Raw genomic sequence first — 105,873 nt, 5'->3', positions numbered from 1 at the left:
CCATGTGTTCAGCTTAATTTATAAATATGTGTCCAGAATTCTGGGTACATATCATTTCAGGAAGCTGGGATGTCATGCTCTTTTTATATGCACAGTATATAAGTGAGTACAAATACATTTGTAAAGAATGACAATGGACAAACAAATTTATATATGATATAATACTGAAGTATAGTGAACTGTATGATTAAAATAGCAGGTATGAGATTATTAACGGGCGAAATCATATATACAGATCCACTTGATGCTGATACAGACGGTGATGGTTTAAAAGATGGAGAAGAAATTAATGAAGAAAGAGACGAGTACGGTAAAAAACATTTAATGGACCGAAATTGCCGTAAAAAAAGAATTTTCGGAATCTAAAATCAATTTTGAAAGCGGAGTGTTTCACAAGGGAGAACATAAGAAATGCTTTGCATATATGGGACAGGCTGTGATAAAAACAGATATGTAGTTGATGCTACAGTAAATCCGGGAAATGTTTATGACAGCTTAGCATTTGACGGATTGTATGACAGACTGACAGATAAAAATCCTGAGATTAAAGCAATAGTAGCAGACGTCGGATACAAAACATCGTGGATAAGCAAACGAATACTTGATGACGGTAGAATAACGATTTGCTCATTTTTATCTTTTTCTCGCCAATTAAAAAATTTTAACCTCAAATCTCGCTTGAATTTTAGGGCTATTCGACAGACTGAGGCAGTCGTATATATAAAACGACTGCCTTTTAAATTGTTATATTTACTTTTTCTTACTTAATACAACTTTTGCTTTATATATCTTTTGAAGAAATTTGCTTAAACTTTTAAAAAAAAGATTGAGTTTTTATATATCTTGTTATATAATAGACTTATGTTGACTTTTCTAAACACAAATGTACATCAGGAGGAAACAAATATGAAAAAATCTAAAAAAATTTTAACTACAGGGCTTGCCGCTCTTACTGCCCTCACATTATCATTAAGCATGACAGGTTGTGGAAGTTCTAGTTCAGGAATATCTTCAGCGAGTGGTGGCTCGAATAATGATAGTAGCAAAGTCTATAATATAGGTATTTGCCAGCTTATACAGCATGAGGCCCTTGATGCAGCTACAAAGGGCTTTAAAGATACTTTAACAGAAAAGCTTGGTGCAGATAAGGTTAAATTTGATGAACAAAACGCACAAGGTGATTCTGCAAACTGTACAACAATATGTAACCAGTTTGTATCATCAAATGTTGATCTTATTCTTGGCAATGGCACAGCGGCTTTACAGGCAGCCTATACAAATACAGATAAAATACCGATTCTTGGAACATCAATTACAGATTATGCAACTGCACTTGATATAAAGGATTGGAAAGGCTTTTCCAATATGAATGTTTCAGGTACATCAGACCTTGCACCACTTGAAGAACAAGCTAAGATGCTTAATGAAATTTTCCCAAATGCTAAAAATGTTGGTATTCTTTACTGCTCAGCAGAGGCTAACTCAAAATATCAATGCGATACCATTAAGCCATATCTTGAAAAATATGGATATACTGTAAAATCTTATACATTCTCTGATTCTAATGATATTGCCGCTGTTGCAAAAACTGCTTGTGATGAAAGCGATGTTATTTATATCCCAACAGATAATACAGCTGCAAATAATACAGGAATTATAAATAATACTGCTGTTTCTACAAAGACTCCTATAATTGCAGGCGAAGAGGGTATTTGTAAGGGCTGTGGTGTAGCAACACTCTCTATCAGCTATTATGAGCTTGGTCAAAAAACAGGTGAGATGGCATATGATGTACTTGTAAACGGTAAGGATATTTCTAAGATGGAAATTCAGTCTGCACCTAATGTTACAAAAATGTATGATGAAGAAAGATGCAAAGAACTTGGTATAAAGGTTCCTGATGGCTACAAAGCTATTAAGTAATAAAAATTAAAACATATGGAGAATCATTTATGGATATTGTTTCATACTTTTCGTCATTAGACTTTATGAGTTTCCTTAATGCACTTCCTGGAAATATAGCTCAGGGAATTATTTGGGGATTGATGGGTTTAGGCGTATTTATAACTTATAAACTTCTGCATTTTGCAGATTTGAGCGTCGACGGTTCATTTGCAACTGGTGGTGCAGTTACAGCTATTATGCTTATAAACGGTTGTCCTATATGGGCTGCTATGCTTGTATCTGTTGCAGCAGGTTTACTTGCAGGCTTGGTCACAGGATTGCTACATACGCTTCTTGGAATACCGGATATTCTTTCAGGTATTCTCACACAGATTGCGTTATATTCAATAAACCTGAATATAATGGGCAAATCAAATCTTCCGATAAGCTACAGAAACTATTCGTTAGTTATTTCTGCAAGTAATATAAATATGGCAATCATAATCGGACTGGTGGTAGTTGCACTTGTAATAGCTGCAATGTACTGGTATTTCGGTACAGAACAGGGAACGACTATTCGTTCAACAGGAAGTAACCCGGCTATGAGTAAGGCTCAGGGTATAAACATAAACTTTGCAAAAGTTGTTGCGCTCGCACTTTCTAATGCGGTTGTTGCATTTTCCGGCTCGCTCTTCTCACAATATCAGGGATTTGCTGATGTAAATATGGGCAGAGGTGCGATTGTTATAGGTCTTGCTGCTGTAATTATCGGAGAAGTTATTGGTGAAGCAATTTTCCGCAAGCATATAAACTTTATTATCAGACTTATTTTTGTTATTGTTGGTGGAATACTATATTATATCGCAATGGGAATTGTTCTCTGGCTCAAGATGCCAACAGACGACACAAAACTATTCACAGCGATTATTGTTGCAATCTTCCTTGCTGTTCCAAATATTCGCAGCAAAGCTGCAAATTCCTTTAAAAAGGTAGCAAAGCAAAATTCCAAAACACAAAAGACGGAGGGTTAATAAATGCTTGAAATTAAAGAAATTTACAAAACCTTCAACAAAGGCACAGTTAATGAAAAACATGCTCTTAACGGAGTAAATCTCACACTTAACGAAGGCGATTTTTGCACAGTTATCGGTGGTAATGGAGCAGGGAAGTCTACAACACTTAACGCTATTGCAGGCGTTTGGCCTGTTGATAGTGGAGCTATAATAATTGATGGCAAAGATGTTTCCGGACTTTCTGAGCATAAAAGAGCACCTTATCTTGGAAGAGTATTTCAGGACCCTATGACCGGAACTGTTGCTGATATGGAAATTATAGAAAATCTTGCTCTTGCTGCTCGCAGAGGCAAACGCAGAGGACTTTCTTGGGGTGTAAAAACCAAAGAAAAAGAAAAATATAGAGAACTTCTTGCAGAGTTTGAGCTTGGACTCGAAGACAGAATGAGTTCTAAAGTCGGACTTCTTTCAGGCGGTCAGCGACAGGCTATAACGTTGCTTATGGCCACACTACAAAAGCCAAAGCTTTTATTACTCGATGAGCATACAGCAGCACTTGACCCTAAGACGGCTTCAAAGGTCCTTGAGCTTAGCGATAAAATCATCAAGGAAAATAATCTTACTGCTCTTATGGTCACACATAATATGAGAGATGCTATTGTGCATGGTAATCGTCTTATAATGATGAATAACGGAAAGGTTATTCTTGATATTTCCGGCGAAGAAAAGAAAAAGCTTACAGTTGATGAGCTTCTCAAGAAATTTGAGATGTTAAGTAATTCTAAGCTTGAAAATGACCGTATGCTTCTTTCAAATTAACACATATTAAATAGTCCCCCTTGTTTTTAACATAGAAACAGGGGGGACATTATTTTTAAAGCGGTTTATTGTTTGGCATATCGTTTAAGGGCTTCTATATATGCAATAGCTAATTGGCTGAAATTTGATTTCTGGTGTGTGACTATGCCTATGTGCATATTTCCTTCTTTAATTAATGGCACTGAGGCAATGTTGCCATTAAGTTCTTCATCAATAACTCCACTGCAAACTGTATAACCATTTAAACCAATGAGAAAATTAAAGAGAGAGGCTCTATCACGAACTCTTATATTTTTAGGTCTTTCTACAATGCTGAAAATCTCCTCGGAATAATAAAAAGAATTATGTTCACCTTGTTCAAATGATAAATAAGGATATTCGTCAAGCTCTTCCATAGTAACAGACTTTTTATTTGCAAGAGGGTGACTTTTGCTAACGAATATGTGTGGTTGAGCAACAAAAAGCTCTGTAAATTTTAAATCTTTAGATTTAAGAATTTTATTAAGAACTACTTCATTAAAGCTATTCATATATAAAATGCCGATTTCGCTTTTCATATTAGCAACATCTTCTATTATTTCATAAGTTTGAGTTTCTCTTAGCGAAAAGTCATATTTATCGCCACCATATTCTTTTACAAGGTCTACAAAAGCATTTACAGCAAATGAGTAATGCTGGGTTGATACACAGAATTGTTTTTTAATTGTAGAATTTGTATGCTTGTATTTTTCCTCAAGTAAATCAGCTTGTTCAAGAACTTGTCTGGCATAAGATAGGAATTGTTCACCATCTTTTGATATTACTATGCCTTTGTTAGTACGAATAAAAATAGTGATTCCCATTTCCTTTTCAAGCTCTTTGATAGCTTTAGTAAGGCTTGGTTGAGATATATATAATTCATTTGCGGCCTCCGTTATAGTTCCTTTTTCTGCAACTATGGCTGCATATCTTAGTTGTAAAAGCGTCAATCATAACATCTCCAATAAAATTTTATACATATAATTATACTTTAAAATTCGTATGCTTTCAATATTAAGTGAATTGATAGTATATGTTAAATATGTTATAATATATTGCGAAATTCTAAGAAAATTGTATGTGATTTTACAATTTTCTTTTTATTTTATTAATTAAAAGAATGCCACAAACAATATGAAAAAATAATTGCTCTGCTTATAGTATTGTTGAAATTTATCACGAGACTGTAACCGCAATTAAACAAGCTTGCGGACGATGACGGTTCGGTTTAAATCAAAGTAAAAACAACAGCAGGAGTTTTTTGTCCTGTACTTGAAGTTTTCGAAATAAGTGGTGCAATAACAGTATGTACAGCTTAATTAAGAAACATAATTTATTTGATACCATAAAAACAGAAGATATACAGTTGTGATTCCAAAGGTTTATATTTAAAAAAGATAAGAACAAATAAAATTTATAATTGTTTGTTTGATTTTAAGTTTGAAAATTTAAGAATAATAAATGATTATGAATTATTCTTCTCCCAACTATACAAAATATTAATTTTGTATAGTTGGGGAATAATATTAAATCCTGCTTTTGATATTTTACTACATTATTGCTGTGAAATATTCTTTTATATATTCAGAAGTATATAAAATTAAATTTGTTTGTTTTTTTTATAAATTTATTGATTATATACTTGATTATTTACATCAAGATGTATTATAATATATGCAGGTAATTTTTTATCTGAAATTGGAGGTTTTGATAATGGCAAAAACCATTGCAGTATTGACAAGTGGCGGTGACGCTCCGGGCATGAATGCGGCTGTAAGAGCTGTTACAAGAGCTGCTTTAAGTAAAGGTATTAAAGTTTATGGCGTTCGCAGAGGTTATAATGGACTTCTTAACGGCGATGTATTTGAAATGAATCTTAGAAGCGTTTCTGATATTTTAAGCAAGGGTGGTACTGTTCTTTATACAGCAAGAAGCCCAGAGTTTAATACTAAAGAAGGTGTAAAAAAAGCTGCTGATAACTGCAGAAAGCTTGGTATTGATGGTGTTGTTGTTATTGGTGGTGACGGTTCCTTTAGAGGCGCAAGAGATCTTACAGGCGAAGGAATTCCATGTATAGGCGTTCCTGGTACTATTGATAACGATATTTCCAGCAGTGATTATACAATCGGTTTTGATACTGCTATGAACACAGCTATGGAAATGATTGATAGAATTCGTGACACTGCACAATCTCATGATAGATGTAGCGTTGTTGAGGTTATGGGTAGAAGATGCGGCGATATCGCTCTTGAAGTTGGTATTGCTATTGGTGCAAGTGCTATTCTTGTTCCTGAAGTTCCTTATGACCTTAAGAAAGATGTCATTGATGTTCTTCTCAAAAATCGTGAAACAGGCAAAAAGCATTTCATTGTTGTTGTAGCTGAGGGTATCGGCGGTATTGACGGTATCGTTAAAGAAATAGAGGCTCAGACAGGCATTGAAACAAGAGGAACTGTTCTTGGTCATGTTCAGCGTGGCGGCTCTCCAACACTTAGAGATAGAGTTGTTGCAAGCCGTATGGGCTATAGAGCGGTTGAGCTTCTTGAAGAAGGTCAAAGCAATAGAGTTGTTGTAATGAAAGATAACCACATTGTTGATTATGATATTACAGAAGCCCTTGCAATGAAGAAGCAGTTTAATACAAAGCTTTTCAACATTGCTCATGAAATCAGCATTTAATTAAAAATAATTAAATACATAATATTATCCAAAAGGCACAGAATTTGAATTCTGTGCCTTTTTAGTATATCAAAAGTTTTGCCTGACAGATATAAAAAAACTGACTCTGTTTTGTATCAACAGAATCAGTTTTTTTATTTTGTTTTTGAATCAATATTATCAACTACATTTACATAGCAAGTCATTTTAACTCCGTTATAGGCTTCGGCTATGATTTTAGCTTGGCCTGTTTTCACAGCAGTTACTAAACCACCGCATTTTGCAACACTTGCTGTTTCTACATCATTCGAAGAATAATATATATGATATGCAGCAGCTCCGTTTGGTACTGAACTATCAAGATCAAATTTTTCTCCTACATTTAATTTAAGCTTTGTACTATTAAGTGAAAGTTTTTTTGGTTCTTTTTTAACAGTAACTATACATTGAACTTTTACACCATTATAGGCCGTTGCTGTAATAGTCGCTGTACCTTCTTTTTTAGCTGTAACCAAACCACCTGCCGAAACAACACTTGCAGAATTACTATTATTGGAAGTATATTTTATGCTGTGTGCAGCAGTTCCGTTTGGCAAATAGCTATCAAGGTCATAGTTTTCCCCTATTCCCAAAGTAAGTTTAGTTTTATTAAGGCTCATAGTCTTAGGAGCTTTCTTAACTGTAATTGTACAATTCACTTTTTTGCCGTTATAAGTTGTAGCTGTAATAGTTGCTGTACCTTCTTTTTTAGCTGTAACTAAGCCTCCAGCCGAAACAACGCTTGCAATTGAACTATTATTTGAACTATATTTAACACTAAATGATGCTGTATTCTTTGGCAAACTACTATTTAAATCGTAAGTTTCACCAATTCCTAAAGTAAGCTTTGTCTTATTTAATGATATAGAGTTTGGGGCATTTTTTACAGTAACCATACAATTTGCTTCTGAGCCATTCAATCCTTTAGCTACTAACATTGCTGTACCTGTATTCTTAGCTGTAATTTTTCCATTGCTAACTGTAAAGATATTTTTATTGCTTGATGACCAAGTTACTTTGCTGTTTGCCTTAATTGTATAAGATTCACCTTTTCCGAGTGTAAGAGTTGATTTATTAAGTTTAACATTATTATATAGGTTTGGTGCAACTATAAGTTTTACGCTCTGTCCGGCATATAGATAAAGGCTGTCTATCGCTTGAATACAAGGACCTTCATCGCCGCCACAGTGTGTTATAAAATGTTTTCCATTATAGTAGCCAGCATAAACTGCAACATGTGCATAACGATAACCACTACTTTTGAAAATAACAACTGAACCTATTGGAATATCAGAAGATGTTTTAAGAGAGCCGTTACCATTCTGTGTAAAGCTTATACTCTTGCCAGTACCGTTATCGACCCATTTTCTTATAGCTGTTTCCCAGCTTTCTACACTACACTTGCTATAAGGTTGTGTAAGATTAGATGTGCTTATTTTTTCTACATTAGGAAGGTAGTTATAATAAACATAACTAACATATGAACCGCAGCATAGACCATAATTCTCAAAATGTCTTATATTAGGTTTACCTGAGTTTGTTGTTTCAAGGCCACTGGCTATGGCACTAAGGCTATATGGAATATCACTTGTTACGCTTCTTGGTGTTCCGCTTGAGCCATAGTTTCTATAAATTGTTCCGTTAGAAATTTGCTTTTGAACATCGTAGCCTGTATATTCAAGTGCATTTAGAAATACATTATTTAACATATTATTTGGTACATTATTTGCGGCGGAAACATAAGGTGGAATTATTATTGAGACAAGTAGAATAGAAAATGCAATTATTATTGCTATAGTTCTTTTTTTGGACATTCGAATAAATGACATAAGTAAGTAACCTCCAAAATCGGTTTTATTTTCTGAAACCAGTTCAGAATGTTTAACTTATGTTACGATTATATCTTATTTGTAACAAATTTGCAACCATTTTGAAATATTTTTTAATATTTTCGTTACTTATATCACAGAAGTAATATACTTTTTGAATTTTTATTGGCAATTATATACAATAAAAATCCCGGACTTTAAATCCGGGATTTCATTTTTCTATATTAAGGGTTACATTTTTTACAAGGCTCGTAACCTTTAGAAATTAAATCGTTTCTATTTCCACGGTACTCTTCCCTATTTTTATCTGGAAGATTTTTTGCAGATGAACAGCTCTTTAAATGAAACTTTTTAGTATTCGTATTCAATATGTAAGTTATTTTGGTATCTGATTCAGATATAGACTTTTCATTTCCTACTTCCCAACTTTCACCTGTTTTATAATCTATTACAATATCAGGTTGAACATTATAACAATAAACATTGAAGCTTATTCCGTCGCCATTATCTTCGACAGATTTAGCCTCCATCTGAACACCGGACGCAAGAAGATTTTCTCCTTTAAATATAGGAGTTACTCTATAAAGCACATGGTTGTCAGTTTCCTTTACATAGTCAGCTACCATATTTTCAAATGGTAACATTCCCTCTACATTTAAATATCTTGTTCCGGTGATAAGATTTTTGTTATTTGCATTTTCACCCGTAAGCTGATAACCAATTAAATGACAGCGATTATATAGATATTTGCCATCAACGCAATCATATTTAACGGTATGCCAGCCTGATGGCTTAACTGAGCCTATGGCTCCTCTTTTTTCTGTTGGCATAATATCCTTTCCAACACAAGCATATGCAACGGAACATCTTCCAAGATTATCAAGCTCGCTGTATTTCTCAAAAGACTTTGTTGTCATTTCAGAATCTTTAAATGACGGAACATTATCATCTATTTTTATGTAAGCGGAATTGCTGTATTCCGGTATATCAGAAATCGAAATTGTTTTTGAAGAAGTTACACTTTTATCTTCAAAATTACAGGCGCTTACGCTAAGGCAGAATATTATGAACAAAGTCAATGAAATAAACCTTTTTCTCATTTTATATAGACCTCTCTTGTGATTTTATCGTGTGAATTACCTGTAAGTTCAAAACTATCTGCTAAATTCCAATTTTGAATAGGAATTTCAAGTTTCAAATCGCTTGGATACATTCTGTTCCATCTATATACTATAATTTTTTCTATTTTCTTTGAGAAGCCTTGTAAGCTATTGTCTTCAACAAAGCAATAATCTTCTTTAGTAGCATTATTCAAGAAATTATTATCAATAATTAAATTAGATTCCGAATTTTGAAAAAGATTTTCAGAATATGAATTTATAAAAAGTTTTTTTCCATTTATAAGCTTTAGAATATCCTGAATAACTACTTTATCTTTACTTTGCCTTCGATTATTAAACATCATTCCGTTTTTATCGTCCAAACATAAAATTACTATCATATTTTACCTCCTAATTTTATTATCTAATAAAACATATTACAAAAATTTGAATAACATTTCAAGAGTAAGCAGTAAAAAATTGATAGTTCAATGTAAGTTCGATAGAAAATCTAAAGTTTCGCTCAAGTCTTTTAAAAGGCTTGTAGGTAAGGGGCAACGCCCTTGTCGCTCTCCGCAAAGAGTGACATTCTATATGTTTCTATAAGCGCAGGAGGGTAGAAAAACATTCCTTTGGAATGTTTTTCGTAGGGAATCCTCGCAGGGGGTTCCCTAAAAGATAAATGTTGACTATAATTTTTAATTTAATGCTTTTTAAAAGTTATTATTATCTAATATCTACTATAAAGCCTATTCATTTCTAAGCGCGTCTACAGGTTTTAATTTAGAAGCCTTGTTTGCTGGATATATGCCAAAAATTATACCGGTAAATAAGGCAAATAGAACCGTAAATATAATAATATCATATCGCATATTAATTGATATTCCAAAAATAAATGCTCCGGCAAAAGATATTACAATCCCAAAAATCACCCCAAGAATACTGCCTGACATTGTAAGTATAGAAGCCTCTATCAGAAATTCCTTGAGAATATCTCCTCTGCCTGCTCCTATAGCTTTTTTTATGCCTATTTCACGCTTTTTTTCTCCAACTGATACAAGCATAACATTCATAATGCTAAGACTTGCTACAAATAAAGAAACTCCTCCAACTGCCGATAAAATCATAGTAACAATATTCATAAGCTGAGATAGGCCTTCTTTTTGTTTAGCCATACTTCCGGCTGTATAACTATTTTGAAAGCCCGTTTCTGTTGAAAGAGTTTTTACAAGTTTTTCACCAACCATATCCGGTTCAGCATCATCGCTTACTTTTACTGCTATTCGGTGAAAATCACTCATAGCATATAATTCTTGCATAGTAGTATATGGAAAATACATAAATGTAGGAATATAATTTCCCATCATATTTTGTAAAAGTCCACTACCGGTTTTTATTACTCCTATAACTTCAAAATTTTCATAGCTACCAGAGCATAAAGCAGTAATTTTTCTGCCAACTATATTAGTGCAACCAAAATTTTCATTAGCAAAACTTTCGTCCACAAGACAAACTCTTGAATTGGCAGCAATATCCCCTTTGTTTATAAATCGCCCATACATCAATTTGAGAGATATAACATCCTTGGCGTTTTGGTCAATGCCCCATAGAAGTGCCTGCGTATCTTCTCCGCGAGAATTAACAGTTGCGGTTTGAAAAATTAAAGGCATAGCCTTGTCTACATATGGTGACTTCTTTATAATATTTAATTCATTATCGGATAATACCGCATTAGAATCAGCGTTTGTGGTATTAAGACTTACAGAAAGTCCGCCAACCCCAAGACTATCAAGTTCTGAATTTACGGCTACTGTTCCGCATTGTGAAATATTGCTTATTATGATAACTGCCGTAACACCAATAGCGATGCCTAATATTGTCAGCAAGCTTCTACCTTTTTTTCTTATCAAACCTCTCATAACACAGCAAAAAACTTCATTCATATGGTTCACTCACCTTCGATATGAATAGCTTGAGCCTCATTATCAGAAAGCTCAGAAATATTTTTTATAATTCTATCCCCGTTTTTTAACCCATTTTTTATTTTTGCACCATCAGTAAGTTCACTTTCTATAATTATATATTGTTTTTCTGCCCGGTTGTTATGAAATTTATAAACATAATCTCCTTTATCATCACTTCCAAGCGATTCATAAGGAACTATTATTGAAGAAGCATCAGAGGCGGTGATTATTGCACATTTTGCGGTATATCCTCGTTTAATTTCCTCATCGGGATTTTCAACTTTTATATCTACTTCAACAGTAGTTTCACGACCAATTTCGGTAGCGGTTTCTTCTGCCTCATCAGCTATTGAAATTACTTTTCCTGTATAACTCTTTTTATCAAAAGCATTTCCTGTTATAGTAACGCTCTGACCTTCTTGTATTTTAGATATTTGGTTTTCGTTTATATTAAGCTTAACTGACAATCCCGATTTATCTGTTATAGTAAAAAATACAGTTCCTTTTGTGATAATATCACCTTTTTGAATCTTTAAAGAAGTTACTGTTCCGCTTTCAGGGGCAACTATTGTTTTATATTCTGCTTGACTAATATCATAGTTTTTATATTTATCTATTATTTTTGATATATTATTCATATCTATATCAGAGGGCAATTCTACAACAGCCACTTTTAATATCTCATCATTCTTTTTAACATCGTCGTTTTCTTTTACAAAAATATCTGTAACTATACAGTCATAGCTGGCTTTTGCATTTTTTTGATTTATATAACCAACTTTACCTGTTGATTGCACTATTTCATCGGCTTTACTTTTAGTTACATTAAAAATATTGACAACTGGAGTTGTTGTTTTTACAAAATTACCAACTGCAAATATTGTTGTTATAGTTAATGCTGTTGTAAGCAATAAAATAATATATTTTTTAATTCTCACAGAAATTCCCCCATATAAACCAGCCTGTCTTTTATTTAACTAAGCATAGTTTATGCAAATTTTATACTCTTTAATCAACGCTTTATAGTAACTAATATTAGTAAAATCTGTACAAGAAGTCCCGATTTTCTACAAACAACTTATATTGTAGATTGAAAAAATCAGTTAAATAAGGTATAATATTATTCCATCTTAGAAAAGTTTTTTATTTTTCTAAAATTTTTTATAAACAAAGGGAGGTTTGTTATTATGATGGAAGAAGATAAATATAATCCCTTGTTAAGCGAACACGACATTGAACATAATACATATCTTCGTGTAAAATACGAATATATGGAAATGAAAGAAAAGCGTGAGAAGATCAATCGAATAGGAATTATATTTATAGCTGTATCCGCTATTGTGTTTCTGGCGCTTATGTTCAGTCTTGAATCAAAACTATTCTTTCTGGTTCTTTGGATTATTACAATTATCTTCGTAGTTGCTTATCTTATACACAACGAATATAAAATATATAGACTGCGTGTATATCTTGGGTATGAAGATGAAAATGAATCGGAAGAAAATGATGATGAAAGTGAGGACGAAAGCGAATGAAAAAGATTTTTTCTATCTTTAAGCATGACCTGAAAAAGATTTTCAGAAGTGTAATTGCCTTTATAGTGGTTATTGGACTTAGCGTTCTTCCTGCTTTATATGCATGGTTTAATATTGCTTCAAACTGGAATCCATATGATAACTCAGGAAATATTCCGGTCGCAGTTGTCAACCTTGATAAGGGGTGTAAAATCGGACCGCTAAAGACATCATTTGGCGACAATATAGTCGATAACCTAAAAAAGAATACTCAAATGGGCTGGGAATTTGTAGACAAAGATACAGCCGACCAGGGTATAATTGATGGTGATTATTATGCGGTTGTAGTTATTTCTGAAAATTTCAGCGAAAATCTTATAAGTATAACATCCGGTGAACTTAAAAGACCTGAAATTACATACCTTGTTAATGAAAAGAAAAATGCTATTGCACCTAAAATCACAGATAAAGGTATACAAGCTATTGAAACTGAAGTGAATTCAAGCTTTGTCGCTCAAATCACAAATATTGCTGCAACAGTGCTTAATACATCTTCTGATGAAATATCTGAGAATAAAGATAAGATTTGTGATAAAATTATTTCAACTCTTGATGATGGAAAAACATCTCTTGATTCATTGAAATCTACAATAGATGTAATTTCCGGAAGTATGGATTCAGTAAATTCCTTAATTAAGTCAAATAAGGAATCACTTCCGGAACTCAAAGAGAAGCTTAAAGATACAAATGAGTTTGTAAACTCTATTAAAGATGCAAGTAAGGCTATTAAATCAGCATCGACCGGACTTTCTTCAACTCTTGAAAGCACCATCAATTCTCTTGATTCACTTACCACATCTTTCAGCAATCAGCTTAATGCTGTTATTACTAAAGTAAATAATGGTTCTAAAGATGTTGCTGATGACATTCAGAACCTTACTGACATTTGTAATAAAATTATTGAAGTAAATAATGATATTATAAAAATTCTTAATAATCTTGATAATACAAGTTCAAGCGGTATTACAAGCTTAGTTAATACAATCGAAACTTCTATGGCAAAGATTTCCTCTCTTGCTGATTCTTTAAGCCAAAAGCTTGATACGGTATTTGATACTATTGAGAAAGATACATCAACCGCAGCAGATAAGCTCAACGAGATAAAAATTATCAACCAAAGTATAATTGAAGCTAATAATGAGCTTATTTCTACATTAAATACTTTATCCGAAAAGTTTGGAATAGATACATCTAAAGCAGTTGCAAAGCTTAATGCAATGAATACAAAACAAAGTGCTATTATTGCTAAGATAAATGATGCAACTCAAAAAATCAAAGAAACAGGTTCTATTCCTAAAAACTTAAAAAGCGATATTGATGCTATAATCAAAGAAACTAAAAATTCCATTACTCAAATAAAGACAGAAATAAATACACTTATTTCTAATGTTAAAGCTGATATTAAGGTTTCTGATATTGTTGAATTCTTAACAGATATGAATAAAACTCAAAATCAGATAATCAGTAAGCTTAATTCAGTTTCATCTACATTAAAAAATTCAAATGTAATTCCAGCCGACTTCGGTAATGAAATTAAAACATTGGTAGACTCTACAAAAAATTCTATTTCTAAATTTAAGAGTAATTATTTAACTCCTGCAAAAAATGCTATAGAAAAAATCGTCAATAAATCAGGTGACGCACTTGATAAGGTTTCAAATGTTCTAACATCTTCTACTGTTACTGACGATATTGAGGAAGCCTTAAATTCCGCACAAAAAATAGTTACTTCTGTAAGTAGCACATTTAACGATGTAGAAAAGCTAATTGATAAGGGAATTAAGAATCTTGACACCATTAAAGAAAAAGTTAAAAATTTGAAGGAAAATTCAACTATTGAAAATCTTATAAGCACTGTTTTTGGTGACCCAGAGGCAGTAAGTGACTTTATCTCAAGCCCTGTTAAGATAAATACAGAAAAGATATTTCCGGTATCTGACTATGGTTCAGCAATGGCTCCATTCTATACGGTTCTTGCTTTATGGGTTGGCGGTATTGTTTTGGTTGCGGTTCTTAAAACTGAGCTTAGTAAGAGCGATATAAAAACTGTTGGAAAGGTTAAACCTTATCAGGAATATTTCGGAAGATATTTAATATTTATGGTAATATCATTGCTTCAGGCCACTATAACAGCTCTTGGCGATGTATTCTTCCTAAAAATTCAGTGTGAAAACCTCTTCCTCTTCATTCTTACAACTTGGATAACTATTATTGTTTTCTCACTTCTGATTTACTCGTTGACAATTTCATTCAGCGTTATCGGAAAGGCTATAGCAGTTATTATATTAATTGTTCAGGTTGCAGGTTCAGGAGGTACATTCCCACCAGAGCTTTTACCTGATTTCTTCCAGAATTTAATCAGATTTATGCCATTTAACTATGCTATTAACGCTGTAAGAGAAACAATAGCAGGCGTTACTTATAGTGCTTATTGGAAGAACATTCTATATCTCCTTTGCTTTATACCTGTATCATTGATAATAGGAATTCTCTTCCGCAAACCGTGTATAAGAGCAATGAAGTTCTTCAATAAACGACTTGAAGAAACAGACTTGATTTTATAAGTTAAAACATAATATTTAAAGGAATGGAATCGTAGTTATAAAGCGATTCCATTTTTTTATTTAATCCGAATTATTTCTAAGTGACCTAATCATAAATAATTCTTTAATGCAATTCTGTATAGCTAATAGAAATTCAAAACAAAAAATAACCGTTTTACTAATAACAAAACGGTTATCAATATTATATCATATTTTATAATGGAACTTTATTGAAATATATAGATTAAAGTTCTGCCTGCATTTTTTTCAAGAATGTTTTTGTGCGTTCATTTTTAGGATTATCTATAACATCTTTTGGAGAACCTTCTTCAACAATAAGTCCCTTATCCATAAATACAACCCTATCAGAAACGCTTCTTGCAAAATCTATTTCGTGAGTAACTATTATCATAGTCATTTTTTCTGCTGCCAAACCTTTAAGAACACTTAAAATTTCTGCAGTAAGTTCAGGGTCAAGGGCTGATGTAGGTTCATCAAAAAACAGCATTTTAGGTTTCATTGCTAATGCTCTGGCTATTGCAATTCTTTGTTGCTGACCACCAGAAAGTTGATATGGATAGTAATCCGCTTTATCAGAAAGTCCCATTTTTTTAAGAAGTTCTTTTGCTTCTTCAGCTACTTCATCTTTATTTCTTTTTTGAACATGGATAGGAGCATCGCATATGTTTTTCATAACTGAATAATGTGGAAAAAGATTAAAATTCTGAAAGACTAAGCCAAAGTATCCTTGTATCTGTCTAAGCTTTTTCTTATGAACATAAACTGGATAACCATTTTCAGAATTTACAGCCTCTTCTCCACAAAAGCTCATACTTCCGCCATCAATTTTTTCCAGAAATGTCATACATCTTAAAAAAGTTGACTTACCGGAACCTGATGGACCAAGTATAGAAACAACTTCTTTTTCATTTACAGAAAGGCTTATATCTTTAAGAACCTGCAAGTCGTCAAAGCTCTTACTTATATTTTTAACTTCTAATAAATTCATAGTATTTTCCCTCCTTATTTATAATAATTCATTTTCTTTTCTATTCTTTCCATTATGAATGCAACTATAAAATTGAAAATGTAGTAGAATACGCCTGCAATAAACAATGGCATAATTGTAGTTTTAGATGCTGCAATTTGCTTTGCAATGGTAAACATTTCTGTATATGAAAGTGCGAATGCAAGTGATGTATCCTTAACAAGCGTAATAACTTCATTAGTTACTGAAGGAATGATATTCTTTACCATCTGTGGGAAAACTATCTTAAAGAAAGTCTGTGCTCTGCTATATCCGAGAACAGTACAAGCTTCATATTGACCTTTAGGTACAGCCTGAATGCCTGAACGATAAATTTCTGCAAAATACGCCGCATAGTTTACCGAGAAACCGATAATTACCGCATAGAAACGATAACTTGATGAAAGTTCTATACCAAAAAGATAATAAGGTCCAAAGAATACAACCAAAAGCTGTAACATAAGAGGTGTTCCTCTTACTATGGAAATATATATTTTTATAAGCCAGCGTATTGGTGCAATTTTACACATTCTGCCTGCTGCAACAAGTAAGCCAAGCGGTAATGAGAAAAGTAATGTAAGCACAAATATTGTCAAAGTTGCAAGCAAGCCCTCTAAAAGCTGTACTGTTATCTGACCAAGCTGCTGCCAAAAATCATTATTTGTTGTTGAAGTATCAGTGCTGTCTATGTACTTATCATCTGCGGAAAGACAAACGCTTTCTTCCAATCCCCACTTTTTGGCAATGTCCTCAAATGTTCCATCAGAAAGCATTTCAAGGAGAGCACCTTGAACCTCGTTTCTGAGTTCTGTATTGCCAAGCTGAAATCCTATAGCATATTTTTCAGTGGAAAGCTTATCATTAAGCATTTTAAATTTATTTCCACGAGATTTAATCTCATAATTTGCAACACCAATATCCATACATATTGCTTGAACTGCACCAGATTCAAGATTCATAAACGCACTGTTATAATCTCCTACCTGCTGAAGTTCTGCGAAAGATTTTGATAATTTTTTATTTTCATCTGTGGCATCATCGCCGGTCAGAGCAGCAAGAGCCGAACTATCGGCTTGAACAGCGACTATCTTTCCAGAAAGGTTTGATAATTCTTTAATATCTGAATCAGATTTAACGATAACAACTTGAGAATTATCTACATATGGTGTACTCCAGGTATACTTTGATTCTCTTCCATTCATTGTAAAGCCATTCCAGATACAATCAATAGAACCTGAACTTAATTCCATATCTTTAGAATTCCATTCGATAGGCTGTTTTTTCAGTGTCCAGCCCTTACGATTACAAACCTCTTGTGCAAGGTCTATATCAAAACCTACATATTCACCACTTTCGCTTTTGTAGCCATATGGTGGAAATTCTGCATCAAAGCCTATGGTAAATTCTTCCCTGTCGTTTGCTGCAAAACAAATAAGACATTGAAATGTCATAATCAATGTTATAACAGCTAATAAACACACTGTCATTCTTTTAAGCTGGGTTTTCATAATACTCTCCTTTAATAATTTACTACGCTAAATTATTACAACAGTAATAAAGCACATATAAATACGATACCTTATAAATTACACAATGTCAAGGAAAAATAAAAATTAAGAAGAATTTTAAAGAAAAAATACAACTTGCTAAGATTTTTTCTAAGCAAGTTGTATTTTTAATAACTTTATTTATAAAATAAATCCATATTTCTCATAAATAATTTTGAAGGTCTGTGTCCCCCATTCATAACTGTTTTATCGGTTTCTACTACATAATCAGCTATTTTTCTGCGAAAATTAGGTTTAATAAGCTTTTTGTTTAGTACAACTTCAAAAACCTCTTGTAAATCTGTCAAAGTAAAATAAGTCGGCATTAAATCAAAAGCCGTTCTGAAATCAAATTCTAACTTTTGCCTTAGTTTATTTAGAACGCAAGTTATAATTTTTGCATGGTCAAACGCTAAAGAATCAGATTTAATTATACTATACTCCATTTCTTCGTGGTAATTTTTATATAATTTTTTTTCTTGAATGACAGCAGTAATACTTTCTTTTCCTTTTAAATTGAGTTCGTATGTTGTTATACTTTTTCTGTCATCTTTTGTGCGTTCATAGCCATCGCCGACTATATCAAGTGAAACATCGAACCATTCCGCTTCCTTGGCGTCTCCACCAGCACGAATATTTTCCATAAGTTCCTTATCTTCACTGTTTATAAGAGCCATAAAGGCTTGTGAAATTATCCAACCACGAGGGTCTCTGCCTTCTTCATCAAATGTTCCGCACATTTCAATATAAGCTTGCTGCGTGCCTGTTTCCTCTAATAGCTCACGCCTTGCCGCTTGATTGATAGTTTCTCCCTTTCTCACAAAACCTCCAGGCAATGCCCATAGATTTTTAAAGGGTTCTTCTCCTCTGCGAATAAGCAATACCTTTAATTTTTTTGAAGGAAGTTTTCTGCAATCCACTATTTTTGTATCAGGAATAACAGTAAAAACCGCTATATCTGTTGCAATAGATGGACGCTCATAGCTTTCAATATTATATGTCGAAAGAAATTCATTTAAATCACTCATTGCTTATCACCGGACAAAAATTCTTCAAATTCAATTTCTGATGGCAAACGCAAGTCTCCTCTCGGACTTACTGAAACAGTACCAACCTTGACACCATCAGGCATACAGTTTCTCTTAAATTGTTGCCTGAAAAATCTTGTATAAAATACATTCTGCCATTTTTTGATTTCAGCATCATCAAATTTATATTCATCACTTTGCTTTACAGCAGTCTGACAAAGCTCGAAAATTTCATTTGGTTTCATTCCATAACGCAAAGTATAATATAAGAAAAAGTCGTGCAGAATATATGAACCCACTGTATCCTCAGTCTTTTGTGCGATTGTACCGTCCGCATTAGGAGGAAGCAATTCAGGGCTTACCGGAGTATCTATAATATCCTCTATAACTGCATCTATGCCGTCAAAACCATTTCTGCCGAGCTGATGTCCGATTTCATCAACAAGTGTTCTTACGAGTGTTTTTGGAATACTTGTATTTACAGCATACATACTCATATGGTCGCCATTATAGGTACACCAACCAAGTGCAAGCTCGGATAAATCACCCGTACCAATAACAAATCCACCCTCTTTATTGGCAACATCCATAAGAATCTGTGTGCGTTCACGAGCCTGACAGTTTTCATAGGTTATATCGTGTATGCTTTCATCGTGTCCGATATCTTCAAAATGTTGTCTTGTAGCCTTTACTATAGAAATTTCTCTTATATTACAGCCAAGCTTCTCCATAAGAATCATAGAATTGCTCTTTGTGCGTTTTGTTGTGCCAAAGCCTGGCATAGTAATTCCTACGACTGTTTTTGATGGAAGATTAAGATTTCTGACAGCTTGTGCCGCAACAAGCAAAGCAAGGGTTGAATCAAGTCCACCCGAAACGCCTATAACCACGCATTTGCTTTTAGTTGCCTCAAGTCTTCTTTGTAAGCCTGCTACCTGCATATTGAAAATTGAAGTACAGCGTTCAAGTCTATTCTTTGATGGAACAAACGGTGTCATAGAAACCTTTGCAAGAATTTCATTTTTCTGCATAAGCTTTTTATTGCATATAATCTTTATAAAATTCCTTCCATTAAACATTCTTTTGCAATCAGCAAATGATTTATTTGCTATTCTGTCATGGCGGATTTTAGTAAGATTGAAGTCACGAATCAGAATACCGCTCTCGAATGGCTTAATTTCTCCGAGAAGTTTGCCGTTTTCATACATAAGATTATGTCCACTGAAAACTATATCTGAAGTTGATTCATATATTCCCGCTGAAGCATAGGCATAACCACAAAGACAGGTTGAGGAAATACTTCCTACAAGATTGCGTCTATACTGCTCTTTACCTATAACCTCATTAGACGCTGAAAGATTAAGAATAATCTCTGCCCCATTTATTGCAAGAATACGGCTTGGTGGAATCGGCGTCCATGCGTCCTCGCAAATTTCGATACCGATTTTTACGGATTCACCCTTTTGTCCAAGTTCTATGATAAGATTGTTTCCAAAAGGAACTGTCATATCGACTATTTCTATATTTTCAAAGTCATATTCTCTGGCACTGAACCATCTTTTTTCATAAAATTCACCGTAGTTAGGAAGATATGTCTTTGGAACAACAGCAATTATTTTGCCATTTTGAATAAAAACTGCACAGTTATATAATTCACCTGAAACTTCTATCGGCGCACCGACAACTAAAGCCGAACCATTTTCTCCGAAGCCTTCAGTAAATTTCGTTAAAGCCATAAGACCGCTAACTGTGTTATCAAGCAGGTTTCTGTTTTCGAATAAATCTGCACAGGTATAACCTGTCAAGGAAAGCTCAGGCATAAGAATTATGTCTGCTTTATCTGCATATTCCTTATAGACACTCTTTATCTCATCACAGTTTTTTGTTACATTTCCGATATGAACTCTCGGAGAAGCTGTAAGAACTCTCAGTAAATTTTCCATAGTAAGAACCTTTCTATTTAGAATTTATCTCCATACATCAGCTTTCTTATATCCGCAAGAGATTGCTCTCTTACGATTTTTCCGTCCTTGAATACAGTTTCGAGAAGGTTATTTTCCTTTGGAATATCTTGGCTTGTATAGCCGTCCTTAAAGGTAAGATTTCCATTTTCATCACGATATACAAAACACAATCCTTTTTGGCTCTTTTTGAATCCGCCCTCTTTTGGATTCTTAAAGATAGGAATAGGTTTACCGTCAACCTCACAATAAGTCGCTTTAATACAAGAGCTGAATGTATCTCTTGTAAATGGCTTTAAAATTCCATCTTCTTCTATGCACTGCATACTAAAGCTGCCAACTCCAAGTGAAACATTACTGCAAGCAAAGCCATTTTCAATGAGAATTTTGTAAATTTCTTCGCAACGCTGAACAGTAATACTATCACCATAAATAGCCTTAACATGAGGGTCTAAAACCTTATATCCCTTAGAATTAATTGTTCCGCCGAAAATATCCCAAAGTTTGAAAGCTGTCTTTGTTACTACCTCAACGCAATCGCCGCTATCGCCCCTCATAAGCATACAACCATTATGCTCAAGAATTTCTTTTTTAAGCTGAGGAAGTACATTATCTATTATATTCCAATAATCATAAGAATCAAGTACCGCAGAAAAACTTGTATTAGGATAAATTTCTGTAAGAAGTCTGCGGAGGAGAGTTATTTCATCTCCATCAACTGCATAATTACTGCACATAACGGAATGTTCTGTACTTACCGCACCAAATGCGACAGGCTCTTTTTCACAATCACAGTTATAAATCTGCTCTAAGAACGGAATTACCGGAACTGTTGCAGTATTTAAGAAGGATAAGCACCAACCGGCGCTTGATTTAACTGCGGACTGCAAGCTTTCCTGACCTCTGAATGAAAAATCACCGATAGCTCTTGCACGAGGAATATTATCATCTACTGAAATATCATAATATTTATTGATAATATCACGATATGTTGCACCAACGGTTGCACTAAGCATAGGGTGCCACATTTCCGCACTTATAAGCGACTCTAATGCCTGTGGAAGCCATGCAAAATCCGGGTGAGTATTACTGATTTCAAACATAGGAACATGCATAGGAACTTTTGTACCCTCCGGTAAAGCTTTGATTTCAATAGGTAAATATCCGAGCTTATGGAGCTTTACAATCTTTTTACTGCTGAATGCCTCTTTACCAAGTGTTGCATTCAGAACTCTTTCATATTCTCCTACTACCTCATCAAGTGGCAAAGAGAAAAATTCATTATTGAAATAATCTATAAGATATACCTTTATAAATGCCTGTAAGCCGAACATTACAACCTTATCCCACATCTTTACTCTGCTCATACGAGGTGTGAAGTAAGAAACGGATTTTTCAATTTTTTTCGGGAGCATATCCGAATGAACCGCCTTATAAAAATCTATCAGAAGCATTGGGTTAGTGTTTTTCATAACTTTAGTCCTTTCTCAAAATCAAAGAGTTACTATCTCTATTTTCTCATTTTCACAGTTATAAATACTGTCTGTTGTATAAATCTTCTTAATAAGCTCGCAATTTATCAATTTGCCATTCAGTATTGATTTTTCACAGTGCGATATAAAGAGATAAATATTCTTTGCACCAAGCTCTGCAAGCTTTTGAGCTGAAAAATAGAATGTTCCGCCAAAAGAGCATATATCATCTACGATAAGAACATCATTTTCCTTAATTCTATCAACTTCACCTGAAACAGATAAGCTCTTTATCTGTCCTGTACTCCAATCACGATTTTTAATTCCGAAACAATACGGGAGCGAAATCATTCCGCTATATCTCTTGCCTGCTCCCTCGTCGGGATAAAACATAAGTGGATTTTCTGAATTATCTCCTTTGATTTTGTCAATAACCTTATAGATATATTCTTTTGGAGATACAAGCTTTACATTATCAATAAGTGCAAGACTTACATTTGAGTGAGCGTCTAAAACTCTTACTTCACTAAAGTTTAAACTATTAAGCATCTGTGCAAAGTATTTGAGGGTGAATACATCTTCGTCATTCTTTACTCTATCCTGTCTTGCGTTTGGAATATAAGGCATATCAAGAATGATATTTTTAAAGCCTGATGCCTTAATATGATTTGTAATGAAATAAAGTGCTACAAGCTCTTCGTTATTTTCGTAATTCCACTTGATTGTAATGCTATCATTATCACAAGCAAACTCTTTTATATTACTTTTTAAGAGAAGTGTTCCGTCTGGGAAGTGTCCTAACTCAATTTGTTTGCCATTAATCTTAATCATAGATAACCATTCCTTTCTATCATTTAACTGAAATCTGACACATTTTCATTGCGTTAAGTGCGTTTATATGGCTTTCTGGTGTAACACCTGCACAACAATTTTCTAAAACTTCTATCTCAACTTCCGGCATATTTGCCTTAATAAGCAAGGCATTAGATATAATGCATATATCCGTACATAAGCCAACAAGAATTATTTTTTTAAGCTCTTTATTATTCTTTAAATATTCTGTAAGCTCAGTTGAGCCAAAGGTTATTTTATCAAAAATCTTTGTTTCAGGTTTTATCAGCTTTTTGAGCTCGCTATTGATTTGCCAGCCATTAGTATCTTTAATGCAATGCGGAATAGGAAGTTTTTTGCCCTCTTGAGTATCCGCATAATTTTCAAAATGAGTATCACGGGTGAAAACTACTTCTCCATCAAAGCTTTGAATTGCTTGATAAACATTTTCAATTATTGCCTGGGCCTCTTTTGTGCCAAGTGCTCCGTCAATAAAATCATTCTGCATATCAATTACTACAAGAACATTTTTACTCATAAAATTGCTCTCCTTTATTACTTATTATTTATTTGATACTAAGATTATATTCCTAATTTTTCTATTTGTCAATAACTTTTTTCAAAAAAATAATAAGTTATTAAATAAAAATTATTTTGGATATTCATTTAGTCTATATACAAGCGTTGATTTACCTAAGCTCTTCCTATAATACTTGCAAATTAAGCTTAATTATGCTATAATAATTACAGTTAGTTAAAACTAACTGTAATTTCTGCTTTACAATACTTTAAAAAGATATAGAGGGTTTATAATATGGAAGTATTCTGGGGAATTTTAATTCCTTTTCTTGGCACATCGCTCGGTGCGGCGTGTGTATTCTTTATGAAAAAATCAATGAGCGAAATTGTTCAGCGTGCATTAACAGGCTTTGCCGCCGGTGTAATGGTGGCAGCCTCTGTTTGGAGTTTATTGATTCCGGCGATTGAACAATCAACGGATATGGGCAAGTTTTCCTTTGTTCCGGCTGCGATTGGTTTTTGGGTTGGCGTACTATTTTTGCTCTTACTTGATAATGTCATTCCACATTTGCACCAAAATAGTAAACAAGCCGAAGGCCCTAAAAGCCATCTTCAACGCACGACTATGATGGTGTTGGCCGTCACACTGCATAATATTCCTGAGGGAATGGCAGTTGGAGTTGTCTATGCGGGTTATCTCGCCGGAAATTTGCAAATTACGGCGGCAGGTGCATTGGCACTTTCGCTTGGTATAGCTATTCAAAATTTTCCAGAAGGAGCAATTATCTCTATGCCACTGCGTGCGGAAGAAATGAAGAAAAGTAAAGCCTTTTGTGGCGGCGTACTTTCAGGAGTGGTAGAACCTATCGGTGCTGTGTTGACAATTCTTGCAGCTCAATTTATAGTTCCGGCACTTCCTTATCTTCTTAGTTTCGCAGCGGGTGCAATGCTCTATGTAGTAGTGGAGGAATTAATACCAGAAATGTCACAGGGCAAACACTCAAATATAGGTACGGTATTTTTCGCTGTTGGCTTTAGTGTAATGATGATTTTAGATGTTGCTTTGGGATAACAATGTATAAGCAAATAGGAGTATCTGATATATCGCAGATACTCCTATTATTTTTAAGGATATATTTTAAAGAGTTTTTTCCATCCAGATATGTGGGCAACCTTCATCAAAATATATGTCTCCGTATTTTTTATATCCAAGTTTTTCATAGAATTTGCGAACTCTTTCTTGTGCCGAAAGTCCAATTTTATTACCTGATCTTTTCTGTATTTCATCTTCTGCCACTTGGACGACCTTTGCACCGTAGGCTTTACCTCGATATTCCTTCATTACTGCAATTCTGCCAATAGCATAACATTTCTTATCTTCTGAATAATAGACTCTACATACTGCAATCGGTTTATTATCTTCACATAAGACTATATGTATAGCTTTCTCGTCAATATCATCAAATTCATCTTGAAAACCTTGTTCATTTATAAAAACTGCGGTTCTTATATCTATAGCCTCTTGTGGTAAATAATCATATATTTTAGCTTGCATATTATACCCCATTCTGAAAAGTATTTATAATCAATTTATAACTTTATTTTACATGATAATTATATCAAGTTTAAAGAATATTTCAATAGTTTTACATCTATGACTTAATTTTTGCACAAATTATTTCTTAAAAAAATTCTATTAATTCAAGAAAAATGATGACTTTTAATGAATATAATGGTATAGTATTGATGTGTGTATTTAATATAATAAAAGGAGTATCTTTAAAATGATTAGCAACATACACCATAGCAAAAGCGGTCTTAATATTATAATAGTTGGCTGCGGAAAAGTCGGTGCGGCTCTTGTAGAGCAATTAGTAAGAGAAGGTCACGACATTACTATAATTGATAAAAATCCTCAGAAAATTCAGACATATACCAATCTTTATGATATTATGGGTATTGTCGGTAATGGTGCAAGCTATAGCGTTCAGCAGGAAGCCGGAATAGAAAATACTGACCTTATAATTGCAGTTACCGGCTCAGACGAGCTGAATTTGCTCTGCTGTACCGTAGCAAAACAAGTTGGTAATTGCTCAGCTATTGCACGAGTAAGAAATCCCGATTATAGTGAGGAGAGCAATTATCTTCGAGAAAGACTTGGTCTTGCTATGATTATAAATCCCGACCTTGAAACTGCTAAAGAGGCCACACATATACTATGCCTCCCTACCGCTCTCGAGGTCAACTCTTTTGCCCATAACCAGGCTCAACTTATTAAAATTCAGATTCCAGAGGGCAATTTGTTAGATAATAAGTCTATTGCCCAAATCAGCAAGAGTTTAAATGCTAAATTTCTGATATGTGCAATAGAACGAGATGGAAAAATTATTATTCCATCAGGTAATGTAACACTTCGCAAAGGAGATAAGATTTCTTTTGCTGCTACGAGACGAGAAACTATAAATTTTTTAAAGCAGATAGGATTCAGAACAAATCAGGTTAAGGATACTATGATTATAGGCGGTGGAAAGACCGCTTTTTACCTTGCAAAAATTCTAAGTAATATGGGAATTTCTGTAAAGATTATAGAGCAAAACAAAGAACGCTGTGAGGAACTCAGTACACTACTACCTAAAGCAACTATAATCAATGGTGACGGTACAGACGAAGAACTTCTCAAGGAAGAGGGTATTTCTACCTGTAATTCATTTATACCACTTACGGGCATTGATGAAGAAAATATTTTCTTAACTCTTTATGCAAGTAAAATTTCTAATGCTAAGGTTATTACAAAAATAAACCGTAATGCTTTTATGAATGTTATTGATGACTTGAATCTTGGAAGTATTCTATACCCTAAGTATATAACATCAGAAACTATCGTTGCTTATGTTCGTGCGAAGAAAAATTCTATGAATAATAGTAACATAGAAACTCTTTATCATATGTTTAATTCTCAGGTAGAAGCGTTGGAATTTAGTATAGATGAATCTTCTGCTGTTACTGATACCGAAATTATGAATCTTAATATAAAAGATAATATCTTGATTGCATTTATAAACAGAAACGGTGCTATAACTATTCCGAGTGGTCAGGATTCTATTCATGTCGGCGATACCGTTATGATAGTTACTACTCATACGGGCTTTAACGATATTCAGGATATTCTGAAAGATTAAATTTATAGTTGTAAGTAACAGGAAGGTATTTATATGAACACTTCGATTATACGATATATTTTAGGCTTAGTTCTGAAAATGGAAGCCGCATTGATGGTTCTTCCTTGTATAGTTGCTCTTGTGTATGGAGAATATAAGGGCTTATTCTCTTATTTGTTTGTTTTATGTATATGTGCTATTGTAGGGTTTATCTCAACTCATAAAAAACCCGAAAGCCATGTTTTTTATCTGAAAGAGGGTTGTGTAGCTACTTCTTTAAGTTGGATAGTTTTAAGTATCATGGGCTGTTTGCCTTTTGTTATAACCCAAGAAATTCCGTCATTTACAGACGCTCTATTTGAAACTATATCAGGTTTTACTACTACTGGTGCAAGTATTCTTTCTGATGTAGAGTCTCTCTCCTACTGCAATATCTTTTGGCGAAGTCTTACTCACTGGATAGGTGGTATGGGAGTTTTGGTATTTCTTCTTGCAATTATTCCATTGAGCGGTGGCTCTAATTTCAATCTTATGAGAGCGGAAAGTCCTGGTCCGGCTGTAGGTAAGCTTGTTCCAAAGATTAAAACAACCGCAAGACTTCTCTACATAATATATATAGGAATGACATTTATAGAAATTATACTTCTGATTGCGGGTCGAATGCCTATATTTGATGCATTAACTACCTCTTTCGGAACTGCCGGCACAGGTGGATTCGGCATAAAAAATGATAGTATGATGAGCTATTCCCCATATATACAATGGGTTGTTACTATATTTATGATTCTTTTTGGTGTTAATTTTAATGCTTACTACTTTATTCTACTTAGACAATGGAAAAAAAGCTTACTTATGGAAGAAGTAAGATATTATTTTATAATTATAGGTGTTTCTACGGCTATAATCTTCTTTAATATTCTTAATCTTTTCTCAAATGCTTTTGACGCATTAAGACACGCCGCTTTTCAGGTTGGTTCTATTATTACAACAACGGGTTTCTCATCTGTCGATTTTGATATATGGCCAGAAACATCAAAAATTATACTTGTACTGCTTATGTTTATAGGTGCTTGTTCGGGAAGCACAGGTGGTGGTATAAAGGTATCTCGTATTATGATACTGCTTAAAACGGTGGCTAAAGAACTTCATTCTTATATTCACCCACGAAGTGTACGAAAAATTAAAATTGACGGCAAGCCTGTTGAACATGATGTTGTTCGTTCAACTAATGTATATTTCATTACATTTATGGTGATTTTTGCATTCTCGGTATTTGCTATCTCCTTTGAAAATATGGGTTTGGTTACATCGTTTACTGCTGTTACTGCAACAATCAATAACATAGGTCCAGGTCTTGAACTTGTTGGTCCTACCCAGAATTTTTCAGTATTCAGTCAGTTCTCAAAATATGTTCTTATGTTCGATATGCTCGCAGGAAGACTTGAACTTTTCCCACTGCTTATATTATTTCACCCAAGTGCTTTAAAAGATATGGTCAAAAAGAGCAATAACTACTGATATTAAGAAAGCTTGTCTGAATAAACAGACAAGCTTTCTTGTACTTAATATGGCTCAGGAGCAGACTTGTTTCGGTTTGTCAAATTGTTTTATTATAGTGAGATTATAAATAGAATTATATAAATTATTTGCCTTATATAATTTTTGTTGACAAATAATTAAATAAAAAGTATAATATAACACATAATCATATAAGGGTACAATGATTTCAAAATATGAATAATTGAAACACGATTATTTAAACAAACAACATATTAAAGAAGATTTTAATAATTATGAAAAAAATAATGATTAGTCTTTTGACCGTAATAATGACAATGTCAATTTGTGTATGTGGCAACGATACAAATACTTCTTCAAAGGAGTCAACAGCAAAATCATCAGCTTCGGCAAGTAACGATTCCTCAAACAAAAAAGAGTTGATATATGATTCAACTGAAGATTTCGATTATTCAGAAGTTGATGACGGAGTTATTATAACTTACTTTAACAACCATGATTATGTTGAATATAACAAAATCATCGTACCGAGTGAAATAGATGGTAAAAAAGTTGTTGGAATCGGTGATGATAAGAGAGATTATTATGTTTTTGGAGCTGTCTTTGGAAACTGTGAAGTTGTAATTCCTGATACGGTTACTTATATTGGTGATTATGCTTTTACGGGTGCAAAAGGATTAGTAAAGCTATCCGGCGGCGAGAATTGCAAGAAAATTGGCGAGTATACGTTTATGAACTGCGTAAACTTAGCTGAGGTTACATTCTTGGATAATGTCACTGATTTAGCTGATAACGCATTTGCCGGCTGCACAAAATGGAAAAGTCTGCATTGATGCTCTCTAAGAAAAAAGAGACTCTATATCAATAATTTAGATAGTTAAAACAGAATAATTCAGTGGGAGCAGTCGTGAAGTATTAATCGACTGCCTATTTTTATTAGGCATAACAACTTTTTCTGATGAATTTATGATATAATAAATTCAAATAATAGTTATATTGGAGGTACTTATGAAATATTTTAAAAATTTACCCGAAATCCCTACTCCGCTTTCAAAACTTATAGATGTAAGAAAAAATCAAGTTGTAAGTATGGCTCTTTCTAAAAAAGAAGATACTCAAATGATACTTTTTGCTTTTTCAGCTGGTGAGGGTGTGAGTGAGGAAGCTTATCCGAGCGATACACTTTATTTAGTTGTTGAGGGAAATATGAGCATAAAGCTTGATAATAACTCATACCAACTCAAAAGTGGCGAATGTATGGCTATTCCTGCGGAGAAACTTCATTCTTTCTGCGGAAATTCTGATTTTAAGCTTTTGCAAATAAATCTTTGCTAATATTTGCTGCAGGAGGTTAGAGAAGCATACAGAATGTCGCTCTCTTGAAGATCGACAAGGGCTTTGCCCTTGTCCTATGAGCCTTTTCAAAGGCTCGAGCGAAACTTTTAATTGTCGTGTCAACATAAGTTGATTTAGAATGGTTACGCACGCCGTTTTTTGCTGTAAAATTACAGTTTAAAAAACGGCTTTTTTATTCTGAAAGCATTTTAGAGTTATTTTCTACTTGTAAAGCCTTGGTATTTTTGGTATAATTATAAGGCACTTAGAGTAATAATGCTAAAATTTGTAAAATAGGACTGAATGAATTGAACGAATTATTATCAAGAAGAATCGTTGTTAAGGTCGGTACTTCAACTTTAACATACGAAAACGGAAAACTTAATCTTAAAAATTTCGAAAATCTTTGTAAGGTTCTGAGTGACCTTCAAAATATGGGCAAGCAAGTTATACTTGTAAGCTCGGGTGCTATCGGTGTTGGCTTTGGTAAGCTTAATCTGCCCGAAAGACCAAAGGAAACTCGCTATAAACAGGCTGTTGCCGCTGTCGGTCAATGCGAACTTATGTTTATGTATGATAAGGTTTTCGGAGAATATAATCATACTGTTGCTCAGGTTCTTTTGACAAAGAATGTTCTCTTTAACGAACATCTCCGACAAAATGCTTATAATACTTTCAGCACTCTTCTTGAGATGGGAATTATTCCGATAGTAAATGAAAACGATACTGTTGCTATTGATGAGCTTGTCGGAAATAACTTCGGCGATAATGATAATCTCTCTGCAATTGTTGCCGATTTACTTGACGCAGATTTGCTTGTTATTATGTCTGATATTGATGGGCTTTATGACTGCGACCCAAGAAAAAACAAAGACGCAAAACGCTTTGAAGTTGTTAAGCTTATTGATGACGATATTCGTAAAATGGCAAGCGGTTCAGGCTCAAATAGAGGTACTGGCGGTATGATTACAAAAGTTTCTGCGGCGGCAGTTGCAAATGAAGCCGGAATAAACTGCTGTGTTATGAACGGAAATGCCCCTGAAAGACTTTTAAATCTTATTCAGGGCGAAAGTGTAGGAACTATGTTTCTTGCAAGCAAGTAATTTTGAAATTGGAGTGAAACACATTGCTAAAGGTAGAACGAATCTCTGTAATGAATCTCGAAAACGCTATGAGAGGTGCAAGAAATCCGCTTAACAGTTGGGCAAAAAGTGATAGCTACTATGATGAAAACGGACAGTATATTCTTGGCGAAAATGACCTCGGACTTGCAAAGAGGCTTGCGAGAGCGGGTAGTGACCATAGAAAATATCTAAGACAGGTATTCGTTTCAGTTGATGTTACTGCACCTATGTACTGGTGGAAGGAATATGACACTTATAAGGTCGCTACTGTTGCAAATTCTACAAGCACTATGCATAAGATTCACAGCAAGGAATTTTCTCGTGATGATTTCAGCCTTGATAAATTAGATGAAGATTCCCTTGCTTTCTTCGATACCATTATTGCAAAGCTTGAAGAACTTCGATTGAAATATGTTGAAACTAAGGACAAAAAATATTGGTACGATATAATACAACTTTTGCCGTCAAGCTACAACCAGATGAGAACCTGCTCACTAAACTATGAAACTCTTATAAATATATATTATGCGAGAAAGGGCCACAAGCTTGATGAATGGCATACTTTCTGCGATTTTATAAAGACTCTCCCCTATGCTAAAGATTTAATTATGATAAAAGATGAGGTGCAATAAAATGACTATTCTTGAGGAAATGGGTAAAAAAGCCAAAGAGGCTGCTCGTACACTTGCTGTAATGGGCGAAGAAAAGAATGATGCATTAAAGCTTATTGCTAAGGCTCTTATAGATAATACAGACGCTATTCTTGCAGCAAATAAGATTGATGTTGATAACGGTCGTGCAAATGGTCTTACAGAATCTATTATAGACAGACTTAGTCTTAGTAAGGCTCGTATTGAAGGTATGGCTCAAGGCGTACTTGACGTTGCGGCTTTGCCAGACCCTGTCGGTGCAGTTCTTAGCGGAAGCAAGCGTCCTAATGGGCTTAATATAACTAAGGTTCGTGTTCCGATTGGTGTTATAGGAATTATATTTGAGGCTCGTCCAAATGTTACTTCTGATGCTGCTTCTCTCTGTCTTAAAAGCGGAAATGCAGTAATTCTTCGCGGAGGTAAGGAAGCTATAAATTCAAACAAGTGCATTGCAGATATTATGCGTTCTGCTCTTGAAAAATCTGCTCTCGATAAGAATTGTATCCAACTTATTGAGGACACAACTCGCCAATCCTCTGTTGAACTTATGGGACTTGTTGATTATCTTGATTTGCTTATTCCTCGTGGTGGTGCAGGTCTTATCAAAGCTGTTGTTGAAAACGCAAAAGTTCCTGTCATTGAAACTGGTGTCGGCAACTGCCATGTATTCGTTGATGAAAGCGCCGATATTGATATGGCTGCAAACATTATATATAATGCAAAAACTTCTCGCCCATCTGTTTGCAATGCGATTGAAACTATTCTTGTGCATAGTAATATCGCAGAAAAAGCCCTGCCTGTAATTAAGGCAAGGCTTGATGAAAAAAATGTTGAGCTTCGTGGCTGTGAGCGTACAAGAGAAATTCTTGGTGACAGTGTTATTCCTGCGGTTGAGGCTGACTGGGCAACAGAATATCTCGATTATATTCTCGCAGTTAAGGTCGTTGACAGCATTGATGAGGCTATCGCTCATATTACAAAGTATTCAAGCGGTCATAGCGAGTGTATTGTAACTGAAAACTATAAAAATGCTAACCGCTTCAAGAGCGAAGTTGATGCTGCCGCTGTATATGTTAATGCTTCAACAAGATTTACTGACGGCGGAATGTTCGGTCTTGGTGCAGAAATAGGAATTTCTACACAAAAAATTCACGCAAGAGGTCCTATGGGACTTAACGAACTTACCTCGATGAAATTTATCATTGAGGGCGACGGTCAAATCAGATAAGCAAATAAAGAAGTGCAAGCATAATGCCATTGTTATCATCTTCGCCGCTTAAAAGTACCAAAAGCAAAAGGATAAGACTTTTTTCCTTATCCTTGAAAAATCCCTCTAAAATATCATTTGATTTTTTACTCTCTGATATTTCAGGTGGTTTGGGAGGTTCCGGCGGTTCGGTTTCGGGAATTTCAGGAAGTTTTTCCTGTTGCTTTGGCATTTGTTGTCTGCCTGTTCTTGAGGCGGATATATTCTTTGCTCTTTGCTGCATATCCCGAACACGCCTTACAGCCTCCTGTTGCATTCTGCCTATATCGTCATCTGAAGAATTCATAACAAGCCTCCTTTATCTGAACATTTCAAACATATCTGTTCCTTTAAGAAGTGGCAGTAAACGCATTATTCTCATAAGACGAATTCCCTCATCGAGCTTTTTACGCCGTTCTTCATTTAAAAACGGTCTTAACGCTTTAAGTAGCCGGGTTGTTTCATCATCTTCTTTTAATGTATTTAATATAGGCATAATTTTCATCATTGTGCCCATCATATCCATAGGAAGCATTGATTCGCTCGGTTTAGGAGGGGGTTCGGGAGGCTTTGGTTTAGGCTGCTCCTGTTGTGGTTCGCCTTGACTCAAAAGCCCACTTAATCCCTGTATTTTGCTCATAATTTCGGGGTCATTCATCAATGACATAAGCTTTTGAGACATATCGTCCATAGGTTATTTCTCCCCTTTAAGCTTTTTCATAATGGCTTGTGCCTCAGGTGTTTTTAATATGCGTTCGGCTTCAGATTTATTTGCGAGTGCATTCATAAGCTTGCTTTTTTGCTCTTGGTCTAAAGAATTTATGAGCTTTTCGATTTCTTTTTTATCCATAAAAATCACCACCTGTATATATTTTATTCGTGCTGATAACATTATATGTTAATGGAGGTCAATATGAGAATAGTAGTTGTATCAGATTCACACAAAGATTTTTATTCACTTCAGAAAGCTGTATTAAGTCAGCCTTCTGCGGAAGTTGTTGTGTTTTGTGGAGATGGAAATGAGGATATGGATACCCTTGCCGTAACTATTCCTGACAAGATGATTATTTCTGTAAGAGGTAATTGTGACTGGTGTTCTGAAAAGCGTTATTCTGAGGAGATTACACTTGAAAATAAGCATATCTTTATAACCCATGGACATCTTTTCGGAGTTAAATCCGGTTATTCACAGATAATCAGTCAGGCTCATTCGCTTGATACAGATATTCTTCTTTTTGGCCATACACATGTTCCTTATACAGCATATGATGACGGAATGTATATTATGAATCCTGGTTCAATCGGATATACAGGAACTTATGGTATAGTTGACATTACCCCATCTGGTATTATGACTAATATCATAAAATTATAAATTATTTTTAGTGAGGTGCTTTTTCTATGCGTTCAGTTGATGTTTTAATTATCGGAAGTGGTCCGGCAGGACTTGCTGCGGCTATTTATACGGGCAGGGCTATGCTTTCAACAGTGGTTTGCGAAAGGGATTATATGTCCACAGGTCAAATTGTAGAAAGCGATTGTATTGATAACTACCCTGGTCTTCCAAATATCGAAGGATACGAACTTGGCGAGAAATTCAAGGCTCACGCACAGGCATATGGCACTGAATTTATTGAGGACGAAGTTATTAAAATTGAAAAAAGTACAAATGGTAGTTTTGTTGTAAAATTCAAAAGTGATAATCTGCTTTCTGTAAAGGCTATTATCTATGCAGCGGGTGCTTCTCATAGGAAGCTTGGTATTGATGGAGAATTCGCACTCAGAGGTGCAGGAGTTTCTTATTGTGCAGTTTGTGACGGTGCATTTTTCAAAGATAAAGTAGCTGTTGTTATTGGTGGTGGCGATACCGCACTCGGCGACGCTCTCTTGCTCTCGAAAATATGTAAGCAAGTATTCGTAATATATCGTGGAGAAAAACTTCGTGCGGCAAAATCATTGCAAAATAAGGCTAACGATACTGTTAATATTGATATTATTTACAATGCTATTCCGACTTCGTTTAATGGCGACAAACACCTTTCTTCTATCTCATTGAAAAATACAAAGACCGGCAAAACAGCCGAGCTTGACGCTGAAGGTGCTTTTATTGCGATTGGTTCTAATCCTAATTCTGAGATTCTTAAAGATATAGTTGAACTTGATGAAAGAGGCTATGTTATTGCGGACGAAACAGGTAAAACCTCTGTTCCCGGAATATTTGTTGCAGGCGATGTCAGAACTAAGGCTTTAAGACAGGTTGTAACTGCTGTTTCAGACGGTGCTAATGCAGCTGTTTCTGCAGAAAATTATATAAATCAATTATAATTAAAATTAAAGAGCAAACTTGGTTAATTTCCAAATTTGCTCTTTTACATTAAAAAGGGTATGACACTTTATGAAAAACAAGTGCCATACCTTTTTATTAAATTACTTTTCTTTTAAGAGCTTTGAAAGCTCCTCCATAAAGGAATTTATATCTTTGAATTGTCTATATACGGAAGCAAAACGAACATATGAAACCTCATCTATGTTCTTTAGCTTTTCCATTGCAAGCTCTCCGATATACTTTGAGCTTACTTCACGGTCAAGGCTACTTTGAAGTTTAGCTTCAATATCGTCTACAACACCTTGAAGTGTTTCTAAAGAAACAGGTCTATTCGCACAAGCTCTTAATAAGCCATTCAAAAGCTTTTCGCCGTCAAACGGCTGACGAGAATTATCGCTCTTAACAACAACTATTGGCAAAGTTTCTACAACTTCATAGGTTGTAAATCTTTTGCCGCATTTTAAACATTCTCTTCTTCTGCGTATACGCTCGCCTTCATCTGTCGGACGAGAATCAATAACCTTACTTTCAGCATAGGTACAAAAAGGGCATTTCATAATATTTGCCTCCGAGCTTATTATATGTGTTTTTAGTCTGTACTTATAACACTAATATAACATTTCTAATCAGAAAAATCAAGAATAACATAGAATTTTTTTAATTATATTGCCCGAAAGTTTAAAAGCAATATACAAAAATTATTTCTCGTTTTTAAGGAGATTGAGTAAATATGGAATTGCAAGTTCAAAGTTTACGCCATAAGCATTGGCACCTTTTTCTGCCGCTGTAATGCGGATACACTCAACTGTATAATCTGCGGCAATCTTAATTGCCTTATCGAGTGATAAGCCATTATTCAAAGCACCTACGCATACAGATGAGAATACATCGCCCGTTCCATGATAACTTGTAGGAAGCTTCTCGTGGAAATATGAAAAAGTGGTATCGTTTTCGCTATCATATCCTACAATTCCATATTTACCATTATAGTTTGCGCCAGTAATTGCAGCTTTCTTAGCACCCATTGCTGTAAGCTTATGAAGTATATCAAGAATATACTGCTCGTCATACTCTGTCTTATATTCCGTATCAGTCATAAGACAAGCTTCTGTAAGATTAGGAACTATAATATCAGCCTTTGCACAAACATTAGCCATAAGCTTTGCAAAATTATTATCAAAAGCAGGATATAGCTTGCCGTTATCTGCCATTGCAGGGTCAACAAAGATAATATTGTCATCTGTCTTATATCTATCAAAGAAATCGCATACAAGTTCCGTCTGTTCTGCTGAACCAAGATAACCTGTATAGATTGCATCAAATTTGAAATTTTCTTTCTTCCAGTGATCAGAAATAGGCTGAATCTGGTCTGTTAAATCTTTGAATGTAAAATCTGAAAACATTGTGTGTGTTGAAAGTACGGCAGTTGGAATTATTGCAGCCTCTACTCCCATAGCAGAAATAATCGGAAGTGCAACTGTAAGAGAACACTTACCGATACAAGAAATATCCTGAATTGTAACTATTCTTTTCATTATCTTAACCTCTTGTTTTTATAATATTTTTAAAAAAGCGTTTATATTATAACATACGTTTGCACCTATTAAAAAGTACAGTTTTGATATTTTCGGGGTGTACAGTTTGACAAATTGGTGTATATATTGCTATAATCTTATATTTTCGTATAAGAAAATAGCATAATATCTCAGATTATTCTGAAATGTTATGCTATCTAAATCTACATATATATTATAAGCTTATAATCAGGATTTTATCATTTGATAATTTTCCCAACGATTTTACTCCAATATCTGTCATATTGCGCTGTAAGACCTGTCAATGCATAGTCATAGATGATAAAGACCACATTACCAACTGCAAGTATTATCCATGGAATATATAATCCAAATACTGTATATGCCGAAGCAGGAATCATAAGAATGAAAGTTGCTATATAAAATATCGCTATCATAGCCACATTGAAAATTATCAGCTTAATGATTATCCTCAGAACTAAAGGTTTTATCTTTTCAAGCAACATTTTTAAGATAGGATAATATCCAAAGAAAAGTATAAAATTAATAGCTGTTTCTTTATCGGCACAAAGAATCAATGACATAATAGCAGTTACTGCATATGCCATTATTGCCCAGCCATAACCAACTTCTTTTATAAGCACGATATAAAGCAAGCTTGCAACCACAGGTACGGCATATGTTCCTATTGGTATAAGACCGGCAATTATCATTAAAAATAAAGCAAGGGCGGCTACCATTGAGCTTATGATTAGCTTTTTATTTTGCTTCATAATTTAAAAGCCTCCATTAACGGCAAGAATTACAGCAACAGTCACAGAAACAATCCGCACAAGCAAGACTTGTACAGATATCGCAAGGAGTGCAGCAAAAAACAGGTCCATTTCCCCTATCATATCCGCCGTTTGAACCATTTCTGCGATTTTTCATTCGGTTATATGCTGCATTATATTCTTTATTTGAAGGGTCCATTTGACAAGCTGTTTGAAAGCTGGTATAAGCATCGTCGAGCCAGCCTTTATTTGACATAATAACGCCATTTAAGAAATACCATTCAGCGTCACGACCTTCAACAGGAATACCATTAAGAATTTGTTCAGCTTCCTGAAACCTTCCGGTATTTAATAGATTTCTTACATCAGCATAATTTGAAGAGGTGCGGGCCGTTCCGGCGTTATAATATTCATTATTTCCCCCTTTTTTAGCGGCTCTCTTCTCGGATATAATTTGGTCATAAGCTTCATTTATCTCTGCCATCTTTTTAGAGGCATAATCTGCAAGTGGACCATCTTGATAATTATCAGGGTGATATTTTTTAGCAAGCTCACGATATGCTTTTTTTACTTCCTCCTCAGAAGCACTACTGTCAAGACCAAGAACGCTATATGGGTCATTCATCTATATCACTTCTTTCAAAATATTTCTTCTTATTAATAAATAAGCATTGTTTCTGTGCAGAAGCAAGCCCAAGGTTCATTATATTTTCTAAAACGGGTTTATATAGCGTTAAATCAAGAAGATTAAACGCAGAAATTGACATTGAAACAGTTAAATTAAGTGTAGAATTACAATAATCCATAATTTCAAAATTAGAAATGTTATCAGAATTGTTAAAATGGCTTGCAAAAGGATTAAATGATTTATTTTGTTTATCTTCAAAATAATCATCGGCAGCGTCCATAAGATAAATCCATCTTCCAATATAATACCCAAATTCTTTAAGAATGATTTTTTCATCATCATTTTTTGCAAAAAGCAAACATAAATTTGAGATAGCTTTTGCAGTAGGGTCCGCCGAACGGTCGATACTATTATTTTGACTTTTTTCAATTTCAAGCTGTTCTGACATCATATTCTTTGTGATTTTTTCAATTTCAGGATAAGCAGCAACAGCCTTTTTGTGACTTCTTTTGAAAATAAGCTTTAAAAACCTTGCTGCTGTCGCCTTAAAAAAACCTGAGTCCAAAATAGTGTCCTCAAGCTTATAGTAGGTCATAATTACAGAAACTGCGCCTGCAAAATGATAGCTTTCTCCATTTGAAAAACAAAAATTACATTTTTTCAGCGGATTTACAACACATCGTTTTTTTGAATAATTGATACTTTCATTTCTAAGCGACATTATAAGCATTGCAATTAATGTGCAGTCATAGCTGAGTGTAAGTCGTGAAACTATTCCATAGTCTTTGCCAAGATACTTACAAAGCCCACAATATACACTTTTATATTCTTCATATTCACGAATTTTAAGCTCAGGCTTATCAGGTTTTAAATAGCCAAACACATCATCACTCCAAATAAACACATCAGAAATGTGTTTATAAGTAATGATACTATATTTTGCTAAGTTCGTAAATTAATATATTGTAAATTCTCTGTTAATATTAAATATTTTTTTATTGTGAAAATAAAATAGTACAGTTTGCACTAAGTATTATATATAAAATAGTGGGTATATAAAGCTAAATGACAATCTTAAATATTAAAAGTTAAACACCAAGAAAATTCTTTTTAAAAGCTTTTCTTGGTGTTTTTAGTCTTATACTGCCATACAAATTAAATTTACTGCTAACGCTGTGACACAGGCAAAAATTGCTACAATCAATAAGCTTTTTTCCTTAAAAGCCAATATGCAAGCTACTATAAATCCTGCAACAGATGAAATGTAATTACCTGTTGAAAACAATATCGCTGGGAATGTCATTGCACCAAGCACAGCATATGGAACATAATAAAGAAAGCTTTTTATAAATGTGTTTGTGATTTTCCCTTTGAAAATTACAAATGGAAGAACTCTTATAAGATATGTAACACCCGCCATAATAAAAAGATAAATGAAAAAATCTCTTACAATCATTCTTTTTCCTCCTTAACAGGAAAGAAAATTGCACCGATTGATGCTGCAATTATTGTGCATATAATAATTACAAACCCGCTTGAAACATTATTTAAAACGGGTACCCATTTAAAGATACAGCTCAATAATACAGAAATTATTACTACTTTAAATATTGCTGAATTTTTCTTAGCAGGCGGAATTATTATTGCAATAAACATTCCATAAATAGCTATGCACATAGAATCTCTTACAACGCTTGGTAAAACGCTTCCGGCAGTAACTCCTAAAAGAGTTCCCCCTGTCCAACCTAAAATCGGAAGAAGAATTACACCATAAAGATATTTATTGCTTATTTCTTTTTCATTTCCCATTGATACTGCGAATATCTCATCAGTAATTCCAAAGCCCGTTATCCACCGATGTATGCCCTTTACGCTTTCATCGGTTTTCTGCGAAAGAGATAACGACATCAACGAATACCTAAGATTTATTATAAATTGGGTACAAGCCATTTCCATCCAAAAGCCTCCACCCCTTACCATTATATCGAGTCCTGCAAATTGTCCTGCCGATGTAAGATTTGTAAAAGAAATCATTACTGCTTCCCACCAAGCTAAGCCTACGCTTACTGCTTGTAGTCCGAATGTAAAAGAAACTGATATATACCCTAAGGCTATCGGTATTCCGTCCTTTAAGCCTTTTTTAAAATCTGTCATATTTTACCCCATACAGTTCTCAATAAGTGTTATATTATTGTTAAAACGCCTATTGATTTTAAGAAAAGTATAACAAGCATAATTAAAGCTATATATTTAATCATTACAATATATAATCTTTTTCTGCCCATTTTTTCACCATTTTTCTCGACCTCATCAATAACTGTTTTTGGCTTAACAACCCAGCCAATAAGAATACAAGTTCCTATTGCTACTAATGGCATAAAGAAGTTGTTGCTTATATAATCCATAATATCAAGAATTTGCGCAGTTGTACCGTTTGGTAATGGCATTTCAAAATAAAGTATGTTATATCCCAAACAAACAACTATACCTGCTGCAATAGCAATCGCTGTTTCAAGAGAGGCCGCCTTTACTCTCGAAAATTTGAATTTATCCATAAAGCTTGATACTATTGCTTCCATAATAGATACAGAGCTTGTCAATGCCGCAAAAAGAACCATAGCAAAGAAAAGACAACCTACAACATTTCCTATTGAACCCATAGCTGCAAAAACTTTTGGCAATGAAACAAACATAAGACTTGGACCGGATGCTTCCATTCCCTCGACACCTGCGAATGTAAATACAGCAGGAATAATCATAACGCCTGCAAGAAAAGCAACTGCCGTATCAAAAATTTCAATCTGATTTATTGATTTTTTAAGGTCAGCTTTATCACTGACATATGAACCGTAGGCAATCATAATTCCCATTGCAACGCTTAAGCTGAAAAATAGCTGTCCCATAGCGTCAAGCAAAACGGAGAAAAAGCTCTTTATAGTCATTCCTTCAAAATTCGGAACAATATAAACCATAAGCCCTTGTAAACCGGTTCTTGTAACACCATTTTCGTCTGTATGACTGATTGTAAGTGAAAATACTGCGATGACAACAACAAGTAAAATTAAAATTGGCATAAGAATCTTTGAAAATGATTCTATACCTTTATTTACACCTCTGAATATAACAAAGGCTGTTGCAAAAAGAAAAATCAAAAGCATAATAATAGGCTCGTAGTTTCCAGAGATGAATGATGTAAAATATCCATCTTGAGCGGCACTTGAGCCATTTCCTGTAAGATATACAAGGAAGTATTTAAGTACCCAACCACCGATAGCGCAATAATAAGGCAAAATAATTATAGGCACAAGACAAGCGATTACTCCTAAACCCTTCCATTTTTTATTAAGCTTACCATAGGCTGTTAAAGGACTTTGTTTCGTCTTTCTTCCGATTGCAATTTCTGTTATAAGCAGAGTAAAGCCAAAGGTAAGTGCAAGAATGATATAAATTACAAGGAACATTCCTCCGCCGTCTTTTGCCGCAAGATATGGAAATCTCCAGATGTTTCCCAAACCAACAGCACTTCCTGCCGCAGCAAGCACAAAACCTAATGAACCTTTAAACGAATTTCTTTTCGTCTGCGTATCCATAAATCAATATAATCCCCCAATCATTTTATTAAGGCATATTTTTCTGAAATTTTTAGATATATTTTAGTGTACCCCCTACACCAAATAAAATCTTACAAATTTAAAAATAAAATTATTAGCAAAAATAAGCCGTACTTAAATATTATATCACTAACAAACATACTTCTCAAGCTAACTATCACAAAACTTAGAAAAATTAATATAATTATGAATAAAAAAACCAGCTTATATTAAAAGGGTGTATAAGTCATCCTTAGCTTATACACCCTTTTTAAGTTATTTAATTATTCAGCTTTTCTGCATACTAAAGTGACATTCATATTTTCATCAGATATTTCTGCAAAAATATCTCCATTCATACCTTTCATAAGTTGACGACATATAAATAGTCCCAATCCATTACCTTGTTGAGTCTTTACATTTGAACCACGCCAAAAGCTCTCAAATATATGTGGAAGTTCAGAATCTGAAAGTGTACATCCACTATTAGATACTGTAATAAGGCGGCAATCTTCTTCGTTAGAAAAAGAAATAGAAATATATCTGCCATCACCATATTTTATTGCGTTTTCGATTATATTCTGCAAAACTTCTTCAAGTCTGTCTCTGTCGCCAGAAATCATACAATTAATATATGGTTCTATTTTAAAAGCTACATTAAGTAATTTTAGCTTTTCTGTGTAATAATCAGAAATTTTGTTTATGACTTCAGATAAATAAAAATCTGTTTTATTTATTTCAAAAGACATAAATTCACTACTTGATTTTCTGATTATTTCATCTACAAAATCCTCTATTTCATCAGCCTTTGTATTTATATTCTCAGCTATTTCTCTTTGTTTTTCAATACTATATACAGATTTTGAAATAGCCTTTGAATAGAGTTTTATTGCTGAAAGAGGCGTTTTTATATCATGTGAAAGCGAAAGTAGCAAGGTTTTTTCTTTCTTAATATGTTTTAACTCTCGATTTTTGGAAGTTTCAAGAGTTTCTCTTAACATATTTATTCCCCAGATATATTTACCAAAATATCGACTTTTATTTTCTTTTATAGGGGTAGTAAGATTTCCTTTTGCAAGGTTATAGGGCAAGTTACTTAGCTTACTAAATGGCTTTATTATATTTTTTCTTACATATAGAAGTAATACTACAACAAAAACAAAAGTTACAAATATTATAATGTTTATTGTAATTGGGATTTTTATATCATAATTAGTTATATTATCATTATATTCTATTCTATATAAACTATTATTTATCTTTCTTATTACATATTTATTTTCAGTTTTATATAAGTTTTCATCATCAGATTTATCATATTTATAAATACCAATAATAGTATTATAATCTTTAATGTTAATATTTTCGTTCACTGAAAGCTGATTTTCAATACGATTTATTTCTACCATATAAGTTTTATCATTATTAGAATCTGAATGAAACATCAGAATATTTATAATTATTAGAGATAAGATTCCAATAACAGCAAATATAAAAATCAATCTATCAAAGGTTTTCATTTTTGCTCTCCCAACGATAGCCTTTTCCCCACACTGTCAATATTTTTGTAGGATTTTTGGGATTATCTTCTATCTTTTCTCTAAGCCATTTTATATGAACTGTCAATGTCTGCTGTTCTGATTCACTTTCAGTTCCCCATATTTTATTAAAAATATAATCTTTGCTGAGAGTTTTTCCTTTATTTTCTATAAGCAAATATAAAAGTGCAAATTCCTTAGCTGTCATATCTATTGATTTACCATTTTTTGTAACTGTTTCAGTAGAGAGATTAAGTGTAATATTACCATCAGTTAAAATATCTATTGAAAGCCTCCGTTTAAAAATACCTTTAATTTTTGCTATAAGTATATCAATATCATATGGCTTTTCGATATAATCATCTGCACCCAAAATGATTCCGTTTAGCTTATCTTCTTTTTCGGCTCTCGCTGTAAGAATAATTATAGGGGTATTATCTTTTTCTCTTATTTTCTTACATACTGCAAAACCATCAATTCCGGGTAAATTTATATCAAGCAGGACAAGCCTTGCCCCGTATTTTTCATACAGTGACAAGGCTTTTTCCCCATTATTTGCGGTGCTGACAGTATAATTTTCTGCACGAAGAAAATCGCAGAGTAAGTTGCAAATTTCTCGATTATCTTCAACTATAAGTATATCAACCACTTTACCAACCCATTTCAATCAACCAATTATTCAATTCACGCTCTCTCTCACGCATAGAATGTTTCCTGTCTATATTATACTGCCCGTTTATGTTGCCGTCAACAATAAATAAAACCCTCGTACATTTTGCGGCTACTTTTGCATCGTGAGTAACGAGCATAATAGTTGTACCTTCATTATTGATATTGGTAAGCTCATTCATAACTTCCTCTGATGAACTACGATTCAATGCACCGGTAGGTTCATCAGCAAAAATCATATCCGGATAATTTATCATACTGCGACATATGCAAGCCCTTTGCAGCTGTCCGCCAGAAACCTCATTTATGTCATTATCAGCAATATCTATAATTCCAAGTTTTTTCATTAGTTCTTGACCTCTTTTAAGAGTTTCTTTTCGACTTTCGCTTGTCTTTTTAGATTTCACTGCGGGCAAAATTATATTATCAATTATCGAAAGATTTTTCATCATATACATTTGCTGAAATATAAATCCCATATCGTCAAGACGCATTTTAGCAAGTTCATTTTCATTTAGCTCTGACATATTCTTTCCACAGAAAATAACTTCTCCTGCGGTCATTTTATCCATTCCTGAAACGGTATAAAGTAATGTAGATTTTCCTGAACCCGATGGTCCCATAATTGCAACCATTTCGCCTTTTTCAATAGTGAAATTAACATTTCGGAGAACATTATTCTGCCTTTTATTTATAATATAAGTCTTGCATAAATCTTTTACTTCAAGTATGTTTCCCATATATATTCTACCTTTCTATTCAATATCAGAAGTATCTGATGCCTTGATTGCTTTTGTATGAAGTGATGTAAAAAATGTGCCTGCAATTATTGACACCAAAATTATAATAGGATAAATCACAAATACCTCAAAAGGTTTAATCTCGTATTCTATGCCACTAACCGCTCCCATAAACGAGAATATCGGGTTAATGCAAAGTTTGGTAAGTGGTAAACTAAGTGCCAATGAAATTATAGCAGCAATAATACTTACAATGACAAACCTTAATGTATGCTGTGCAATAACAGAACGACTTTTAAATCCCATTGCTTTCATAAGTGCAATTTCTGATTTTTCTTTTGTGATAAAAGAATGTTCCATAAGTATACTTATCATAGCTGTTATCAATAAAGAAATTATAAGCACAAGGTTTTTTGTACCGTTTACAGTATCTGCTGCACCAGTAGAGTCTTTTACAAACTCTTCTGCATCAAATATCTTTTGTGTATCGAAAATATCTTTAAGCTTTTCTTTTCTGTTTTCTATTTCTTTACTATTTGGCTTATCATCAAAATCAATTTGGAATGCCAGGGATGAACTTATTTTATTATCAGGAATTGAAACACTTTCGTGAAGTCTGCCAACATCACCAAGTTGGCAAAAGCTTTGAAAAAGTGCAGATACTATATACTCTTTCTCCTCACCACAGATATTTAGCTTTACCTTATCTCCTATACCTACACCAAGCCTTTCTGCAATAGGTTCTGTAATAGCAATTTCATTTTCATATTTTGGTGCAGTACCCTGACTATATGTATAGTCACTTGCTTTGGTATCACTACACTGTTGAAACATTACATTAATCTTAGTCTTGCTTGATGTAACAGGTATTTTGAACATTTTTTCGATGTGTACTTTACCAGGCATATTGTTTTCGGAAAGAAGATTTTCAATTTCTTTATATTCATCTTTAAATGTCTTACTTCCACCCATTACATCCATAACTCTACTGGTACTATTGAAATATAAATCACTCTTTGTTGTACCAAAAAGGAAAAGTAATTTTTCGCTGTTAAGTGTATTTGCAGTATTTGCAAGTATTATCACAAGCGATATACAAATTGTAAATACCAATGTAATTATAGAGAATTGCTTCGGACTGCTTAAAACATCGTTTATAGCAAGAAAACCATTTGTACCAAGTCGGCTTTTACCAAGATGTATAATACTCTTTTTGCGGAAGCGTTCACCAGTCTGTCCATTTCTTACAGCATCAATAGGCGACATTTTTTTGATTTTTCTGGTACAACTCCAGCAAAACAGCATAATTATTCCAATTACGGCAATGCTGCATAAAACACCTATTATAAAGGAATTATCATTACCTAATACCATATTCTGACTAATGCTTGAAAGCATTATATTCCCAAAAGGTATACTTGCAATATAGCCAATTACAGAACCGATAACAGCTATGCCGAGATATTTTACAAGGTAAAGTCCACGAATAGAATTATTTCTAATTCCTATGGCTTTCATAACACCAATTTCTCTGAATTCCTCATTAATAGTAAAACCTATCGTGAATTTCAGCACAACAAACGATACAAGTATAAGACATACGCTTACAACTAATAAAAGTCCTGCAATAATCATATCCAGAACATGAGTAGCTCTTATGGTTGAATCAGAGCCTTGAAACATAAGATTATCACAATCTGCAGTTGCTGATTCCAAAGCACTTATATTATCTGTATTTACATAATATATTTCGCCAAGATAGCCTGAATGTATCAATTTATTTTCATATAATTTTTGATAATCCTTATCATTTAGAATACAGCGTGGATTTCCAATCATATCACTACCAAGAAAAGCGTCCTTAGCCATACCTGCGTATTCAAGTTCAAGTGAAGTATCACATAAATTTAGTTTAAGCTTATCTCCGATTTTAAGCCCTGATTTATTTGCAAGAAAACTGGAAAAATAAACTTTTCCTTCATCAATCTTATTTATAATTTCATTGTTGCTATCAAAATAATTTAACTTTGCATCATCAATCGAAATTATAAGTGCAGGGTTACTAAAATCTGTCAATTTTTCATTATCGGTATTTTTAAAACTACTAGCAGAAGCAAAAATGATATTTTCTTTTTTGTAGCTTGAAACTGAACTTTCTTCGTCAAGAATTTTTGATAAATTATTATTTTCGTTTGTTTGTGATGATATAAAATAATAATCCGTCATACCAGCCTTATCAAAGAAATAATCCAAACCATTTGTGACGGTGATGATATTGCTTACGCTGCTTGCGGCAAACATAGCTGCTAAAATTACAAACAGCAAAAGAACAATATTCATCGTCTTTTTTCGCTTTAATTCATTTTTCAGTAATCTAAAATACATATTACCTCCTCGCTTTCTGTAAATGATTATAGCATAGCAATTATTAAATAATCATTAAATAAAAAACATAACATCTCTATTTCTGAAATGTTATGCTCTGAAATTTATATATTAAAAGGAAGATTAAATACTCTTACCGCATTTTTATACATAATATTATTGTAGTCATTTTCGGAGATAAGTTCTTTAAGCTCATTAAAATATTCCTGATAAAGACTACGGTCTCCAGTTTTATTATGAAGATAGGTGTCTTTGCCATCTATTGGATTATCACTGCCAAAGAATAGTTTTTCTGATGAGGAATTCTTTATAAGAGAAATTGCACTTTTAATTGGTACCCATGCAGTATCACCATATAAATTTAGCAAACTGCTTATAAGTTTTATCGATTCTGAATTATCACTGCCAAGTCCCATATGAGCCATAATAAACTTAACCTTAGGAAATTTCTTTGCCGCATTATATACAGTGATAGGTTCTGCCTCTTTACAGCCGCCGGTATGGATTATTATAGGTAAATTAAGTTTCTCTGCAAAACGGAGATATTCTTCAACTTCAGGACTATCCGTTGAGGTCTTACTATAATAAGGGTGAAGCTTTAAAGCTTTGATTATGTCAAGATTAGCTTTTACAGTATCTTTAATTTCTTGGGTAAGTCTTTCTGCATGTGGTTTAAACCAAAATGCCACACCTAATTTATCAGGATTTTTTCTTGCTATTTTAATGCAATCGTTAAGACATTCAAGCTGTGGCTTTTGCATTTCAATAGGTAACTCGGTTAAATCGGACGAGTATTCAACAGCATCAATATTTGAAATAATGGCATAATCAATATTATAAGTTTTCATCGAATATAAAACATCTTCTTCAGATAAATTAAAATCTAATGCCGAACCTATGTGAACATGAATATCAATAATCATATATACACTTCCTTGAGTATTTTATAAAATGATAGCATTTCAAAATTTTTATGTCAAATATTATATGTAAAATATAGTGAATTTTTCGAAAGCAAAATAATCAAATATGTTTATATTAAATATATTCTTATTGTGCTTTGAGTATATTTATATTATTTACTGAACGAATTGCACAAATAAAACGCTTTTTACTTGGCAATAATAGAAAATTTTTCGGCAAAACAGAGAAAAAGCCTTAGTTTTGGCTTGCTTTTCAGCTCTGAATATAGAAAATGTATAAAAACTTTTAAATAGGTTGACTTTTATGGTTTAAGTAAACTATAATTTTAGCAAGGGGGCAGTAAAGTAAAATAAACTTTACTCGCAAAAAATTATATAAGGAGAGAAAAACCAATGAAAGTAAAGAAAATCTTAGCAGCATTACTCGTAGCATCTATTTGTTCCACAGCAGCCCTTGCAGGTTGTAGCGTTTCTAAAAGCGATGGTACAAGTTCTACAGGAGGAAGTTCAACTACAAGCAGCACAGATTCCAAATCCTCTTCTAATGAACCTGTAACTATTACTATTAAGCAGTTTAAGGCAGAAATTGATGAGCAGCTTGGAAAAGCTATTGAAAAATATAAGAGTGTAGCTCCAAATGTAACTATTACATATCAGTCAATCGGTGCTGGTACAGATATTGGTACAGTTCTTAAAGCAGATATGTCCGCAGGTACAATGCCGACTATCTTTAATGCAATCGGTCCATCTGAATATGAAGTTTATAAGGATTATCTTGAAGACCTTAGCGACCAACCATGGGTTAGCCACGCAACAAAGGGTTCTCTTGACCTTCTGACAGTTGATGGTAAGGTTTATGGCTTGCCGGTTTCAACAGAAGGACTTGGACTTGTTGTAAACAAGAAGATTTTTGATGACGCAGGTATTGATATTTCAAATCTTAAATCTATGAAAGATTTTGATGACGCATTCTCAAAACTTGATGCAAAAATTAAGGACGGTTCTCTTTCAAATGTAGACAGCTGTAAGAATCTTAAATCTGTAACAGCCGTTCAGGGTGCAGAAACATGGGTTCTTGGTGACCATGCAGAAAATATCTTCCTTGTTCCTGAATTTGAAGGCGACCCATTTAAGGCATATAATTCAAAAACAATCGAAATGAAATATGCCAATACATATAAAGATTATACCGATATGATGCTCAAATATTCTGAATTTGCAGATAATAAGAAGGGTGCTGTAACCTATACATATTCAGGCAACGCTATTCCTGATATTGCAACAGGTAAGGTTGCAGTTATTCAGCAGGGTAACTGGGCATATGGTGAAATCAATAAGATTGATGAAGCAACAGCTAAAAATCTTACACTTCTTCCTATGCCTATCGGCGGAGATAATCAAGACGCTGCTATGGTTTCTATTCTTTCTCAGTATTGGACAGTTAACTCTAAGGCAAGCGATGCTGAAAAGACCGCTGCAAAAGATTTCCTCAACTGGCTCTATCAGAGTGATGAGGGTAAGGATATAATCGTAAATAGCTTTGGATTTATTCCAGTATTCGATAACTATGGCGACCTCACACCATCAGATCCACTTTCAAAAGCAGTTGTAGATCTTAGTTCTTCTGGTAAGGTAGTTAACGCAGTATTTAAGGGCACACCTGATGGCTGGGGACAAAATGTATTCGGTGCAGCAGTTCAGGCATATATCTCTGGTGAAAAGACTTGGGACGAAGTTGTTAAAACAGCACAAGATGGCTGGGCAGAGGCTAAAAAATAATTAGTACGAAAAAATAAACCGACGTAACATAAATTTATAATAATTATTAAAAGGGGTGCGGTGGATAGGTCTATCGCATCTCTTTTGTTTTTTAAGAAATGGAGGAAACAACACTATGAAACGCTCCAAATTGGGTTTTTGGCTTTTTCTTGCACCATGTTTGATTTCCTTTGCAATAGTAGTTCTGATTCCTACAATTATAGGTATCTACTATTCATTAACAGACTGGAAAGGCTCAGGAAACGCTAATTTTATAGGCTTTGAAAATTATATTAAACTTTTTACAAATGATAATTCAAATTTCTGGTATTCTTTTGGTTACACAGCACTTTTTGCTGTAACAGCTGTTATATGTATCAATGTAGTAGGCTTTGCACTGGCACTTCTCGTAACTAAGAAATTCCGTGGAGCAACTCTACTTCGAGGAATATTCTTTATGCCTAACCTTATAGGCGGTTTGCTTTTAGGCTTTGCATGGCAGTTTATTTTCAAGCAGGTTTTCAATGCAATTTATACTGCTACAGGAATGGAGTTTTTCCGTAACTGGTTGACAGACAGCACAACAGGATTTTTCGCATTGCTTATAGTTATGGTCTGGCAGATGGGCGGATATATGATGATTATTTATATCGCCGCAATACAGAATATTCCAGACAGCGTTATAGAAGCTTCTGCGATAGACGGTGCAGGCGGTTGGAGAAGACTCTTTAGCATAACAATTCCTATGGTTGTTCCTGCATTTACAGTTGGTCTTTTCCTTATGCTTTCAAACTCATTCAAGCTTTTCGACCAAAACCTTGCACTTACAAAGGGCGGTCCTAACCACTGCAATGAAATGCTTGCACTGAATATTTATAACTCGGCGTTTGTTTCTAACGAAACAGGCTATGCACAGGCTAAGGCAGTAATCTTCCTTATCTCAGTTGCAACAATCTCTATAATTCAGCTTATCGCTACTAAGAGAGCGGAGGTAGAAACATGACGGGTGAAAATAAATTCTTTAAATATCTGAAAATAGTAATAGGTTTTTTAGTAGCGATTTTATTTTTGCTTCCTATTTTTATACTTTTAATGGACTCCTTCAAGAACCAAAGGGGTATACTCACAGATGTTCTTGGTTGGCCAAATCCGTTTATATTTGATAACTACCCAAAAGCTATGGAGAAAATGAACTTCTTCAATTCTCTTTGGAATTCTGTATGGATAACTGTAGTTTCTACGGCTTTGATACTGCTATTTTCCTCAATGGCAGCATGGGTTCTTGTCAGATATAAAACAAAGATTTCAAAGGTTATGTTTATTCTTTTTGCAGTCGCACTTTTGATACCTTTTCAGTGTGTAATGCTCCCTCTTATGTCTATTATGGGAAGCAAAGAAGTTTTTTCAATAACACTTGGAGATGCAACCTTTGCACTTAACGGTCTTAATATACTTAATCCTTTCGGCTTAGTATTTACTTATCTGGGCTTTGGCTGCAGTATGGCGATTATGCTGTATCACGGATTTATAAAAGGGGTTCCGGAGGAACTTGAAGAAGCTGCTATGATTGACGGTTGTAGTATGTTTAAGACTTTTTGGAAAATAGTCTTCCCTCTTCTCTCTCCTATAAACACAACTGTTGCGATTCTTCAGATTATGTGGATTTGGAATGACTATCTCTTGCCAAGCCTTGTACTTAAAGAACAATCATGGTATACACTTCCGCTTCAGACAAGTAAATTCTTCAGCACATTTACAAGTAGCTGGGATATTGCGACAGCCGCACTTATACTCTCAATGCTGCCGGTTGTTATCTTCTATCTTATCGCACAAAAGAAGATTATCAAGGGCGTTGTTGACGGTGCTATTAAATAATACATAATAGATTATAAAAAGGAATGAAGCAATTATGATACTCGCAAAGGATAAAGCGCCACAGAAAGATTATGATAAAAAAACACGCTATCCTAAACACAGAATAACCCTATATCTTATGCTTTTTTATGAAGCCTTCTGGCGTATAATCGGAGCAAATCTTCTGTTTATACTTTTTTGTATTCCAATAGTTACAATCCCTGCTGCAATCGGCGGTTTAACAAGAGTTATGAGCCGTTTTGCAAGAGATGAACAGGCATATGTAATAGACGATTTTATGAAGGGTTTTAAACAGGAATGGAAGAAAAATACAACTTTTGCAGCAATTCAGCTTGCATTTATAGCTCTTGCATATGTTGCAATAGGTGTTTACTCAAAGATGATAGATAATTCTACATTCTCAGCAATTCTTGTAGCGTTGGTTTTGGCGGTTGCGATAATGTTCTTTGCGATTTCCAATTATGTATATGTTATGATAGCGTCTGTTGACCTATCACTTAAGCAGATAATAAAAAATGCTTTGGCACTATATCTCATAAAACCATTTGGAACTCTTGTTACAATGATAGTTCAGGCAGCAATTATATTTGTAGCAATAGGCTACTTTCCAGTAGGATTATTTCTGCCGATAGTATTTGGTTTTTCAATAATGAACTTTACAGCGTCATTTAATTCATGGCCACAGATTGAAAAATATGTAATAACCCCTCATAATAAAACGAAAGAAGGAGATTTATAATGGCAGATTTGTCATTCCGCAATATAAAAAAGGTTTATGACGGCAATGTAGTAGCTGTTCACGATTTTAATCTTGATATAAAGGATAAGGAATTTGTTGTATTCGTCGGACCATCAGGTTGTGGAAAATCAACCACTTTGAGAATGGTTGCAGGTCTTGAAAGCATTACTGACGGTGAATTATATATAGGCGATACACTTGTTAATAATGTTGCTCCGAAAGATAGAGATATTGCTATGGTTTTCCAAAACTATGCACTTTATCCTCATATGACAGTTTATAATAATATGGCTTTTTCAATAAAGCTAAGGAAAGTACCTCGTGAAGAGATTGACAGACGAGTTCGAGAAGCAGCGGAGATTCTTGGAATTACAGAGTTCCTGCAAAGAAAACCAAAGGCTCTCTCAGGCGGTCAGCGTCAGCGTGTAGCTATCGGTCGTGCAATAGTTCGTGACCCGAAGGTTTTTTTACTTGACGAACCTCTCTCCAATCTCGACGCAAAATTGAGAGCTCAAACAAGAACAGAAATCTCAAAGCTTCATCAAAGATTGGGTACAACATTTATTTATGTTACTCATGACCAAGTTGAGGCTATGACACTCGGCGACAGAATAGTTATTATGAAAGACGGCTTTATTCAGCAGGTCGGAACTCCGATAGAAGTATTCCACTTCCCAAGAAATATATTTGTTGCAGGCTTTATCGGCACGCCTCAAATGAATTTCTTTGATGCAGAGCTTATCAAAGATGAAAACGGATATTCTGTAAAATTATTAGGTATGGTTATCAGACTTAATGACAAAATGCAGGAAGTTTATACTAAAAATAATGTTAAGCCTATGCCGGTAATACTTGGTGTAAGAGCTGAAAATCTTGCAATAGTACCACAAGGTAGTCCATTATCCGTTGATACTATTGTAGAAGTAAGCGAAATGCTTGGTAATGAAGTTCATCTTCACGCTTATATTGATAATAAGGATACTGCAATTCGTATTCCTGCTCTTGACGCAGACGCAGAATCTATCTTCTATCAACCCGGAGATAAAATTACAGTCGGTTTTAATAATAAGGCATTGCATATTTTTGATAAGGAAAAGAAAACAAATCTTTATTATAATGATTAACCTTCTCATAATACACTTTATTTTTTAAGATGAGTATGCTATAATAATTTGTAATTCTTAGAAAAGCGGTGATGGCTTTGAATTATGGCAATATTAAAAAGACTGATATAGCAAATGGCACCGGAGTCAGAGTTTCACTTTTTGTTTCGGGGTGTACAAGACATTGCAAGAACTGTTTCAATAGTGAGACATGGGATTTCAATTATGGTAAGCCATTTACCAAAGAAACAGAAGATGAAATCATTAAGGCACTTTCAAAGTCATATATAAATGGCTTAACAGTGCTTGGAGGAGAACCTTTTGAGGTTAGAAACCAAAGAGAAATCCTGCCTTTTATAAAGCGTATCAGAAAGGAATTGCCTGCTAAAACTATATGGTTTTATACCGGCTGTACTCTCGAAAAGGAATTACAAACAGAGGGCTATTGGAGATGCGATATTACAGATGAACTTCTTGAGAATATTGATGTTCTTGTCGACGGCCCTTTCATAGAAAGTCTTTACGATGTTTCACTATGTTTCAGAGGTTCAAGCAATCAACGAATAATAGATATGAAAAAAACGCTTGAAAGCGGAAATGTAGTGCTTTGGCAAAATAAATAATAACACTTTAGATAAAAAAACAGGTACAACCCTAAAATGAGTTGTACCTGTTTTATTTTAAGCTTGATTTCTATGAAGCTTATTTAGTGAATGTTTACCCTCCCTGTGCATATACACACTTTGTACAAGGCCTACTCCAAAATACAGACACATAACTGATGTTCCGCCAGAACTAAAAAACGGAAGTGTTATTCCAACAACAGGGAAAATTCCAAGAACCATTCCAATATTAACAACCGCCTGAGTAGCAATAATTGAGAAAAATCCGTAGCAAATCATTTTTCCAAATACATCATCAGCAAGATGTGCATTTCTCATAGTTTTAATCACAATAAAAAGTAAAATCAGCAAAAGAATTGTACAGCCAATAAAGCCAAATTCCTCACCTGCAACTGTGAAGATAAAATCATTCTCTTGATATGGAACTATATCCTTCGCAACTCGTGGACCATTCATATAGCCCTCACCTGAAAGTCCTCCGGAAGCAATAGAAACCTTACCTTGATATTGTTGCCAACCATATGTGGTCAAGCTGTTATCATCAAGGTCAAATAGTACAAGAAGTCTGTTGCGTTGGTCATCATTCATAATCTTAGTGTAAAACAAAGGTGCTGCTACACACAATGCTACAAAAAAAGCTATGAAATATCTAAGCTGAACACCTGCCGCAAATGTCATTATCAGGAACATAAACCCAAAAACAAGAGCTGTTCCGTCATCGCCTTGCATATGAATAAGCAAAATCGGAATTGCTGCGTGAAACACAAGCGTCATAACACCAAAAAAACTTTTTAGCTTATCATATTTAACCAAAACTGAAATGTGTTTTGCAAAGGTTACTATAAAGCATATTTTAGTCAATTCAGATGGTTGAAATGTCATACTTCCGATTTTAATCCAACCAACATCATCTGTTCCTGCAATTTGTATGCCTATAAAAAAGACAAGTATTGTCAACGAAATTGCTACACCTGCAAAAAGCCACCAAACCTTGCCATAGAACCTATAATCTATACAAGATATAAATACTGCTGCAATATATCCTATTCCAACAGCCATAATTTGAGTTTTAAGAAAATTAGTGCCGCCGCTTCTTTGTTGACTATAAATCAATAGAAAACCATATATAGACGCAGTTATTGTCAAAAGCCAGAATGGTTTATCTGTTTTTTTAACATAAGTCAAGACAGAGCCAAAAATTCTTTTCATATAAACTCCTTCCCCATTTATTATAGGTAATGTCTATCATTTGTAAACATTATTATATAACGAGTTTTTCACTTATGCAAGGGGAAAGCTGTAAATGGGATAGGGTAATATTATGAAAAATCAACTAAATTTTTTAATCATAGAATATAATCACATATTTTCCATAACTAATATCTTATTTGATAGATTTTTAATAAACGGAATTTTGCCGATAATTTTATATATAGGCATAAAAACTTCCATACCTTTTGTCTTTATCGGCAAGGGAAAAATCATAGTTTAGCTTAGAAACAATCTCTATCGCTTTTTCATCATAAATACAATGTTTTTCCTTTTGTGATTCCTTTGCTCTTGCATAGAGCGTCTGCAACATTGTTTCAGGGACACCATTGATTAAAGTCTTAGTATCAGACATAGGCAGTTGCACCTTTCTAAATTTATTATTTTAATTTCCAGCTTGTAGCCTGCTCTCTGGCGTTTACAAAGCGTTTATATATTCCGTCCTGACTCATAAGCTCATTGTGTGTACCAAGTTGTGCAATCTTGCCCTTATCAACAACTACAATTTGGTTTGCATTACGAACAGTTTTAAGTCTGTGTGCAATCATAATTATAGTTTTTTCTTTTGTAAGTGCGTCAATAGCGTCTACAAGTTCTTTTTCATTTTCTGGGTCTACATTTGCTGTCGCTTCATCAAGAATTATAATCGGCGAATCCTTCATAATTGCTCTTGCAATAGAAATTCTTTGCTTTTCGCCTCCTGAAATACTTGCACCGCCCTCTCCGATAACGGTATCATAACCATTTGGCAAGCTCATTATAAAATCGTGACAGCAAGCTTTTTTAGCCGCAGCTATAACTTCTTCCATAGTTGCATTTTCTCTGCCGAACTTAATATTATTAGCTACTGTATCGGCAAAGAGATAAACATTCTGAAAAACAAAGCTAAAATTCTTCATAAGGCTATCCATACTATAATCTTTAACATTTACTCCGCCGAGCTTTATCTCACCACTGTTTACATCCCAGAATCTTGAAATCAAGTTACAGAGAGTAGTTTTACCGCCACCGCTTGGTCCGACTATTGCAGTAGTTGTTTTTTCAGGAATGTGTAAAGTAATGCCATCGATAATCTTTCTCTTATCATAGGAGAAAGTTATATTTTCTATATCTATATTATGATTTTCCGGCTGAATATCCTTGCCATCTATATCCATAGTATCAAGGTCGAGAATTTCCTGTGCTTTATCTATGCAAACATCAATAGTATGGAGAAGTGCAGAGTAGTTTCCGGCTTGTTCAAGGCTTGAATAGAGCATAAATGCACAAATTGACATACCTATGCAAATCATTAAGTCCATTTTTCCATTAAGATAGAGTGCAATAGAACTTATCATCATAATTGCACCTGTTAACTTTGTTACACAGACCTGAAGCGTCATAAACGGAATAAATGCAAATTCCATTTTAGTATTTATCTTAGCATTTTTATCTATAGCTTTATTGAGTTTTTTGGTCTGTAAGCCTACAAGGTTATAAGATTTAACCTCTGAAATTCCTTGTATGTATTCTATAATCTCACTTACGAGAGTATGGTCTGAATCAATCTTATCTTTTGAAAGCTTTTTTCCTGCGTTCTGCATACGCGTATTGACTATCAGGAAAACAATAACACCTGCTGTGCCGATAAGACCTATTCTATAATCAAAGACAATAAGCATAGCAAGAATCAATGCTGTGTTAAGTATTCCCTGTGTACTAAGCATAACAACTCTTGTTGCAATATCTCCAAGATTCTCCATAGTATTAGTTGTGACAGAAGTTATTGAGCCAAGACTATTTTTATTAAAATATCCCATAGGCAAATATCTGAGATGCTGTGCTATTTCAATTCTTTTAAATGTTGCTGCACCGTAGCCAGCTTCAGTCTGAAGCATATTAGAACGCATTCTTGTAATAAAATCTATAATCATAGAGCCAATCATAATTCCAAGAGTTGTGAAAATTACTCCGGTATTAAGACTATTATTCATAATAGCTATTAAGATAATCATTATTGCCGGAATTTTCATGGCCTCACAAAGTGCCTGTATAGCTCCCAGAAAAATAGAAATCTGAAACTTTCTTTTATTATTCTTTCCGCAAAAATTAAAGAATTTATGCAATATTTTAATCATTGCCTTCACCTCCGTTATCCTTTACGGATATATGAGCTTCCCACATCTTTTTATAAAGTCCATTTTCTGTAAGAAGTTCATTATGTGTTCCCTGTTCCTCTATCTTGCCATCATTGACAACAAAGATTCTATCTGCATCAGTAATCGTTGAAAGTCTATGTGCAATTACTATTAAGGTTTTGCCCTCTACAAGCTTTGCAACTGATGCCTGAACAATAGATTCATTTTCTGGGTCTGTATAAGCCGTTGCTTCGTCTAAAATTACGATAGGTGCATTTTTAAGCATAGCTCTTGCAATGGAAATTCTTTGCCTTTCACCGCCGGAGAGATGACCTCCTGCACCACCTACAACTGTATCAAAACCATTCTCCAATGACATTATAAAGTCGTAACAGCCACTCTTTTTTGCAGCCTCTTCAACTTCTTCATCTGTTGCATTAAGATTACCTTGTCGGATATTTTCTCTTACTGTTTCATTGAAGAGGTAGTTATCTTGAGCAACATAAGCAATGTTTTTATTGTATTCTTTCAGCGATAAATCTTTGATATTTACACCGCCAATTTCTATCTTTCCGCTATTTGCATCCCACAAAGACGCAATAAGCTTTGCAATCGTAGATTTACCGCTTCCGGAAGGTCCTACAATAGCATTTATAGTTCCTGACTTCATATCCATATTTATATTGTGTAGAACTTCTTTTTCGTGATAACCAAAGCTTACATCTGTTAACTTAACTGAAGCATCAGCAGGCTTTTTTCTGGATTTTTCAGGTCTGTCAAGCTCTTGATGAGTTAAAATTCCTGTTACTTCTCCTACAATACTGCCCATCTTGCCTAAATCATCTGTATAGCTTGTAACAGTCAAGAGCGGACCAACTATTCCGAGTGAAAGAATTATACACATAATGAAATTTGCGACAGAAAGTGTACCATTCATAATGAACATCGCACCAAACGGAAGAACTGTAAGCAAAGTATATGGCGTCAACACGAATGAAATACAATGGAAAACATTGCACTTTCTCATCCAGTTTATAAAGGCATCTGCACCTTCTCTTGCAGCAACTGTAAACTTTTCATATGAAGAATCGGCCTTGCCGAATGCCTTTATAACCTCAATTCCGTTGATATATTCAACTGCAGAATCATTAAGAGCCTTTGTTTTAACTATTGTGTTTTTGAAATTTTCTTCATAACCAACAAACATACCAAAGGTTGAAGCAAATCCTAAGACAACTGTAACCAAAGAAAGTAAAGCCATTCGCCAATCTATAATGAAAAGATAAACAACTACAAATATCGGCGGAATAATATTCGATGTAAATTCAGGAACGATATGTGCAAGTGTTGTTTCGATACTGTCTATTCTTTCTACCATAATATTTTTTAATGTTCCTGACTGCATATCCTTGACATATCCAAGAGGAACTCTTGAAAGCTTATCACAAGTATCCTTGCGTATTGCCGCAAGAACTGTAAATGTTGCTTTGTGAGAAAGTGCAGTCGAAATAGAATGGAATATCTCTGCAACTACAAATGAAGCGGCAATTAAAGCGACTTCGATAAGATATGTATTAAGATTATTTTCTCCATTTACAAGCTTAGATATTATATCTCCTATTATGAAATATGGTATCATCTTAAAAATAACATTGAATACTGCCAGAATAACGCTTACTATATACAAAACTTTATGTGTACCAGCCCATTGCATTATCCAGCTAAGAGAGGATTTTTCTTTTTGCATTTTTATTCTCCTTTTTTAAAATAGTTAGAAATAGCTAACCTTTGATGAATAAATTGCTCGTATCTGCTTTTATAGATACGAGGTTTATTTCAATGTTACTATTTCTGACAGGCAAAGTTTAAAATGAAAATCCTAACATTCTTTCCCAACCGCCTGTATAAAACTCCTTGATTTTTTGTACCCTTTTAATAGCAATATCCTTTTGCATATCGTGGGCAACAATCTCAAATACTGACAAAAACATACCACTGGTAATCATATGGACAAATTCCACATCTATTTCAGGAATTTCAACGCCAGATGCTCGCATATCATCTATAAATTTGACAGTTGATTTTACTTCTCGCTCAACAAGATTATGTATAAACGAAGTAAATGGTGTTCCGTCTGCCTTACATAGAAGTAATTTGAAATTATCATAATGCTCATAAATGTACTCAAGCATTTCTGTTATTCCACCAGATGATGCTTCAATCATATTTTTCTGTTGCTGACTTGCAGGAAGACTCTGAAAATCCTCTATTGTAACATCATATATGGAGTAAAGCTTATTGGCATATGGTTCTACAAGGCTCGCAAATAAAGCATCTTTCGTAGGATAATATTTATAGAATGCTCCGGTTGTAAGACCTGCATTCTTAACTATTTGTCTTAAAGAAGCCTTTGCAAAGCCCTTTTCCATAAATTCCTTAATAGCTGATTCTTCGATACGCTTTTTCGTATTTTTATCTATGGACAACGATTCACTTCCTTTCAAAAAAAGATAACAGTGTTATATAACACTGTTATCTTAGCATATCATATTCGCTTTGTCAATATAGTTAAATCAATAATTGCTCAATATATAAACTTATATAACATAATACCAGCTTTCGTCTTGCTCAAGCTCTGCCCTTTCAACAGGGTGTTCCGCATCATAATTACAGCTTAATTCTTGATTCTTTATACTTACCCTTGCCCCAGCTTGAATAGATTTCGTAATAAAAGCATTACCGCCAACAACAACATCTTTGCCGACAACTGTTTCTCCACCAAGAATTGATGCTCCAGAGTAGATTGTTACATTATCTTCGATTGTTGGGTGACGCTTTTTATTCTTGAGCTTCTGTCCACCTCTTGTAGATAATGCACCAAGAGTGACACCTTGATAAACCTTTACATTATCGCCTATAATTGTAGTTTCGCCGATAACTATACCAGTTCCGTGGTCGATAAAGAAATATTTTCCGATTTCTGCACCTGGGTGAATGTCTATACCTGTTTTACTATGAGCGTATTCGGTCATCATTCGTGGAATAAGCGGCACAGAAAGCTTATAAAGTTCGTGTGCAATTCTATTTATAAATATTGCATATAGTCCAGGATATGAGATAATAATTTCCTCTTTATTAAATGCTGCAGGGTCACCCTCAAATGCTGCCTGAACATCTGTTTCTATATATTCTCTTATATGAGGTATTTTTTTCAGAAATGTAAGAGCAATTTTCTGAGATTCCGCATAAAGACTGCTTTCATTGAGGTCTTTATAATCTTTGGAATATTTAAGCACTAATGAAATTTGCTTGCAGAGATTATAGAGAACATCTTCAAGAAGCATTGTAACATTATTCTTTAAAGTATAACTGCGATAGGATTTATTCTTGAAGTAGCCCGAAAAAATGATTTTCTGAAGCTTATTTACAATATCAATAACAACCTCTTTATCAGGCTGACTGAAAGTGTTGATTTTATCAATAGAACGACCTTTGTCATAGTCTGCGATAATATCATCAACTAAGTTTACTATTTCATTTTCTATTGTTGTCATATTGTGCATCTCCAATCTATAAGTATATCTTTTAACATTATACTCTGCACTATGTGGTTTTGCAAGCACATTAAACTTAAAGAAATAAACATTGACAATTATATATACAATGGCTGTGAATATTAGCTTACCTCCTTCATAAAATAATTGAAATGGGAGGGTTTGGCTTATGAAAAAAATTTTAATTATAGTAGATTATCAAACCGAATTTGTCAATGGCAAGTTCGGTTTTTTGCAGGCTGAAAATATAGAAAATAATATTGCTGAGAAAATCAAAGAGTATCGTAAGGATAATGCCACTATTGCTTTTACGCTTGATACGCATAAAGATAAAGTGCTTTATCAGTTTAGCGGAAAGCTATATTCTGCAAAAAAATGCGTAGGTAAACACCACGAATGGAGATTATTCGGCGAAATAAATGAACTATGCAAAGAAAATGACCCTTGCTTTATAAAATCAAGTTTTGCATCTATGGAACTTTTTGAATATCTTAGAAAGAAAGATTTCAAAAAGATTGAGCTTGCCGGAGTTTCGGCTGATATATGTGTTCTTGCTAATGCTGTTATAGCTAAAACAGCCTGCCCTAGTTCTGAAATTATAGTTGATAGAAGTTGTATTGCAAGTGAAAATGAAAAGCTTTTAGAAAGTGCTATCAACATTATGGAAAGTATGAAGATTATCGTTATATGAGTTGCATATTTAAACACAGATTGATATAATAAATTTATAAAATTAAGGTTGAAAGGAATTAAATAAATGAGTACATTTGAAACTAAAGATTATATTTTACAAGAAGATTTGGATTATATTGCAAACTCTTTTCCTGATATTGATAAGCTTAAAAATTCCACTATCCTCGTTACAGGTGCGACAGGACTTGTCGGTTCTTATACTGCAAAGGCTCTTGCAGCTATAAACCGTATTCATAATGCTGATATGAAAATTCTTGCTCTTGTAAGAAATCCTGAAAAAGCAAAAACTGTATTTGGCGAACTTCTTGAGCGTGGAGATATTTCACTTGTTATCGGAGATGTTCTTAAAAAAATTCAGACTGAATATAAAATTGATTACATAATTCACTGTGCAAGTGTTACTAACTCTAAAGAAATGGTCACTAAACCAGTTGAAACAATCTGTGTTGCTGTTGATGGCACACGAAATATCTTAGAGCTTGCTAAAGAAAACAATGTTAAATCGGTTGTTTATATATCAAGTATGGAGGTTTACGGCTCTCCTGATGCTTCTCTGCCATATGTGAGCGAAGATAATTACGGTTATGTAGATGTACTTAATGTAAGAAGTTGTTATCCTGAGGGAAAAAGAATGTGCGAGTGCCTTTGTGCTTCCTATGCTCACGAATATAATCTTCCTGTTAAAATGGCTCGTCTTGCCCAGACCTTTGGTGCCGGAGTAAGCAAGGATGAAACAAGAGTTTTCGCACAGTTTGCGAGAAGCCTTATAAATGAGGAGGATATTGTTCTTCATACAAAAGGAGAATCTACAGGAAACTATTGCTACACTCGTGATTGCGTGCTTGGAATATTATATATACTTATTCGTGGCGAAAATGGCACAGCTTATAATATCACAAATGAAAACACAAATATGACCATAGCAGAAATGGCTCAAATGGTTGCAGAAAAGAGTGGAAAAATCTCTGTTGTTTTTGATATTCCAGAAGATGCATTGAAATTTGGCTATGCACCATCTGTAAAAATGAAACTTTCCTCAGAAAAGATTCGTTCACTTGGTTGGAAAAGTGATGTTGATTTGCCAGAAATGTATGAAAGAATGATTAAAAGTTGGCAAAATTCTTAATCAGGAAAATTAAACCACATATAAGTATAATATAATGCAGTTTACATAAATTGTGTTATTTTCTTACAAAATTCGATATAATAAATAGTTATATACGCACAGATATAAAAAGTCACTTTTGTACAGTAATTTCTGAAAAAAATCGGCACTTATATTTATTCTCTATTTGAAAAATTAAATTTTAAAATAATACAACAAAGACTTTTGATTTTAAAATAAATAGTATAAAGGACTAATTTATTAATATAGTAATATACCAAAAAATCCCTTTATACTGCACTTTTGGCTACCAAAATTATTTTTTGGTGGCCTTTTTGCGTTTTTATATGAAATTTAATGATTTTTATCTTGACCAATTCGTTAAAAGTAAGTATAATAATGTAAGAACTCTACTTTTATTCAACTTATAAAAAGTCATTTTTATATTAATATTCTATCATTAAAAGTTTACACAATTAATTATATATGTATTTGAAAATTTATCACTTAAAAACCGAGAATATGAAAATCCGAAATCCGAAAGAACAATAAGGAGAATTTATAATGAATGAGCAATATGGTATGATAATTGAGCGTTTAAATGAATTTCTTGAAGAAATTCATCAACAGGATACTCCCCCTACTCAAGAAATAATAGAACTATATATTCAAGAAATATATACTGAAATAAATCATTTGCATATTGACGATAATCCATATTTATCAAATCATTCACTTTTAGAATACTTATATGATTTGGCGGAAATTGTTTGTGATTTTGCTGAAATTTTTGAAGGGAAATTCCAAAATCATCTTAATGCTCTTAAATTTCGCAATGCAGAATTGAAAATTGCAAAGCGATATAAGGAAGCTGGAGGAAATGAATTCTGGAGAGATATTTGGGAAGTATATTCAGATTTAGCTATACACTATTCCGCTTTAAATATGGATTTTAAAGCTCTTAGCCATGCTAAAACCGCTCTAAAGCTTCTACTTAAAAATGAGTCAAATCCAGATTATAAATGGGTTTCTTTTCTTAATCGCAGAATTGCCTATGCTTATCAGGATATTGCCCCTGATAAATCTATTACTTATTTTAATAAATCTTCAGATATTCTTGAGAATCAACCCGAAAATTGCTATGAAAACAGTATGATAATTGCGGTAAATAACATAAATATTGCTATAATTATGCTTGAAATTAATCAGATTGATGATGCTATCAGGCAAACTCAAAAATGTTTGGATATATTAAATGAGATTTCTGAAAAATACGGTGATAATAAAGATTTAATTAAATATATCGCAAATTCATATAGTATTCTTGGCAGAGCGTTTCTTGAGGCTAAAGACTATGAAAGCACAGAAAAAGCTATTGAAAATGGTCTTTCTTTCTGCGAGCGTATAAAAGAAAATAGCTTTAATGATTTCTGCGACATTATAGATATTCTTTATTCTACCCAAAGTCTTGTCCTTTGCGAAAAGCAAAAGTATATGAAGGCCATTGAAATACAATATAAACTACTTGATATATGGTCAGACTATGAGGAAGGCTTTAAGCGTTCAAATAAAATCAGTGATATATATACTGATATTAGTATGATTTTTTCAAAATGTCTTGATGAGCAAGGTATGGCTATTGAAACAGCAAGACTTGCTTTTAGACAAATTAAGCAATATACGGATAATGAAATTTTTAAATCTGACAAATATGCTTTATCTGTCCGCAGAAGATGCTATGTAAATCTTGCTGACACTTATTTCAGAGCAAGAATGTATCAGTCTGCTATTTCTTCCTATAACAATGCTTTAGATATAATGAAGGAAGAACTGAATATGGAATCTGAAAAAATTTCACTTATATACTCTTATTCATATACTCTTTATCAGCTTGCTATGCTCGATTTTAAATACGGCAAAAAGGCTGAGGGTTGTAAACACCTTAGCTATTCTTATAGAAGTGTTTGCACGCTCAAAAAATATGGTGGTATTTATGAAGTGCTATTCAATATGGTTCGAAATGCTTTATCAACTTATGAGAAAAAATTTGACGGAAAAATAATTGAGCTTGATACTGCACAATAATCTTGATACTTGTTTCTAAATGTAAAAAATCCCCGAAGTTATTCTTCGGGGATTTTTGATTGAATTATAGCTTTTTATAGCCTATGGAATGTAATAAAAACGAAATTACTGTATGCTTTACATTTGAAAAAATATAATCAAATTCACCAGCGTACTTTATAATCTCACCATTAAAGCCCTTTTTGAAACGATATACTCCGTAATTGGAGTGATTTTCTTCATCGCAATGTGGTATACCCATAAAATCATATATATCACACTTTGATTCAATAGCCCATTTCATCATGTTCCATTGCATTAGATAATTCGGCATAAGATTTCTTTGATTATCACTTGATGCTCCATAAACATAGCTGACTCTATTGCCATATCTTACTGTTAATGCTCCTGAAATCGCTTCACCATCAGGAGCATAGCACATATAAAGTCTGGTATTTTCTCCAAAGGCAGAGAAAAATTTCTCAAAATATTCCTTAGAGCGAATAGCAAAGCCATCTCGTTTTCCTGTTGCTTGCATAAGTTTACAAAAATCATCAAGCTTTTCTGCCCCATAATATTTACAAGAAACACCTTTGCGAAGGGCAAGTCTTATATTATATCTCCATTTTGAATGGAATGATGAAAAAACTTCATCTTCATTTCTATTTTTAATATCAAGTATATAGTTACGCTGGCACTGAATTGTATTATCTTCTGGTGTATCAGCGTTATATTCAAAGCCCAAGCGTTTTAAATTTTCTATGGATTCAACATCATCATATGAAATCATAGGGTCAATTTTAAGCATATATGCTTTATGTTTTTCTGCAAGAAGCTTTGCTTGCTCAACAATTTTATTAAGTACATCGAAATTATGATAATCGCACACAGGACCTCTTGGTGCATACATAAAAACTGTATTCATAAGCGGAACATTCCTAATCAGAATTTGCATAGTACCTAAAATATTTCCGCTCTTATCACGAATTATTATTCTCTCAGACTGCCATTCGTTTTTTATTTTGCACCAATTTTCAGATTGTGTAAAGCTACCCGAACTATTTAAAAACACAAATTTTTCATATTCCGACATATATTGTTTCATTTTTGAAATTCCTCCATAAAAACTCCTGCATTATCTTAATAAATCAAATATAATGCAGGAGCTGTTACAGAGTATTCTGTTTTTTGTAAGAAAGTTGTTAAAATGTGCTTCTCATACTAAAACCTGTAATTTTCTTATCGCTTATGCTGTAATATAAAATCGTATCTGAATATTTTGAAGTGTTGTCATTTCCACTTAAAACAAGTATCAGTTCATCTCCATTAGAAAAAACTGTATATTGTGAGTTTGAAATCATTGATGAAATAACTACTCTTATTGGAAACGCAAACTTATCATCGGCTATTGTTGAAAAAACATAATTTCCGTTATCTATATACATTTCAGGCATATAAATTGATGATATATAATCATATATTATATTACTCTCTAAGGGTTGTTCGGCAACATCTTCTTCATATTCGTTTTGTTCAGAAAAATACATATCTGTGAGTGCTAATTCAGAATATTGCGATTCCATAGGTTTCGTTAAGTAATCTATGATAGAACACACATCTTCTGAAATTTCTTTGCTTTTTTGATTTATTTCTTGAGAATCTGGTTTAGGTGGATTTTCACTTCTTACTCTGAAATATAAGATACTGTTATCTCCTAATTTCACAACTAAATCTAAAAGCTTTACTTTATTATTTTGGTTTGTATATTTGAAATCTTTTATATGCATAATTGATGCATTATTGTCAAATTCAACATTTTGAGAAAAATCTGTATTTTCTTTTGGAATATTATTTATATCAAGAGTTTGAATAACATAAAATATCATCTTATTAATGTTCTCCAACATAATCTTTTTCAATGCTTCATCGTCATAATTATATCTATCATCACCCAAACCATTTGCAAACGTATCTAAGCTTTGGTCATAAATGTGACTTGTAATATATGATGGTGCGGAAATCAATTCATCTTCACGATATGAGAGCCACGGATAAAAGCGAGAATTATCTCCATCATCTACAAAAATAAGCTGTGTTATATTTTTCTTTTCCTCGGTGAAAATTTCATTTTTATAATCAGGCAACATTTTTCCGCAAAGGATTATACCTGTTATTTCCGCTCCCATAGCAAGCGTTAAAAGCAAGGTCGGTAGTATGAATTTTTTTAATTTACCCATTGATTTTACCCCCACTTTGCTTTATACGTATACTTATAGTAGTGCCTTTACCAAGTTCACTTTCAAGCTCTATTTTTGCATTATGTTTTTTAGCAATCTCTGCACACAGAGCAAGTCCTAAGCCTGCTCCGCCAAGTTTTCTTGAACGGACTTTATCTGCCATATAAAACGGTTCAAAAATTCGCTTTTTATCTTCCTCGGCTATTCCCATACCATAATCACGCACTGTAATTACAGCATACTCTCCCTCACTACGACAAGTAAGCTCAATCTTTCCTCCCTCAAATGACGCTTTAACTGCATTATCTACAAAGTTATATATTACTGATTTAAATAAATCTGCATCTACATTTATTATTAAAGGCTCACTATAAGTAAAAAGTGTTATAGACTTAGCTTTCATCATAGGCTCAAATACTATACTAAGTTCGTTCAATATTGCATCTGTTCTGACCGGACTTAGTTCAAGCTTGGAATCTCCGGAGGAAACAAGCTCCATAAGCTTACCCGAAAGAGCTTTTAAACGCTTTGATTCCTCTACTATAATAGATGAATATTCATTAAGCTCAGCTGGGGTTACATTTTTCTTTATCCTTAAAATATCCGCAAAACCAAGTATAGATGTCAATGGGGTTTTCATTTCGTGAGAAAGACTGTCTATAAAGCGTTTTCTATCTTCGGCTATTGATTCTATTCTGTTATAATTTTCCTCAACAGAAACAGCCATAGAATTTACATTATTTGCAAGTTGTTGAAATTCTTCGCTGCCACTTGCAATTATTCTAAGGCTATAATCTCCTCCGGCTATTTTATTGATGGTTTTATTGATTCTGCCAAGAGGTCTGAAAAGTAATTTTATAAGTAAAAGTAAGATTACCGCAATCACTGCTGCCAAAACAACCGAAATAATCTGCACAAAAAACAATTCCTTATTTCTTTCATTATAAACTTCGGTGATATTATTAGCCGTAAAAACTTTATATTCCTTACCTTCAAAGCTTGATATTGAACCGACAAACATATATGTATTCTCGCCGCAATCCAATATTATTGAAGCGAGATTGTCTTCGCTTGTAATTCTTTCAGAAAGTGTTTTTATATCAGGCTTTTCTTCGCCGTAATAGGATATATTATTTTCGTTATCTGATATTATCGCAAGAGCATTTTCTTCAAGCTGTTGGGAAAGTATATGCTCGATAACTTTATCTATATCATCTTTAGAAAGCATAAAGGCTTCTGATTTCATTCTTTGATAGGTTATATTATTACTGATTGATGCACAAATAAACTCGTGTGAGGATACTGCACGACTTCTCTCACGAGTTATTGTCATATGCTGATTATTTGAAAGAACTACTAATGCTGTGGCATTTATAGCGGCAATTACAAGAAACAAAGCCGAAATAAATACCTTAAACCATAGCTTCAATTAGTTCACCTCTGATTATGATTTACTTTCAAGCCTATATCCAAGTTTCGGAACAGTTATGAGAGAATCCTGCAAGCCAAGTTTTTTACGGATTTGCTGAACATGAGTATCTACTGTTCTGGTTTCACCCATATATTCATAACCCCATACTGCTGAAATCAGGCGTTCTCTTGTAAGAGCTATATCAAGATTTTGCATAAAGAATAGTGTAAGCTCAAATTCCTTTGGCGTAAGCTGAATTTCTACTCCATGTTTCTTTATTATGTGGCGTGAAATGTCTACCGTTATATCGCCATATTTTATTATATTGTTGTTTTTGTGTCTGCGTCTTAGTATAACTTCAATCCTTGCAAGAAGTTCTACCGCCTCGAATGGCTTAACTATATAGTCTTCCGCCCCAAGCTTTAAGCCTTTTACCTTATCTGTAACATCTTGCAAGGCTGTGAGAAATATTACGGGAGTTTTTTCTGTGTCTATGTATTCCATAATTTGAAAACCATTGAAATTTGGTAACATTACATCAAGCAAAATTAAATCATAATCGTTCTCGTTTATTTTCTCAATAGCAGTTTTTCCGTCATAGCAAGAATCACTTTCATAACCGGCTATTGAAACAGTTGCCTCAAGCATTTTTACTATATTCTTATCGTCCTCGACTATAAGCAATTTTATCATCGAATTTCTTCCTTTAAAATCAATTTCTTATTTAAAAATTATAACATAAATGTAAAATTGTTTAAACCCGTTTGAAGATTAAATAATACGAAAAAATGTAATAATTTTGCAAAATTTTCTAAAAGCCATTAAATTCAAAGTTATTATTCACGATTATTTTTCAGGGAACCTCCTGTGAGAGTCCCCTACGAAAAACATTTTCTTGAAATGTTTTTCTACTCTCTTGTGCTTTGAGGAGCATAAAGAATTTCGCTCTTTGTGGAGAGTGACCAAAGGCTCTGCTTTTAGAAACTGCGAGCCTTTGAAAAAGCTTGAGCAAAACTTTTAGTTGTCTTAGATAAGTTGGTAAACTAATCTGTAGTTTAGTCCTCCGCGTGAGTAAATTTCATATACTCACTACGAGCGAGGCAACGCCGAGCGATTCCGTGTCTTGTCCTGTGCGGTCATACGCCGCTTTTTTAGCTATTCGTTGACACTTTTCAATCTCAATGCTATAATTACTTATATTCAAAAATTATTTTATTTTGTAATTAGGCAAGGAATGATTTTATGAAGGATAATCAATATTTCACAGACGACAATCAATATAGAGAATTTCTCGACAAAATTGAAGTCTTGAATCACGATGAGGAATTTGAAAAAATTATTGATGTAATAACAGAAATTCCCGAAAATGACAGACCTTATGAACTTAATGTACTATTATCAGGTGCTTATTTTAGTTTGGATAGATATGATGACGCCATTGAACTTTTAGAGTCTATTGAGCCTGATGATAACGAAGAAGAAATTGCTAAATATTATTTCTATCTTGGTATAAGTTATTATCATAGTGGAAATTACGAAGAAGCTATCCCTTGCTTTGAAAAAACTCACGAAATAGACCCAAAGGATATAGATACTTTGCTTTTTCTTTGTTTTGCTACATCTGAATATGGTAATGAAGAACTTTTTTCTGAATATTCTCAAAAGCTTGAAGCTTTAGACAAAGAATTATATGATTCGTATTTTAATTCTCAAAATACGGTAGCTGAAACTTATTCTGAAGAAGACGCCGTAAGCCTCGAAATGTTTATTGAAAACAATATAGGCGAATATAATAATGTTCTGCGTGATGTTTCAACTACTGATATAAGCTGTGACCTTTTGCTTATTCCACCAAATGATGAACACGATTTCTATACGCTCGTAACCTGTGGAATGGGAGCTCACAAAATGAATGTTCCGGATGGCGAATTTTACGACAGAGCTGAGCTTGTTTTATGCTTGCCAAAAAACTGGCATGTTAAAAGCTCAAATGAAAAATGGTTCTGGCCGCTAAGACTTATGAAATCTCTTGCACATCTTCCTATATTTGAAGATTCTTGGCTTGGTTGGGGGCATACAATCTCAAACGGAGAACCGTATTTTGATAACACTGAACTTTCGGGTGTTATTCTTGGCGATTCGCCTTTAATGGAGGATAATGTTTTAGAACTTCCGAATGGTGAAAAGGTTTGTTTTTATCAGATATATCTTTTATATGAAGAAGAAATGAACTATAAAATTGATACCTGTGCAGACGATTTATTTAATCTTATTGGAGAATTAAACCCTGTTCTTGATATTAACAGAAAAAATTTCTGCGAAAAAAGACGCAAAAAATATAAAATTCCAAAATCAATGATGAAAGACTTATTTGAAACGGAAGATTCACATACTGGTTGTTTTGCTACGGACAGAATAATTGTAGACGGTGCTGAAATCGGATTTATGTATCGTGAAAAACCTCTTGATAATCAGGATAGTGGCTGGAGATTTATGGCCGGTGATGAAGATGATGAATATATGAATGATACAAGCAAGGCTGGAATATATCATCTTAATACTCTTTGCAATTATGAACCAAGTATTCTTAAATTCATTGATGAACCATATGGCTCTATGTTTATCAGAAATAAAAATGGTGAATTTGTCAAGTTTGAGAGATAAGCCCTTATTTAGAAAGGAAAATTAAATGGATAAACAACAAACTTTAGAACTTGTTAAGCAAAAGCTTTTTATAGCTTCTGAAACAAGAAGATGCCCTAAATATCTTGAGCTATATCTCAATGATTGCTGTGCCTTTATCAGTTATGAAACTCCTACAAGACTTCTATGTATTGAATTTTTAATAAGAATAAATGATATCGAACGGGCTGAAAGACATATTCTTGATACTGATAATTCAGAGTGCAAGGACGAGCTTACTATACTCAGAACTATGCTTATGAACAGGCGTGGAGAAAGGCGTGACGGTCATACTTTGCTTGATGGCATTGATGCTGAAAATCTCAATGCTGAATCTATGAGATTATACATATCCGCTCTTGAGGAATACGCTGAGTTTGAGAAGGCTTTTGATATTCTATCTGAAAAAATTTCAAAATATAACAATGATAGCTTTTTGCTTTCTATGCTTGTAAGGCTTTATGATGAAAAAATCATAAAGGCTGAACTTTTTAATGAGCGTGAAAAAGCTGATGAACTTAAAGCTGAAAGAGAAAATATCTCAGAAATGCTAAAGAAATCGGGTGCTGACAACATTGAAGAATAATCTTCTGAAAAACAAACTTGTTGTTACACTTTTAGCTCTGCTTTGTACCGCTCTATGGGGAACTGCTTTTGCGGCAATTAAGCAAGGATATAAAATATTCTCAATAGAAAGTAATGATATTCTCTCTATGCTTGTCTTTGCGGGAGTAAGATTTTTTTCGGCTGGAGTGGTTGTCTATATTGCTCTTACAATAATGAGAAAGAAATTTTTCATTCCTAAACCAAGAGAGCTTATAAAAATGACCTCACTCGGAATAATGCAGACAGCATTGCAGTATATTTTTCTCTATGTTGCTCTTATCTTTGTTACCGGAACTAAATCCTCGATATATACTTCATTTTCGGCTTTTTTGGGAGTTTTACTTGCACCGCTTTTCTTTAAGGGCGATAAGATTACAGCTAAAAAGCTTATTGGCTGTTGCATAGGCTTTTGTGGTATTGTTCTTATAAATCTTGGTGGCGGAAATTCTATTGGGGAATTTTCTCTTATAGGTGACAGCTTTTTATTTCTATCTAATCTTTGTGGTGCTTTGGGCAATATTTTTGCAAAAAAGATTTCAAAAGATTCTGACCCTGTTTTTGTTTCGGCGGCACAGCTTACTATCGGCGGAGGTTTGCTGATTATCATTGGTATGATTTTCTCAGGCGGAATTGCTTTCACTTCGCTTGATTGTTTCATAGTTATGGCGTATCTTTCACTGATTTCAAGTGTATCCTTTGCTATATGGACTGTTTTACTCAAACATAATGATGTAAGCATCATAAGCACCTTTACGCTTATGATTCCTGTTTTTGGTACGATTACTTCGGGGGTTGTACTTGGAGAGAATATTTTCACTATCCCTAATCTGATTTCTATATTGCTCGTAACTGCGGGCATTGTCTTTGTTAATCTGAGGAGGGTTAAATAAAAAATATAAACAGCAATGATTTTAAGCTTTAAAATTTATTAAAGGAGAATTAATTATGAAAAATGTAAAGATTTTATTTGCGATTATGTTGTCAACTTGCTTTGTTTTAGCAGGTTGCAGTGGCAATGAAACTACGACAAATACTCAAAGTGAAATTAGTAATGTCAGCAGTAGTACAAGCATTTCTAATTCTGATGTAAGCGAAATTTCAAAACAAATTGATTTAGATGAGTTTGAAAAGAAATTTAATGAAGCTAAAAATTATAATCAAAAATATAGTGTGCTAAAAGATTTTTATGATAATGTAAGCAATATTGAAAGCAACAATTCTGCCAAAAATCTTTTAAATACTATGAGGAAATATTTTAAAGATGATTTTGATAAGCAAATTAAGGTTTATACATTTGATGTAAATAATAAGAATATTAAATTGAACAATAACACCTTAAAGAATGCAAAAGAAAAGCTTAGTTCAATTTTATCTTCTATTGTAAAAAATAAAGACATTATCTTTACTGAAGATGAAATAAAAACTTATCAAGATAATATAGATAAGCTTATTATTTCATATGATAAATTTATAAAAAATAATGATAATAGTAGTTCAAAATCAGAAAGCTCTAAACCAACAAGTAGTAAAACCGAAAGTTCTAAAAAGCCTGCAAGCAGTAAATCAGAAAGCAGTTCAAGCAGCAATAATAACTATGAAAATAGTAACAGCGAAAGTCATCAACCAGCTGATGAAAATAACAGTTATCAAGAAAATTCAAAATATGAAGAATCAAGTAAACCTACTATTAGTAGTAAAGTTGATAAACCTGTCAGTAAGCCTGTAAGTAGTAAGCCTTCAACAAGCAGTAAATCAGAAAGTAGTAAACCAGAATCTTCAAGTCAAAGTAATGGAGTAAGATGGATTATTAATGAATACAAAAATGATACTCGTCCTAATGTAAAAGCAAGTAGAAAATTTAATTTTGTAAATAGAGGTATTCAAAGAACAATAACTATACCTGATTGCGTAGGCAGTGCTTATGAATTAAATTGTATAGTTTGGTATGATAGTAATGGCAATCCAGATAGTTGGAATTGTAAAGATAGGATTTCTGGTTGGTGTTGGGGTGATAATGGATATTATTGGAATAGTTCTGAACTTAGTGAATGGGGTTGGTGATTTCTTGTTTTTAATTAAGGGTGATAATAATGAAACATAATCATTAGCAATTATTACTTTTGTTAATCTAAGGAGAAAGGCTAATGAACATAACTAAAGTAATTTCAGCAATGACCGAATATTTTTCGGGCGACCCTAAGCGAGTCGGACATTTTCTTAAAGTCTATGCCTTTTCAAAGACTATCGGTGAAGCTGAGGAGCTTTCTGCTGAAAAACAAGAAATTCTTGAAATTGCAGCAGCGGTACATGATATTGGTATAAAGAAAGGCGAGGAAATCTACGGTAGTTCTTCAGGAAAATATCAGGAAATGCTTGGTCCTGACGAAGCTGAAAAGCTACTTAACAAGCTTGGTATTGATGAAAAAATAATAGAGCGTGTATGCTTTCTTGTCGGACATCATCACACCTATAATATGATTGACGGTCTTGATTATCAGATACTCGTTGAGGCGGATTTCCTTGTTAATGCCTATGAAGATAATCTCTCAAAAGATGCAATCGTAAATGTAAGAAACAAGCTCTTTAAAACTAAAACTGCAATAAAAATGCTTAATGATATTTTTGCATTGGAGAATAATTAAAATGATAAAACTTAATCAACAACAAATTAAAAATTCTGCACATCTCTTTAAAGGTATAAGTGATACCGCCCTTACAAGCTGTCTTGAGGGCCTTATGGGAGATGTATATGGCGAAAGCGAAAATCCTAAAATGGCAATCGCTGTTCTTGGCTATATCTATATCGGCGGTGTTCTTGATAAAGCATTTCTTAATGAATTTATGAATTTTATCGGAGATGGACACTTAGTCTTTATTTCAGATAATAAAGAAATTCGTGAGGAAATAATAAAGCATTACGGCGAAAAGGTACATATTCAAAGACGCTTTGAAACTATCAAAGAACTTCCTAACTTGCCTGAATATTCATACAAACTAACCGATGGTTTTGCTCTCAAACGCTTTGATGAAAATTTATACAATCAAGCTATGAATGAAAATTGGGCAGACGGTTTCTGCAATAATTTCAATGGCTGTGATGATTTTCTAAAAAATGGTTTGGGTTTTGGCATAACATACAATAATAAATTAGTTTGTGGTGCTACTTCTTTTAGCTATTATAGTGGCGGATATGAGGTTATAATCGCTACTAATCCAGATTTCCGCAAGCGTGGACTTGCAAGAATCGCTTCATATGAGTTTATTAAGGAAAGTATGAAACAAGGCAAGTTGCCCTCTTGGGACGCTGCTCACGAGGTTTCCCTACATCTTGCAGAATGGCTTGGGTACAAGCTTGATTATGAATATACCGGAATTTCTATATAATATGAGTTCGATAAATATTCTTAGTTAATAATAATATTTATAGTAGGGGCGAACGCAGTTCGCCCGTTGGGTAAAGAATGTTAAGGGCTTTGCCCTTAAAACCCACCAAAGGCTCTGCCTTTGGAATCCGCAAGCCTTTGAAAAGGCTTGAGCGAAACTTTTAATTTCTGTCGAACTAACATTATACAAGCTTAACACACAAAAACGGTGCAGAACCTTTTCGGAACTGCACCGTTTTTGTATTATTGTTTTTTATTCATTTGTTTTAAGAATAACTTCAAGCTGTGCTACAATCTCGCTGAAATATCTCGGATTTACTTCATCAAGTTTGAAAGATTTTTTATCATCGACTTCATCATAAACATAGCTTCCACGCTCTACTGTTCCCGGCTCATAGAATCTGACCTTTTCAATGCTGACATTTTCGTCATCACCTGCAACATACATTCCTGAGAAAGTAAGCTCAACAGCATTGCCCTCATACTTGATTACACCGTTGCCCATATCAATACGCTTTGTAATATCTTCACGATAGAATGTATAGAAACAACCTGCGTCCTGAACAGAACCCTTATACCAACCCATTTTGGTCATTCTGTTAAGAAGTGTATAACCATTCAATTCTCTATCATTAAATCTTAATAAATCAAGTTTGCCCTTTTCAGTGTCATCAACAGTATAGACTTTCTTTTCAAGCTGTTCCATTGGTTGGATAATTTCATAATCGCTGAGTTGCTCTTTCCAAGCCAAAAGTGTTTCTTCGTCTAAATCAATAGGGTGTGCCAAACCGATTGTGCAAGTCTTTGGAAGCTCGTATTCGTCCTCATCGCTTGTATTGAATGTGCCGTCCTCCATATATCTGAAGCTCTGAACGGCTTTATCATCTTCATAAGCTATCCATATCAAACCCATAGCAAATTTATGCATAACAGGATTCTTAACGAAAAGGCTTTCCCACGCATCAACTGTCCAGCGTCTATCTGCAAGCATAGCCGTTTCAAGACGAAGTTTCTGTATTTTGACAACATTTTTAAGCTGTTTCTTCATTTGCTTAAACTCTGCATTCGATGCCTTTGCAATATCCTCTGTATCCTTTGCACCAACGGTTGGAAGTGTTTTAAGCTTCTTATCCTTTTCGTCATAAACTTCAAGCTCAAGTGCTGTATTCAGATAAACTTTGAACTTTCTTGTTCCGTAATCAAAAATACGCTCCATATTTTCGTCAAAGCCGAGATTTGGAACAATTTTGTCGCCAAGCTCTTCTTTTGTAATGCCGAGTATATCAGCGGCATTTTGTAAAGCTTGGTTTGCGGCAGATTTAACCTGCTTATGTTTGAATTTATGGGCGATATTATCAACAGCCATAAGTGCGTCTGAACTTCCGTTCAATGCAAGAGCCATAACAGCCTCTGCGGCAATAGCTCCACGAGCTGCCTCCGACCATTCCTTGATATATTTCTGGAAAAACTCTATCATATTGAAACCGCCATATATACTTGCAAAATAAAGAATCCACTTTTTCTTAGCTTCAGCATTGCCTTGAATCCACTTGATGAAAATTTCAAGAGCAAAATTTTCAAGCTCTATTTTATTAAGATTTTCGGCAAGGATATTTGCTTCTTTGCTTATGCAGAAATTTGTCATATTTGAATAGCAAAGCAGAATTGCCTGTAAGTATCTATCGTCTGCCAAATTTCCGTTATTGAAATGAACAGGGCTATTCGGTGTTTCAAAGAGCCAAAGAACTTTTTTGTTTCTGCCACCCTTATGAAGATTATCTACAATCATAGTTGGACTAGCTTCTTCTTCCGAATTTGAACTGCTTGAACTAATCGCAAGCATAGAATGAATCTTATCTATAACCTTAGCGGTCTTTTCACGCTCTATCATTTCAAGTAGAATATCCCGGAAATTCTCTGCTCCCCATGCTTCAATAATGCAAAGTGCAGTATCTCTTGCGGCTGCCTTTTTTGCAGAAAGCATATTCAAAACCTTTTCTTTGTTCTCTTCGCTCTTGTCTTTTGCTACGATTTCTACAATATGGGTTCTTACTTCTGATGAAGCGTCACCGAACATACTGAAAAGTTCTTCTCTGCAAGCGTCTTCATTTATATGAGCTTTTATTCGTTTGTGAAGATATTCTACATAAATCAGTCTTGATTTAACGCCCATTTTCTTGCAAACCTTGTATTCCTCAAAATCGCCTGTCATTTCTTTAGCAAATATATTGATAAAAGGCTTTAATTCGTCCCATTCAAGTATGCACTCATATGCCTTGAAGCGGTACTTTAGCGGAAGTCCTTCCTCTTTAAAGGCTGTAATATACTTTCTGAGTATTCTGATTGTTGCGTCTGTATCTTCACGATTGATGTTTTGATAATTAGCAAGTAATGAAGCATGAGTAAGACCTAAAAGTACATAATATCTTTTTGCAAAATCAGAATCAGCTTTAGCGGCTTCATTTATCAAATCAGCCCTGCCTAATATCGCAAACTCGTACATTTTCAATTTGTTATTTAGCTTATCAAAATATGGCTCTAATTTAGAGAGTTCATCTTTGCCGGATAAGTAATCTCTTACTGCTAAGTAACAATCATTCGGAACATCTAAAAATTTAGTTATGACCCCTATGCTCAATCTCCTTAATACTTCTGAACGATTGATTTCAGCTTTTTCGAGAGACTCTGGATTTTGACTTTTTAATATATTATAAAGTGATGGGAAATAACCGCATATATCTGTCTGACTGAATGATTCTGAGCATATAAGAGAGATATATTCATCAGGAAAGTCAACAGCACAATTTTGTAAAAATTCTACTCCACAAGTAGAATAATAACCTTTATTATATGCAAAGCCTATTGCACCGTTAAATGCAAATCTTGTTGCATCGTTAAATATAAATCTTGCTGCAACCGCTATACACTCCTTTACAGTCTTTTCATTACTATCTTTTAAGTTAAGAATATTAAAGAGCCTATCTATATTATTTTCTATATATCCATTTATTCTCATACTATTAAAAATTCCTACAAGAACGCCGCTCTCTTCACCTTTAGCCATATTGCTTAGCTTTATTTCTATATTTTTAGAGAACTTTGAGGCAATAAAAGCAACAGTCATCATAAACTTAAATTTCTTGAAATTCTTAGAAGGGGTTGATTTGCTCATTTCAGAAAAGATTTCTAAACACGCAGTCTTTACTTGCTTTGCAAGCTCATCATCAGCTTCAAGCTCATCAGAATTTAAATTCAAAAAACCTAAGGAATAAATAGTATATTCCGAAGCTTCATATCTGTAATTAAGATAATTTACAGCATTAAAGTAAGATTTTGCATTGCTATTAAGCAAGGTGGATAAACCTAAAGACACTCCAGTATCATAATTTTCATCATTTACTGCCATTGCTATAAGTCTGCCTATGCTTTCTTCCTTGCTGTAATACTTGCATAAGGATTGTATAAAGAAATCTATAATATCAGACCTCAAATAATACCAAAGTATGTATCCGGCAGCAGAACCAAAAATAGCATTAGCTACTAAGATATATCTATCTATATAATCTCTGTCAAGGCTTGTTCTGCCCTCAATAAATTTTACAACAATATCTTTTGAATGCCACGCTATATCAGATGATATATGCCTGACATTTTTCTGTGTTTGTATTTCTTTTAGAAGTGAGAAATCAATCTCATTATCAAAATTGAGAAATTCTGAGGCAAGCTTTAAGTTATTATCATCAGTACCCGCACTGATTAAAACATCAATCATCTTCTTATAAAGCTTACCTTCTTCACCCTTGAGGCTGTTCTTATCAAGTAAATTCATCTTCATTCTCCTTTGTTAAATTATAAATAGCTTGTTTGAAAGCTGTTTTTTCTATTCCGACAGAAATATAATTATATATTTCTGCAAGCTTTAAGATAATCTTTGTATTATCCGTATTGTATGTATGATTTTTATTCTTTAGCATATTATAAAGCTCAAGAATTTTACTGCAGAGCGTGTTCAAGCCTGAACGCTCACACTCCTTAGAAAAATCATATATGCAGTTGTATAAATCGTAGGAATTGATTCCACTTTGAATTATATCACATAAAGACTGTAAAATCTCACCAAAAAGTCGAGAGAAAAATTCATAGTTCCCAAAATTGGACTTTGCATTGATATTTCGACTCTCTGAACTATCATTTATCTTAGAAAAATGAATTTCATCATAAATAGCTATTGGATAAAGAATACATTCACCATTGCTGATATACGCATTAGCAAGAATTGTATACTGATTTTCGGAAGCATTTTTCATAATTTCGCCGACTTTAACCAGAATTTCAAAAAATTCCTTGCCTGCATTCTTATATCTCGCTTTTATAGTAAGCCTTTGTCCGAGATAATCTTCTACTATAATGCTGTGAGTTTGGCTTATTTCGTCTGTAAAGGAGTCTATACATTTCTCAAATGTCACCATAACCAAATTTTCTTTTGAGGTCATTTTGCCGACAAGAACTTCATCTATCATTTTTCGGAAATTACGATAAACACTATCTATAACAAGCTTTTGATTTAAATTTACCTTGCTGAGAGTTTCGGCGTGGGTATCTGATGAGGAGGAAATTTTATTACCCGAAAGCTTCGGATTCTTCAATCTTAATTCACAAGACATAGCCTGTTTGAGATTTCCCGTAAGTCCCCACGGTGCAGAATATTGAACCCTATTTCTTTTACTTTCATAAAAAGTTGGTCTGACGCTTGAATATGTAAGATATTTATTTTCGCTATCGGTATTCTTATTCAAGAAATAATAGATTTCGCCCGCATAGCCTGACACTGATGAAATATTTCGTACCGCAAGCGGAATAAGCTCAAGCGTTTCTGAATCTGAATACGCTTGCTTGAACTCACCCATATATTCGGCAAGTGTGCTTTCTGAATTGCTGTTAAGAATTTTTCTTATAGAAATTAAAGCCTCCATAAGCTGGCTGAAAAGTATCTGAACATCAAATTCAGGAGAACGGATTACATAGCCTTTTAACCTGTTGCCTATTTCACGCATAAGACGCTCAGAATCAGCCATTTTTGCACTATGACACATAACAGCCATAGCCTCGGCGTGTTCATGAATATCGTCAGAAACTCGCACAAGTCCATTTGAAAATATATCATAAAGAAACTTTTCGACTTCCTTTGCGGTCTTATGAACAGCAGGGACATCAAAAGCGTTTTCGTCCTTTGAGTCGGCAAGCTCATCAAGCGAAACAATTTTATTCTTAATCTGCCACGCAAGAATTACAGCCGCTTTATGCTTACATAATTCCTTACTATGACAACTACAAGCGGAATATTTGAGTGGAGAAATCAGTTTAACCATAATTCCCTCATCATTAAGAACACCTGTAATCATACTTGCTTCTTCAAGCTGTGGAAACTTTCCATTTTGGGCATTTTTAAGAAATTTAGCTAAATACTGCTTTTTCATAGCACTTTTAATCAGCTTGAGCGGATATTCAGAAAGTTCTGCTATAAGTTCTTTGTTTATTGTAGATACTTCAGGTTCGGGAGTTTTTTTTACTTCTTCAGTACTACTTTCTGAAAGATTATTTTTCAGCCAAAGAATAGCGGTTATAATGTGTCTGCAAATACTTCTTGACGGGCAAGTACATTTGCTTTCTCCAAGCGGAGATACAATACTGCATTTCTGGTCAGCAACACTTACTTCTATTTTCGAGTCGCTATATTCTGCGGAAATTTCAGCCTCTTCCAAGTCCTTATAGGCTCTTTTAAGAGTACCTTTATTTGTAAGACCGATAAGGTAATCATCATCGGTTGTACTGATTATATTATTTAATTCTGACATACTTCACCCTCTCTCAGCTAATCATTTTTCCGATATAATCGCCAAGCTGTTCAGGAGTCATGGCTCCGACAAATGCCCCTAAATTAGCTAATTTCTGTCCGATATTTCTGTCGTAATCGGGGTTTGCCTGCTTATCGAGGGCGGTAAGAAATATCATCTTACTGCCTCCGCCGATAATATTTGCGGCAGTATGTAACAGGGTATTTACGCTACCGCCCTCATATAAATCCGTAACCGTAACAAAAATCGTTCTATGAGGATTACTGCAAAGGCTCTGACAGTAAGTTAATGCCTTTGCTATATCTGTGCCACCGCCAAGCTGCATACCCATAAGGACTTCAACAGGGTCTTCTACATATCCGCTTAAATCAACTATTTCTGTATCGAAAATTATCAGTTTTGTATCTATCATTGGTAGTTTAGCGAAAATTCCAGCCATAACCGCACTATAAATAACAGAATCAAGCATAGAACCGCTCTCATCAACTGCAATTATTATGCTCCATTTATTAAAGCGTTTTGTACGGCTATTGAAATATACATTCTTTAGAACAAGTTGATTATTTTTTGTATCATAGTTTTTAAGATTTCTTTGGATAGTACGCTTAAAATCAAAATTTCTCATAGACTTGACATTTGAAGGCATATTGCGGTTAAGTTTTCCGAGTAAGGACTTTCTTATATCCTGATTAAGTTTCTCGCTTATCTCGTCTACAACCTTTTTTATAATTCGTTTTGCTTCGTCTATGACATCACTTTTCATCATATGTTTAAATTGCAAGATAACCTTTAATAAATCTGTATTAGGTTCCATTTTCTTGAGAACTTCTTTATCAGTAAGCATTTCTGTAAGATTGAAATGCTCTATTGCTTGCTTTTCCAAAATTTCTACTGTCTTTTTCGGAAAAATCTTTCTTACCTTTGCTATCCAATCCGCTGTATAAAGTCTTGACGGACCATTACCACCAATACGCATAAGCTCATCGCCAAACTCCATTGAATAGAGAAAATCAAGTGTATTTTCCATATCCTCGTAGGAAATATCATCGCTATATGAGCCTGAAAAATCTATATGGTTTTCGGAATTTTTGCCGAGTATAAGACGCCATCTATTTAAACTTTGATTTTTATCGTAATTTTCAGACATATTTTTCCTCCGTAGAAATATCTTCACAAATTTGCTTATCAAGTTCAACTCCAAGTGCATAAATATCATCATAGATTACAAAGTCTTTTTTCAAATCTGAACTTGATTTTTCATAAAGTGACGCTGCTTTTTCTGCAATTTTATCTGTTTCTGAGGGGGTAAATTTACTGAACGCAAGTCTTAATTCCGGCATAACCTCCATAAAGTCATTTATTAAAAGTGAATTTATAAGGCTATCTATCATCTTTATAAATTCATAGCCAACAAGAACTATATCTCTTGCTGTTGAAAAAGCTCCTCGCAGAAATATCGCTCCTTGCTTTTTAAGCTCATCACTTCCTGTAAGATAACCAAAAAGTGCATTACTGATTTCTGACTTATAATTCGCATCATATCCATAAAGTAAGCCAAGAACAGCACCATATAAAGCCGGTTCCGGATTATCCTTTTCAATCATATCCTTGAACGCTTGAATTAGTTCAGGAAATCTGTCTGACAATATTCCCTCACAAGAAAGATTGTATAATATTCTGCAAATCTTAATACACTCCTCTGCCCTATCGGAATTTATATTTATTATCGAGGGGAGCATAATTACAATTCGACTAAAGCACTTTTCAAGGAAATATTCACTTTCGGAATTATCAATGCCATATAGTTTTTTTAGAGAAATAAGCATATTAAAGTAATAAATAGCCTTTCCTATTGAGAAAAAGTCGCCATCATTTATGATAATATCATTCATATGTTCAGCAAATTCCGCTGAAATATCTATCCCCATAAGAAAACATTCTACATATAGCTTTGCTGATTCACTGCATCGTTGTTCACTTCTCAACTGCCTTGCAGCAATAATTCTACAAGCTTCCTCAATAGTCGCACCATAAGCACTTGAATCAATTAAGGCTGTATCTGTAGCTATATTTCTTGCATATGTCCATATCTCTCTTACACGACTTCTATCAACATTATTTACGATATCTGAACCCTTCAAACGCTTTGCAAAACCTGTCTTTAAGAAATTCATACGATAGAAAAATCGACTTATCTCCATATGATTTTTCTTTGCAAAAATATCAAGCTCTACTTTCTGCTCAATAGCAATATTCACTTTCAGGCGATATTTTTTGCATTGTTCCTCAAAATCAGCTATAAGCGGAATTTTATCTTCTGTCTGACAAAGCTTGCCTATTCCCGAACCAGTAGCAATTTTGCTTAGTATTCTTAATGGCAAGTCACTTGCAGAATTAACTTCACCTTTTATAAAACAGCTTTGTACAGAATCGTATAGCTCATAAAGTCCAACGGATTTTTTATCTCTTATAAGGCGAAGTCCGTTATACATTGTTACGGCGGAGAGTATATCCGACATTGTGATTAGCAATTTTTCTTTGCTTGCTTGTTTTGCGGTTTTGAGCAAAATATCAAAAACTGTATTTTCATAGACAGTTTCTATAGAATCCGAATTGGTTTTAATTTTCTTCCATACACTTTCATAAAATCCGGGATTTTGCATACCTGACGCATAACCGTTCAGAGCGTCTGCCGCCTCAAGTGTATACGCCATAGCGTATACATTCTGCTGTTTTTCGTCAAAATGGTGCAGTCTTGGCGACTTGATTTCCTTTTCGGAATTGATAAGACTATAAAGTCCATAGCTATGAAATCCGCCTGTTACTACCAAAACTTTTTTATGAATTTTTGCAGCTTCAAGGATATTTTTAGCCATAAAGCTTTCACGAACCAAACATCCATCGTTTTCCATAATATTTTTAGGGGTATTCTGTCTGGTAAGATAGCAATATGACATCATTCTCGCAACGAAATCTTCTGTATCCATAAACAATGCGTCTATCTCAAAGAATTTCTCCCAAAATTCCTCAAAGCTACGCATATGAGTTTTTTCGCATATAGCATCAAAAACTTTATTTTCTGATAAATAATAATCGTCATTATAGTTTGGAATTTCACTTTCTTTGCGTATTCCTGTATCAGCTTTTGTGTTTATCAAAATTTCGCCATATGGCAAATCTATAAAACTACCTGTGATATTTAGCCTTTTCGCTTCTAACAGTGCGTTATATTCAGGTGACGTATTCAAAAATGGATAGTAACATTTATAACTATCAGCATTTTCATCAATCAACTTCCCCTTGTCCTTATAGAAATAATAAAATGCAACCGGCATATTCGTATCTTCATCAGTTAATATCGGAATCAGTCGGTTTGCGTTTTGCGGACCTTCAACAAGAATACAATCAGGCTTATATTTTTCTATTGTTTTTATTAAGTGATAAGAACAAGCGGGGCTATGATGCCTTATCGGAAAAAACAAAATATTTTGTTCATAATCAAACGGGATTATTTTAAATATATCTTTATTACGCAAAATTTCTTCCATATGTCAGCAACCTCAATTATGGCATAAAGTAATACAATAATTATATCACAAAAAATATAACAGATAAATACTTATTTACTTATAAAATTACTAAAAGACACTTAAAGTTTAGGTCAAGCTTTTTTAAAGGCTTGCGGATTCCAAAGGTAGTTACCTACGGCAAAGCCTTTGGTGGTTTTTAAGGGCGAAGTCCAAACATTTATTGCTCTTTTCGCCCCTACACTTAATCTGTTAGTTTATCGGTAGTTTCATCGACCGCGGCAACAATCTTATCTAATAAACTGCGAGTGAGGCAAAGCCGAGCGATTACGCGTCTTGGTCGCGGCGGCTCGTCGCTTAAGGGCTTCGCCCTTAAAACCCACGAGTGACTCCGTCCCTCGACCTTGCAAGCTTTTGAAAAAGTTTGAGCAAAACTTTTAATTGTTTTGGGAACGGCGGCTCGCAATAAAATAAAACTGGCACCGAAAAACGATGCCAGTTTTATTTCATAGATTATGGTTAAATTTTAAAATTTAAGATTTATTAAATCTGTAAAGAATTGATGCGACCAATGCAGCTACGATAAAGACAAGTGCAATTCCCGCAGCTGTTTCGCTTGCTCCTGTTGCAACTGTTCCAGCGTCTTTGCCGTTAGATGTATTTGTGCTATTTGTATCATCTGCATTGCTATTTACTTCGGAAGGCTCATTCTTTGATGACTCTTCTGAGCTTTCAACATCACTTGGCTCTGATGGCTCATTTGATGACTCGTCAGAAACAACATTTGAATCTTCGTTTGAAGGCTCATTGTTTGAAGATTCCTCTGATGATTCAGGAGCAGATGGTTCTCTGTTTACTGTATAAGAAAGTGTAGCAGTATCATAACCATTCGCCTGAATAACAATCTGATATTCTCCGTCTATACCGAATACAGGGCCGTATTCGTAAGTTGTTACAGCACTTGGACCTTTACCGGTTGTTGTAGCAGCTGTATACTGTGCATCAACATCTATAACACCATTTGCATCAAATATATCCGCTGTGTAAGTAGGCTTGCCTCTTTCTTTTTCGATATACTTAATAACATCGCCATTAGGGTCAGTTATAGCAATAGATGTGAATGCTGAGATATAATCTGCAACACCGTCTGTCTTATTATCAAGAAGAAGTTGACCGTCTTTGAGTGATGCCTGAGCGGTTGTCTTGAGTGTGAAATCTGTTGAAACACTTGCATATTTGCCCTTTGCATCAGACAAAACTGCTGTATACTTATTAGGGATTGCATTTGTGAAATTGAGTTTATCGTTGCTATATGTGCAATCAAGTCCCTCGACTGTAACCTGTGGTTCAAAATCGTTTGGAATATCGCTTATAAGGCAACTTGTTGAACCGTCTGTAATATAAGCATCATTAACATTAATGTTACCATTGTGCTTGATTGCAACATATTGATTCATTGTGAAATTATAGATGCCGTTAGCTGTGATATACTGTACATTATCAAGAGTTTCACCCATAATTGCTTCATAAGGTTCTGAACGAAGTGGGCAACCATGTGCTTCTGTTGTAAAACCTGTTGACCATGCAAGCTCGGTATTTCTCCAGATATTCTCCTGTGAATAAAGACCGTAATCATCGCCTTCTGCTGTTTCAAGAACTACGCCATAAACAACATTATCATTGAAAATATTGTTTACATCACTAAAGGAAATCTGATAGTCACCATATCTTGAGTTTGTTGAGAATGTATAGCTTGCATCTACAGTTTCTGTTTTTCCTTCTGCTTCACCAAAGGAAAGAACACCATTATCTACTGTAAGTTCCTTATATACTGCCGGAGCTTCTGTAAGTTCTGTAAAGCCAAGCTCGTCAAAATTGCTTGCTGATTTAAGTTCTGCATAATCTTCTGCTGAAACTTTTACGGGGAAAATAACACCGTTGATATATCCCATTGTGTTATCTGCATTTTCTGAAGTATATGTACCTGCATTGAGGCTTTGATTTTTATACTTATTCATAGTAGCAGAGCTTACTGCATCAACATAATCAGTGCTTGTAACACCTTTTGTTGTATCAACATTTTCTCCTAAATAGAAATCGTGATACGAAATCTTCATTGTACCGTAAACATAGTCTGCGGAATTTTTACTGCTGTTTGACGCAAATGCAGCACTTGATGTCACACTAAGAACCAGTGCTGCCGCCAAAACAGTTGAAACTGTTTTTTTGCTGTTCATAACGAACCTCCCGAAAATATTTTAGTTAGCTTTTACTAACCTTTGATTAGTTATAACTAACTACCTTTATTTTATACCTATTTTTTCCAAAAGTCAATAAAGCAAAATAAAAAATTTCTAATTTTTATGAGTAAATTATTTTGCAAGAGAATAGCCTGATGATTGGTAAATTATAGAAAAGCTTTCTTTTAATTCATCTGTGACATAAATTTTCTTATCATCGGTTATAAGGATAGCTTCTATACCGTATTTTTCGCAATATTCAAGAGCCTTGTCCTTACCTAAGACAAAAAGCGTTGTTGAAAGTGCGTCGCAAAGCATACCATCTTCATCGACAATCGTTACAGAAACCAAGCCATTTTCTGCCGGGTATCCGCTCTTAGGGTCTATTATATGATGATAACTCTTACCGTTTTCCTCAAAATATCTCTGATAGCCACCAGATGTTACAACTGCCTTATCTACTACTTCAATACGACAAAGCTGTTTTGAGGAATCCTCCGGATTACATATAGAAACTCCCCACGCACTGCCATCGGGTTTTGAACCTATTGTTTGAATATTTCCGCCAAGATTAAGCAAGGCACTCTCTATTCCCATAGAACGAATTTTATCTGCGGCTTTCTTACCGGCATAGCCCTTTGCAATTCCGCCAAGGTCTATTTCGATATTCTTTGGAACGGTTACCGTACTCGCTTTTTCGTCAAGCGTAATCTTTGAACTATCAACATATTCAAGATTTTTTGAAAGCTCTTCCCTACTCGGAACTTTATACTTCCCTGTTGTAAAACCCCAAAGCTTAACTATCGGATAGATTGTAATATCAAACGCACCATCGCTTTTTTTATTGACATCAAGAGCGGTCGATATAAGTGTAAGCGTATCTTCTGAAACCTTTATCGCATTATTTGCTGAAGAATTTATCTTTGAAATTTCGCTTTCAGGGTTTGTTACAGAAAGCTTATTCTCCAAATCTTCTACAATAGTTGACGCCTCGTTTACAGCAGCCTTTGCGTTTTCTCCATAAGCCTTAAAATTCATATATGTGTCCATTGCGAAAAATGACAGGCTTTTCTCGTTGCTATCATCATAATCACTGCCAAGAGAAATTTCATAAACTGATGAGGTTTCTCCGTTTGAATTATTACAAGTTGTAAGGCTCAAAGAAAGAGTTACCATTATTAAAGCTAAAATTTGTTTTTTCATATCAATTCTTCGCACTGTTCAAAGCCTGTTCAACCGCTGCCATAATACCCTCTGAGGAGTATGTAGCACCGCTTGTTGCGTCAACATTCGTACTTTGGTTTGAGATAATTTGTGATGTTACATTCTGAACACAGCTCTCAAAATACCAAGGGTCGCTTTCATCTGATGTTGCCTCTATATTTGTGATTTTATCATCCTTAATTGTGATTGTTACATAGATATTCCCATCATAACCATAGGCTGAACCGCTGAACTTTCCGTCCTTATATTTATTTTGTACAACAGGTGCTTTTGATGTTTCTTGTGCTGACTTTTCAGGCTTTGAAACAGTATTACCACTATTTGACGGCTTATTTGTAGATTGGCTTGGCTTAGAAGTTGATGGCTTTGAACTTGTATTATTTTTACTTGATGAGCTGTTGTTGTTATTTGAAGTAGACGGTTTACTGTTTTGTGTGTTATTGTTATTAGAAGTGTTACTGCTCTTTGTTGCAACTTGACTGCTTTGAGAATTGCTCTTTGATGTTTCTCTCTTTGTTGACTTACTTTCTACTTTTGATGAAGTCTTTGAGCTTTCAGAAGTTGTTGATTTAGATTCTTCTTTGTTTTCGGTTGAGGTTGTTTCTGATGTCTGGCTTACTTCTGAGGTTTCAACAGGAAGCTGGCTTTCCGAATTGGAATTATCAGCAGTAGCAGCGGAACTTTCTGCAGAATACGCAAAAGTCCTGACCGGTGTTCTTGCAGGTGTTGCGGTATTTCCATTGCCTAAGAATACAAAAAGGCAAACCGCTCCGACAATTCCTGCTGCACAAACGCCTGAACCTGCATTAAGAGCAAGTTTGATATTTGAGTTCTTTTTAAGAAGATATTTTCTGACACGCATTACAAGGTATACACCAAAAACTATTGTATAAAGAATAAGGCTAAGTGCATAATCTCCTCGACGAGCCTGTGCACTTGAATATGTCAAAAGGAAGATATGAATATAAATCAAAGCATAAAAAGCATATGCAAAACGCTGAAGTTTTTTCCAAAGCTTTGGTTTCATTTTCTTTCTTACTTTTGGGAATGACATTATTGCAAGTGGTATCATAATCACAAGCATTAGCAATGATGCAATAGCGGCAAGAAGCTGTGTTACAGGCATTGTTGAAGCTGATGTGAAAAGTCTTACAAAATAGGTTTTCCCAAAGAAAATATTATGGCAAAGTATCATTATTGAAGCCATAATCGAAAGTTCTCCGCGAATGACAATCAGCTTTTTCATTATTGCAGAACCATTTTTTAACGCTCCTGTATACATAACAATGATGAAAATTGCTGTTGCAAGAGAACCTCTCCTGAATAAAGCAAGAATGTAATTATTGACAAAATCGGGTACGCCGTCAAACGGAATGAGTGCCAATACAGCAGTTATTATTCCTGCTCCGATGTAAAATAAATTTGGGTGCTTTTTGAGAGCTTTTCCACATAAAAATACAAAAGCTACTGCAAGCACAAGTGAAATTATAAGCAGCATTATTATCCCTCCATTTTTTATTTTTGCCGAAATTTATGCTACAAAAATCCCGACAAAATCTTCCCTATAAGCATTAAATAAATTCCCACCTTTTGAATTAGTATTAACTAACTTTAAAAACTATTAAATTTAAAGTTTTAGCCGACATTTACCTTTTAGCCCCCTACAAGAGTTCCCTACAGAAAAACATTCCATTGGAATGTTTTTCTACCTCCTGTGCTTTGAAAAGGCTAGAACGAAACTTGTCGAGCAATTATGCGTCTTGAGCAAGACTTTTAATTTATATCAACTTCTTGTTTTTTAACACAAAGTATTTTATTAAGTCTATTAAGAAAAGTTCCCTTAGCAAGACTCCTATCAAGAAATTCAGTGATTAAACCTGTAATCAGGCCTGTTATACAGCCTGCAATCAACAGTACAGGCAAATACCCAATAACCGTCCACGAGCCTAAAACTACAACTGCGGCTAAAATTTGTCCTATATTATGAAAAATTGCCCCTACGACACTCGCAAACCACACTGTCTTTTTCTTTGTTATGTATAGAACTATACTCATCGCAAGTAAACTAAGTATACCGCCCGAAAGGCTATAAAATAAAGACATTATCTGTCCGGCGAATATTGAAGCCAAAATTACCCTTACAATTAAAACTGTAAATGCAGAGCGTTTATTAGTATTTACAAGCAAAAACAGCGTTACTATATTTGCAAAGCCCGGCTTTATTCCGGGAATATTAACTACCGGCGGCATTAAACTTTCAAGCACGAATATTGTCAATGATATTGTAACAAACATTGAAAGCATCGCTATTTTTCTTATATTTAAGCTATTATTTTTTCTCAATTCACATCACCTAATTCGCAACTGCATCTATGGAATTATCTGTATTATCCGAAATTTCTATGATAATTTTATTCGGCAAACAAACAACAGGTACAGATGAATTGTCTATAAATCCTGTGTCTATACAGATATGGTCGGGACAGCTTGCGTTTATAATTCCTATACTGCCATTTCGTACTTCTACTATATTTTCAGATTTATCCTTACCATCTATGGTCAATCTATATGTTTCCTTAACAGAATTTAAATCTATTGTATAGATAAGTTTTTTATCCTGATAAATGCGAGCTATTTTTTCATCTTGATTTTTTGCATTGTTATTCATTGCAAGTGCTGCAACGGTTGAAGTTATTAGTATCAGCACAAAAATTATGACACAAATAATATTTCTTTTTATGCTTATCACCTCTTACTTTAGTTAGTTTTGATTAACTATTCTTTAAAAAATATAGGGATTTCTCCCTAAATAGTAAAGTTATATTTCAGAAATACATAATTTACCCCTATGGTCAATATATTTCGCCACAATGGTAATATATTCCGTCCGCCGATTATTTTATCACAACGGAATTTTGTTGTCAATGATAAGATTTTTTAGGATTTTAATTTATATCAATAAGTTTCCTCTTGCTTTGTCGGTATAAATCCACCTACATCAAAAAGATTTTTGTTTGAAAGCGAAATTAGATTTACACCATAATTCAAAGCAAAAGTTTTCATATTATTATAGTTTTTATGAGCTTTTATATCGCCACAAAACGCAAGAATATCATTAGAAAGCTTTCCGCAAGAACCACCAATAAAACCATAATCGTAGCCTTCTATTTCGATATATCCACTCTCTATTTTAAGTACGTCAATGCTATTTTCAATACAAGCCTTATATATTCCGCTATCTGAGGTTATAACTGCACTTTCAGCAACAACAGCAGTTGAACAGCGGGCATAGCCTTGCTTAACTGAAATAATTTTAATAGAATTTGTCTTGCAATATTCCATAAGCTTATCATCAATAGATAATGCACGACATATCATTTTATCTCCTAAAAGCACTGCATTAAGTGCCGTACAGCTTGGATACTTGCCAGAAATTATTTTTCCCGACAGCGAAACATTATAACCGAGAGAGCTTAATTTATCCGCAAGAAGAGTATTATTTTTAGCAACAAGCAAATTATCATTGCACAAATGAATTGCCGAAATATCGGCGTGATACTTTTCAGCACCACATACTTTGGAAAGCTCATTAGCTTCTATTAGAGAAATTCCAAGCCTTTTAAGCTCATCTATAACAAATTTATATCTACCGGAAACTATAAGCTCCGAAACATCAGATGTTGGAAGATTCGATTTTTCTACGAAAATTGATTTATTCATTGAATTCACCACCAAACATAATCAAAAATAGCTACGGCTTTTGCTTAATCTAAAGCAACCGTAGCTATTTTTTATAAGTGCATTACACGGTCTTTAATCTCCTGTGTACGACCTTGATTCCAATATTGTGTGCCTATGTATCCACAAGTTCTTCTCGCAACATTCATCTTAGTTTGGTCACGATTATGACAATGCGGACACTCCCAAATAAGCTTACCGTCCTCATCTGTGACAATCTGAATTTCTCCATCAAAACCACATACCTGACAATAATCACTCTTTGTATTTAATTCCGCATACATAATATTATCATAGATGAACTTAATAACATCGAGAACAGCCTCAATATTCTGCTGCATATTAGGAACTTCAATATAGCTTATGGCACCGCCTGTTGAAAGTGCTTGGAACTTTGATTCAAAACTAAGTTTTGTGAAAGCATCTATATCTTCTGTTACATGAACATGATAGCTATTTGTGATATAGTTTCTGTCTGTTACGCCCTTAATAATTCCAAAACGCTTTTGTAAGCATTTTGCAAATCTATATGTTGTGCTTTCGAGCGGTGTTCCATATATACCAAAGCCGATATTTGTTTCTTTCTTCCAACGCTCACAAGCTTCATTCATATGCTCCATAATCTTTATCGCAAATGGAGTTGCCGATGGGTCTGTGTGAGATTTACCTGTCATATATCTTACGCACTCGCAAAGTCCTGCATAGCCAAGAGAGATTGAAGAATAACCGCCGTATAAAAGCTTATCTATTGGTTCTCCCTTTTTAAGACGAGAAATCGCGCCATACTGCCATAAAATAGGTGCGGCGTCTGAAAGCGTACCCTTTAATCTTTCATGACGGCACATAAGCGCTTCATAGCAGAGTTGAAGACGCTTATCGAAAATATCCCAGAATTTATCAACATCTCCACCTGATGAAAGTGCTACATCAACGAGATTGATTGTTACAACACCCTGATTAAATCTACCATAGAACTTATAGTTTCCGTTTTCGTCCTTCCAAGGTGAAAGACAAGAACGACAACCCATAACAGGAAAACAGTTACCCTCTTTAAGCTCTTTCATCTTCTTTTCGGAAATATAATCAGGAACAAGACGCTTTGCCGTGCATTTCGCAGCAAGCTCTGTGAGGTAATAATATTCTGAACCTTTCTCTATATTATCTTCCTCAAGGACATATATAAGCTTTGGAAATGCAGGTGTAATCCATACTCCTGATTCATTCTTAACACCCTCATAACGCTGACGGAGTGTTTCCTCGATAATCATTGCGAGGTCATGCCTTTCAGTAGCGTTCTTAGCCTCATTTAGATACATAAATACCGTTACAAAAGGTGCCTGACCGTTTGTGGTCATAAGAGTTACAACCTGATATTGAATAATCTGAACACCACGCTTGATTTCTTCACGAAGTCTGCGTTCGACAATATTTGAAACAACTTCTTCATCAAGTTCTCCGTGAAGTTCCTCTGCTTCTCTGATAACATCTTTGCGAATCTTATTTCTTGAAACCTGTACGAATGGTGCAAGATGTGCAAGACTGATACTCTGACCACCATACTGACTACTTGCAACCTGAGCTATAATCTGTGTTGCGATATTACAAGCTGTTGAAAAACTGTGTGGTTTTTCGATGAGAGTGCCGGAAATAACTGTTCCATTCTGTAGCATATCCTCAAGGTTGACAAGGTCGCAGTTGTGCATATGTTGTGCGTAGTAATCCATATCGTGAAAATGAATTACACCTTCCTCGTGAGCCTTGACAATCTCTCTTGGCAAAAGAAGACGCTTTGAAATATCCTTGCTGACCTCACCTGCCATATAATCACGCTGAACGCTATTTACAGTTGGATTTTTATTTGAATTTTCTTGCTTAACCTCTTCGTTATTACATTCGATAAGACTAAGAATCTGATTATCAGTAGTATTTGCTCTTCTTACGAGAGTACGATTATAACGATACTTTATATATCGTTTAGCAACCTCAAAAGCTCCTTGCTCCATAATCTTCTGCTCAACCATATCCTGAATTTCTTCGACGCTTGGAGCACGATTTATAGAGTTGCATTTCTGTTCAACCGATGCAGCTATTCTGACAATCTGTTCACGAGAAAGCTCTTTTGAGGAATCATCTGCATTATTTGCTTTTGTAATTGCTGCAATAATTTTAGTTATATCGAAAACGACTTCTGTACCATTACGCTTAATAATTTTCATTTTAAATACTCCCTTAAAAAATCGCAATAAAAAAGCCTGCTTGCAAACAGGCTTTCAGAATATAAAGCTAAGATATTTTCCTGTTTGTGATACAATATATAGTAGCACTATTAGGAAAAGTTGTCAATATATAGATTTAACAAATTTTTATAAACCACAAAATGTAGAGTACCCTAATCAAAATGCGAACATAAATAACTATACAACAAATTTTGCTAAATAATTTTACTTCAAGGAAATTTAAAAAATAAATCTTAAATTTAAAACCATTGATATATATAGTTTATTTAATAATTGTATATTGATGATTATTCAACAATAGAAATGAAAGCACTTAAGCCTCCACGCTTACCGTTTGTTGCTCTATGCGAAAATAGAAGGTCACTGTTGCATTTTGTGCAAAGGTCACTGACAAGAATATTTTCAGGCAATAAACCCGCATTAAGCAAAGTTCTGCGGTTTACTTCCTTTAAATCGACAATATGCTTTCCCCTGCCAAGTGATTTTGTGAAATATGCCGGACGCAAATCTATCATTGAGGCAAATTTCTCATAAACAGGTGTATCGACTTCATAACAGCAACCACCTATCGCAGGACCTACAACTGCTATAATATCCTCTGGGTCACAACCATATTCTTCGGTCATTCGCTCAACCGTAACCTGCCCCATTCTGCTGGCTGTGCCTCTCCAGCCGGCGTGTGAGGTTGCTATAACACGCTTTTCTGGGTCGGCAAAAAGAAGCGGCGTACAATCCGCATAATGCGTCACAAGCGTAACATTAGGCTCATTAGTCATAAGACCGTCTACACTGAGTATATCCTTAGGACGCTCAATTCCTATGCCGCAATCCGCAGAAGTAACCTTGCGTACAAAGGTATGATGGTCTTGTGCAGAACTTACAAGCGTTGAGTAATCAAAACCCACTGCATCGCACATAAGCTTATAATTCTCTCTGACATTTTCGTCAGAATCCCCTCTGCCAAATGCAAGGTTCATAGACTTAAATTCGTTATCACTAACACCGCCAATGCGTGTAGAAAATGCGTGCTTAACAAAATCCAATTCTGAAAGATTAGGAAATGTTAAAAAGCCAACTCCGTTGACAAAATTTAAGTTTGTATTATCGCTCTTGAATATCACATTCATTCTCCTAATACGATATTTGCAATATTTTGCAAAAAGTGTTATAATAGGTCGATAGACAATAATACGCACTTCGGCGTTTATTTAAGATAAGGAATGATGATTTATGATTAACCTAAATAATATAAAGCTGCCTTTTCAGAAAAAACTTTTCGGCAACAATATTGAGCCAAAGTGCGAATATTGCTGTTTCGGTCGAGTTAAAGATGACGGAACTATTCTTTGTTACAGCGGTTCAACACCTCAAGAGGGCGGCTGTAAGAAATTTAAATATGACCCTCTAAAGCGTGAACCAAATAGGCTTCCTCCGCTTCAGAAATACTCTCCCGAAGACTTTATGTTATAATTAAATTTTGGGCTTAATCCTTGTCTGCATCTGCGAAAACCTCATCAAGATGAGATGTGCAGTGTGGACAGCGTGTAGCCTTAATATCAATCTCTGTCATACAGAAAGGACAAGTCTTGACGGTAGGCTCTTCAGTCTCCTCGGGCTTGTTTTTCTTTCCGAGTCTTGATAAAGCATTAAGTCCCTTAACAAGCAGAAAGATGACAAATGCCATAATGATGAAGTTGATAACCGCTGTTAAAAACGAACCATACTTCACACTTACGCCGAAAATCTCAACAGACAAATCTGATAAATCTGTTTTTGCGACAAGTCCTATCAAAGGCGACATAATATCCTTTACAAGTGAATTAACTATTGCTTGAAATGCCGCACCTATGATAACACCGATTGCAAGGTCCATTACACTTCCACGAAGTGCAAATTCTTTAAATTCTCTAAAAAACTTTTTCACAGTATATCATACCTCTGAATTTATGGGCGAATAATATTCGTCCTTTATTTTATGCAAACTGGCGGTTAAGACTATCTACTGCGTCATCGAAGTCTGCACGAGTTACAAGTACAGAAATTTGTGATTCACTCGTTGTAATAAGCATAATCTGTACATTTGCCTCAGCCAAGGTCTTAAATACCTTTGCAGCGACACCCGGGGCATTCTCCATAGCAACATCAACTATAGAAATAATGCAGTTTCCGCTAGAAACTATTGGCTTTACAGAGCCATCTTTGAGCTTAGATGTATACTCCACAGTTTTAATAAAATCATCGTCCTTGACAGTAAAAGCAAGAACTGAACGGTTACTGTTTTCTGAAAGTGAAATCATATTTACATCTACAGAAAGTTCTGCAATTTTTCCGAATACCTCTCCTATAAACGCCATATCACTCGGTACATTCATAAGTTTAATCAATGTGACATCTTCACAGGTTTTAATAACAGGGTTAAATTTACTCAAAACAAACAGCTCCTTTCAAGTTATAAAATATTATTATTTTATTTAATATGCAGCCTTTCATATGCTATTTCATTTGAAAGTGTTGCACCATTAAAGCGTGGCCATGCGTCTATATCATCGTTATTCTTTCTTGGAATAATATGAATATGAAAATGCGGAACAGACTGTCCAGCGCTTTCTTCATTCGCATTTAATAAGTTTATGCCGTCATATCCACACTCATTAACACAATGTTCTGACACCAATTTAACTGTGCTAATCAGTTGATGAAGCGTTTCCTCATCACAGTCAAGAATATTTTTAATATGCTTTTTAGGAATTGCTAACATATGCCCGTTCACATCTTTTGCAACATCCAAAATAACAAGAACATTCGAGTTTTCATATATTTTCAAACTTGGAATTTCATTTTTAATTATCTTACAAAAAATACAATCACACATAAATAACTCCTAAGAATTTTAATTTTGTGCGGAGAGTAAGTCGCTCATATCGTACATTCCGGCTGACTGACCGTTCATATATACTGCCGCATTAACTGCTCCGACTGCAAAAACTGACTTTGAACGGGCAGAATGACTTATTGTGAAAAGCTCATCTGTACCTGCAAAAAGTACTTCGTGTTCGCCGACAATATTTCCACCACGAACAGCGTGGATGCCGATTTCACGCTTATCACGCTTTTTTCTGTATGCGTGGCGGTCATAAACATACTGTGCGTCATTTTTTGCGTACTCTGTTATTGCATCAGCTATCATAAGTGCTGTACCGCTCGGTGCATCGAGCTTTTGGTTATGATGCTTTTCGATAATCTCTATATCAAAGCTTTCACCAAATACCTTAGCGGCTTTCTTGGAAAGCTCGATTAGAAGATTTATACCGAGTGACATATTTCCTGAATAGAAAATAGCAATTTCCTTTGAAGCTTCCTTAATCTGTGCAACCTGTTCAGGGCTATAACCTGTTGTGCATATTACAGCAGGCAACTTCTTTTCAATGCAATATGCAAGCATATCATCGAGACAAGCAGGATTAGAAAAGTCGATTACTACATCGGCAGTTTCTGCTATTTCTGCAAAACTGCTGTATACCGGGAATCCTAAGCCTTCTTTTTTTGCAATATCAACGCCTGCAACAATTTCACAATCGGAACGATTATCAACAGCAGCAGCGATAGCTGCTCCCATCTTTCCGCAAGCTCCACAAAGAACTATCTTTGTCATCGTTTACACATCCTTTTATTTAAAAATCATAGTAAGCTAACACACTTATATAAAACATAAGAAATTAAGCGGCGGACAAAGTCCGCCGCTCAAGAGTAAAGGATGTTAAGGGCGTTGCCCTTAAAACCCATGAGGGACTCCGTCCCTCAACCCTGCGAGCAGCTTTCACCAGCAAAGCTGGTGTAGAAAAGGCTCGAGCGAAACTTCTAAGTTTCTTGGGGCAGTGCATTAGCTAAGCGATTCCGCGTCTTGACTGCGGAGCGCTGCTTAAATAAGGCCGTATTCAACGAGAGTCTTTCTCAATGCCTCGTGACCGCTTTCGCTCATAGCAGTAAGTGGCAAACGGCAGTCTCCACAGTTGAAGCCGAACATATTCATAGCTTCCTTAATCGGAATAGGGTTGACATCTGAGAAAAGCATATCCATAAGCTTGATATACTTCTTCTGCATCTCAAATGACTTCTTGAAATCACCTGCAAGTGCAGCAGCTACAAGCTCGTGGCTTTCCTTAGGGCATATATTTGCAAATACGGAAATAACACCCTTACCGCCCATAGCAGTAATTGTGAAAGCCTGACTATCCTCGCCTGAATATACATCAAGGTTATCTCCGCAAAGAGCCATTGTGCGTACAAGTGCTGATGTATCGCCGTTAGCTTCCTTAGTAGCCTTGATATTCGGGTGCTTGGAGAGTTCGTAATATGTTTCCGGCTTAATGTTACAGCCTGTTCTTGACGGAACATTATAAAGAATAATCGGAATATCAACATTATCTGCAATAGCTGTATAGTGGCGGATAAGTCCTGCCTGAGAGGTCTTATTATAATATGGTGTAACGGAAAGAATAGCGTCTGCACCAACAGCCTGAGCGTGCTTTGAAAGTCCTATTGCATAGTTTGTGTCATTGCTTCCTGCACCTGCAATAACAGGTACACGATGTGCAACCTTCTTGATAGTGTACTCAATAACCTCGCAATGTTCCTCGTTATTGAGAGTTGCGGATTCACCTGTTGTACCACAGGTTATAATTGCATCAGTACCATTTTCGATTTGGAAATCGATAATTCGTCCAAGCTCGTCAAAGTTTACTGAGCCATCGGGATTCATAGGTGTAATAATAGCAACGCCTGAACCCTCAAAAATGTGTTCTGACATAGTATCACCCCGTTTTATAGATTTTAGATTTATTAGGATTAGAATTTAATTAGTCAAAATAACCTTCTGCTGCAAGAAGTTCTGCAAGAAGAACTGCACCGCCTGCTGCACCTCTGAGAGTATTATGTGACATACAAACAAACTTGTAAGTATACTGAGTATCCTCTCTGAGTCTGCCAACAGAAATAGCCATACCATTTTCAAGTGTTCTTGCTGATTTAATCTGTGGTTGGTCTGGCTCTCTGAAATAGTGGAGGAATTGCTTTGGAGCACTTGGAAGCTGAAGCTCTTGTGGCTTACCGCTATAAGATTCCCAAGTTTCGATGATTTCCTCAACTGATGGCTTTTGCTCAAGTTCTACAAAAACTGCTGCTGTGTGTCCGTCACTTACAGGAACACGGAGGCACTGAGCTGTGATTGCAGGAGTATTAGTCTTAACGATTTCGCCGTTTTCGATTTTACCCCAAATCTTGAGTGGCTCTTGCTCGGACTTCTCTTCCTCGCCGCCGATATATGGAATAAGGTTATCTACCATTTCAGGCCAACGCTCGAAAGTTTTTCCTGCACCTGAAATTGCCTGATATGTGCAAGCAAGAACCTTCTTAACACCATACTTGAGAAGTGGGTGTATAGCAGGAACATAGCTCTGAAGTGAGCAGTTAGATTTAACAGCAACAAAGCCTTTCTTTGTGCCAAGACGCTTTCTCTGAGCCTCGATAATTTTAAGATGCTCGTCATTGATTTCTGGGATAATCATAGGAACATCAGGTGTGAAACGGTTAGCACTGTTATTAGAAACAACCGGGCACTCTGCCTTTGCATAAGCCTCTTCCAAAGCCTTGATTTCGTCCTTCTTCATATCAACAGCACAGAATACGAAATCAACCTTAGACGCAACTTCTTCTACATTTGCAGCATCAAGGATAACCATATCTTCCATAGCTTTTGGAATAGGTGTTGTCATAGCCCAACGATTAGCGACTGCTTCTTTATATGTTTTGCCTGCTGAACGAGCACTTGCTGCGAGAGCAACAACATTGAACCAAGGATGGTTCTCAAGAAGTGTAGCAAAACGCTGTCCGACCATGCCTGTAGCACCGATAATACCTACATTGTACTTTTTCATAATATAAAAACTCCTTTTGCATTGCCTTATGGCAAAAAATTTCGTTATCCCGAATAAAAGAGCAACAAAAAACCGGTTCAATAAAAACCGGTTCATACTTCTGATATTATTAAGCTGCCTCTATATTATATAAAGAATAGCTCTCCATCATAAGTATGATGACAGCCATATGTAGATGTTCCACACGGCCAGCGAAAGGTTTTACCATAACCCTACGCTTCGGCGATAATTCTATTCGCAAGGTATCTCAGATTTCGGAACTCTCCTCCTTGCTACACGAATTAACGCACCTCTATCCCGGAATTTAAAAATTCTTACAGTTCATAATATATCATTTATACGACTTTGTGTCAACCTTTTTGAAGCAACTTTAGAAAGAAGTTTTTGCTATTATAAAATAGTAAAAATTAAAGATTTATTTTGTACAATATTATTTACAAAATTTTACAAATATGATACACTTAAATAAAAACAATGTATATTTCAGGAGGGTTTAATATGATTTGCGAATCTTGCGGAGAAGATAGTGGCAGATATAATCTGTGTAAAAAATGCTATTATCTTTCTAAAGATGGTAAACTTATCAAGTGTGAAAAATGTGGCAAATGGCATAGTCCAAATTCAAATTGCGAAAGTTCCTCAACTCAAAGTAATGATACACAACAATCTCAAAAATTTATTTATAATCCTAAGCCGTCGCTCATTACTGAAACAGAAAAAGGATTTTATAATGCTATTAAAGAGCTTATCCCCGATAACTACTTGCTTTTTCCACAAATAAATCTCGCTGCTGTCATTTCTAAAGATGACGATTCTTCTCATTTTCAAAATGAACTTTTCAGAAACATAGATTTTTTAATTACAGATTCTGAATTTAAGCCACTTATATTTATTGAAATAAATGATTCATCTCATAGTTCAAACCAGCGTAAAGAGCGTGACCAAAAAGTACATAATATATGTGATGAAGCAGGCATTCCAATAATCACTCTTTGGACATCTTATGGTGTAAACAAAGAATATATCAAGAAAAGAATAGATACTACTCTTTCGGAATTACCTATAAAAAGAATTGCTCACAGCAAGCCTACAGAAAACAGTCAAAAAACTCAGAAAAATTCAGGTGGCTGTTATGTTGCAACCTGTGTATATGGCTCATATGATTGCCCACAGGTTTGGACTTTAAGACGATTTAGAGATTTTAAGCTAAGCAAATCTTTTCCTGGAAGATTGTTTATCAAAACATATTATAAAATTAGCCCAAAAATAGTTAAGCTCTTTGGGAAACAAAAATGGTTCAAGGTTTTTTGGAAGAAACGACTGGATAAAATGGTTTTCAGACTACAAAAGGATGGATATGAAAATACACCTTACTATGATAGATAATTATAACTTTGCTTTGAAGAATGATAGGATTTCTGACCAGATCTCGTCCTGAAAGAAATGCTCGTCTGCATGGTCTGCCCCGTCAATCGCAATAAGCTCTACATCATTACCAAATGAATTTAATTTTTCATAAAGTTCCTCACCTTGTGAAAATGGCACTGTATTATCATTTGTACCATGAATAATAAGGCTTGGTGGCAAATTCTCTCTTACAAAATTTACTGGCGATGACTCTAAGGCAGATTTTTCATTTGAAAGTTCTGCTCCAAGCATAAGTTTTTCTGGAGAGGTAGGATTTGTATTCATAAACTCAGCAAGATTTGTCGGCGGATACCACATACAAGCCGCCTTGACTTCACTTGAATAATCAAGATAAGCTCCAATATCAAGTGATTTATCGTTATCAAACGCTGCCATAGCTGTAAGATAACCACCAGCAGAATCTCCCATTATGCCTATTCTTTCAATATCTATATGATACCTTTCAGAATGTGCTTTTAAATATCTTATACCGGCTTTCACATCTTGAATCTGAGATGGATATGAAGTTTCATTGCTTGTTCTATACTGAACACTTGCAACAACGAAGCCCTCTAAAGCAAGTTTTGAAAGATAAGCCATATGAACAGATTTGTCCATAGAAAGCCAACCACCACCACATATCCACACAATGCAAGGATATTTCTTTTCGGTATGTTCTTCTGGGAAAGTTATATCAAGCTTTAAGTCCATTCTTGCGTGTCCGAACCAATAGTCAACCTGTGCATAACTTAGATTTGTAACAGTAATATATTGAGGTTTTGTAGGATTTATAGAAATAGTTCTTTTCATAAAAATATCCTCCTGATTTTATAAGCTATCTCAATATATAAATTATATCACTAAGGTCACACTATGGTCAATAGTTACCAATTATTATTTATATTATTAAAAAACTATCTATTATAACATATATCAACAATTTTCTCTAATTTATTAAAAGCAAGATTTATCACTGGTAGTCAGGTTGACACCTATATACAAAAATGCCACAACTCATTTTGCTTTGAGCTGTGGCATTTGATTTAATATTGATTTTTATATTAGCGAAAAGCTTTAAACATTATGTACTGCATCTGCCATTTCCTTGACATAATCAGCAACAGGCATTACGCTATCCTTGCCATATTTCTCGATTATACGGACAACTGCACTTCCTACGATTGCACCGTCTGAAAGCTTTGCCATATTTGCGGCTTGTTCTGGTGTAGAAATACCAAAACCAACAGCACAAGGAATATCCTTAGCTTGTTTGATAAGCTTTACCATTTCGCCTATATCTGTCTTTATCTCACTTCTTACGCCTGTAACACCAAGTGATGATACTACATACACAAAGCCCTCAGCTTCTTTTGCGATTGTAGTTATTCTCTCGTGAGATGTCGGGGCAACAAGAGATATAAGGCGAACATCATTAGCCTTGCAGATTTCTGAAAGCTCGTCCTTCTCCTCAAATGGTAAATCAGGAACTATAAGTGCATCAATTCCACATTCCTTGGAATTTTTAATAAAGCGTTCACTGCCATATACGAAAATCGGATTTATATATGTCATAAATGCAAGCGGAATATCTGTCTTTGTTCTGATAGATTTAACCATAGCGAAAATCTTATCTGTTGTTGTGCCGCTTGCCAAGGCTCTTTCATCAGCTTTTTGAATAACAAGTCCCTCTGCAACAGGGTCAGAAAATGGTATTCCGATTTCTATAAGGTCTGCACCGACCTCTGCCATAGCGAGAATTACTTTCTCGGTGGTTTCAAGGTCAGGGTCGCCTGCTGTAACAAAAGGTATAAATGCTTTTCCTTTTTCAAATGCTTTACTTAGCTTATTCATGAATATCCTTCCCCCTATATCTTGCAATCGCTGCAACATCTTTATCTCCTCTGCCTGAGATATTTATAACCATAATCTTATCCTTGCCGAGTGTTGGAGCAAGTTTCTTTGCGTAAGCAACCGCGTGAGCACTTTCAATCGCAGGAATAATGCCTTCGATTCTTGAAAGATATTCAAACGCATCGACAGCCTCATCATCTGTAACAGGAACATATTCTGCTCTGCCAATATCGTGGAGATGTGCGTGTTCAGGGCCGATTCCAGGATAGTCAAGACCTGCTGAAATTGAATAAACAGGTGCAATCTGACCAAATTCATCCTGACAGAAATAGGATTTCATTCCGTGGAAGATTCCAAGCGTACCTTTTGCTATTGTTGCCGCAGTAAGTCCGGTATCTACACCTCTGCCGGCAGCCTCACAACCAATAAGGCGAACATCTTTATCTTCGATGAAGTTATAGAAAGCACCCATAGCATTACTTCCGCCGCCTACACAAGCGAGAACTACATCAGGAAGTCTGCCCTCTTTTTCGAGTATCTGGCTCTTAATCTCCTTACTTATTACGGATTGGAAATCACGAACTATTGTTGGGAATGGATGTGGTCCCATAACCGAACCGAGAACATAATGTGTATCTTCTATTCTTGCTGTCCACTCTCTTAGAGTTTCGTTGACAGCGTCTTTAAGAGTCTTTGTACCGCTTGTTACAGGGTGAACCTTTGCTCCGAGAAGCTCCATACGATAAACATTGAGTGCCTGACGCTCTGTATCTGTTTCGCCCATATAGATTTCACATTCCATACCCATAAGTGCGGCAACAGTCGCAGTTGCAACGCCGTGCTGTCCTGCGCCGGTTTCAGCTATGACGCGAGTTTTGCCCATTCTCTTTGCAAGAAGCATTTGTCCGATAACATTGTTTATCTTGTGTGAACCGGTGTGGTTTAAATCCTCTCTCTTGAGATAAATCTTAGCACCGCCTAAATCCTTGGTCATATGCTCTGCATAATAAAGAAGTGATGGTCTGCCTGTATATTCTCTGTTAAGTTTTTCAAGCTCTGCATTAAATTCAGGGTCATTTTTATATTTGTTATATGCCTCCTCAAGTTCGATTACGGCATTCATCAGCGTTTCAGGAATATATTGTCCTCCGTGTACGCCGAACTTTCCTTTTGACATTTTTAAACACTCCTTACAATTTTAATTGCCTTTTCTATTTTCGTTTTATCCTTAAAGCCATCAGTTTCTACTCCACTGCTTATATCAAGGCAATATGGATTTACCTTTGCAGCAGTAGCTATATTTTCAGGTGTAAGACCACCTGCCAAGAAAAACGGCTTACTTATTTTCGGAATTATATTCCAATTAAAAGCCTTACCTGTACCGCCATAGACATTATCAGCATAGGTATCAAGCAAAAGATAATCGCATTGAATATTCTCGTTCGCAAAAATATCTTCGGCGGATTTTACCCTTACTGCTTTGATTATCGGTGCAGAAGTTTTCGAGCGAAGTTCTTGTATATATGCGTTATCCTCATCGCCGTGAAGCTGTATAACATCTATGGTTCCGCTCTCAACAAGCTTGAGAATAAATTCAATCTCTGCATTTACGAAAACTCCGACTGCTTTTATGCTGTTATCTAAATTCTGTTTAAGCTCATATGCAAGTTCCGGACTTATACAACGCTTTTTGCCCGCAAATACAAAGCCGATATAATCTGGCTTATATTCATTCACAGCATAAATATCTTCCAATCTTTTCAGCCCGCATATTTTTATCTTGGGCATTTAATCACCCCGTTTCAAAGTCCTTTGAGGGCATCAAGTGCCGCCTTTTTATCTTCGGCTCTCATAAGAGTTTCTCCGATAAGGACTGCATTGACATTTGCAGAACGAAGTCTGTTTATATCCTCGGATGTTTTAATTCCACTCTCCGCAACAAATATTATATCATTCGGAACGAGTGAACGCAGACGCATACAATTTTCTATATCGACTTCAAAGGTTCTGAGGTCACGATTATTTACACCGATAACTCTTGCTCCCGCATTAAGCGCAGATTCAACTTCTTCCTCGGAATGAGCCTCTACCAAAGCGGAAAGACCTAAGCTATCGCAAATTTCGATATAGCTTTTGAGAGTTTCTGTATCAAGCAAGGCACATATTAAAAGCACCGCTGACGCTCCCATAAGCCTTGCCTCATAAATCATATATTCATCAATCGTAAAATCCTTACGCAAAAGCGGTGTCGGAACTGTCTTGCTGATTTCGTGAAGAAAATCGTCACTGCCCTTAAAATATTCAGGCTCGGTAAGAACGGATATAGCGTCTGCACCGGCTCTGTAATATTCTGAAGCAATCTCAAGATAAGGAAAACGCTCTGCAATTATCCCCTTTGAAGGCGATGCCTTTTTAACCTCGCAGATAAATGCCATATCGTCCTTCTTGAGAGCGTTCTCAAATTCAAAACCGCCCATTCCAACAAGGCTTGCTTTTCTCTTTATCTTTTCTAAAGGAGTTATCAGCTTTCTTGCCTCAACACGCTTTCTTGTAGATTCAGCTAATGTATCGAGAATCATTTTATCTCTCCCTGTTATCAATACTTATTTGTAAGGCTGACATATTTTTCAAGCTGTTCATATGCCTTTCCGCTGTCAATAAGCTCATTTGCAAGCTTT

The 105,873-nt window shown here is 34.6% G+C and carries 99 protein-coding genes, 1 pseudogene and 1 riboswitch (1 of these 101 only partly in view); of the genes and pseudogenes, 35 read left to right on the top strand and 65 right to left on the bottom strand.

Annotated features, from left to right (window positions below):
• Positions 1 to 183 precede the first annotated feature (183 nt).
• From ACLU24_RS03445 to ACLU24_RS03425, 5 genes are all read left to right on the top strand, one after another.
• A complete protein-coding gene (locus ACLU24_RS03445; protein WP_412610338.1) occupies positions 184 to 366 on the top strand; it encodes a hypothetical protein in 183 nt (60 codons plus the stop codon).
• Between the two features lie 45 nt (positions 367 to 411).
• Positions 412 to 768, top strand: a complete 357-nt coding sequence (locus ACLU24_RS03440; protein ID WP_412610337.1) for a hypothetical protein — start codon at positions 412 to 414, stop codon at positions 766 to 768.
• 138 nt (positions 769 to 906) lie between these two features.
• Positions 907 to 1,923: an ABC transporter substrate-binding protein gene (locus ACLU24_RS03435; protein ID WP_412610336.1), complete on the top strand. Its 1,017-nt coding sequence runs from the start codon at positions 907 to 909 to the stop codon at positions 1,921 to 1,923.
• Positions 1,924 to 1,952: 29 nt separating this feature from the next.
• On the top strand, positions 1,953 to 2,915 hold the full coding sequence (locus ACLU24_RS03430) for an ABC transporter permease (protein ID WP_412610334.1): 963 nt from the start codon (positions 1,953 to 1,955) through the stop codon (positions 2,913 to 2,915).
• Positions 2,916 to 2,918: 3 nt separating this feature from the next.
• Positions 2,919 to 3,716 carry an ABC transporter ATP-binding protein gene (locus ACLU24_RS03425; RefSeq protein WP_412610333.1) on the top strand — a complete coding sequence of 266 codons (798 nt, stop codon included), beginning with the start codon at positions 2,919 to 2,921 and terminating at the stop codon, positions 3,714 to 3,716.
• 65 nt (positions 3,717 to 3,781) lie between these two features.
• On the opposite strand, the gene ACLU24_RS03420 is transcribed toward ACLU24_RS03425, so the two are convergent.
• On the bottom strand, positions 3,782 to 4,684 hold the full coding sequence (locus ACLU24_RS03420; RefSeq protein WP_412610332.1) for a LysR family transcriptional regulator: 903 nt from the start codon (positions 4,682 to 4,684) through the stop codon (positions 3,782 to 3,784).
• 763 nt (positions 4,685 to 5,447) lie between these two features.
• On the opposite strand from ACLU24_RS03420, the gene pfkA reads away from it, so the two are divergent.
• Complete coding sequence (gene pfkA / locus ACLU24_RS03415; protein WP_412610330.1) at positions 5,448 to 6,413, top strand: 6-phosphofructokinase; 966 nt, start codon at positions 5,448 to 5,450, stop codon at positions 6,411 to 6,413.
• 134 nt (positions 6,414 to 6,547) lie between these two features.
• Here pfkA and ACLU24_RS03410 read toward each other — a convergent pair whose 3' ends face one another.
• The 5 genes from ACLU24_RS03410 to ACLU24_RS03390 all read right to left on the bottom strand — a co-directional run bounded on the left by ACLU24_RS03410 (position 6,548) and on the right by ACLU24_RS03390 (position 12,262).
• Positions 6,548 to 8,260: an Ig-like domain-containing protein gene (locus tag ACLU24_RS03410; protein WP_412610328.1), complete on the bottom strand. Its 1,713-nt coding sequence runs from the start codon at positions 8,258 to 8,260 to the stop codon at positions 6,548 to 6,550.
• Positions 8,261 to 8,484: 224 nt separating this feature from the next.
• A complete protein-coding gene (locus ACLU24_RS03405) occupies positions 8,485 to 9,360 on the bottom strand; it encodes a DNA/RNA non-specific endonuclease (RefSeq protein ID WP_412610326.1) in 876 nt (291 codons plus the stop codon).
• Entirely contained in the window at positions 9,357 to 9,761 is a 405-nt protein-coding gene (locus ACLU24_RS03400; RefSeq protein ID WP_412610325.1) for a ribonuclease Z, read from the bottom strand. The genes ACLU24_RS03405 and ACLU24_RS03400 overlap by 4 nt, the downstream gene beginning before the upstream one ends.
• 348 nt (positions 9,762 to 10,109) lie before the next feature.
• The gene (locus ACLU24_RS03395; protein WP_412610324.1) at positions 10,110 to 11,303 is read right to left on the bottom strand and encodes an ABC transporter permease; all 1,194 of its coding nucleotides are present in this window, start codon (positions 11,301 to 11,303) and stop codon (positions 10,110 to 10,112) included.
• A gap of 5 nt (positions 11,304 to 11,308) precedes the next feature.
• Positions 11,309 to 12,262: an efflux RND transporter periplasmic adaptor subunit gene (locus ACLU24_RS03390; RefSeq protein ID WP_412610322.1), complete on the bottom strand. Its 954-nt coding sequence runs from the start codon at positions 12,260 to 12,262 to the stop codon at positions 11,309 to 11,311.
• Positions 12,263 to 12,511: 249 nt separating this feature from the next.
• Here ACLU24_RS03390 and ACLU24_RS03385 point away from each other — a divergent pair, with 249 nt between their 5' ends.
• Positions 12,512 to 12,859 (top strand): hypothetical protein, encoded by a 348-nt coding sequence (locus ACLU24_RS03385; protein ID WP_412610320.1) that lies wholly within the window; start codon positions 12,512 to 12,514, stop codon positions 12,857 to 12,859.
• A complete protein-coding gene (locus ACLU24_RS03380; RefSeq protein ID WP_412610318.1) occupies positions 12,856 to 15,462 on the top strand; it encodes a YhgE/Pip domain-containing protein in 2,607 nt (868 codons plus the stop codon). Before ACLU24_RS03385 ends, ACLU24_RS03380 begins: the two co-directional genes overlap by 4 nt.
• 223 nt (positions 15,463 to 15,685) lie before the next feature.
• Here the strand turns inward: ACLU24_RS03380 and ACLU24_RS03375 are convergent, their stop codons facing one another.
• The 8 genes and pseudogenes from ACLU24_RS03375 to ACLU24_RS03340 all read right to left on the bottom strand — a co-directional run bounded on the left by ACLU24_RS03375 (position 15,686) and on the right by ACLU24_RS03340 (position 23,845).
• Complete coding sequence (locus tag ACLU24_RS03375; RefSeq protein WP_412610316.1) at positions 15,686 to 16,450, bottom strand: amino acid ABC transporter ATP-binding protein; 765 nt, start codon at positions 16,448 to 16,450, stop codon at positions 15,686 to 15,688.
• Positions 16,451 to 16,464: 14 nt separating this feature from the next.
• Complete coding sequence (locus tag ACLU24_RS03370; protein ID WP_412610347.1) at positions 16,465 to 17,100, bottom strand: amino acid ABC transporter permease; 636 nt, start codon at positions 17,098 to 17,100, stop codon at positions 16,465 to 16,467.
• A gap of 93 nt (positions 17,101 to 17,193) precedes the next feature.
• A pseudogene (locus ACLU24_RS03365) lies at positions 17,194 to 17,919 on the bottom strand (amino acid ABC transporter substrate-binding protein); the annotation flags it as partial.
• A gap of 233 nt (positions 17,920 to 18,152) precedes the next feature.
• Complete coding sequence (locus tag ACLU24_RS03360; protein ID WP_412610314.1) at positions 18,153 to 19,043, bottom strand: NUDIX hydrolase; 891 nt, start codon at positions 19,041 to 19,043, stop codon at positions 18,153 to 18,155.
• On the bottom strand, positions 19,040 to 20,986 hold the full coding sequence (locus ACLU24_RS03355) for an NAD(+) synthase (RefSeq protein ID WP_412610312.1): 1,947 nt from the start codon (positions 20,984 to 20,986) through the stop codon (positions 19,040 to 19,042). The genes ACLU24_RS03360 and ACLU24_RS03355 overlap by 4 nt, the downstream gene beginning before the upstream one ends.
• A gap of 17 nt (positions 20,987 to 21,003) precedes the next feature.
• A complete protein-coding gene (locus ACLU24_RS03350; protein ID WP_412610311.1) occupies positions 21,004 to 22,476 on the bottom strand; it encodes a nicotinate phosphoribosyltransferase in 1,473 nt (490 codons plus the stop codon).
• A gap of 21 nt (positions 22,477 to 22,497) precedes the next feature.
• Positions 22,498 to 23,307 (bottom strand): ribose-phosphate pyrophosphokinase-like domain-containing protein, encoded by an 810-nt coding sequence (locus ACLU24_RS03345; protein WP_412610309.1) that lies wholly within the window; start codon positions 23,305 to 23,307, stop codon positions 22,498 to 22,500.
• A gap of 19 nt (positions 23,308 to 23,326) precedes the next feature.
• Entirely contained in the window at positions 23,327 to 23,845 is a 519-nt protein-coding gene (locus ACLU24_RS03340; RefSeq protein ID WP_412610307.1) for a cysteine hydrolase family protein, read from the bottom strand.
• A 276-nt stretch (positions 23,846 to 24,121) separates the two neighbouring features.
• On the opposite strand from ACLU24_RS03340, the gene ACLU24_RS03335 reads away from it, so the two are divergent.
• Positions 24,122 to 24,898: a ZIP family metal transporter gene (locus ACLU24_RS03335; RefSeq protein ID WP_412610305.1), complete on the top strand. Its 777-nt coding sequence runs from the start codon at positions 24,122 to 24,124 to the stop codon at positions 24,896 to 24,898.
• A 66-nt stretch (positions 24,899 to 24,964) separates the two neighbouring features.
• Here the strand turns inward: ACLU24_RS03335 and ACLU24_RS03330 are convergent, their stop codons facing one another.
• Positions 24,965 to 25,381 carry a GNAT family N-acetyltransferase gene (locus ACLU24_RS03330; RefSeq protein WP_412610303.1) on the bottom strand — a complete coding sequence of 139 codons (417 nt, stop codon included), beginning with the start codon at positions 25,379 to 25,381 and terminating at the stop codon, positions 24,965 to 24,967.
• Positions 25,382 to 25,610: 229 nt separating this feature from the next.
• Here ACLU24_RS03330 and trkA point away from each other — a divergent pair, with 229 nt between their 5' ends.
• The 7 genes from trkA to ACLU24_RS03295 all read left to right on the top strand — a co-directional run bounded on the left by trkA (position 25,611) and on the right by ACLU24_RS03295 (position 32,839).
• Positions 25,611 to 27,005, top strand: coding sequence for a Trk system potassium transporter TrkA (gene trkA, locus ACLU24_RS03325; protein ID WP_412610301.1), 1,395 nt, complete (start codon positions 25,611 to 25,613; stop codon positions 27,003 to 27,005).
• Positions 27,006 to 27,038: 33 nt separating this feature from the next.
• Positions 27,039 to 28,502, top strand: coding sequence for a TrkH family potassium uptake protein (locus ACLU24_RS03320; RefSeq protein ID WP_412610300.1), 1,464 nt, complete (start codon positions 27,039 to 27,041; stop codon positions 28,500 to 28,502).
• Between the two features lie 275 nt (positions 28,503 to 28,777).
• Entirely contained in the window at positions 28,778 to 29,335 is a 558-nt protein-coding gene (locus tag ACLU24_RS03315; protein ID WP_412610298.1) for a leucine-rich repeat domain-containing protein, read from the top strand.
• A gap of 175 nt (positions 29,336 to 29,510) precedes the next feature.
• A complete protein-coding gene (locus ACLU24_RS03310; RefSeq protein ID WP_412610297.1) occupies positions 29,511 to 29,837 on the top strand; it encodes a cupin domain-containing protein in 327 nt (108 codons plus the stop codon).
• 299 nt (positions 29,838 to 30,136) lie between these two features.
• Positions 30,137 to 30,940: a glutamate 5-kinase gene (proB, locus tag ACLU24_RS03305; RefSeq protein WP_106764038.1), complete on the top strand. Its 804-nt coding sequence runs from the start codon at positions 30,137 to 30,139 to the stop codon at positions 30,938 to 30,940.
• Positions 30,941 to 30,963: 23 nt separating this feature from the next.
• Positions 30,964 to 31,593 carry a hypothetical protein gene (locus tag ACLU24_RS03300; protein ID WP_412610295.1) on the top strand — a complete coding sequence of 210 codons (630 nt, stop codon included), beginning with the start codon at positions 30,964 to 30,966 and terminating at the stop codon, positions 31,591 to 31,593.
• A 1-nt stretch (position 31,594) separates the two neighbouring features.
• Positions 31,595 to 32,839, top strand: a complete 1,245-nt coding sequence (locus ACLU24_RS03295) for a glutamate-5-semialdehyde dehydrogenase (RefSeq protein WP_412610294.1) — start codon at positions 31,595 to 31,597, stop codon at positions 32,837 to 32,839.
• On the opposite strand, the gene ACLU24_RS03290 is transcribed toward ACLU24_RS03295, so the two are convergent.
• Genes ACLU24_RS03290 through ACLU24_RS03280 form a run of 3 tightly spaced genes read right to left on the bottom strand, consistent with a single transcriptional unit; the run spans position 32,832 to position 33,707 of the window.
• Positions 32,832 to 33,164 (bottom strand): hypothetical protein, encoded by a 333-nt coding sequence (locus ACLU24_RS03290; protein WP_412610293.1) that lies wholly within the window; start codon positions 33,162 to 33,164, stop codon positions 32,832 to 32,834. The genes ACLU24_RS03295 and ACLU24_RS03290 overlap by 8 nt on opposite strands.
• A gap of 12 nt (positions 33,165 to 33,176) precedes the next feature.
• Positions 33,177 to 33,548 carry a hypothetical protein gene (locus ACLU24_RS03285; RefSeq protein ID WP_412610292.1) on the bottom strand — a complete coding sequence of 124 codons (372 nt, stop codon included), beginning with the start codon at positions 33,546 to 33,548 and terminating at the stop codon, positions 33,177 to 33,179.
• 3 nt (positions 33,549 to 33,551) lie between these two features.
• Complete coding sequence (locus ACLU24_RS03280) at positions 33,552 to 33,707, bottom strand: hypothetical protein (protein ID WP_412610291.1); 156 nt, start codon at positions 33,705 to 33,707, stop codon at positions 33,552 to 33,554.
• Between the two features lie 63 nt (positions 33,708 to 33,770).
• Between ACLU24_RS03280 and ACLU24_RS03275 the strand changes: the two genes are divergently transcribed.
• Positions 33,771 to 34,232, top strand: coding sequence for a YfcE family phosphodiesterase (locus ACLU24_RS03275; RefSeq protein ID WP_412610290.1), 462 nt, complete (start codon positions 33,771 to 33,773; stop codon positions 34,230 to 34,232).
• A gap of 26 nt (positions 34,233 to 34,258) precedes the next feature.
• Entirely contained in the window at positions 34,259 to 35,182 is a 924-nt protein-coding gene (trxB, locus tag ACLU24_RS03270; protein ID WP_412610289.1) for a thioredoxin-disulfide reductase, read from the top strand.
• A 102-nt stretch (positions 35,183 to 35,284) separates the two neighbouring features.
• Here trxB and nrdR read toward each other — a convergent pair whose 3' ends face one another.
• The 13 genes from nrdR to ACLU24_RS03205 form a co-directional block, all read right to left on the bottom strand.
• Positions 35,285 to 35,740 carry a transcriptional regulator NrdR gene (gene nrdR / locus ACLU24_RS03265; RefSeq protein WP_412610287.1) on the bottom strand — a complete coding sequence of 152 codons (456 nt, stop codon included), beginning with the start codon at positions 35,738 to 35,740 and terminating at the stop codon, positions 35,285 to 35,287.
• A 141-nt stretch (positions 35,741 to 35,881) separates the two neighbouring features.
• Entirely contained in the window at positions 35,882 to 36,718 is an 837-nt protein-coding gene (locus tag ACLU24_RS03260) for a pyridoxamine kinase (RefSeq protein ID WP_412610285.1), read from the bottom strand.
• A 239-nt stretch (positions 36,719 to 36,957) separates the two neighbouring features.
• Positions 36,958 to 37,491 (bottom strand): hypothetical protein, encoded by a 534-nt coding sequence (locus tag ACLU24_RS03255; protein WP_412610284.1) that lies wholly within the window; start codon positions 37,489 to 37,491, stop codon positions 36,958 to 36,960.
• A gap of 16 nt (positions 37,492 to 37,507) precedes the next feature.
• Positions 37,508 to 38,116: a J domain-containing protein gene (locus ACLU24_RS03250; RefSeq protein WP_412610283.1), complete on the bottom strand. Its 609-nt coding sequence runs from the start codon at positions 38,114 to 38,116 to the stop codon at positions 37,508 to 37,510.
• On the bottom strand, positions 38,109 to 39,002 hold the full coding sequence (locus ACLU24_RS03245; RefSeq protein ID WP_412610281.1) for a DUF5685 family protein: 894 nt from the start codon (positions 39,000 to 39,002) through the stop codon (positions 38,109 to 38,111). Before ACLU24_RS03245 ends, ACLU24_RS03250 begins: the two co-directional genes overlap by 8 nt.
• A gap of 255 nt (positions 39,003 to 39,257) precedes the next feature.
• Complete coding sequence (locus ACLU24_RS03240) at positions 39,258 to 39,575, bottom strand: AzlD domain-containing protein (protein ID WP_412610279.1); 318 nt, start codon at positions 39,573 to 39,575, stop codon at positions 39,258 to 39,260.
• Positions 39,572 to 40,273: an AzlC family ABC transporter permease gene (locus tag ACLU24_RS03235; protein ID WP_412610278.1), complete on the bottom strand. Its 702-nt coding sequence runs from the start codon at positions 40,271 to 40,273 to the stop codon at positions 39,572 to 39,574. Before ACLU24_RS03235 ends, ACLU24_RS03240 begins: the two co-directional genes overlap by 4 nt.
• Positions 40,274 to 40,302: 29 nt before the next feature.
• Complete coding sequence (locus tag ACLU24_RS03230) at positions 40,303 to 41,709, bottom strand: sodium-dependent transporter (RefSeq protein WP_412610277.1); 1,407 nt, start codon at positions 41,707 to 41,709, stop codon at positions 40,303 to 40,305.
• A gap of 284 nt (positions 41,710 to 41,993) precedes the next feature.
• On the bottom strand, positions 41,994 to 43,229 hold the full coding sequence (locus ACLU24_RS03225) for a sensor histidine kinase (RefSeq protein ID WP_412610275.1): 1,236 nt from the start codon (positions 43,227 to 43,229) through the stop codon (positions 41,994 to 41,996).
• Positions 43,216 to 43,896 (bottom strand): response regulator transcription factor, encoded by a 681-nt coding sequence (locus ACLU24_RS03220; RefSeq protein WP_412610274.1) that lies wholly within the window; start codon positions 43,894 to 43,896, stop codon positions 43,216 to 43,218. Before ACLU24_RS03220 ends, ACLU24_RS03225 begins: the two co-directional genes overlap by 14 nt.
• A 1-nt stretch (position 43,897) precedes the next feature.
• Positions 43,898 to 44,656, bottom strand: coding sequence for an ABC transporter ATP-binding protein (locus ACLU24_RS03215; RefSeq protein ID WP_412610272.1), 759 nt, complete (start codon positions 44,654 to 44,656; stop codon positions 43,898 to 43,900).
• A gap of 15 nt (positions 44,657 to 44,671) precedes the next feature.
• On the bottom strand, positions 44,672 to 47,041 hold the full coding sequence (locus ACLU24_RS03210; RefSeq protein WP_412610270.1) for an ABC transporter permease: 2,370 nt from the start codon (positions 47,039 to 47,041) through the stop codon (positions 44,672 to 44,674).
• Positions 47,042 to 47,145: 104 nt separating this feature from the next.
• Positions 47,146 to 47,964: an amidohydrolase family protein gene (locus tag ACLU24_RS03205; RefSeq protein WP_412610268.1), complete on the bottom strand. Its 819-nt coding sequence runs from the start codon at positions 47,962 to 47,964 to the stop codon at positions 47,146 to 47,148.
• 393 nt (positions 47,965 to 48,357) lie between these two features.
• On the opposite strand from ACLU24_RS03205, the gene ACLU24_RS03200 reads away from it, so the two are divergent.
• The 6 genes from ACLU24_RS03200 to nrdG all read left to right on the top strand — a co-directional run bounded on the left by ACLU24_RS03200 (position 48,358) and on the right by nrdG (position 54,062).
• Positions 48,358 to 49,743: an ABC transporter substrate-binding protein gene (locus ACLU24_RS03200; RefSeq protein WP_412610266.1), complete on the top strand. Its 1,386-nt coding sequence runs from the start codon at positions 48,358 to 48,360 to the stop codon at positions 49,741 to 49,743.
• Positions 49,744 to 49,858: 115 nt separating this feature from the next.
• Entirely contained in the window at positions 49,859 to 50,725 is an 867-nt protein-coding gene (locus ACLU24_RS03195; protein ID WP_412610265.1) for a carbohydrate ABC transporter permease, read from the top strand.
• Positions 50,722 to 51,597 (top strand): carbohydrate ABC transporter permease, encoded by an 876-nt coding sequence (locus tag ACLU24_RS03190; protein WP_412610264.1) that lies wholly within the window; start codon positions 50,722 to 50,724, stop codon positions 51,595 to 51,597. Before ACLU24_RS03195 ends, ACLU24_RS03190 begins: the two co-directional genes overlap by 4 nt.
• A gap of 34 nt (positions 51,598 to 51,631) precedes the next feature.
• Positions 51,632 to 52,336 carry a YesL family protein gene (locus tag ACLU24_RS03185; protein ID WP_412610263.1) on the top strand — a complete coding sequence of 235 codons (705 nt, stop codon included), beginning with the start codon at positions 51,632 to 51,634 and terminating at the stop codon, positions 52,334 to 52,336.
• Entirely contained in the window at positions 52,336 to 53,460 is a 1,125-nt protein-coding gene (locus ACLU24_RS03180; RefSeq protein ID WP_412610261.1) for an ABC transporter ATP-binding protein, read from the top strand. The genes ACLU24_RS03185 and ACLU24_RS03180 overlap by 1 nt, the downstream gene beginning before the upstream one ends.
• Positions 53,461 to 53,537: 77 nt before the next feature.
• A complete protein-coding gene (gene nrdG, locus ACLU24_RS03175; RefSeq protein WP_412610260.1) occupies positions 53,538 to 54,062 on the top strand; it encodes an anaerobic ribonucleoside-triphosphate reductase activating protein in 525 nt (174 codons plus the stop codon).
• Positions 54,063 to 54,119: 57 nt separating this feature from the next.
• On the opposite strand, the gene ACLU24_RS03170 is transcribed toward nrdG, so the two are convergent.
• The 6 genes from ACLU24_RS03170 to epsC all read right to left on the bottom strand — a co-directional run bounded on the left by ACLU24_RS03170 (position 54,120) and on the right by epsC (position 61,002).
• Complete coding sequence (locus tag ACLU24_RS03170; protein ID WP_412610259.1) at positions 54,120 to 55,271, bottom strand: FtsW/RodA/SpoVE family cell cycle protein; 1,152 nt, start codon at positions 55,269 to 55,271, stop codon at positions 54,120 to 54,122.
• 217 nt (positions 55,272 to 55,488) lie between these two features.
• Positions 55,489 to 55,686 (bottom strand): hypothetical protein, encoded by a 198-nt coding sequence (locus tag ACLU24_RS03165; protein ID WP_412610257.1) that lies wholly within the window; start codon positions 55,684 to 55,686, stop codon positions 55,489 to 55,491.
• A gap of 25 nt (positions 55,687 to 55,711) precedes the next feature.
• Positions 55,712 to 57,448, bottom strand: coding sequence for an ABC transporter ATP-binding protein (locus tag ACLU24_RS03160; RefSeq protein ID WP_412610256.1), 1,737 nt, complete (start codon positions 57,446 to 57,448; stop codon positions 55,712 to 55,714).
• Positions 57,441 to 59,195, bottom strand: a complete 1,755-nt coding sequence (locus ACLU24_RS03155; RefSeq protein ID WP_412610254.1) for an ABC transporter ATP-binding protein — start codon at positions 59,193 to 59,195, stop codon at positions 57,441 to 57,443. The genes ACLU24_RS03160 and ACLU24_RS03155 overlap by 8 nt, the downstream gene beginning before the upstream one ends.
• A gap of 118 nt (positions 59,196 to 59,313) precedes the next feature.
• Entirely contained in the window at positions 59,314 to 59,934 is a 621-nt protein-coding gene (locus ACLU24_RS03150; protein WP_412610253.1) for a TetR/AcrR family transcriptional regulator, read from the bottom strand.
• Between the two features lie 111 nt (positions 59,935 to 60,045).
• Positions 60,046 to 61,002 (bottom strand): serine O-acetyltransferase EpsC, encoded by a 957-nt coding sequence (gene epsC / locus ACLU24_RS03145; RefSeq protein WP_182428519.1) that lies wholly within the window; start codon positions 61,000 to 61,002, stop codon positions 60,046 to 60,048.
• 169 nt (positions 61,003 to 61,171) lie between these two features.
• On the opposite strand from epsC, the gene ACLU24_RS03140 reads away from it, so the two are divergent.
• The 3 genes from ACLU24_RS03140 to ACLU24_RS03130 all read left to right on the top strand — a co-directional run bounded on the left by ACLU24_RS03140 (position 61,172) and on the right by ACLU24_RS03130 (position 64,885).
• On the top strand, positions 61,172 to 61,693 hold the full coding sequence (locus ACLU24_RS03140; protein ID WP_412610251.1) for a cysteine hydrolase family protein: 522 nt from the start codon (positions 61,172 to 61,174) through the stop codon (positions 61,691 to 61,693).
• Between the two features lie 66 nt (positions 61,694 to 61,759).
• The gene (locus ACLU24_RS03135; protein ID WP_412610250.1) at positions 61,760 to 62,821 is read left to right on the top strand and encodes an NAD-dependent epimerase/dehydratase family protein; all 1,062 of its coding nucleotides are present in this window, start codon (positions 61,760 to 61,762) and stop codon (positions 62,819 to 62,821) included.
• A gap of 543 nt (positions 62,822 to 63,364) precedes the next feature.
• Complete coding sequence (locus ACLU24_RS03130) at positions 63,365 to 64,885, top strand: hypothetical protein (protein ID WP_412610249.1); 1,521 nt, start codon at positions 63,365 to 63,367, stop codon at positions 64,883 to 64,885.
• Positions 64,886 to 64,949: 64 nt separating this feature from the next.
• On the opposite strand, the gene ACLU24_RS03125 is transcribed toward ACLU24_RS03130, so the two are convergent.
• The 4 genes from ACLU24_RS03125 to ACLU24_RS03110 form a co-directional block, all read right to left on the bottom strand.
• Positions 64,950 to 65,969 carry a lipid II:glycine glycyltransferase FemX gene (locus tag ACLU24_RS03125; protein WP_412610247.1) on the bottom strand — a complete coding sequence of 340 codons (1,020 nt, stop codon included), beginning with the start codon at positions 65,967 to 65,969 and terminating at the stop codon, positions 64,950 to 64,952.
• A 97-nt stretch (positions 65,970 to 66,066) separates the two neighbouring features.
• Complete coding sequence (locus tag ACLU24_RS03120) at positions 66,067 to 67,101, bottom strand: hypothetical protein (protein WP_412610246.1); 1,035 nt, start codon at positions 67,099 to 67,101, stop codon at positions 66,067 to 66,069.
• Complete coding sequence (locus ACLU24_RS03115) at positions 67,094 to 68,530, bottom strand: sensor histidine kinase (RefSeq protein ID WP_412610244.1); 1,437 nt, start codon at positions 68,528 to 68,530, stop codon at positions 67,094 to 67,096. The genes ACLU24_RS03120 and ACLU24_RS03115 overlap by 8 nt, the downstream gene beginning before the upstream one ends.
• A gap of 15 nt (positions 68,531 to 68,545) precedes the next feature.
• A complete protein-coding gene (locus tag ACLU24_RS03110) occupies positions 68,546 to 69,205 on the bottom strand; it encodes a response regulator transcription factor (protein WP_412610242.1) in 660 nt (219 codons plus the stop codon).
• 549 nt (positions 69,206 to 69,754) lie between these two features.
• Here ACLU24_RS03110 and ACLU24_RS03105 point away from each other — a divergent pair.
• From ACLU24_RS03105 to ACLU24_RS03080, 6 genes are all read left to right on the top strand, one after another.
• Complete coding sequence (locus tag ACLU24_RS03105) at positions 69,755 to 71,176, top strand: immunity protein Imm33 domain-containing protein (RefSeq protein ID WP_412610240.1); 1,422 nt, start codon at positions 69,755 to 69,757, stop codon at positions 71,174 to 71,176.
• A gap of 25 nt (positions 71,177 to 71,201) precedes the next feature.
• A complete protein-coding gene (locus tag ACLU24_RS03100; RefSeq protein WP_412610239.1) occupies positions 71,202 to 71,780 on the top strand; it encodes a hypothetical protein in 579 nt (192 codons plus the stop codon).
• Positions 71,770 to 72,690, top strand: a complete 921-nt coding sequence (locus ACLU24_RS03095) for a DMT family transporter (protein WP_412610238.1) — start codon at positions 71,770 to 71,772, stop codon at positions 72,688 to 72,690. Before ACLU24_RS03100 ends, ACLU24_RS03095 begins: the two co-directional genes overlap by 11 nt.
• Positions 72,691 to 72,745: 55 nt before the next feature.
• Positions 72,746 to 73,861, top strand: a complete 1,116-nt coding sequence (locus ACLU24_RS03090; protein ID WP_412610236.1) for a hypothetical protein — start codon at positions 72,746 to 72,748, stop codon at positions 73,859 to 73,861.
• Between the two features lie 83 nt (positions 73,862 to 73,944).
• A complete protein-coding gene (locus ACLU24_RS03085; RefSeq protein WP_412610235.1) occupies positions 73,945 to 74,442 on the top strand; it encodes an HD domain-containing protein in 498 nt (165 codons plus the stop codon).
• 1 nt (position 74,443) lies between these two features.
• The gene (locus ACLU24_RS03080; protein WP_412610234.1) at positions 74,444 to 75,184 is read left to right on the top strand and encodes a GNAT family N-acetyltransferase; all 741 of its coding nucleotides are present in this window, start codon (positions 74,444 to 74,446) and stop codon (positions 75,182 to 75,184) included.
• A gap of 252 nt (positions 75,185 to 75,436) precedes the next feature.
• Here ACLU24_RS03080 and ACLU24_RS03075 read toward each other — a convergent pair whose 3' ends face one another.
• From ACLU24_RS03075 to pgeF, 12 genes are all read right to left on the bottom strand, one after another.
• On the bottom strand, positions 75,437 to 79,012 hold the full coding sequence (locus tag ACLU24_RS03075) for a DUF4132 domain-containing protein (RefSeq protein WP_412610233.1): 3,576 nt from the start codon (positions 79,010 to 79,012) through the stop codon (positions 75,437 to 75,439).
• Complete coding sequence (locus ACLU24_RS03070) at positions 78,999 to 81,038, bottom strand: SWIM zinc finger family protein (protein WP_412610232.1); 2,040 nt, start codon at positions 81,036 to 81,038, stop codon at positions 78,999 to 79,001. The genes ACLU24_RS03075 and ACLU24_RS03070 overlap by 14 nt, the downstream gene beginning before the upstream one ends.
• A 13-nt stretch (positions 81,039 to 81,051) precedes the next feature.
• Entirely contained in the window at positions 81,052 to 82,185 is a 1,134-nt protein-coding gene (locus ACLU24_RS03065; protein WP_412610231.1) for a VWA domain-containing protein, read from the bottom strand.
• Positions 82,178 to 84,586, bottom strand: a complete 2,409-nt coding sequence (locus tag ACLU24_RS03060; protein WP_412610230.1) for a DUF5682 family protein — start codon at positions 84,584 to 84,586, stop codon at positions 82,178 to 82,180. The genes ACLU24_RS03065 and ACLU24_RS03060 overlap by 8 nt, the downstream gene beginning before the upstream one ends.
• Before the next feature lie 512 nt (positions 84,587 to 85,098).
• Positions 85,099 to 86,802 (bottom strand): hypothetical protein, encoded by a 1,704-nt coding sequence (locus ACLU24_RS03055; protein ID WP_412610228.1) that lies wholly within the window; start codon positions 86,800 to 86,802, stop codon positions 85,099 to 85,101.
• A 135-nt stretch (positions 86,803 to 86,937) separates the two neighbouring features.
• A complete protein-coding gene (locus ACLU24_RS03050; protein ID WP_412610227.1) occupies positions 86,938 to 88,008 on the bottom strand; it encodes an FAD:protein FMN transferase in 1,071 nt (356 codons plus the stop codon).
• 1 nt (position 88,009) lies between these two features.
• Positions 88,010 to 89,527: an FMN-binding protein gene (locus ACLU24_RS03045; protein ID WP_412610226.1), complete on the bottom strand. Its 1,518-nt coding sequence runs from the start codon at positions 89,525 to 89,527 to the stop codon at positions 88,010 to 88,012.
• Positions 89,528 to 89,802: 275 nt separating this feature from the next.
• Entirely contained in the window at positions 89,803 to 90,372 is a 570-nt protein-coding gene (locus ACLU24_RS03040; RefSeq protein ID WP_412610225.1) for a Gx transporter family protein, read from the bottom strand.
• Between the two features lie 10 nt (positions 90,373 to 90,382).
• Positions 90,383 to 90,736, bottom strand: a complete 354-nt coding sequence (locus ACLU24_RS03035) for a NusG domain II-containing protein (RefSeq protein ID WP_412610224.1) — start codon at positions 90,734 to 90,736, stop codon at positions 90,383 to 90,385.
• A gap of 248 nt (positions 90,737 to 90,984) precedes the next feature.
• Positions 90,985 to 91,749 carry a DUF6873 family GME fold protein gene (locus ACLU24_RS03030; protein ID WP_412610223.1) on the bottom strand — a complete coding sequence of 255 codons (765 nt, stop codon included), beginning with the start codon at positions 91,747 to 91,749 and terminating at the stop codon, positions 90,985 to 90,987.
• Positions 91,750 to 91,820: 71 nt separating this feature from the next.
• On the bottom strand, positions 91,821 to 93,983 hold the full coding sequence (gene nrdD, locus ACLU24_RS03025) for an anaerobic ribonucleoside-triphosphate reductase (RefSeq protein ID WP_412610222.1): 2,163 nt from the start codon (positions 93,981 to 93,983) through the stop codon (positions 91,821 to 91,823).
• A 308-nt stretch (positions 93,984 to 94,291) separates the two neighbouring features.
• Positions 94,292 to 95,125 carry a peptidoglycan editing factor PgeF gene (pgeF, locus tag ACLU24_RS03020; RefSeq protein ID WP_412610220.1) on the bottom strand — a complete coding sequence of 278 codons (834 nt, stop codon included), beginning with the start codon at positions 95,123 to 95,125 and terminating at the stop codon, positions 94,292 to 94,294.
• Positions 95,126 to 95,234: 109 nt separating this feature from the next.
• On the opposite strand from pgeF, the gene ACLU24_RS03015 reads away from it, so the two are divergent.
• Positions 95,235 to 95,474 (top strand): hypothetical protein, encoded by a 240-nt coding sequence (locus ACLU24_RS03015; protein ID WP_412610219.1) that lies wholly within the window; start codon positions 95,235 to 95,237, stop codon positions 95,472 to 95,474.
• Positions 95,475 to 95,487: 13 nt separating this feature from the next.
• Here ACLU24_RS03015 and mscL read toward each other — a convergent pair whose 3' ends face one another.
• The 6 genes from mscL to asd all read right to left on the bottom strand — a co-directional run bounded on the left by mscL (position 95,488) and on the right by asd (position 99,937).
• A complete protein-coding gene (gene mscL / locus ACLU24_RS03010; RefSeq protein WP_412610218.1) occupies positions 95,488 to 95,928 on the bottom strand; it encodes a large conductance mechanosensitive channel protein MscL in 441 nt (146 codons plus the stop codon).
• Between the two features lie 49 nt (positions 95,929 to 95,977).
• Positions 95,978 to 96,433, bottom strand: a complete 456-nt coding sequence (locus ACLU24_RS03005) for an ACT domain-containing protein (protein ID WP_412610216.1) — start codon at positions 96,431 to 96,433, stop codon at positions 95,978 to 95,980.
• Between the two features lie 38 nt (positions 96,434 to 96,471).
• Positions 96,472 to 96,876, bottom strand: a complete 405-nt coding sequence (locus ACLU24_RS03000; RefSeq protein WP_412610215.1) for an HIT domain-containing protein — start codon at positions 96,874 to 96,876, stop codon at positions 96,472 to 96,474.
• A gap of 18 nt (positions 96,877 to 96,894) precedes the next feature.
• Complete coding sequence (gene dapB, locus ACLU24_RS02995) at positions 96,895 to 97,656, bottom strand: 4-hydroxy-tetrahydrodipicolinate reductase (protein WP_412610214.1); 762 nt, start codon at positions 97,654 to 97,656, stop codon at positions 96,895 to 96,897.
• 267 nt (positions 97,657 to 97,923) lie between these two features.
• Positions 97,924 to 98,811: a 4-hydroxy-tetrahydrodipicolinate synthase gene (dapA, locus tag ACLU24_RS02990; protein WP_412610213.1), complete on the bottom strand. Its 888-nt coding sequence runs from the start codon at positions 98,809 to 98,811 to the stop codon at positions 97,924 to 97,926.
• Positions 98,812 to 98,860: 49 nt separating this feature from the next.
• Positions 98,861 to 99,937: an aspartate-semialdehyde dehydrogenase gene (gene asd / locus ACLU24_RS02985; protein WP_022265070.1), complete on the bottom strand. Its 1,077-nt coding sequence runs from the start codon at positions 99,935 to 99,937 to the stop codon at positions 98,861 to 98,863.
• Between the two features lie 129 nt (positions 99,938 to 100,066).
• A riboswitch (Lysine riboswitch) is annotated at positions 100,067 to 100,240 on the bottom strand.
• Positions 100,241 to 100,435: 195 nt separating this feature from the next.
• On the opposite strand from asd, the gene ACLU24_RS02980 reads away from it, so the two are divergent.
• Positions 100,436 to 101,323: a DUF2726 domain-containing protein gene (locus tag ACLU24_RS02980; protein WP_412610212.1), complete on the top strand. Its 888-nt coding sequence runs from the start codon at positions 100,436 to 100,438 to the stop codon at positions 101,321 to 101,323.
• Here ACLU24_RS02980 and ACLU24_RS02975 read toward each other — a convergent pair whose 3' ends face one another.
• The 6 genes from ACLU24_RS02975 to trpD form a co-directional block, all read right to left on the bottom strand.
• The gene (locus ACLU24_RS02975) at positions 101,324 to 102,154 is read right to left on the bottom strand and encodes an alpha/beta hydrolase fold domain-containing protein (RefSeq protein WP_412610211.1); all 831 of its coding nucleotides are present in this window, start codon (positions 102,152 to 102,154) and stop codon (positions 101,324 to 101,326) included. It abuts the gene before it with no gap.
• A gap of 264 nt (positions 102,155 to 102,418) precedes the next feature.
• The gene (gene trpA, locus ACLU24_RS02970; protein ID WP_412610209.1) at positions 102,419 to 103,195 is read right to left on the bottom strand and encodes a tryptophan synthase subunit alpha; all 777 of its coding nucleotides are present in this window, start codon (positions 103,193 to 103,195) and stop codon (positions 102,419 to 102,421) included.
• Positions 103,188 to 104,372 (bottom strand): tryptophan synthase subunit beta, encoded by a 1,185-nt coding sequence (gene trpB / locus ACLU24_RS02965; protein WP_412610208.1) that lies wholly within the window; start codon positions 104,370 to 104,372, stop codon positions 103,188 to 103,190. Before trpB ends, trpA begins: the two co-directional genes overlap by 8 nt.
• 2 nt (positions 104,373 to 104,374) lie before the next feature.
• The gene (locus ACLU24_RS02960; RefSeq protein ID WP_412610206.1) at positions 104,375 to 104,983 is read right to left on the bottom strand and encodes a phosphoribosylanthranilate isomerase; all 609 of its coding nucleotides are present in this window, start codon (positions 104,981 to 104,983) and stop codon (positions 104,375 to 104,377) included.
• Between the two features lie 14 nt (positions 104,984 to 104,997).
• A complete protein-coding gene (gene trpC, locus ACLU24_RS02955; RefSeq protein WP_412610204.1) occupies positions 104,998 to 105,774 on the bottom strand; it encodes an indole-3-glycerol phosphate synthase TrpC in 777 nt (258 codons plus the stop codon).
• A 17-nt stretch (positions 105,775 to 105,791) separates the two neighbouring features.
• A protein-coding gene (trpD, locus tag ACLU24_RS02950; RefSeq protein ID WP_412610203.1) for an anthranilate phosphoribosyltransferase crosses the window boundary here: on the bottom strand, positions 105,792 to 105,873 show its 3' portion. 932 nt of this gene lie beyond the right edge of the window; only the last 82 of its 1,014 coding nucleotides appear in the window; its start codon lies off the right edge, out of view; its stop codon occupies positions 105,792 to 105,794.

Source organism: Pseudoruminococcus sp., from assembly GCF_047012705.1.
Classification (GTDB): Bacteria; Bacillota; Clostridia; order Oscillospirales; family Acutalibacteraceae; genus Pseudoruminococcus.
The sequence above is the reverse complement of the archived record's forward strand: the minus strand, read 5'-3'. Positions and strand labels throughout refer to the sequence as shown.

Excerpts from the sequence above, each read along its gene's own strand:
- ACLU24_RS03445 (WP_412610338.1), top strand. The coding sequence starts at position 184 with ATGATTAAAATAGCAGGTATGAGATTATTAACGGGCGAAATCATATAT.
- ACLU24_RS03440 (WP_412610337.1), top strand. The coding sequence starts at position 412 with ATGCTTTGCATATATGGGACAGGCTGTGATAAAAACAGATATGTAGTT.
- ACLU24_RS03435 (WP_412610336.1), top strand. The coding sequence starts at position 907 with ATGAAAAAATCTAAAAAAATTTTAACTACAGGGCTTGCCGCTCTTACT.
- ACLU24_RS03430 (WP_412610334.1), top strand. The coding sequence starts at position 1,953 with ATGGATATTGTTTCATACTTTTCGTCATTAGACTTTATGAGTTTCCTT.
- ACLU24_RS03425 (WP_412610333.1), top strand. The coding sequence starts at position 2,919 with ATGCTTGAAATTAAAGAAATTTACAAAACCTTCAACAAAGGCACAGTT.
- pfkA (WP_412610330.1), top strand. The coding sequence starts at position 5,448 with ATGGCAAAAACCATTGCAGTATTGACAAGTGGCGGTGACGCTCCGGGC.
- ACLU24_RS03410 (WP_412610328.1), bottom strand. The coding sequence starts at position 8,260 with ATGTCATTTATTCGAATGTCCAAAAAAAGAACTATAGCAATAATAATT.
- ACLU24_RS03405 (WP_412610326.1), bottom strand. The coding sequence starts at position 9,360 with ATGAGAAAAAGGTTTATTTCATTGACTTTGTTCATAATATTCTGCCTT.
- ACLU24_RS03400 (WP_412610325.1), bottom strand. The coding sequence starts at position 9,761 with ATGATAGTAATTTTATGTTTGGACGATAAAAACGGAATGATGTTTAAT.
- ACLU24_RS03395 (WP_412610324.1), bottom strand. The coding sequence starts at position 11,303 with ATGAATGAAGTTTTTTGCTGTGTTATGAGAGGTTTGATAAGAAAAAAA.
- ACLU24_RS03385 (WP_412610320.1), top strand. The coding sequence starts at position 12,512 with ATGATGGAAGAAGATAAATATAATCCCTTGTTAAGCGAACACGACATT.
- ACLU24_RS03380 (WP_412610318.1), top strand. The coding sequence starts at position 12,856 with ATGAAAAAGATTTTTTCTATCTTTAAGCATGACCTGAAAAAGATTTTC.
- ACLU24_RS03375 (WP_412610316.1), bottom strand. The coding sequence starts at position 16,450 with ATGAATTTATTAGAAGTTAAAAATATAAGTAAGAGCTTTGACGACTTG.
- ACLU24_RS03360 (WP_412610314.1), bottom strand. The coding sequence starts at position 19,043 with ATGAGTGATTTAAATGAATTTCTTTCGACATATAATATTGAAAGCTAT.
- ACLU24_RS03355 (WP_412610312.1), bottom strand. The coding sequence starts at position 20,986 with ATGGAAAATTTACTGAGAGTTCTTACAGCTTCTCCGAGAGTTCATATC.
- ACLU24_RS03350 (WP_412610311.1), bottom strand. The coding sequence starts at position 22,476 with ATGAAAAACACTAACCCAATGCTTCTGATAGATTTTTATAAGGCGGTT.
- ACLU24_RS03345 (WP_412610309.1), bottom strand. The coding sequence starts at position 23,307 with ATGATTAAGATTAATGGCAAACAAATTGAGTTAGGACACTTCCCAGAC.
- ACLU24_RS03340 (WP_412610307.1), bottom strand. The coding sequence starts at position 23,845 with ATGAGTAAAAATGTTCTTGTAGTAATTGATATGCAGAATGATTTTATT.
- ACLU24_RS03335 (WP_412610305.1), top strand. The coding sequence starts at position 24,122 with ATGGAAGTATTCTGGGGAATTTTAATTCCTTTTCTTGGCACATCGCTC.
- ACLU24_RS03330 (WP_412610303.1), bottom strand. The coding sequence starts at position 25,381 with ATGCAAGCTAAAATATATGATTATTTACCACAAGAGGCTATAGATATA.
- trkA (WP_412610301.1), top strand. The coding sequence starts at position 25,611 with ATGATTAGCAACATACACCATAGCAAAAGCGGTCTTAATATTATAATA.
- ACLU24_RS03320 (WP_412610300.1), top strand. The coding sequence starts at position 27,039 with ATGAACACTTCGATTATACGATATATTTTAGGCTTAGTTCTGAAAATG.
- ACLU24_RS03315 (WP_412610298.1), top strand. The coding sequence starts at position 28,778 with ATGAAAAAAATAATGATTAGTCTTTTGACCGTAATAATGACAATGTCA.
- ACLU24_RS03310 (WP_412610297.1), top strand. The coding sequence starts at position 29,511 with ATGAAATATTTTAAAAATTTACCCGAAATCCCTACTCCGCTTTCAAAA.
- ACLU24_RS03295 (WP_412610294.1), top strand. The coding sequence starts at position 31,595 with ATGACTATTCTTGAGGAAATGGGTAAAAAAGCCAAAGAGGCTGCTCGT.
- ACLU24_RS03290 (WP_412610293.1), bottom strand. The coding sequence starts at position 33,164 with ATGAATTCTTCAGATGACGATATAGGCAGAATGCAACAGGAGGCTGTA.
- ACLU24_RS03285 (WP_412610292.1), bottom strand. The coding sequence starts at position 33,548 with ATGGACGATATGTCTCAAAAGCTTATGTCATTGATGAATGACCCCGAA.
- ACLU24_RS03280 (WP_412610291.1), bottom strand. The coding sequence starts at position 33,707 with ATGGATAAAAAAGAAATCGAAAAGCTCATAAATTCTTTAGACCAAGAG.
- ACLU24_RS03275 (WP_412610290.1), top strand. The coding sequence starts at position 33,771 with ATGAGAATAGTAGTTGTATCAGATTCACACAAAGATTTTTATTCACTT.
- trxB (WP_412610289.1), top strand. The coding sequence starts at position 34,259 with ATGCGTTCAGTTGATGTTTTAATTATCGGAAGTGGTCCGGCAGGACTT.
- nrdR (WP_412610287.1), bottom strand. The coding sequence starts at position 35,740 with ATGAAATGCCCTTTTTGTACCTATGCTGAAAGTAAGGTTATTGATTCT.
- ACLU24_RS03260 (WP_412610285.1), bottom strand. The coding sequence starts at position 36,718 with ATGAAAAGAATAGTTACAATTCAGGATATTTCTTGTATCGGTAAGTGT.
- ACLU24_RS03255 (WP_412610284.1), bottom strand. The coding sequence starts at position 37,491 with ATGAAGCAAAATAAAAAGCTAATCATAAGCTCAATGGTAGCCGCCCTT.
- ACLU24_RS03250 (WP_412610283.1), bottom strand. The coding sequence starts at position 38,116 with ATGAATGACCCATATAGCGTTCTTGGTCTTGACAGTAGTGCTTCTGAG.
- ACLU24_RS03240 (WP_412610279.1), bottom strand. The coding sequence starts at position 39,575 with ATGATTGTAAGAGATTTTTTCATTTATCTTTTTATTATGGCGGGTGTT.
- ACLU24_RS03235 (WP_412610278.1), bottom strand. The coding sequence starts at position 40,273 with ATGACAGATTTTAAAAAAGGCTTAAAGGACGGAATACCGATAGCCTTA.
- ACLU24_RS03230 (WP_412610277.1), bottom strand. The coding sequence starts at position 41,709 with ATGGATACGCAGACGAAAAGAAATTCGTTTAAAGGTTCATTAGGTTTT.
- ACLU24_RS03225 (WP_412610275.1), bottom strand. The coding sequence starts at position 43,229 with ATGAAAACCTTTGATAGATTGATTTTTATATTTGCTGTTATTGGAATC.
- ACLU24_RS03215 (WP_412610272.1), bottom strand. The coding sequence starts at position 44,656 with ATGGGAAACATACTTGAAGTAAAAGATTTATGCAAGACTTATATTATA.
- ACLU24_RS03210 (WP_412610270.1), bottom strand. The coding sequence starts at position 47,041 with ATGTATTTTAGATTACTGAAAAATGAATTAAAGCGAAAAAAGACGATG.
- ACLU24_RS03205 (WP_412610268.1), bottom strand. The coding sequence starts at position 47,964 with ATGATTATTGATATTCATGTTCACATAGGTTCGGCATTAGATTTTAAT.
- ACLU24_RS03200 (WP_412610266.1), top strand. The coding sequence starts at position 48,358 with ATGAAAGTAAAGAAAATCTTAGCAGCATTACTCGTAGCATCTATTTGT.
- ACLU24_RS03195 (WP_412610265.1), top strand. The coding sequence starts at position 49,859 with ATGAAACGCTCCAAATTGGGTTTTTGGCTTTTTCTTGCACCATGTTTG.
- ACLU24_RS03190 (WP_412610264.1), top strand. The coding sequence starts at position 50,722 with ATGACGGGTGAAAATAAATTCTTTAAATATCTGAAAATAGTAATAGGT.
- ACLU24_RS03185 (WP_412610263.1), top strand. The coding sequence starts at position 51,632 with ATGATACTCGCAAAGGATAAAGCGCCACAGAAAGATTATGATAAAAAA.
- ACLU24_RS03180 (WP_412610261.1), top strand. The coding sequence starts at position 52,336 with ATGGCAGATTTGTCATTCCGCAATATAAAAAAGGTTTATGACGGCAAT.
- ACLU24_RS03170 (WP_412610259.1), bottom strand. The coding sequence starts at position 55,271 with ATGAAAAGAATTTTTGGCTCTGTCTTGACTTATGTTAAAAAAACAGAT.
- ACLU24_RS03165 (WP_412610257.1), bottom strand. The coding sequence starts at position 55,686 with ATGTCTGATACTAAGACTTTAATCAATGGTGTCCCTGAAACAATGTTG.
- ACLU24_RS03160 (WP_412610256.1), bottom strand. The coding sequence starts at position 57,448 with ATGATTAAAATATTGCATAAATTCTTTAATTTTTGCGGAAAGAATAAT.
- ACLU24_RS03155 (WP_412610254.1), bottom strand. The coding sequence starts at position 59,195 with ATGCAAAAAGAAAAATCCTCTCTTAGCTGGATAATGCAATGGGCTGGT.
- epsC (WP_182428519.1), bottom strand. The coding sequence starts at position 61,002 with ATGACAACAATAGAAAATGAAATAGTAAACTTAGTTGATGATATTATC.
- ACLU24_RS03140 (WP_412610251.1), top strand. The coding sequence starts at position 61,172 with ATGAAAAAAATTTTAATTATAGTAGATTATCAAACCGAATTTGTCAAT.
- ACLU24_RS03135 (WP_412610250.1), top strand. The coding sequence starts at position 61,760 with ATGAGTACATTTGAAACTAAAGATTATATTTTACAAGAAGATTTGGAT.
- ACLU24_RS03130 (WP_412610249.1), top strand. The coding sequence starts at position 63,365 with ATGAATGAGCAATATGGTATGATAATTGAGCGTTTAAATGAATTTCTT.
- ACLU24_RS03125 (WP_412610247.1), bottom strand. The coding sequence starts at position 65,969 with ATGAAACAATATATGTCGGAATATGAAAAATTTGTGTTTTTAAATAGT.
- ACLU24_RS03120 (WP_412610246.1), bottom strand. The coding sequence starts at position 67,101 with ATGGGTAAATTAAAAAAATTCATACTACCGACCTTGCTTTTAACGCTT.
- ACLU24_RS03110 (WP_412610242.1), bottom strand. The coding sequence starts at position 69,205 with ATGATAAAATTGCTTATAGTCGAGGACGATAAGAATATAGTAAAAATG.
- ACLU24_RS03105 (WP_412610240.1), top strand. The coding sequence starts at position 69,755 with ATGAAGGATAATCAATATTTCACAGACGACAATCAATATAGAGAATTT.
- ACLU24_RS03100 (WP_412610239.1), top strand. The coding sequence starts at position 71,202 with ATGGATAAACAACAAACTTTAGAACTTGTTAAGCAAAAGCTTTTTATA.
- ACLU24_RS03090 (WP_412610236.1), top strand. The coding sequence starts at position 72,746 with ATGAAAAATGTAAAGATTTTATTTGCGATTATGTTGTCAACTTGCTTT.
- ACLU24_RS03085 (WP_412610235.1), top strand. The coding sequence starts at position 73,945 with ATGAACATAACTAAAGTAATTTCAGCAATGACCGAATATTTTTCGGGC.
- ACLU24_RS03080 (WP_412610234.1), top strand. The coding sequence starts at position 74,444 with ATGATAAAACTTAATCAACAACAAATTAAAAATTCTGCACATCTCTTT.
- ACLU24_RS03075 (WP_412610233.1), bottom strand. The coding sequence starts at position 79,012 with ATGAATTTACTTGATAAGAACAGCCTCAAGGGTGAAGAAGGTAAGCTT.
- ACLU24_RS03070 (WP_412610232.1), bottom strand. The coding sequence starts at position 81,038 with ATGTCAGAATTAAATAATATAATCAGTACAACCGATGATGATTACCTT.
- ACLU24_RS03065 (WP_412610231.1), bottom strand. The coding sequence starts at position 82,185 with ATGTCTGAAAATTACGATAAAAATCAAAGTTTAAATAGATGGCGTCTT.
- ACLU24_RS03060 (WP_412610230.1), bottom strand. The coding sequence starts at position 84,586 with ATGGAAGAAATTTTGCGTAATAAAGATATATTTAAAATAATCCCGTTT.
- ACLU24_RS03055 (WP_412610228.1), bottom strand. The coding sequence starts at position 86,802 with ATGAACAGCAAAAAAACAGTTTCAACTGTTTTGGCGGCAGCACTGGTT.
- ACLU24_RS03050 (WP_412610227.1), bottom strand. The coding sequence starts at position 88,008 with ATGAAAAAACAAATTTTAGCTTTAATAATGGTAACTCTTTCTTTGAGC.
- ACLU24_RS03045 (WP_412610226.1), bottom strand. The coding sequence starts at position 89,527 with ATGCTGCTTATAATTTCACTTGTGCTTGCAGTAGCTTTTGTATTTTTA.
- ACLU24_RS03030 (WP_412610223.1), bottom strand. The coding sequence starts at position 91,749 with ATGAATAAATCAATTTTCGTAGAAAAATCGAATCTTCCAACATCTGAT.
- nrdD (WP_412610222.1), bottom strand. The coding sequence starts at position 93,983 with ATGAAAATTATTAAGCGTAATGGTACAGAAGTCGTTTTCGATATAACT.
- ACLU24_RS03015 (WP_412610219.1), top strand. The coding sequence starts at position 95,235 with ATGATTAACCTAAATAATATAAAGCTGCCTTTTCAGAAAAAACTTTTC.
- ACLU24_RS03000 (WP_412610215.1), bottom strand. The coding sequence starts at position 96,876 with ATGTGTGATTGTATTTTTTGTAAGATAATTAAAAATGAAATTCCAAGT.
- dapB (WP_412610214.1), bottom strand. The coding sequence starts at position 97,656 with ATGACAAAGATAGTTCTTTGTGGAGCTTGCGGAAAGATGGGAGCAGCT.
- dapA (WP_412610213.1), bottom strand. The coding sequence starts at position 98,811 with ATGTCAGAACACATTTTTGAGGGTTCAGGCGTTGCTATTATTACACCT.
- asd (WP_022265070.1), bottom strand. The coding sequence starts at position 99,937 with ATGAAAAAGTACAATGTAGGTATTATCGGTGCTACAGGCATGGTCGGA.
- ACLU24_RS02980 (WP_412610212.1), top strand. The coding sequence starts at position 100,436 with ATGATTTGCGAATCTTGCGGAGAAGATAGTGGCAGATATAATCTGTGT.
- ACLU24_RS02975 (WP_412610211.1), bottom strand. The coding sequence starts at position 102,154 with ATGAAAAGAACTATTTCTATAAATCCTACAAAACCTCAATATATTACT.
- trpA (WP_412610209.1), bottom strand. The coding sequence starts at position 103,195 with ATGAATAAGCTAAGTAAAGCATTTGAAAAAGGAAAAGCATTTATACCT.
- trpB (WP_412610208.1), bottom strand. The coding sequence starts at position 104,372 with ATGTCAAAAGGAAAGTTCGGCGTACACGGAGGACAATATATTCCTGAA.
- ACLU24_RS02960 (WP_412610206.1), bottom strand. The coding sequence starts at position 104,983 with ATGCCCAAGATAAAAATATGCGGGCTGAAAAGATTGGAAGATATTTAT.
- trpC (WP_412610204.1), bottom strand. The coding sequence starts at position 105,774 with ATGATTCTCGATACATTAGCTGAATCTACAAGAAAGCGTGTTGAGGCA.